At 72.9% G+C, this 100,144-nt stretch carries 87 protein-coding genes; 49 read left to right on the forward strand and 38 right to left on the reverse strand.

What is annotated here, in order from left to right; all coding sequences use genetic code 11:
• Positions 1 to 49 precede the first annotated feature (49 nt).
• From BG482_RS41320 to BG482_RS23150, 4 genes are all read left to right on the forward strand, one after another.
• A complete protein-coding gene (locus BG482_RS41320) occupies positions 50 to 742 on the forward strand; it encodes a GNAT family N-acetyltransferase (RefSeq protein ID WP_079142057.1) in 693 nt (230 codons plus the stop codon).
• Positions 739 to 1,821: an FkbH-like protein gene (locus BG482_RS23140; protein WP_069771019.1), complete on the forward strand. Its 1,083-nt coding sequence runs from the start codon at positions 739 to 741 to the stop codon at positions 1,819 to 1,821. Before BG482_RS41320 ends, BG482_RS23140 begins: the two co-directional genes overlap by 4 nt.
• A complete protein-coding gene (locus tag BG482_RS23145) occupies positions 1,818 to 2,096 on the forward strand; it encodes an acyl carrier protein (protein WP_069771020.1) in 279 nt (92 codons plus the stop codon). The genes BG482_RS23140 and BG482_RS23145 overlap by 4 nt, the downstream gene beginning before the upstream one ends.
• Positions 2,097 to 2,236: 140 nt before the next feature.
• Positions 2,237 to 2,533: a chaplin gene (locus tag BG482_RS23150; RefSeq protein WP_069771021.1), complete on the forward strand. Its 297-nt coding sequence runs from the start codon at positions 2,237 to 2,239 to the stop codon at positions 2,531 to 2,533.
• A gap of 67 nt (positions 2,534 to 2,600) precedes the next feature.
• Here BG482_RS23150 and BG482_RS23155 read toward each other — a convergent pair whose 3' ends face one another.
• The 8 genes from BG482_RS23155 to chpG form a co-directional block, all read right to left on the reverse strand.
• Positions 2,601 to 3,467, reverse strand: a complete 867-nt coding sequence (locus tag BG482_RS23155; RefSeq protein WP_069771022.1) for a tyrosinase family protein — start codon at positions 3,465 to 3,467, stop codon at positions 2,601 to 2,603.
• Entirely contained in the window at positions 3,451 to 3,939 is a 489-nt protein-coding gene (locus tag BG482_RS23160; protein ID WP_069771023.1) for a tyrosinase family oxidase copper chaperone, read from the reverse strand. Before BG482_RS23160 ends, BG482_RS23155 begins: the two co-directional genes overlap by 17 nt.
• A gap of 179 nt (positions 3,940 to 4,118) precedes the next feature.
• Complete coding sequence (locus tag BG482_RS23165; RefSeq protein WP_069771024.1) at positions 4,119 to 4,640, reverse strand: hypothetical protein; 522 nt, start codon at positions 4,638 to 4,640, stop codon at positions 4,119 to 4,121.
• A 170-nt stretch (positions 4,641 to 4,810) separates the two neighbouring features.
• A complete protein-coding gene (locus BG482_RS23170) occupies positions 4,811 to 5,407 on the reverse strand; it encodes a vitamin K epoxide reductase family protein (RefSeq protein WP_069771025.1) in 597 nt (198 codons plus the stop codon).
• Positions 5,407 to 5,907 (reverse strand): DUF5949 family protein, encoded by a 501-nt coding sequence (locus tag BG482_RS23175; protein ID WP_069771026.1) that lies wholly within the window; start codon positions 5,905 to 5,907, stop codon positions 5,407 to 5,409. The genes BG482_RS23170 and BG482_RS23175 overlap by 1 nt, the downstream gene beginning before the upstream one ends.
• A gap of 272 nt (positions 5,908 to 6,179) precedes the next feature.
• The gene (locus tag BG482_RS23180; protein WP_069771027.1) at positions 6,180 to 6,467 is read right to left on the reverse strand and encodes a hypothetical protein; all 288 of its coding nucleotides are present in this window, start codon (positions 6,465 to 6,467) and stop codon (positions 6,180 to 6,182) included.
• Positions 6,468 to 6,623: 156 nt separating this feature from the next.
• Positions 6,624 to 7,277, reverse strand: a complete 654-nt coding sequence (locus BG482_RS23185; protein WP_069771028.1) for a hypothetical protein — start codon at positions 7,275 to 7,277, stop codon at positions 6,624 to 6,626.
• A 267-nt stretch (positions 7,278 to 7,544) separates the two neighbouring features.
• On the reverse strand, positions 7,545 to 7,784 hold the full coding sequence (chpG, locus tag BG482_RS23190; protein WP_020132935.1) for a chaplin ChpG: 240 nt from the start codon (positions 7,782 to 7,784) through the stop codon (positions 7,545 to 7,547).
• A 240-nt stretch (positions 7,785 to 8,024) separates the two neighbouring features.
• Between chpG and BG482_RS23195 the strand changes: the two genes are divergently transcribed.
• From BG482_RS23195 to BG482_RS23235, 9 genes are read left to right on the forward strand one after another with little or no spacing between them, the layout of a single operon-like run.
• Positions 8,025 to 9,128: a DUF3344 domain-containing protein gene (locus BG482_RS23195; RefSeq protein ID WP_069771029.1), complete on the forward strand. Its 1,104-nt coding sequence runs from the start codon at positions 8,025 to 8,027 to the stop codon at positions 9,126 to 9,128.
• Positions 9,129 to 9,181: 53 nt separating this feature from the next.
• Complete coding sequence (locus tag BG482_RS23200) at positions 9,182 to 10,357, forward strand: glycosyltransferase family 4 protein (protein ID WP_069771030.1); 1,176 nt, start codon at positions 9,182 to 9,184, stop codon at positions 10,355 to 10,357.
• Positions 10,354 to 11,769 carry an exopolysaccharide biosynthesis polyprenyl glycosylphosphotransferase gene (locus tag BG482_RS23205; RefSeq protein WP_069771031.1) on the forward strand — a complete coding sequence of 472 codons (1,416 nt, stop codon included), beginning with the start codon at positions 10,354 to 10,356 and terminating at the stop codon, positions 11,767 to 11,769. Before BG482_RS23200 ends, BG482_RS23205 begins: the two co-directional genes overlap by 4 nt.
• 8 nt (positions 11,770 to 11,777) lie before the next feature.
• Positions 11,778 to 13,271, forward strand: a complete 1,494-nt coding sequence (locus BG482_RS23210; RefSeq protein ID WP_256096458.1) for an O-antigen ligase — start codon at positions 11,778 to 11,780, stop codon at positions 13,269 to 13,271.
• A complete protein-coding gene (murJ, locus tag BG482_RS23215; protein ID WP_256096459.1) occupies positions 13,268 to 15,067 on the forward strand; it encodes a murein biosynthesis integral membrane protein MurJ in 1,800 nt (599 codons plus the stop codon). Before BG482_RS23210 ends, murJ begins: the two co-directional genes overlap by 4 nt.
• On the forward strand, positions 15,054 to 15,794 hold the full coding sequence (locus BG482_RS23220) for a polysaccharide deacetylase family protein (RefSeq protein ID WP_256096460.1): 741 nt from the start codon (positions 15,054 to 15,056) through the stop codon (positions 15,792 to 15,794). Before murJ ends, BG482_RS23220 begins: the two co-directional genes overlap by 14 nt.
• On the forward strand, positions 15,791 to 16,954 hold the full coding sequence (locus BG482_RS23225) for a glycosyltransferase (RefSeq protein ID WP_069771032.1): 1,164 nt from the start codon (positions 15,791 to 15,793) through the stop codon (positions 16,952 to 16,954). The genes BG482_RS23220 and BG482_RS23225 overlap by 4 nt, the downstream gene beginning before the upstream one ends.
• Positions 16,951 to 17,598, forward strand: coding sequence for a lipopolysaccharide biosynthesis protein (locus BG482_RS23230; RefSeq protein WP_069771033.1), 648 nt, complete (start codon positions 16,951 to 16,953; stop codon positions 17,596 to 17,598). The genes BG482_RS23225 and BG482_RS23230 overlap by 4 nt, the downstream gene beginning before the upstream one ends.
• On the forward strand, positions 17,595 to 18,710 hold the full coding sequence (locus BG482_RS23235) for a GNAT family N-acetyltransferase (protein ID WP_069771034.1): 1,116 nt from the start codon (positions 17,595 to 17,597) through the stop codon (positions 18,708 to 18,710). The genes BG482_RS23230 and BG482_RS23235 overlap by 4 nt, the downstream gene beginning before the upstream one ends.
• A 28-nt stretch (positions 18,711 to 18,738) precedes the next feature.
• Here the strand turns inward: BG482_RS23235 and BG482_RS23240 are convergent, their stop codons facing one another.
• Complete coding sequence (locus BG482_RS23240) at positions 18,739 to 20,136, reverse strand: glycoside hydrolase family 26 protein (RefSeq protein ID WP_176741445.1); 1,398 nt, start codon at positions 20,134 to 20,136, stop codon at positions 18,739 to 18,741.
• 162 nt (positions 20,137 to 20,298) lie between these two features.
• Here BG482_RS23240 and BG482_RS23245 point away from each other — a divergent pair, with 162 nt between their 5' ends.
• Together BG482_RS23245 and BG482_RS23250 are read left to right on the forward strand one after the other, a co-directional pair.
• Positions 20,299 to 21,648 (forward strand): ATP-grasp domain-containing protein, encoded by a 1,350-nt coding sequence (locus tag BG482_RS23245; protein ID WP_069771035.1) that lies wholly within the window; start codon positions 20,299 to 20,301, stop codon positions 21,646 to 21,648.
• Positions 21,648 to 22,892 carry an FAD-dependent oxidoreductase gene (locus BG482_RS23250; RefSeq protein ID WP_069771096.1) on the forward strand — a complete coding sequence of 415 codons (1,245 nt, stop codon included), beginning with the start codon at positions 21,648 to 21,650 and terminating at the stop codon, positions 22,890 to 22,892. Before BG482_RS23245 ends, BG482_RS23250 begins: the two co-directional genes overlap by 1 nt.
• 60 nt (positions 22,893 to 22,952) lie before the next feature.
• Here BG482_RS23250 and BG482_RS41325 read toward each other — a convergent pair whose 3' ends face one another.
• The 3 genes from BG482_RS41325 to BG482_RS23260 form a co-directional block, all read right to left on the reverse strand.
• Entirely contained in the window at positions 22,953 to 24,020 is a 1,068-nt protein-coding gene (locus BG482_RS41325; protein ID WP_141746658.1) for a chaplin, read from the reverse strand.
• Positions 24,021 to 24,149: 129 nt separating this feature from the next.
• On the reverse strand, positions 24,150 to 24,377 hold the full coding sequence (locus BG482_RS23255) for a chaplin (RefSeq protein WP_069771036.1): 228 nt from the start codon (positions 24,375 to 24,377) through the stop codon (positions 24,150 to 24,152).
• A gap of 314 nt (positions 24,378 to 24,691) precedes the next feature.
• Positions 24,692 to 25,105 carry a rodlin gene (locus BG482_RS23260; RefSeq protein ID WP_069771037.1) on the reverse strand — a complete coding sequence of 138 codons (414 nt, stop codon included), beginning with the start codon at positions 25,103 to 25,105 and terminating at the stop codon, positions 24,692 to 24,694.
• A gap of 229 nt (positions 25,106 to 25,334) precedes the next feature.
• Between BG482_RS23260 and BG482_RS23265 the strand changes: the two genes are divergently transcribed.
• From BG482_RS23265 to BG482_RS23275, 3 genes are all read left to right on the forward strand, one after another.
• Complete coding sequence (locus tag BG482_RS23265) at positions 25,335 to 25,745, forward strand: rodlin (protein WP_069771038.1); 411 nt, start codon at positions 25,335 to 25,337, stop codon at positions 25,743 to 25,745.
• Positions 25,746 to 25,850: 105 nt separating this feature from the next.
• Positions 25,851 to 26,882, forward strand: a complete 1,032-nt coding sequence (locus tag BG482_RS23270) for an LCP family protein (RefSeq protein WP_069771039.1) — start codon at positions 25,851 to 25,853, stop codon at positions 26,880 to 26,882.
• A gap of 127 nt (positions 26,883 to 27,009) precedes the next feature.
• Entirely contained in the window at positions 27,010 to 27,417 is a 408-nt protein-coding gene (locus BG482_RS23275; RefSeq protein ID WP_069771040.1) for a rodlin, read from the forward strand.
• Positions 27,418 to 27,597: 180 nt separating this feature from the next.
• On the opposite strand, the gene BG482_RS23280 is transcribed toward BG482_RS23275, so the two are convergent.
• From BG482_RS23280 to iolC, 8 genes are all read right to left on the reverse strand, one after another.
• Positions 27,598 to 28,452: an ABC transporter permease gene (locus tag BG482_RS23280; protein WP_069771041.1), complete on the reverse strand. Its 855-nt coding sequence runs from the start codon at positions 28,450 to 28,452 to the stop codon at positions 27,598 to 27,600.
• Positions 28,449 to 31,103, reverse strand: coding sequence for an alpha/beta fold hydrolase (locus tag BG482_RS23285; RefSeq protein ID WP_069771042.1), 2,655 nt, complete (start codon positions 31,101 to 31,103; stop codon positions 28,449 to 28,451). The genes BG482_RS23280 and BG482_RS23285 overlap by 4 nt, the downstream gene beginning before the upstream one ends.
• A gap of 117 nt (positions 31,104 to 31,220) precedes the next feature.
• Entirely contained in the window at positions 31,221 to 32,618 is a 1,398-nt protein-coding gene (locus BG482_RS23290; RefSeq protein ID WP_069771043.1) for an APC family permease, read from the reverse strand.
• 255 nt (positions 32,619 to 32,873) lie between these two features.
• The gene (mmsA, locus tag BG482_RS23295; RefSeq protein ID WP_069771044.1) at positions 32,874 to 34,376 is read right to left on the reverse strand and encodes a CoA-acylating methylmalonate-semialdehyde dehydrogenase; all 1,503 of its coding nucleotides are present in this window, start codon (positions 34,374 to 34,376) and stop codon (positions 32,874 to 32,876) included.
• Positions 34,377 to 34,390: 14 nt separating this feature from the next.
• A complete protein-coding gene (iolD, locus tag BG482_RS23300) occupies positions 34,391 to 36,268 on the reverse strand; it encodes a 3D-(3,5/4)-trihydroxycyclohexane-1,2-dione acylhydrolase (decyclizing) (protein ID WP_069771045.1) in 1,878 nt (625 codons plus the stop codon).
• Positions 36,265 to 37,095 carry a 5-deoxy-glucuronate isomerase gene (iolB, locus tag BG482_RS23305; RefSeq protein WP_069771046.1) on the reverse strand — a complete coding sequence of 277 codons (831 nt, stop codon included), beginning with the start codon at positions 37,093 to 37,095 and terminating at the stop codon, positions 36,265 to 36,267. The genes iolD and iolB overlap by 4 nt, the downstream gene beginning before the upstream one ends.
• Positions 37,096 to 37,102: 7 nt before the next feature.
• On the reverse strand, positions 37,103 to 37,987 hold the full coding sequence (locus BG482_RS23310) for a deoxyribose-phosphate aldolase (RefSeq protein WP_069771047.1): 885 nt from the start codon (positions 37,985 to 37,987) through the stop codon (positions 37,103 to 37,105).
• The gene (gene iolC / locus BG482_RS23315; RefSeq protein WP_069771048.1) at positions 37,984 to 38,952 is read right to left on the reverse strand and encodes a 5-dehydro-2-deoxygluconokinase; all 969 of its coding nucleotides are present in this window, start codon (positions 38,950 to 38,952) and stop codon (positions 37,984 to 37,986) included. Before iolC ends, BG482_RS23310 begins: the two co-directional genes overlap by 4 nt.
• Before the next feature lie 177 nt (positions 38,953 to 39,129).
• Between iolC and BG482_RS23320 the strand changes: the two genes are divergently transcribed.
• Entirely contained in the window at positions 39,130 to 40,047 is a 918-nt protein-coding gene (locus BG482_RS23320; RefSeq protein WP_069771049.1) for a sugar phosphate isomerase/epimerase, read from the forward strand.
• A 368-nt stretch (positions 40,048 to 40,415) separates the two neighbouring features.
• Complete coding sequence (locus BG482_RS23325) at positions 40,416 to 40,616, forward strand: AlpA family transcriptional regulator (protein ID WP_069771050.1); 201 nt, start codon at positions 40,416 to 40,418, stop codon at positions 40,614 to 40,616.
• A gap of 106 nt (positions 40,617 to 40,722) precedes the next feature.
• Here BG482_RS23325 and BG482_RS23330 read toward each other — a convergent pair whose 3' ends face one another.
• The gene (locus BG482_RS23330) at positions 40,723 to 41,766 is read right to left on the reverse strand and encodes a zinc-dependent alcohol dehydrogenase family protein (protein ID WP_069771051.1); all 1,044 of its coding nucleotides are present in this window, start codon (positions 41,764 to 41,766) and stop codon (positions 40,723 to 40,725) included.
• A 195-nt stretch (positions 41,767 to 41,961) separates the two neighbouring features.
• Here BG482_RS23330 and BG482_RS23335 point away from each other — a divergent pair, with 195 nt between their 5' ends.
• On the forward strand, positions 41,962 to 42,201 hold the full coding sequence (locus BG482_RS23335) for a heavy-metal-associated domain-containing protein (protein WP_069771052.1): 240 nt from the start codon (positions 41,962 to 41,964) through the stop codon (positions 42,199 to 42,201).
• Positions 42,202 to 42,341: 140 nt separating this feature from the next.
• The gene (locus BG482_RS23340) at positions 42,342 to 44,618 is read left to right on the forward strand and encodes a cation-translocating P-type ATPase (RefSeq protein WP_069771053.1); all 2,277 of its coding nucleotides are present in this window, start codon (positions 42,342 to 42,344) and stop codon (positions 44,616 to 44,618) included.
• A gap of 899 nt (positions 44,619 to 45,517) precedes the next feature.
• On the opposite strand, the gene BG482_RS23345 is transcribed toward BG482_RS23340, so the two are convergent.
• From BG482_RS23345 to BG482_RS23355, 3 genes are all read right to left on the reverse strand, one after another.
• Positions 45,518 to 46,816 carry a citrate synthase gene (locus BG482_RS23345; protein WP_069771054.1) on the reverse strand — a complete coding sequence of 433 codons (1,299 nt, stop codon included), beginning with the start codon at positions 46,814 to 46,816 and terminating at the stop codon, positions 45,518 to 45,520.
• 240 nt (positions 46,817 to 47,056) lie between these two features.
• Positions 47,057 to 49,315 (reverse strand): ATP-dependent RecD-like DNA helicase, encoded by a 2,259-nt coding sequence (locus BG482_RS23350; protein ID WP_069771055.1) that lies wholly within the window; start codon positions 49,313 to 49,315, stop codon positions 47,057 to 47,059.
• A 50-nt stretch (positions 49,316 to 49,365) separates the two neighbouring features.
• A complete protein-coding gene (locus BG482_RS23355; RefSeq protein WP_069771056.1) occupies positions 49,366 to 49,689 on the reverse strand; it encodes a hypothetical protein in 324 nt (107 codons plus the stop codon).
• A gap of 222 nt (positions 49,690 to 49,911) precedes the next feature.
• Between BG482_RS23355 and BG482_RS23360 the strand changes: the two genes are divergently transcribed.
• From BG482_RS23360 to BG482_RS23445, 18 genes are all read left to right on the forward strand, one after another.
• Positions 49,912 to 50,928, forward strand: a complete 1,017-nt coding sequence (locus BG482_RS23360) for a LacI family DNA-binding transcriptional regulator (RefSeq protein ID WP_069771057.1) — start codon at positions 49,912 to 49,914, stop codon at positions 50,926 to 50,928.
• Positions 50,925 to 52,469, forward strand: a complete 1,545-nt coding sequence (locus tag BG482_RS23365; protein WP_069771058.1) for a sugar ABC transporter ATP-binding protein — start codon at positions 50,925 to 50,927, stop codon at positions 52,467 to 52,469. The genes BG482_RS23360 and BG482_RS23365 overlap by 4 nt, the downstream gene beginning before the upstream one ends.
• On the forward strand, positions 52,459 to 54,411 hold the full coding sequence (locus tag BG482_RS23370) for a substrate-binding domain-containing protein (protein WP_069771059.1): 1,953 nt from the start codon (positions 52,459 to 52,461) through the stop codon (positions 54,409 to 54,411). The genes BG482_RS23365 and BG482_RS23370 overlap by 11 nt, the downstream gene beginning before the upstream one ends.
• Before the next feature lie 71 nt (positions 54,412 to 54,482).
• A complete protein-coding gene (locus BG482_RS23375) occupies positions 54,483 to 55,391 on the forward strand; it encodes a ribokinase (protein WP_069771060.1) in 909 nt (302 codons plus the stop codon).
• Positions 55,388 to 55,777 carry a D-ribose pyranase gene (gene rbsD / locus BG482_RS23380; protein WP_069771061.1) on the forward strand — a complete coding sequence of 130 codons (390 nt, stop codon included), beginning with the start codon at positions 55,388 to 55,390 and terminating at the stop codon, positions 55,775 to 55,777. Before BG482_RS23375 ends, rbsD begins: the two co-directional genes overlap by 4 nt.
• A 290-nt stretch (positions 55,778 to 56,067) precedes the next feature.
• Positions 56,068 to 56,400: a hypothetical protein gene (locus BG482_RS23385; RefSeq protein WP_069771062.1), complete on the forward strand. Its 333-nt coding sequence runs from the start codon at positions 56,068 to 56,070 to the stop codon at positions 56,398 to 56,400.
• A gap of 46 nt (positions 56,401 to 56,446) precedes the next feature.
• The gene (locus BG482_RS23390) at positions 56,447 to 56,758 is read left to right on the forward strand and encodes a pore-forming ESAT-6 family protein (RefSeq protein WP_069771063.1); all 312 of its coding nucleotides are present in this window, start codon (positions 56,447 to 56,449) and stop codon (positions 56,756 to 56,758) included.
• A 66-nt stretch (positions 56,759 to 56,824) separates the two neighbouring features.
• Positions 56,825 to 57,214 carry a DUF6507 family protein gene (locus BG482_RS23395; RefSeq protein ID WP_069771064.1) on the forward strand — a complete coding sequence of 130 codons (390 nt, stop codon included), beginning with the start codon at positions 56,825 to 56,827 and terminating at the stop codon, positions 57,212 to 57,214.
• Positions 57,211 to 59,793, forward strand: coding sequence for a hypothetical protein (locus BG482_RS23400; RefSeq protein ID WP_069771065.1), 2,583 nt, complete (start codon positions 57,211 to 57,213; stop codon positions 59,791 to 59,793). Before BG482_RS23395 ends, BG482_RS23400 begins: the two co-directional genes overlap by 4 nt.
• Before the next feature lie 10 nt (positions 59,794 to 59,803).
• Positions 59,804 to 60,673 (forward strand): immunity 49 family protein, encoded by an 870-nt coding sequence (locus BG482_RS23405; RefSeq protein ID WP_069771066.1) that lies wholly within the window; start codon positions 59,804 to 59,806, stop codon positions 60,671 to 60,673.
• Between the two features lie 24 nt (positions 60,674 to 60,697).
• Positions 60,698 to 60,967 carry a hypothetical protein gene (locus BG482_RS45375; protein ID WP_069771067.1) on the forward strand — a complete coding sequence of 90 codons (270 nt, stop codon included), beginning with the start codon at positions 60,698 to 60,700 and terminating at the stop codon, positions 60,965 to 60,967.
• Between the two features lie 16 nt (positions 60,968 to 60,983).
• Entirely contained in the window at positions 60,984 to 62,369 is a 1,386-nt protein-coding gene (gene eccD / locus BG482_RS23415; RefSeq protein ID WP_069771068.1) for a type VII secretion integral membrane protein EccD, read from the forward strand.
• 661 nt (positions 62,370 to 63,030) lie between these two features.
• On the forward strand, positions 63,031 to 63,876 hold the full coding sequence (locus BG482_RS23420; RefSeq protein ID WP_256096461.1) for a type VII secretion protein: 846 nt from the start codon (positions 63,031 to 63,033) through the stop codon (positions 63,874 to 63,876).
• A gap of 76 nt (positions 63,877 to 63,952) precedes the next feature.
• Positions 63,953 to 67,978, forward strand: a complete 4,026-nt coding sequence (gene eccCa, locus BG482_RS23425; RefSeq protein ID WP_069771069.1) for a type VII secretion protein EccCa — start codon at positions 63,953 to 63,955, stop codon at positions 67,976 to 67,978.
• Positions 67,975 to 69,384, forward strand: a complete 1,410-nt coding sequence (locus tag BG482_RS23430) for a DUF6177 family protein (RefSeq protein WP_069771070.1) — start codon at positions 67,975 to 67,977, stop codon at positions 69,382 to 69,384. The genes eccCa and BG482_RS23430 overlap by 4 nt, the downstream gene beginning before the upstream one ends.
• Before the next feature lie 210 nt (positions 69,385 to 69,594).
• A complete protein-coding gene (locus BG482_RS23435; protein WP_069771071.1) occupies positions 69,595 to 70,806 on the forward strand; it encodes a triacylglycerol lipase in 1,212 nt (403 codons plus the stop codon).
• Between the two features lie 353 nt (positions 70,807 to 71,159).
• Positions 71,160 to 71,432: a type II toxin-antitoxin system Phd/YefM family antitoxin gene (locus BG482_RS23440; RefSeq protein ID WP_069771072.1), complete on the forward strand. Its 273-nt coding sequence runs from the start codon at positions 71,160 to 71,162 to the stop codon at positions 71,430 to 71,432.
• Positions 71,429 to 71,689 (forward strand): Txe/YoeB family addiction module toxin, encoded by a 261-nt coding sequence (locus tag BG482_RS23445; RefSeq protein WP_069771073.1) that lies wholly within the window; start codon positions 71,429 to 71,431, stop codon positions 71,687 to 71,689. The genes BG482_RS23440 and BG482_RS23445 overlap by 4 nt, the downstream gene beginning before the upstream one ends.
• A gap of 99 nt (positions 71,690 to 71,788) precedes the next feature.
• Here the strand turns inward: BG482_RS23445 and BG482_RS23450 are convergent, their stop codons facing one another.
• Genes BG482_RS23450 through BG482_RS23460 form a run of 3 tightly spaced genes read right to left on the reverse strand, consistent with a single transcriptional unit; the run spans position 71,789 to position 74,933 of the window.
• Positions 71,789 to 72,589: a sugar phosphate isomerase/epimerase family protein gene (locus BG482_RS23450; RefSeq protein ID WP_069771098.1), complete on the reverse strand. Its 801-nt coding sequence runs from the start codon at positions 72,587 to 72,589 to the stop codon at positions 71,789 to 71,791.
• A 35-nt stretch (positions 72,590 to 72,624) separates the two neighbouring features.
• Entirely contained in the window at positions 72,625 to 73,779 is a 1,155-nt protein-coding gene (locus BG482_RS23455) for a dihydrodipicolinate synthase family protein (RefSeq protein WP_069771074.1), read from the reverse strand.
• The gene (locus BG482_RS23460; protein WP_069771075.1) at positions 73,776 to 74,933 is read right to left on the reverse strand and encodes a Gfo/Idh/MocA family protein; all 1,158 of its coding nucleotides are present in this window, start codon (positions 74,931 to 74,933) and stop codon (positions 73,776 to 73,778) included. Before BG482_RS23460 ends, BG482_RS23455 begins: the two co-directional genes overlap by 4 nt.
• Before the next feature lie 299 nt (positions 74,934 to 75,232).
• Here BG482_RS23460 and BG482_RS23465 point away from each other — a divergent pair, with 299 nt between their 5' ends.
• From BG482_RS23465 to BG482_RS23475, 3 genes are all read left to right on the forward strand, one after another.
• Positions 75,233 to 76,279, forward strand: coding sequence for a LacI family DNA-binding transcriptional regulator (locus BG482_RS23465; protein WP_069771076.1), 1,047 nt, complete (start codon positions 75,233 to 75,235; stop codon positions 76,277 to 76,279).
• Positions 76,276 to 76,659 carry a hypothetical protein gene (locus BG482_RS23470; RefSeq protein ID WP_069771077.1) on the forward strand — a complete coding sequence of 128 codons (384 nt, stop codon included), beginning with the start codon at positions 76,276 to 76,278 and terminating at the stop codon, positions 76,657 to 76,659. Before BG482_RS23465 ends, BG482_RS23470 begins: the two co-directional genes overlap by 4 nt.
• Positions 76,660 to 76,879: 220 nt before the next feature.
• On the forward strand, positions 76,880 to 77,674 hold the full coding sequence (locus BG482_RS23475) for a sugar phosphate isomerase/epimerase (protein WP_069771078.1): 795 nt from the start codon (positions 76,880 to 76,882) through the stop codon (positions 77,672 to 77,674).
• A gap of 153 nt (positions 77,675 to 77,827) precedes the next feature.
• Here BG482_RS23475 and BG482_RS23480 read toward each other — a convergent pair whose 3' ends face one another.
• The 3 genes from BG482_RS23480 to BG482_RS23490 are packed head-to-tail and all read right to left on the reverse strand — an operon-like array spanning position 77,828 to position 80,696.
• Entirely contained in the window at positions 77,828 to 78,460 is a 633-nt protein-coding gene (locus BG482_RS23480) for a GNAT family N-acetyltransferase (RefSeq protein WP_069771079.1), read from the reverse strand.
• Between the two features lie 26 nt (positions 78,461 to 78,486).
• Positions 78,487 to 79,713 carry a 3-phosphoshikimate 1-carboxyvinyltransferase gene (gene aroA, locus BG482_RS23485; RefSeq protein ID WP_069771080.1) on the reverse strand — a complete coding sequence of 409 codons (1,227 nt, stop codon included), beginning with the start codon at positions 79,711 to 79,713 and terminating at the stop codon, positions 78,487 to 78,489.
• A 5-nt stretch (positions 79,714 to 79,718) separates the two neighbouring features.
• Entirely contained in the window at positions 79,719 to 80,696 is a 978-nt protein-coding gene (locus BG482_RS23490; protein WP_079142061.1) for an EamA family transporter, read from the reverse strand.
• A 100-nt stretch (positions 80,697 to 80,796) separates the two neighbouring features.
• Between BG482_RS23490 and BG482_RS23495 the strand changes: the two genes are divergently transcribed.
• Complete coding sequence (locus BG482_RS23495; RefSeq protein ID WP_069771081.1) at positions 80,797 to 81,711, forward strand: LysR family transcriptional regulator; 915 nt, start codon at positions 80,797 to 80,799, stop codon at positions 81,709 to 81,711.
• Positions 81,712 to 81,997: 286 nt separating this feature from the next.
• Positions 81,998 to 83,782: a glycoside hydrolase family 3 protein gene (locus BG482_RS23500; protein ID WP_069771082.1), complete on the forward strand. Its 1,785-nt coding sequence runs from the start codon at positions 81,998 to 82,000 to the stop codon at positions 83,780 to 83,782.
• Positions 83,783 to 83,873: 91 nt separating this feature from the next.
• Here the strand turns inward: BG482_RS23500 and BG482_RS23505 are convergent, their stop codons facing one another.
• The 5 genes from BG482_RS23505 to BG482_RS23525 form a co-directional block, all read right to left on the reverse strand.
• On the reverse strand, positions 83,874 to 85,286 hold the full coding sequence (locus tag BG482_RS23505; protein ID WP_069771083.1) for a S28 family serine protease: 1,413 nt from the start codon (positions 85,284 to 85,286) through the stop codon (positions 83,874 to 83,876).
• A 96-nt stretch (positions 85,287 to 85,382) separates the two neighbouring features.
• Complete coding sequence (locus tag BG482_RS23510) at positions 85,383 to 85,748, reverse strand: hypothetical protein (protein ID WP_069771099.1); 366 nt, start codon at positions 85,746 to 85,748, stop codon at positions 85,383 to 85,385.
• Positions 85,749 to 86,010: 262 nt separating this feature from the next.
• Complete coding sequence (locus BG482_RS23515) at positions 86,011 to 89,739, reverse strand: ABC transporter ATP-binding protein (protein ID WP_069771084.1); 3,729 nt, start codon at positions 89,737 to 89,739, stop codon at positions 86,011 to 86,013.
• A gap of 91 nt (positions 89,740 to 89,830) precedes the next feature.
• Positions 89,831 to 90,856 carry an esterase-like activity of phytase family protein gene (locus tag BG482_RS23520; protein ID WP_069771085.1) on the reverse strand — a complete coding sequence of 342 codons (1,026 nt, stop codon included), beginning with the start codon at positions 90,854 to 90,856 and terminating at the stop codon, positions 89,831 to 89,833.
• A 122-nt stretch (positions 90,857 to 90,978) separates the two neighbouring features.
• On the reverse strand, positions 90,979 to 91,836 hold the full coding sequence (locus tag BG482_RS23525; RefSeq protein WP_069771086.1) for a serine hydrolase: 858 nt from the start codon (positions 91,834 to 91,836) through the stop codon (positions 90,979 to 90,981).
• A gap of 168 nt (positions 91,837 to 92,004) precedes the next feature.
• On the opposite strand from BG482_RS23525, the gene BG482_RS23530 reads away from it, so the two are divergent.
• Together BG482_RS23530 and BG482_RS23535 are read left to right on the forward strand one after the other, a co-directional pair.
• Entirely contained in the window at positions 92,005 to 94,239 is a 2,235-nt protein-coding gene (locus BG482_RS23530) for a glycosyltransferase family 39 protein (protein ID WP_069771100.1), read from the forward strand.
• Positions 94,240 to 94,440: 201 nt separating this feature from the next.
• A complete protein-coding gene (locus BG482_RS23535; protein WP_069771087.1) occupies positions 94,441 to 95,247 on the forward strand; it encodes an endonuclease I family protein in 807 nt (268 codons plus the stop codon).
• Positions 95,248 to 95,396: 149 nt separating this feature from the next.
• On the opposite strand, the gene BG482_RS23540 is transcribed toward BG482_RS23535, so the two are convergent.
• Positions 95,397 to 96,116, reverse strand: coding sequence for a DinB family protein (locus tag BG482_RS23540; RefSeq protein ID WP_256096462.1), 720 nt, complete (start codon positions 96,114 to 96,116; stop codon positions 95,397 to 95,399).
• A gap of 111 nt (positions 96,117 to 96,227) precedes the next feature.
• Between BG482_RS23540 and BG482_RS23545 the strand changes: the two genes are divergently transcribed.
• On the forward strand, positions 96,228 to 96,464 hold the full coding sequence (locus BG482_RS23545) for a hypothetical protein (RefSeq protein ID WP_069771088.1): 237 nt from the start codon (positions 96,228 to 96,230) through the stop codon (positions 96,462 to 96,464).
• On the opposite strand, the gene BG482_RS23550 is transcribed toward BG482_RS23545, so the two are convergent.
• Together BG482_RS23550 and speB are read right to left on the reverse strand one after the other, a co-directional pair.
• Entirely contained in the window at positions 96,457 to 98,142 is a 1,686-nt protein-coding gene (locus BG482_RS23550) for a thiamine pyrophosphate-binding protein (protein WP_069771089.1), read from the reverse strand. The genes BG482_RS23545 and BG482_RS23550 overlap by 8 nt on opposite strands.
• Positions 98,139 to 99,119 (reverse strand): agmatinase, encoded by a 981-nt coding sequence (speB, locus tag BG482_RS23555; RefSeq protein WP_069771090.1) that lies wholly within the window; start codon positions 99,117 to 99,119, stop codon positions 98,139 to 98,141. Before speB ends, BG482_RS23550 begins: the two co-directional genes overlap by 4 nt.
• A 110-nt stretch (positions 99,120 to 99,229) precedes the next feature.
• Here speB and BG482_RS23560 point away from each other — a divergent pair.
• Positions 99,230 to 100,144: PucR family transcriptional regulator ligand-binding domain-containing protein (locus BG482_RS23560; RefSeq protein ID WP_176741446.1), on the forward strand; the 915-nt coding region annotated here is incomplete at its 3' end.

Here is a 100,144-nt window from a genome sequence, read left to right on the forward strand (position 1 = left end):
AAACCTGCCAGCCCTGCCACGGCCCCGGCGTACAAGGCGGAGGCCGCTGATGGCCTGTTTCCGCAGCCGCGACCAACCCAGCCGCGACTACCCCGCCGCCGGAACCTCCGTCACCGCCTCGGCCGCCACGGCCGCGGTCGGCGCCTCCGCGCCCCCCGCCCCCGCACCCCTCCCTGCCGCGGCTCCGGCGGCTCCCGCCCCGCGCACATTCGGCTGGCGTCCGCCGGCCGAGGCCGATCGCGCCGCGCTCGCCGAGCGGGCCCGGCCGTATGTCACCCGGCAGGCCGACGAGCGCGATCTGCCGGCCATCGGGCGGTTCGAGGCCGAGATCGCCCGGGTCTCCTTCGGCGAGGACGCCATCGACGACCCGGCCCGGTGGGAGTCCCGTCTCGGCCGTGCCATGGAGAAGTCGAAGGAGGGCATGATCGTCGCCCACCGTCCCGGCGAGGAACCGGTCGGCTGGTGCTGGGTGAGCATCAACCAGAACGCGATGACCGGCGACCGCTACGCCAACTTCCGCTCCCTGGCGGTCTCCCCGGTCGACAACCGCGGCGACGTCGCCGAACTCCTGCTCACCGCGGGCCTGGAGTTCTGTCTGGCCAACGGCATCACGGAGGTCGTCGGCCGGGTCCACGTGGGCAACGTCCCGATGCGCACGGTCTACCGCAAGTTCGGCTTCGACCCGACCAGTCTGTCGATGAAGCTGTTCCTGCCGAAGGAGAAGGAGGACCGCGCCCGATGAGCGGCACGGACAGCTTCGACCCGGACCGGATCAAGTGCGTCGTCTGGGACCTCGACGGCACCCTGTGGGACGAGGTCGCCGTCGAGTCCGCCACCGACGCGCTGCCCACGCCCCGCCCCGGGACGCTCGCCGCTATCGACGCGCTGGCGGCCCTCGGCGTGCTCAGCAGCATCGCGAGCCGCAGCGCCCCGTCGGTGCTCGACCGGCTGGAGGCCGTGCCGGCGCTGCGGAGCCGGTTCCTGGCGCCGCGGGTGTCCTGGCAGGACAAGAGCGAGTCGCTGCGCGGGATCGCGAAGGAGCTGGGCATCGCGGTGGACGCCCTGCTCCTGGTCGACGACTCCCCCTACGAGCGTGCCGAGGTCGAGGCCCTCCTGCCGGGGGTGCGCACCCTCGCCCCCGAGGACGTCCCCGAGCTGCTCGCGGCTTTCGAGGGCCGGGAGGTCACCCCCGAGTCACGCGAGCGGGTGCACCGCTACCGCACCGAGGAGGCCCGCCGGGCCGAGGGGGAGCGTTTCCAGGGCTCGCGCGAGGAGTTCCTGCGCTGGTGCGACATGCGGCTCACCGTCGGCGCGGCCACGCCCGGCGAGATCCCCCGCGCACTGGAGCTCGCCGCCCGCACGCACCGCCTGAACTCCTCCGGCCTCACCCCCGACCGGCTGCGCGAGCTGGCCGCCGCGGAGGGACACGAGGTGTACACGGCCCGCATGACGGACCGTTTCGGCGAGTACGGCGTCATCGGCGCCGCCCTCGTCGACCGCACCGCCCCCGCCCGGTGGTCCGTCCCGCTGCTCGCCCTGTCCTGCCGGGTCGCCGGCCGGGGAGCGGCGGCGGCCTTCCTGTTCCGGCTGATGCGGCGGGCCCGCGAGCAGGGGGCGGAGGAGTTCCGGGTGACGCTGCGCCCGACGGACGCCAACCTGGAGATGCGCATCCTGCTCCGCCAGGCGGGTCTGCGCCGCGTGGACGACGCGGGCGCCGGCGCGGCCGCCGACTCGGCGGTCCTGGGCAGGAGCCTGCACGACGAACTGCCCGAGCCGCCCGCCTGGCTGCGGGTGACCGAACGAGAGGACGCCGAGGCGTGACGGACACCCGGAACCGGGGCGCGGTGGAACGCGAACTGCGTTCGATGATCGCCGAGGCCACCGGTCTGGAGGAGGCCTACGTCGGGGAACTCCCCGCCGACACCGACCTGTTCGGGCCGCGGATCGGTCTCACCTCGCTGGCCGGGGTGACCTTGCTGGGCGCCGTCGACCGGCGCTTCGGGGTGGACGTGGCCGCGCTGGACCTCAGCCTGGACAGTCTGCAGTCCATCGCCACCCTGAACGACTTCGTCACGGCCCACCTCCAGCCCTCCTAGCCACCCGTCTGTACGTCCACCCTGTTCAAAAAGGGTGATCCCTACGGTCGTGCCGTGACCCGGTGGGGGCGGCGGCGTTGAACGGGGAGTGCGACGGCGCCCCCTGCCGTCGTGCGAACCGATTCACTAAGGAGAACGTGATGTCTCGCATCGCGAAGGTGGCCGCTGTTGCCCTCGGCACCAGCGCCGTGGTGGTCAGCGGGGCCGGCCTGGCCATGGCGGACGCGGGTGCCAACGGTGCTGCCATCGGCTCGCCGGGTGTCCTGTCGGGCAACGTCGTCCAGGTTCCGATCCACATCCCGGTCAACGTCTGCGGCAACACCGTCAGCGTCATCGGTCTGCTGAACCCCGCGTTCGGCAACACCTGCGCCAACGTCAGCGACCACGGCAAGGGCGGCGGCGACAAGCACGGCGGCCACAACGGCTACGGCGACTGAGCAGCCTTTCCCAGGAGAGCCCCGGCACCTCGAGCGCCGGGGCTCTCCCCTGTTCCCGGGGGTTCCGTCAGGCGTACCGGTAGATCCGGGACGCGTCCTCCAGCTGGTCCGGGGTCACGTTCCAGGGGGGCAGCTTCTCGTGGCGGGCCACGATCCGCCGGTACTGCCGGCTGCCCGGCCCGGGCGGCTCGGCCGGCAGGTAGCGGTGCTCGCGGTGCCTGCCCTGCCAGCGGGTCCACAGCAGGTCGACGAAGGCGTGGTGGAGCCAGAACACGGGGTCGTTGACGGAGGCGCCGCCGAGCATGACCCCGCCGACCCACCGGTGCACACGGTTGTGGTTGCGCCAGGCGGCGCTGCCCGAGCCGGACCCCCAGCCCTCCAGCCGGTTGCGGAACCCGCGGCCGGCCGTCGAGTCCCAGGGCGAGACGTCGTAGACGGGGTCCCGCAGCGCCGTCTCCACGTCGCTCGTGGCCGGCAGGTCGATCGGGTCGGCGGCACGGCCGAGGTCGCGGGTGAGGAACTCCCCGTCGGTGACGTTCTCCTTGATGGTCCAGTTGCCGGTGGCGTACGCGAACGGCCCGGTCGTCACCTGATGGTCGGACCGGCGTCCGTTGCCGCCCAGCAGGTCCTTCGTCCAGGGCGTGGCGGTCGTTGCGCGGTCGCGCGTCCAGTCCCAGTACGGCACCGTCACGGACGGGTCGACGCGGCGCAGGGCCGCCTCCAGGTCCAGCAGGAACCTGCGGTGCCAGGGCAGGAAGGAGGGCGCCATGTGGGCGCTGCGCAGACCGCCGTCGCCGTCGGAGACGTAGTGGTCGATGTGCATGCGCACGAACTCGTCGTACTCGCCCCTCTTCTTGATCGCCAGCAGCGCGTTCACGAAGCGCCGACGCTCGGCGCCGGTGAGCGTGCTGACGTCCTTACGGATGTAGGCCATGGTGTCCCCCCATGTGCGTGTCGTGGTGTGCCGGACCGTCCTCGCGCAGCCGCTCCCCCGGTCCGAGCCCGTCGACGGCGGCGCGGACCGCCTCCAGCGGGGTGGCGTACGAGCGGTAGTGGTCGACCATGCTCAGCCAGGTGCCGTCGGCGCGGCGCATCAGGTGCAGTGGGCGGCCGTCGATGGTGACCTTCCACTCGGCGGCGCCGGCCGCGGCGGCGGGTCCCGACGGGGTGAGGACCCCGTGGATGCGCCGGCCCCGGTAGGTCTCGTCGAAGGAGGAGCCGGCGGGGCCGCCGTCCGCCGGGCGCAGCGGCCGGGAGGCGGCGGCGACCGGGGCGATCGCGAGGGCGGCGGAGGCTCCGAGGAGCCCGCGCAGCAGGTCCCGGCGCCGTGTGCGACGCGCCGGCGCGGTTCTGGCCGTGGCTGCCGGAACTGCGCTCACGGGTACTCCGTCGACGCTGACGGCCATGGTGTGCTCCCTCGTCCGGGACGGTGGTCCGGTGCGGTTGTCTGTGGGGCTAACCGCCGAGGGGGCCGACTGGTCACCGCCTGCGTCCGAACGGTCCGCTCGGGCAGGCGGATCCGGGCACGGCGACGGGCCCGGACGACGGTGTCCGGGCCCGTGTTCGCGGCGGTCGGCCCGCGGGCCTACAGTCCCTGGCCCAGACCGAGGTTCGCGCCGGGCACGGCCTGCAGCACGGGGGTGATCACGCCCGCCTCGGGCAGCTTCAGGTCCGGCAGGCCGAAGTGGTCGGGGTTGGGCGCGGTGAGGGGCGCGTCCAGGGTCAGGCCGGGGCCGAGCGTGCGCAGGTCGGAGGCGGGGGCGTCGAGACCGACGTGGTCGAACTGGTCGCCCAGCACCTCCGGCAGGGGCGCCCGCACTCCCAGGCCCGGCAGCCCGGCGGCGACGGGCAGCTGCGGGACGACGCGCTCCGGGATGAGGCGGCCCTCGACGAAGCGCGGGCCCTCGGGCGCACCCGGCGTCGGCAGGGGGATCTCGCCGCCGATGGTGGGCAGTTCCACGTTGAGGGACTTCTCGACGCCGTCCAGCGGTACGGGGACGGGAACGGTGCCGATCGCGGCTGCCGGGCTCGCGCAGGCGGCGGCGCCGGCCGCGGCCGCCACGCACGTGATCACTGCGGCGAGGGTTCCTCGGGTGGTCGACTTCATCTCGGGTACGGGCCCTTTCGGTGGAGTTCGGGGGGCGTTGCGTCCGTACCGGGTAACGAGCCGGAAAACGGCATCAGTTCACAATTCCCCCGAGTGCCGTAATAGTGCTACCGCCTATCGGCGCGAGGGGTGTCCCGGAACGTGGGGCGCGCTGATGCGACGGCGGTGCGTCAACTCGTCCAGAATTCCCACCAGCGGGTCAGGATCAGCATGCCGACGATCCCGATGTGCAACAGCGGGGGCGCCCAGGCGAATTCGTCGAGGAAATTCCGCACGCCGGCCGGCGCGGGCAGGAAACCGTGGCGCACGTCGAACGCGACGACGTACCAGAACGCGAGGATCGTGGCGACCCACGCCAGGCAGCACCACAGGCACAGCGCGTTGATCCGGTACAGCGACTCGAACTGCAGCCAGGACACGAAGGCGACGCCGAAGAGGCAGCCGGCGGTGAACGTCAGCCAGTACCAGCGGGGGTAGGCGGCCCGGGCCAGCAGGCCCGCGCCGACGCACAGGACGATCCCGTAGGCGACCAGGCCCAGCATCGGGTTGGGGAACCCGAACACCGAGGCCTGGTCGCTGCGCATGACGCTGCCGCAGGAGACGACGGGGTTCAGGCTGCACCCGGGGGTGAATCCGGGGTCCTCCATCAGCTTGAACTCGTCGAGGGTGATGACCCAGGAGGCCAGCAGCCCGGCCGCTCCGGCGAGGACCAGCAGCAGGGCGTACGCGCGGCCGCCGCCCACGGCGACCGGCTGCGGCCGCCGCATCAGCCGCGCAGGCGGCGGGCGGGCAGGACGATGTGCGCCGCCGCCGTCAGGGTCTCTTCGGCGCCCGCGAACGCGGCCAGCGCCTCGGGCGTGACGGCCTGGCCGGGCGTGGCCTCCGGCCAGGCGCGGGCGGTGAGGACGAGGTAGGCGTAGCCGCGCTCGCCGACGGCCGTGAGCCACTCCGCCGGCGGCAGGCACTGGGCGTTGAGGCCCGGCATGTTCAGGACGGCCGCGCCGGACTCGACGAGCAGGCTGAACGGCAGGCTGGGCCGCTCGGTGCCGTCGACGACGTCGCCGCCGACGGGCATGCCGTTGTCGGCGAGCAGCCGCTCGACGGCGGCGGCCGTCCCCTCGGGCCCGTCCGCGGTGTCGCCGAGGGAGTAAGCCAGGAGGTAGGGCATGTCACGGCCGTCGGGGGCCTCGCCGCTCCACGGCATCACGACGAGGGTGCCCAGGTCGGCCACGCGGAAGGGGCGGGTTGCGCTTGGGGTTGAGGTCACCGCGTGACCATAGCGGCGCGTCGGCGGGTGGCCGGACGTGTTCTCACCCGACCGGGGGACGCCGGCGGGTTGCTCCACACGAACGAGGGATGCGCCGCTCGACTCGCCTCGAACAAGGCCCGTGCCCTGTCGGCGAGGTGGCGTCGTCCGCCCGGAGGGACGCGCGCCAGACGCCACGAGCCGGGGGCCGTGCGGACATCGTCGGGGATCTTGCGGACATGACCGAGGGCCGGTCCGTCGGCGACGGGGCCGGCCCTGGCGGCGGGGGTGTCTCAGCCCTGCAGCGGCAGTCCGCCGAGAAGCGGATTGTGGGTGTTGAGAGCGCCCGCCGCGCCCTTGACGGTGCTGAGGACGGAGTCCTTGTTCTCGGTGTCGAGGGCGTCCGACTGGTGCTGGAGCGGCATCGCGTCCTCCAGGTTGATCGGCCCCCTGGCGAGGGTGTCCACGGCGCCGTTGAGGCTGGTGGGCGTGAGGTCGGCGGGGGCGGCGAACGCGGGCGCGGCAAGGCCGGCGAGGACCACGGATCCGGCAACGACAGCGGCAGCCTTCAGGGACTTCATCGGATTCCTTTCTTCGGCGACTCGGCAACTCAAGTCACCGGGGCACATTCTGACGTCGTGTCTAACGAGGCCTGACGGGTGCGGAAACCGGGTACGCAGAAAATTTCTGCACCCCGGCGGTGGAAATGCCGGGGTGCAGGCAGGGGCGAGCGGCCGTCAGCCGGTGGGCGGGGGCGGCAGCGAGGGCGCCGCCGGAGCCTCCGCCGCCTCGGCCGGCAGGCTGGGCAGACTCGGCAGGCTCAGGCCCAGTCCGTTCAGCGTCGAGGAGAGCAGGTCGAGCAGACCGTCCAGGACGCCGGTGACCGCCGACACGACCTGGCCGACGTCGGACGTGGCAGCCGAGAGCAGTGCGTCGACGGCCTTCTGCACCGCGGCGAGCGCGTCGGACACGGGGTCGGCGGCCGCCTTCGTTCCGCTGTCGGCGGCGCCCTCGGCGAGCGAGGGCGGCACGACCGCCGGGGCGGCCGGGGCGGCGGGGGCGGCCGGGGCCGCGGCGGTGATCTTTGCGACGGCCGTCTTGACGGCGTCGCCGAGCCGGGTCGCCTGGCCGGGCGTGAGGCGGCCGTCGTCGGCCTTGAGGACGGTGTTGAGCGTTTCGGTGACCGGGGCGAGGACGGTGCTGAGGTCAGCGAGGCCCTTGCCCTGGGCGCGCAGCGCGGCCACTCCGGGGACGGGCGCATCGGAGGCCGCCGCGAGGCGCTCACGGGCTGCGGCTCCGTCGGCCGCCATGGCGGCGGGGGCGGCGAGGCCGAGGACGAGGGAGGCGCACAGTGCGGTGGAAGCGATACGCCGAACGGGCAGACCACGCATGGGAAATCCTTTCGATTGCGTCGGGTCTCGTACCCACCGTGCAAAGCACCGTCGCTCCCCGCAACACAGCCGTCGCACCGGGTGACTCCTCGCAGCTCACCGGGCCGGCATCGCCCCTGATGGGGGGGCGCGCGGGGGCCCGCCGAGCGGGGCGCGACACCTTCCCCCTTTCGGGGCAACGGCCGCCGACCACGCGAACGGCCGCCCTCCTGGCGGGAGGGCGGCCGTTCGGCGAATGACGAGTCGTGACCTCTGGGGGAGGTGACGTCAGTCGTTGATGCAGGTGTTGCCGAACGCCGGGTTCAGCAGGCCGATCACGTTGATCGTGTTGCCGCAGACGTTGACCGGGATGTGAACGGGAACCTGGACGACGTTGCCCGACAGCACGCCCGGGGAGTGCTCGGCGACGCCGTTCGCGCCACTGTCGGCGGCGGCGATGCCGGAGGCGCCGGCGACGGCCGCGGCGGCAACGGAGGTCAGGACCAGGCCCTTCGCGATACGCGACATGGAGAGGTGCTCCTTGGGGGTTTTGACACAAACAGCTGGGCGGGGATGCCCGGCGCTGAAGTCAACGCGTGGGGCCGACCGGGGTTGTGCCGCCGAATGAGTGATGTCTCCGAGGATCAAGGTTCACGATACCGACACAGTTGTCCGGTTTCAGGGGATTAATCCGGACAGCAGTTAGAGTTGCGCCCCATCCGACGCACGCCTATAGCAAGCAAATCGCACGAAAGGGCACCGCCGGTCATGCGCAATTCCCTGGGTCCGACGCTGCATCGCGCCGCGGTCGGCGTTCTCGCCCTGGCCGCGCTCTGGGCGCCGGGCGGCGCCCTCGCGGCCGGCGCGCCGCCGTCGGCGGAGGCCGAACGACTCGCCTTCGCACAGCGCTACCACTCCACGCAGCACGGCGGGATCGTCCGTGCGGCCAACGCGGCCATCAGCTGCCGCGCCGCGCCTGCGGCCGCGGCCGCCCCCGCCTGCCCGGCCGTGCGCGCGGGCCAGGCGGCGCAGAACAACGACTTCGACATGTTCTACGTCGACGTCGACGACGACCCCAACACGTACAACTCCTCCCGCGCCGAGGTCCGGTTGCCCAAGGGCGCCCGGGTCTCGTACGCGCGGCTGTACTGGGGCGGCAACCTGCGCGTCGGCGAGCAGAAGCCGCCCAAGGACAACGGGCGGGTGCTGATCGCCGAGCCGGGCGGCGCGTACAAGGCGGTGCTCGCCGACACCGTCGTCGGCCACCGGGCGGCACACGGCGCCGACGCCTTCCAGGCCTCCGCGGACGTCACCAAGCTGGTGCGCGACAGCGGTCAGGGCCTGTACACGGTCGCGCAGATCAACGTGGCCATGGGCAGGTCGGCGGCCGGGGCCTGGGGCGGCTGGACCCTGGTCGTGGCGTACGAGAACCCGGCCGAGCCGCTGCGGGACCTGTCCGTCTGGGACGGCTTCGACGCCCTCGACGCCCCCGCAGGCAAGGAGATCCGGCTGAACGGGCTCCGCATCCCGGCCGGAGCGGGCGGCCGGGTCGGGCTGGTCGCCTACGACGGCGACCGCGGCCGTTCGGGTGATTCGCTCATGTTCTCGACCGGTGGCCGGGCGGCCGCCGCGCTCACGAACCCGGTCAATCCATCTGACGATGTGTTGAATTCCACGATCAGCGAGCCGGGGGAGTCTCCGGCGGCGCGTGTACCGGCGTACGTCAACACCCTCGGCTACGACTCCGACGTGTTCGATCTGCGCAGGGGTTTGCGGTCCGGCGGTGACCAGCTGGCGGTTCGGCTCGTTGCCCACCGGGACGCGGCGTGGGCCGGGGCGCTCTTCGTCGCCGTCGACACACGGAAGAAGTAGTCAGGCGCGTTCCCGCACGTCCCGAGCGCCACCGTGAGCGAGGAAACCGCGCCATGCACCAGCCAGAACCCGACGAGAGAACCCGGGTCCTGCACCTCACCCAGCCGGTGGACGGCGGGGTCGCCCGGGTCGTGACGGACTTGGCGCGGGCCCAGCTCGCCGCCGGTCTGCACGTCACGGTGGCCTGTCCCGCCGGTCCGTTCGCGGGGGACCTGCGGTCCCTGGGTGCGGACGTCCGGCACTGGGCGGCGGCCCGGTCGCCCGGGCCCTCGCTCCCCGGCGAGGTGCGGCGGCTCGCACGCCTGCTCGACGAGGTACGCCCCGACCTGGTGCACGCGCACAGCGCGAAGGCCGGACTGGCCGGCCGGCTCGCGCTGCGCGGGCGGATCCCGACCGTGTTCCAGCCGCACGCCTGGTCCTTCGAGGCCGTCGGCGGCGCCACCGCGGCGCTCGCGCTGCACTGGGAGCGGTTCGGAGCACGCTGGGCGGACCGGCTGGTGTGCGTGAGCGAGGCCGAGCGCGCGACCGGTGAGCGCGCCCGGATCGCCGGGCGGTGGAGCATCGTCCCCAACGGCATCGATCCCGAGCGCTTCCACCCCGCCCCCGTCGACACGGTGCGCGCGTCCCTCCTGCCCGGGCTCGCCGCGGCCGCCCCACTGGTGGTGTGCGTGGGGCGGCTGTGCCGGCAGAAGGGGCAGGACGTCCTGCTGCGGGCGTGGGAGGCCGTCGCGCGTCGGACGCCCGGCGCCCGGCTGGTGCTGGTCGGCGACGGACCGGACGCGGAGCGACTGCGGCGCGGGGCGCCGGAGTCGGTGCTGTTCACCGGGGCCGTCGCCGACATCGTGCCCTGGTACCAGGCCGCCGACCTGGTCGTGCTGCCCTCGCGCTGGGAGGGCATGGCGCTGGCCCCGCTGGAGGCGCTGGCCTGCGGGCGGCCCGTGGTCGTCACCGACGTGGACGGCGCCCGGGAGAGCCTGCCGGACGCGCTCGCGCCCCGCTGTCTGGTGCCCGCCGACGACCCGACGGCGCTGGCCGACGCCGTCACCGCACTGCTCCTCGACCCGCTGCTGCGCGAGTCGCTCGGCCATCAGGGGCGCCGGCACGTCCTGGCCACGCACGACGTGCGACGCACGGCCGAGGCGGTCGCGGGCGTGTATCGCGAGCTGCTCACGACCACACAAGGGGCGCCCGTCGCGCCCACCGAGTGCAGGGAGTCCATCCACTCGTGACTGCGGAAAGCACCGTCCCCTCTCCTGGCGCGCAGCCCGGATACTCGTCCGTCTCGGTCATCCCGCGCCGGGAGAGCGCGACAGGATTCAGGTTCCCCGCCCGACGGCCCTCCGCGCCGCCCGCGTCACCGTTGCCGCTGCTGCTCACCGACGGCCTCGCCGCGCTGGCGGGCGCGCTGGCGCTGAGCGGCGTGCAGCGCAGGCCGCTCCTGGCGGCCCTGCTGGTGGCGGCGACGATGCTGCTGCGCCCCCGGCGTGCGCGTCCGGTGGCGGGGGTCCTCGACGAAGTGCCCGCCGTCTGCGGCCGGATCGCGGTCGGCTGGCTGGCGCTGGCCGCGGTCGTCGGTGCGTGGAACCCGGCGTACGCGCTCTCGGCCCGCACGCTGCTCGTCGGCTGCGCGGCACAGGCCGCGGCCTGCTGCGCCGGCCGCGCTGTCGTCCATCTGCGGCGGCGGCGGGCGTTGTTGCGCCGCCCGCGCGCCGCGCTCGTCATCGGACCCGCCACGACCGCCCAGCGGGTGGCCGCCGCTGTGCTGCGCCATCCCCGGTGCGGGGTCCGACCGGTGGGGATCGTGGCCGAGAACCCCGACGGCGTCGACGGACTGCCGGTGCTGACCACCGGTCAGGAGGTGCAGCGGGCGCTCATCCAGAACGGCGTCCGGGACGTCCTGTGCGTCCACCCGGCCGTGCGCAGCGTGCAGGGCCCGCTGCTGCGGGCGCTCGCCGAGTCGGGCTGCACGGTGTGGGAGATCGACGCCGACACCCCTTCGTACGCGAGCCGCGAACAGCTCGCCGGGTTCTCCTGCCGACGGCTGGACATGGGCGCCCGGCGCCGGGGCAGCCTCGGCAAACGCCTGCTGGACGTCGCGGTCTCCGGCACTCTGCTGCTGTTGGTGAGCCCGTTGCTGCTGCTGTGCGCGACCGTGCTGCGGCTGACCGACGGACCCGGGGTCGTCTTCCGGCAGGAGCGCATCGGCAAGGACGGCAGGCCCTTCACCCTGCTGAAGTTCCGCACCCACCGCCCGGTCGACGAGCACGAGTCCGCGACCCGCTGGAGCGTGGCCGGCGAGCGCGAGATGAGCCGCTTCTGCCGCTTCCTGCGCCAGACGTCGCTGGACGAGCTGCTGCAGCTGTGGAACGTCCTGTGCGGCGACATGAGCCTGGTCGGCCCGCGCCCCGAACGTCCCTTCTTCGTCGGCCAGTTCAGCCAGAGTCACCCCGGCTACGCGGCCCGCCACCGCATGCAGACCGGCATCACCGGCCTCGCCCAGGTGCACGGGCTGCGCGGCGACACCTCGATCGAGGACCGGGCCCGTTTCGACAACGCGTACATCGACAACTGGTCGCTGTGGCAGGACGTGTGCATCCTGCTGCGCACCGCGGCCGCCCTCGTGCGACCGACCGGGAGCTGAAACCGCAGATGACCCCAGGACCCGTCCGGAGTTTCCCGCCCGCGCTGCGACGCCTGGCCCGGCGTCTCGCCGTGCTGTCGGGGTCGCCCGCGTACGCCCACGCGGGCGCCCCTCCACCGTGCGACGCACCGCACGGGGCGCCGCGACGCCCGTCCTCCGTGCAGCCGTCGGCACGCTCCGGGCCGGCCCCCGCCCTGCCGCCGAGGTCCGTCCGGTCGCTGTCACCGGTCCTGCCCGTGGTCGCCGTGGTCGCCGTGCTCGGTCTGCCGCTCTCACCCGGCGGCGAGGGCGGCGCCGGACCGGCCGACGCGCTGTCCGCGCTGGTCGTGCTGTTCTGCGCGGTCCGGCTGCTGCGGCAGCGACGCCGTCCGCTGTCCCGGACGGCCGCCGCGCTCTTCGCACTGCCGGTCGCCGGACTCGCCCTCGCCGCGATGGGCGCCTCCTCGCCGGGCGCGGGACTCACCGGCCTCGGCCGCTACCTGCAGATCTTCGTGCTCGTCCCGGCGGCCGTCGTGCTGCTGGTCCGCGACCGGGCCGACTTCCGGGTGCTGGCCTGGTCGTTCGTCGGCCTGGCGGGGTGGCAGGGGGCCGTCGGCGTCCACCAGTTCGTCACCGGGACCGGCGCCTCGTACCAGGGGGAGACGATCCGGGCGGTCGGCACGTTCGGACCGCAGGACGTGATGGGCATGGCGACCGTGGTGTCCTTCGGGCTGATCTGCGCGATCGGGCTGGCGCTCGGCCGGTCCCGGGCGCGGCACCGGGCGATCGCCGCCGGCTGCGCGCTGGCGCTGCTGGCGCCGCTGGCGCTCTCCTTCAGCCGGGGCGCGTGGATCGCGACCGCACTGACGTGCACGGTCCAGCTGGTCCTCGCCGGACTGCGGCGGGCGCTGAAGATCGGCGCGGTGGCAGTGGCGGCCGGGGTGATCCTGGTCGGCGGCTTCGGAGTGGGCTCGGCGATGCTCCAGGAGCGCGTCAGCAGCATCACCCAGGTCGCCGACGCGCCCGACCAGTCGGTCACCGACCGGTACACGCTGTGGGCGTCCGCGATCGGCATGTGGCGCGAACAACCGCTCACCGGCGTGGGGTTGAAGGGCTTCCCCGAGCACCGGGACGCGCACGCCTCGCTCGCCCTGTCCTCGGGCAGCGACACCGACGGCGCGGGGTCGGGCTTCGTCCGTCAGCCGCTGCTGTCCCCGCACAACATGTATCTGCTGGTTCTGGCCGAGCAGGGCCTGATCGGGCTGCTCGCCCTCGCGGGCGGCTGGCTGGCGATGCTGGCCTGCGGGCTGCGCGGCTGGTCCCGCGTGCGGCGCTCGGGTCCCGGCCTCGACTGCGCGCTCGTCGCCTGCGGTCTTCTGATCTGGCAGCTGATCGACTTCATGTACGCCGACATCGGCGGGCCATCGACCGTCCTGACGGCCGTCGTCTTCGGGCTGGTGGCCTGGTGGGCGCTGGTCGGCGCCGACGGCCGCGAAGGCCGCGAGGAGGCGCTCGCGCGATGACGGTGACGCCTCCCCGGACGCCTCGCACGGGCGACCCCCCGTCCGTGCCTCCGGCGCGGGACGCCGCACACTCCGGGGAGACCGCCGAGAAGACGGCCGATGCGACCGTGCCGCACGAGACGGCCGATACGACCGGGACGACCGTGACGCACGAGACGGCCGATACGACCGGGGCGGTCGGGGCCGTCGCGGAGGTCGCCGGGGAGGAGGACCGGAGCTCCGGCGACCTTCCCACGGTGTCCCGCGGCTTCCTCGCCCGGGCCGCTCTCGTCACCGCCGCCCTGTCGGTGGCCGGCGCCCTGCTCGGGCTGCTCCGGGACCAGGCTCTGGCCCGGCTGTTCGGAGCGGGCAGCGACACCGACGCGTTCCTCGTCGCGTGGACCGTGCCCGAGTTCGCGGCCACGCTGCTCATCGAGGACGGGCTGGCGTTCGCCCTGATCCCGGCGTTCAGCATGGCGCTGGCCCGCCGCTCCCAGGGCGCGCCGGGCGACCCGGTCCGCGCGCTGGTCGCCGGCACGCTCCCCCGGCTGTCGCTGGCCTTCGTCGCGGTGGGCGCCCTGCTGATCGGCACGGCCCGGCAGCTCGTCGAGATCCTCGCGCCCGGCCTGCCCGATCCCGCACTGGCCGTCGACTGCACCCGGCTCACCGCCACCTGCGCGGTGAGCTTCGGGCTCGCCGGGTACTGCAGCGCGGCCCTGCGCGCGCACCGGCGGTACGTGGCGCCGGCGGCGATCTACGTGGCCTACAACGTCGGCATCATCGCCGGGATGTACGCGCTCGGCGGCCGCTGGGGGGTGCGGTCGGCGGCGGCCGGGGTCGCGGTCGGCGGGCTCCTCATGGTTCTCGTCCAACTCCCTTCCCTGTTGCGCCAGTTGAGGAGGCCCACGGTGGGCGGGGCGCAGGCCGTCGCACACGGGGCGCCCCGGCCCCTCGACACCGCGCTCCTGACGACCGTCCTGCTGTTCGCCGTGTGCCGGCAGTCCCAGGTCCTCATCGAGCGCTTCCTCGCCTCGCAGCTGCCGGCCGGCGCGATCTCGCACCTCAACTACGCGCAGAAGGTGGCGCAGATGCCGATGATCCTGTCGGTGATGGTGTGCACGGTCACCTTCCCCGTCGTCGCAAGGGCGCTGGCCGAAGGGGACGTCGAACGGGCCCGCAGCCGGGTGGAGCGGGATCTGGCCCTGGCCGCGTGCATCGTGCTGCTCGGCACGGCGGCGGTGATCGCCTGCGCGCCCCAGATGATCGAAGTCCTGTTCCAGCGGGGCGCGTTCACCGCCCGGGACACGGCGGCGACGGCCGGGCTGATGCGGGTGTACGCGCTGGGGCTGCTCGGCCAGACCCTGGTGGGCGTGCTGGTCCGCTCCTACTTCTCGGCGGGCCGCGGCACCTGGTACCCGGTCGGCGCGATGGCCTGCGGGATCGCCGTCACGTCCTGGATCGGGGCACTGAGCGTCGACGCCTGGGGGGTGTACGGGATCGCAGCCGCCAACGCGACCGGCATCACCGTCACCGCCCTGGTGCTGCTGGCCGGGATGGGACCGCGCAGCGTCCCCGTCAGCGTCCGGGGCGTGCTGCACGAGCTGAGCCGGCCCGTGCGGGCCGCCCTGGTGGCGACCCTGGCCGGAGCCCTCGCCGCCGACCGGTGCCACGACGCGCTCCTCGGACTCCTCGTCGGCGGGCTCACCGTGACCGTCGTCTTCCTGTCGCTCGGCCGGGCCTTGCGCGCCCAGGGCATCGTCCACGCACTCCGTTCCGTACGTTCCGCGACCCGAAAGCTCTCCCATGGCCGCTCCTGACCGCAGCACGCCCACCGCCGTCCCCTGGGTGGCGATGTACCACTCCGTGGGCGACTGCTCCGAGGACCCCTACCGCGTCACGGTGACCCCCGAGCGGCTGGAGAAGCAGCTGAGGTGGCTGCGCCGGCGCGGGCTGCGCGGCGTCTCCATGGCCGAACTGCTCGCCGCCCGCGCCCGCGGCGAGGGCCGCGACCTGGTGGGTCTCACCTTCGACGACGGATACGCCGACTTCCTCACCGCGGCCCTGCCCGTGCTGCGCCGCAACGGCTGCACGGCCACCCTGTTCGTGCTGCCCGGCCGGCTCGGCGGCGACAACGTCTGGGATCCGCTGGGCCCGCGCAAGCTCCTGCTGACCGCCGACGGCATCCGCCGCGCGGCCGACGCGGGCGTCGAGATCGGCTCGCACGGTCTCACCCACGTCGATCTGACCGCGGCCGACGACGTCGCGCTCAAGGCGGAGACGGCCGAGAGCCGGGCCGTCCTCGCCGAGCTGCTCGGCGCCGAACCCGACGGCTTCTGCTATCCGTACGGGACGGTCGACCGACGGGCCGTGGACGCCGTGCGCGAGGCCGGCTACGCCTACGCCTGCGCGATCGACCCGGGCGCGCTGAACGGCCTGCACGCCCTCCCCCGACTGCACGTCGGGCAGAACGACGACGCCCTGCGCCTGTATCTGAAGTACCGGTTGCACCGGCTGCGCCGGCGTCCCGTGGAGGGGCTCCGGTGAAGGCGCTGCACATCATCACCGGACTCGGCGTCGGCGGCGCCGAGCAGCAACTGCGCCTGCTGCTGCGGCACCTGCCGGCGCGGTGCGACGTGGTGACGCTGACGAACCCGGGTTCGGTGGCCGACGGGCTGGCCGAGGACGGGGTCCGGGTCGTCCACCTCGGCATGGCCGGCAACCGTGATCTGGGCGCGCTGCCCCGGCTGGTGCGGATCATCCGCTCCGGCCGCTACGACCTCGTGCACACCCACCTCTACCGGGCCTGCGTCTACGGCCGGCTGGCCGCCCGCCTGGCCGGGGTCCGCGCGGTCGTCGCCACCGAGCACTCGCTGGGCGAGTCGCAGCTGGAGGGGCGCGAGCTGACCTCGGGGGTGCGCGCCCTCTACCTCGCCAGCGAACGCCTGGGCCGCACCACGGTCGCCGTCTCCCCCACCGTCGCCGACCGGCTGATGAGCTGGGGTGTGCCGGCCCCCCGGATCGAGGTCGTCCCCAATGGCGTCGACCTGGCCCGCTTCCGTTTCGACCCGGACGCCCGTCTGCGCACCCGGCGGCGCCTCGGGCTGCCGGACGACGCGCGCGTCGTCGGCGCGGTCGGCCGTCTCACGGCCGGCAAACGCTTCGACGTGCTCGTCCACGCCCTCGCCCGCCTCCCGTCCGACCACTGGCTGCTGCTGGTGGGCGGCGGGCCCGAGGAGAGCGTGCTGCGGCGCCTCGCACACGAGGCGGGGGTGACCGACCGCGTTCTGTTCGCGGGCGAACGCCCCTGCGTCCCCGACGGCACCCCCGGCCCCGACCTGCCGTCCCTGGTCTGCGCCATGGACGTGTTCGTCTCCCCGTCCCCCGAGGAGACCTTCGGCCTCGCGGCCGTGGAGGCGCTCGCCTCGGGGCTTCCCGTGCTCTACGCCTCCTGTCCCGCGATCGAGCACCTGCCCGCGCGGGCGTCCGGCGCCCGCCGGGTGAGCGGCGGCGCTCAGGCGTTCGTCCGCGCGCTGACCGAGACGCGTGCCCAGGCCCCCGGCCCGCGCGCCGCCCCGGACGCCGTCCGCCACTACGACATCACCCGCAGCGCCGCCCAGCTCATGGACGTGTACGCGGCCACCGTCACCGGACCACCCCGGTCGTCCTCCGCTTCCCCGACACCCCAGGGAGTCAGTTCCCCATGACCGAGAACCCCCGTCGTCCCGCCGCCCTGCGCCGCGCCAAGGCGCTGCCGCCCTGGTCCCTGCTCGCGGCCGGAGTCGTCGCCGGCGGTCTGCTCGGCGGCGCCTACGGAGTCGTCAAGCCGCCCGTGTACACGGCCACCGCCTATGTCGTCGCCGTCCCGACCGCGAAGTCGGACCCGGCGTCCGCGCTGGGCTTCGCGCAGGCCTACGGCCGCGTCGCCACCCAGCTCGCCGTGCTCGGCGACGCCCAGGTGTGGGCGGGCGTGCCCGTGCGGACGCTGCAGCAGAGCGTGCAGACGGCGACCTCGCCGGACGCCCCGATGGTCGCGATCACGGCGACCTCCCCGCGGGCCGACCTCGCCGCCGACATGGCCAACGCGGTCACCCGCGCGCTGACCCAGCACGCCAAGAGCTCCCAGGCCACCACCAACGTCGAGCTGCAGCAGTTCGCGCGCGCGGTCCGGCCGACCGCTCCCTCCTCGGCGTCCCCGGCGGTGACCGGGCTGGTGGGGGCGAGCGCGGGCGGGCTGCTCGGCGGTCTGGTCCTGCTGGTACGGCCGAGGCGGGGCTCGCAGGAGGAGGCCGGTCGCCCGGCCGCCGTCCCCGGCCCGGCGCTCGCCGCCGACGCCCACGGAGCGCTGTGAAACCGACGCTCACGACCGAACTCGTCACCGACGAGCGGGCCTTCGCCGAACTCGCGCCCGCCTGGGGCCGGCTGTACCGGCGGTGCGCGACGGCCACCCCGTTCCAGAGCCACGCCTGGCTGCACTCGTGGTGGCTGTCGTACGGGCGGCGCGGCCGGCTGCGGCTGCTGCTGGTCCGCGACGGCGGCGAGCTCGTCGCCGCGGCCCCGCTGACGGCCGTCCGCCGGCCGCTGCCCGCGCTCGTGCCGCTCGGCGGGGCGATCTCCGACTACGGGGACGTCCTCGTCGACGACGAACACGGCGAGCAGGCCGTCGCCGCGCTCACCGACGGGCTCGCCGCGGCCGCCCGTACCGCGCTGATCGACTTCCGCGAGGTGCGGCCGGGCGGCGCGGTGGAGCAGGTCTACGAACGCTGGCACGGGCCGCGCCGGCGGGTGAGCGACTCGGTGTGCCTGGAGCTGCCGGCCGTCCCCATGGAGGACCTGGTGGCCCGGCTGCCCTCGGCCAAAGCCCAGCGGGTGCGTGCCAAGCTGCGCAAGCTGACCGCGCTCGGCGTGGAGCGCAAGGCGGTGTGCCCGGAGGAGGTCGACTCGGCGCTGCGGCGGCTGCTGGAACTGCATCAGCTGCAGTGGCAGGGCCGCAGGGTGACGGGAGAGCACCTGCGCTCCCGTTTCTGCGAGCACCTGGTGCGCTCGGTCGGACCGATGGTGCGCGCCGGGGACGCGGTGGTCACCGAGTTCCGGCTGGACGACGACGTCGTGGCCGTCGACCTGACCCTGCTGTCGCGTCGGCTGGCCGGGGGCTATCTGTACGGCGCGCATCCGCGGCTGCGGGAGAGCAAGGCGGACGTCGCGGTGATGCTGCTGGACGCGTGCGCCGAGCACACCCGGGACGGCGGGCGGGCCGCGCTGAGCCTGCTGCGCGGCGACGAGCCGTACAAGCACCACTGGCGGCCCGAACCCGTCGTCAACCAGCGGCTGCTGCTGGCCCGTCGGCGCACCGCCCCGCTGCTGTCGGCGGCCGTCTGCGACGTGGCCGCGCGGCGGCGCGGCAAGGAGCTGCTGCTCCGTCTCGAGCAGCGGAGGGAGCGGGCCGGTGGCGGCAGGTCCTGACGCGGGCCTGCCGCCACCGCACCGCGGTTCACCCGCTCTTCGACCACCAGTCCAGGCGGAAGCACAGCTTGCCGCCGAGCCAGTACTCGACCCAGTCGCCGAGGTCCATCGGCGTGCAGTTCACCGGGGGTTCGCCGGTCGGGGCGGTCGTGGGCGGCTCCGTCGAGGGCTGCGAAGGCGTCGGCTCGACGGACGGTTCCTGGGAGGGCGCCGGAGTCGTCGGCGGCGTGCTCGGCTCGTCGACACGGCCGGACAGCAGCGAACGGTAGACCTCCGACGAGCGGGGGTTCTGCCGGCACTGCCACACGCCGTGCGGGCAGTAGTCGGTCAGCGTGTTGTACAGCGGTCCGTGCTCGTCCATCCAGGCGATCATGCGCCGCATGTACTCGGCGTTGTCACCGTTGCGGAAGAGTCCCCATTCGGGATAGGAAATGGGCTTGCCGTGGGCTTTGGCGAAATCCACGTGCGCCTGGAGTCCGTACGGTTCCTTCACCTGCTCGTCGAACGACAGACCGGTCGGCTGATCGTAGGAGTCCATTCCCAGGATGTCGACGGTGTCGTCCCCGGGATAGCACCGGGTCCAGGGAACGGCGTCCTTGCCGCGGGTCGGCGTGAAGTCGAACTTGAATTTCTGGCCCGGCACCGAACGCATCGTCGAGACGATCCTGTTCCAGTACTTCTTCCAGGCCTCCGGGTCCGGCCCGCAGCGATGGGTGTACGTGATGCCGTTCATCTCCCAGCCGAGCACGATCACCGTGTCCGGCACCTTCAGCGCGACCAGGCGCCGGGCGAGTGCCCTGAAGTGGTGATCGAACTCCCCCGCCGCGCCCTGCCGCAGCAGGCGGCGCACCTCGGCGTCGGAGACGCCCTCCTCGTTGCGCTCCATCATGGGCACGTTGAGGACGAGCATCCGGTCGTCCTCCTCCAGCCGCCAGTCCGCCCACACGTCGAGGAAGCCGGGCGGGCCCTCGATGTTGTGCCAGCGGTCGCCCGGCAGGTAGGTGTGGCCGACGCGCAGGTTCGAGCCGCCCAGCCACTCGCTGAGCTCGGCGATCCGGGCCACGCCCTGGGCGCCGTAGTCGAGGTAGGCGCCGAAGGCGGGGGTGCTCTTCGGGGCCGCGCCGGACGGGGCCGGCGTGGCGGACTCGGCGGACGGGTCGGGACTCTGAGCAGGTGTCACGGACGCGGAGGGCGCGGCCGGTGTCGTGCTCGGCGCGGGAACGGCCGGGTCGGCCGCGGCGGGCGTCGGGGTGGTGGGGGCGGCCGGGGTGGGGGCGGTCGGGGTGGGAGCGGGAGGATCGGCGACCCGCACCACCCCCGCGCCCGCGGCGAATCCAGGTCCGGACGCCAGGACGGCCGAGGCCGCGACCGCCGCCGCGACGACGGCCAGCCGCCGGGACCGTGCGCGTCGCTGCTGTGGAGCCATGCCTGCTCCTTTCTCCACTCTCGCGTAACGCGCACTGCCCGCGCATTACTGACACTCAGTCATATGAAAGTCACACGAAAAGGAATCACGCCACCGCCGTTAGGGCTTTCGAGTGCCACGATCGCCCATATCGGTGAACCGAGCCGAAGGACAACGCAGCAAATGCCCGAGTCGCCTCTCGACACCCGCGTCCCCGCCGTCCTCCTGCGCATCGACCGGAACCCCTTTCACCACGGAACGCTGGGCGCAGTTCGCTCGCTCGGCCGGGCCGGAATCGATGTGCATGTGATTGCCGACTCGACGGGAAGCCCCGTGCGCTCCTCCCGTTTCGTGAGCCGGCTGCACCCCCCGCCGCCGCCCGGCGCCGCCCCGGCCGACATCGCCGCCGTGCTGCTGCGGGTCGCCGCCCGCGTCGAACGGCCCGCCGTACTGATCCCGATGGACGACGCGGGCGCGATCGCCGTGAGCCGACTGCGCGAGGAACTGGCACCCGTCTACCTGCTGCCGCAACAGCCCCGTCATGTGCCCGAACTGGTCGCCGACAAGGCCGAACTGGCCGGACTGTGCGCGGCGGCGGACGTGCCGCACCCGGTCACCCTCATCCCCGACAACGCGGCCCAGGCCGCCTCCGCCGCCTGGCGGCTCGGCCTGCCGGTGATCGCCAAGTGGAGCCGGCCCTGGCTGCTGCCGGCGGGCTCGGGGCTGCGCAGCACGGTCGTGGTGCGCTCCGCCCAGGAAGCCCGCGACCTCTATCTGCGCACCGACGAGGCGGGCAGCCGGCTGCTGTTGCAGACCTTCCTGCCGCCGGGAGCGGACCGCGACTGGTTCTTCCACGGCTACGCCGACCGCTCCGGCGCGCTCGCCGCCGGCGGCCCCGGCCGCAAGCTGTGCGCCTGGCCCCGCGGGGCGGGCCTCACAGCGGTGGGCGAGTGGACGGACAACCCGCAGGTGGAGGCACAGGCCGAGCGGCTCACCGACACTCTCGGCTACCGGGGCGTCTTCGACCTCGACTTCCGCCGCTGCGGCATGACGGGCGACTACCACCTGCTCGACTTCAACCCCCGCCCCGGCGCCCAGTTCCGGCTCTTCGCCGACGCCGCCGGACTGGACGTCGTCCGGGCCCAGCACCTGGACCTGACACACCGTCCGCTGCCGGTACGGGCGCCACAGCCGGGGCGGGCGTTCGTGGTGGAGAACTACGCGCCGCTGGCCGCGCTGCGAACGACGAGCCGCAACCGCGAGCTGGCCTGGCACGCCCACGACGACACCGCACCCGGCCGCGCCATGTGGGGCCTGTGGGGCTCCCATGTGGCCCGCCGGCTGTTCGACCGGCTGCCCCGGCCGGGCACGGCGGGCGTGACCGGCGAACGGCCCCGAGTGGTCCGCCAGTCCCCACCGCCCGCACCGTCCCTGACCGGCCTGACGGGGACGACCGGCCTGCCGGGCCCGACCGGTTCCGCCGAGCAGACCCCGACCGAACCGACCGACGACGAGAGAGCGAGCAGATGCTGATGTACGACCTGCTGGTGGTGGGCGCGGGCCCTTACGGCCTGTCCATCGCGTCCCACGCCGCGGACGCGGGGCTGAGCCTGCGCGTCTTCGGTCGGCCGATGGCCTCCTGGCGCGACAACATGCCCGGCGGCATGTTCCTGAAGTCCGAGCCGTGGGCCTCCAACCTCTCCGACCCGGCGGCCCGTTGGCGGCTCGACGCGTACTGCGCGACCCAGGGCACGACCGCCCGGCACGGGGAGCCGATCCCGGTGGAGATGTTCGCCGAGTACGGCCTGTGGTTCGCCCGCAACGCCGTCCCGGAGGTGGACGAGCGCACGGTGACCCGCATCGCGTCCCGCCCCGGCGGCTTCGAGGCGGTCACCGAGGACGGCGAGACGGTGTCGGCCCGGACGGTCGCGCTCGCCGTCGGCGTGATGCCGTTCGTCGAGATCCCCGCCGCCCTGCGCGCCCTGCCCCGCGACCTCGTCACGCACAGCAGCCACCACGGAGACCTGGACCGTTTCCGCGGCCGGGACGTCACGGTGATCGGCGGCGGCCAGGCCGCCCTGGAGACGGCGGCGCTGCTCGCCGAACAAGACACCCGCGTCCGGGTCCTGGCCCGCGCCGACCGGCTGACCTGGAACGACGTGCCGCCGCCCTGGGAACGGCCGTGGTGGCAGTCGGCCCGCTCGCCGCACAGCGGCCTCGGCTGCGGCTGGCGCAACTGGTTCTACGCCGAACGCCCCGGCCTGTACCGTCGGCTGCGGGAGCCCACCCGGGCACGGATCGCGGCGACGGCGCTCGGACCGGCCGGCGCATGGTGGGTGCGCAACCGGGTGGAGAGCGCGGTCGAGGTGCGCCTCGCCCACGAGGTGACGGCGGCGCGCGCGGTGCCGGGCGGCGTACGACTGGAGCTGACGGGCGCAGGCCACGTCGAGACCGAGCACGTCATCGCGGCCACCGGCTTCCGGGCCACGCGCGACCGGCTCGGCCTGCTCTCCCCCGAGCTGCGCGACTCGCTGGCCGCGGTGGCCGACGGCTCCCCCGAGGTCGGCCGGGACTTCGAGTCGTCCCACCCCGGCCTGTTCATGGCCGGTCTGGTGACCGCGGCCGGCTTCGGCCCGGCGATGCGCTTCGTCCACGGCGCGACGTTCACGGCGGGGACCCTCGTGCGAGGGGTACGGCGTCGGCTGCACACCGACGCGCCGGTCGGGGTGATCCCGGCGCCGGGCCGGCGCGGGGCCGCGCAGGCCGTACACGGCTGAGGCGGACGGGGCTCCGGTGCCGGGCGCGAGAGCGTCCGGCACCCGTGGCGCCCCGAGCATTCAGCGACGCGACGCGCCCCTGCCGCGCCGGTACAGGACGGCGCCGCCCGCGATGAGCGCCGCGCTGATACCGGAGGCGGCGAGCAGCGCCGCACTGTCACTGCCGGTGTGCGACAGCTGGGGCGGGGTGTGCCCGCCACCGCCACCGCCGCCATACGGAGGTGTGGTGTGCCCGCCGCCGGGCGGGGTGGTGTGCCCGCCTCCGGACGGAGGCGTGCTGTGACCCCCGTGCGGAGGCGGTGTCGAGTGCCCACCACCGGGGGGAGGCGAGGAATGCCCACCACCGGGAGGGGGCGAGGAATGCCCACCACCGGGGGGAGGCGAGGAATGCCCACCGCTGGGGGGAGGCGAAGAGTGCCCACCACCGGGGGGAGGCGAGGAATGCCCACCGCCGGGGGGACTGCTGTGCCCACCACCCGGAGGAGGCGAAGAGTGCCCACCACCGGGCGGGCTGCTGTGCCCACCACCCGGAGGCATCGAATGCCCACCACCAGGCGGACTGCTGTGACCACCACCGGGCGGAGACGAATGCCCACCACCGGGCGGCATCGAATGCCCACCACCGGGCGGCATCGAATGCCCACCACCGGGCGGCATCGAATGCCCACCACCAGGCGGACTGCTGTGCCCACCACCCGGAGGCATCGAATGCCCACCGCCCGGCGGACTGCTGTGACCACCGCCCGGCGGGGTGCTGTGGTCGCCGCCGCCGCACGTGTCGCCGTAGCCTCCGCAGTCGTCGCTCGGGCCGTTGTTCCCGTTGCCGTGGTCCCCGTATCCGGAGCCCCCGTACCCGGAGTCGTCGTCACCGTACGGTGCTGCGTGTGCGCGGCGGCGGTGCGTGGCGGACGCGTCGGCACAGGAATTGCCGAACGCGGGGTCGAGCGCCGCGACGACGTCGACCGAGTTGCCGCAGGCGTTCACCGGGACGTGCACCGGTGCCTGGACGTGGTTGCCCGACAGGACTCCGGGCGCTTCCTTGGCAGTCCCCCCGGCCTGCGAGTCGGCGAGGGCGTGCCCGCCCCCGCACAGGGACAGAATGCTCGTCGCGGCGGCGGCCGCGACCATTCCCCTGCTCAGAGTCTGTCGCAATCTCGTTGTCTTCCTGCTCGGAGAAGTGGGAAGAGCCGGCCCTGGACCACAGGAGTGTCGTCCAAGGCCGGCTCGATCCAGCCGTACAGCTGGAGTGTCGCCTCGTCAGTCGTTGACGCAGACGTTGCCGCCGGCCGGGTTCAGCGCGGCGAGGATGTTGATCGAGTTGCCGCACACGTTGACCGGGATGTGGATCGGAACCTGGATGACGTTGCCCGACAGGACGCCCGGCGAGCCGATGGCCGCACCGTTGGCACCGGCGTCGGCGAAGGCGGGGGCGGCCCCGCCCAGGGCCAGGATCAGACCCGCGACAACAGCAGCACTCTTCTTCATGGGTTTCCCTTCTCTGCGGTCATGCCCAGATGACGGTCGAAACCGAGCGAGCGCAACCGGAAGGGCTCGCTCCATGACCCGCAGGATGCAAACGAGAGATAGACGGCCGAAGAAACTGAGGAGCACGCGGCGCACGGGAATTCACTCGAACGCCTTCATATAATCAACAGCGCGGGCGCATAAACGAAGAAACGTTCACCTGGATGGCTGGGCGAAAGCCGGAGAAACAGCCGGGAAGAGACGGCGGAAAACCCGACCGCCGCACGGTCCGCCGGAAGAGCGGCGGACCGTGCGGCGGGCGGCGCCGGTGAACGTCAGTCGTTGGCCACACCGTTGCCCGAGAGGGCGGAGATGTCGTCGACGATGTGCGACAGCGGCTCGTCGCCCTTCGCCTGCGTGCTGTTCTCGGCGCACTGCTGGTTCTGCGGAGCGGACAGGACGGGAATGTCCTGGACGCCGACGTTGGCGAGGACGGCGACGAGGGACTGAACGTCCGCCTTGACCGGCAGGCCCACGCAGAGCTTGTTGGCGGTGCCCTGGACCAGGGTCGCCTGGGGGCTCATGTCGCCCTTGGTCACCGAGTTGCCGAACGCCTCGTGCGCCCCGTTGCCGCTGGCGGAGGTGGTGCCCGCGTCGTTCCCGATGGCAAGCGCCTGGGGGGCGGCAGCCGCCGACACTCCGATGACGGAAGCGGCGACCGCAGCCGCGGCCATTGCCTTCTTCAGCATTTCGCTATTCCTTTCCCTGTCCTGGCTCCGGGCCAGGACCATGTGCCTGCCACCGAACCAACCGGATGTTCCGGGTTTGGTTGCGGTACTTCACCCGATCGGTTTTCCCGACACGCCGGGCCGCGTTCTCAGCGATGGGCCATCGGAGTGAAGTCGAAGAACCAAAGCGCGAGTCGGCGGTTAACCAGAGCGCTCCGGTGGACGGGGTTTTCACGAAAGGGACTTACAAGTGATCAAGAAGGTACTGGCCACCGCTGCGGTCGCCGCCTCCGTCGTCGGCGCTTCCGCCGTCGTAGCGGCCCCGGCCCTCGCCATCGGCAACGACAGCGGCACGACGTCCGCCAGCGGCAACGGCGCGAGCCAGTCGTTCGGCAACTCGGCCACCTTCGGCAACATGAGCCCCCAGATGGCGCTCATCCAGGGCTCCCTCAACAAGCCCTGCATCGGTCTGCCGGCGAAGGCCAACGTGCAGTCCGTCCTCGCGCTCATCAACGTCGGCGTGCAGGACATCCCGATCCTGTCGGCGCCGCAGAACCAGCAGTGCGTCGAGAACAGCACCCAGGCGAAGGGCGACGAGCCGCTGTCGCACATCCTGGACGACATCTCCGCCCTCTCGGGCAACGGTGCGGCCAACCACTGATCCCGACGTGGTGAACGGGTTCTTTTCCTGAGCCCCGGGGTGGATTCTCCGCCCGGACAGCGGGCCGCCGGATCATCGGCGGCCCGCTGTTCTAGCGTGCGGCGCGTGACGGTGAAGAGAAACCCTTGGCCCCGCCGCCTGGCGATTCCCGGAATCGTCCTGGCCACCGCGGGCGCGCTGCTCGGCACTTCCGCCCCGCCCGGCCGGGAGCACGTCCCGCGCGCGATGAACATCCTGCTGATGGGCACCGACGAACGGGACGTCATCAGCGACGCGGAGAAGCAGCAGTTCCACGCCGGCGGCCAGCCCTGCGGCTGCACGGACGTCCTGATGCTGATCCATCTGTCGGCCCACCGGGACCGCGTCAGCGTGATCGGCATGCCCCGCGATTCCGCCGCGCAGATCCCGCCGTACCGCCAGGGGGCGGACGGCAAGGAACGCCCGCCGCATCCGGCGAAGCTCAACGCGGCCTTCCAGGAGGGCGGGCAGGAGCTCGCCATCCGGACCGTGGAGTCGATGACCGGGGTGAACATCGACCGGTTCGTGCAGGTGGACTTCCGGCGCTTCATGGACACGGTGAACGAGGTCGGCGGCGTGGAGGTGTGCACGCCACGACGGCTCAAGGACTCCGCGACCGACCTGGACCTCGAACCCGGCAAGCACCGGCTCGACGGCGGGCGGTCCCTGCAGTACGTCCGGTCACGGCACGTCGACTCCAGCGCCGACCTCGGCCGCATCCAGCGTCAGCAGCGGTTCCTGGTGCAGACGTGGCGCGGGCTGCAGGCGCGCAGGCTGCTCGGCGACCCGGAGCGCGCGCTGCACCTGGTGCGCACGCTGCTCGGCTCCGGCCCGCAGGGCTTCTCGGTGAACGAGCTCGTCCAGGAGGCGGTCGCGCTGCGCGGGCTGCCCGCCTCGGCCACGGAGTTCACGACGGTACCGATCAGCGGCTTCGCCCCGGTGTCGCTGGGGATCGGCTCGGCGCTGCTCTGGGACGAGCAGAAGGCGGACGCGCTCTTCGCGAAGGTCCGCGACGACCAGCCCCTCGTCGCCGAGGGCGAGAACCCCCGGCCCGCCGACCCGCCGACCGTCCTCGGCAGCACGGTGCCGGTGCGCGGGAGCGCGTACGCGTGCACCTGAGGGGCGTGCGCCTGTCGTGCCCGGTGCGCTGGGCCGATCGGGGCACAGCACGCAACCCCTGGTGGGTGCGGGACGTTGTTGATCACGCAGCTCCTCCTCCGGAGCCCGCCTTTCGAAGGGAACGAACATGAAGAAGCTGTGGGCATCCGCGGCCCTCGCCGCCTCGGTCGCCGGTCTCGCGGCCGTGACCGCCCCGCAGGCGCTGGCCATCGGCGACGACAGCGGCACCACGTCCGCCAGCGGCAACGGCGCCTCGTCGGAGTTCGGCAACTCGGCCACCTTCGGCGACATGAGCCCGCAGCTCTCGCTGGTCCAGGGTTCGCTGAACAAGCCGTGCATCGGCCTGCCGGCGAAGCTCAACGCCCAGTCGCTCATCGCGGCCCTGAACATCGGCGTGCAGGACATCCCGATCCTGTCCGCGCCGCAGAACCAGCAGTGCGTCGAGAACAGCACCCAGGCGAAGGGCGACGAGCCGCTGTCGCACCTCCTGGACGACATCTCGGTCCTGGCGGGCAACGGCGCCGGCAACGGCTGAGCCACGGCCTGACGCTCCGCGACGGCGGGTCACCGGTTCTCCGGTGACCCGCCGTTTCGCGTGCCGTCCGGCCCCGTCACCTTCGGCACAGGTTCTCGCTGTCCAGGGCGTACCTTTCCGTCACCGCGTGCCGCTTCACCTCCCGGGACGGGGCGAGCAGGCAGCGGCGCGGCCGTCGGCCTAGGACACCACGTCCTTGCGGGCGAAGCCGCGGAAGGCCAGGGCGAACAGGACCAGGGCGTAGGTCACCGAGACGGCGGCGCCCTGGATCATGCCGGACCACTCGGGGGTGGGCTGGACGGCGTCGGCCCACGCGAACTGCCAGTGCGCGGGCAGGAAGTCGCGCCAGTCGCCGAGGGCGGTGACGGCGTCCAGCACATTGCCGACGATGGTCAGGCCGACCGCGCCGCCGACCGCGCCGAGCGGGGCGTCCGTCCTGGTCGAGAGCCAGAACGCCAGCCCCGCGGTGACCAGTTGGGAGACGAAGACGTATCCGACGACGATCACCAGCCGCTGGGCGGCGGTGCCCGGGGCGAGCGCGCCGCCGGTGGGCAGTTCCAGCGGGCCCCAGCCGTAGGCGGCGGAGCCGACGACGAGGGCGACGACCGGCAGCAGGACCATCGCGGCCAGGCTGAGGCCGAGACCGACGACGAGCTTGGACCACAGCAGGCGGGCGCGGGGCACGGGCGCGGCGAGGAGATAGCGCAGGGAGGACCAGCCCGCCTCCGAGGCGACCGTGTCCCCGCAGAACAGGGCGACCGGGATGACGAGCAGGAAGCCGGCGGAGACGAACAGGTTGACGGCGGCGAAGTTGGCGCCGGACGCCGTCGCCGTGTCCATCAGGGTCACCTGGTCGTTGCGGCCGCCCGGCTCGCCGCCGATGGCGAAGGCGATGAGCAGCACGAACGGCAGGACGGCGAGGATGCCGCCCATGATCAGCGTGCGGCGGCGCTTGAGCTGGCGGACCAGCTCGACGCGCAGCGGCAGGGTGCGGGACGCCTGGTAGCCGGAGGCGACCTCGGTGAGGGTGCTCATGCGGAACCTCCGATCAGGGTGAGGAAGGCGTCCTCCAGGCGGCGGTGCGGGCCGACCGAGGTCACCGGCACGTCGAGCCGGACGAGTTCGGCGACCAGCCGCTGGGCGGTGCCGTCGGCGTCCAGACGGACCAGCAGGCCGTCCTCGGCGCGGAGTGCGGAGGCCACCCCGGGCAGGGCGGCGATCTTCTCGACGACCGGCTCCTCCACGACGGCGGCGGTGCCGACGAGGAGGGTGTCCCCGGAGCCGACGATCTCGGCGACGGGGCCCGCCTGGACGAGCTTTCCCCGGTCCATCACCACGAGGTGCGTGCAGGACTGCTCGACCTCGGACAGCAGGTGGCTGGAGACGATGACCGTGCGGCCGGCCGCCGCGTAGCGGATCATCACCTCGCGCATCTCGCGGATCTGCGGCGGGTCGAGGCCGTTGGTCGGCTCGTCGAGGATGAGCAGGTCCGGCAGGCCGAGCATGGCCTGGGCGATGGCGAGGCGCTGGCGCATGCCCTGGGAGTAGGTGCGCACCGCGCGGGCCAGGGCGTCGCCGAGGCCGGCGATCTCGAGGGCCTCGGCGAGACGGGCGTCCTCTGCGGGCCGGCCGGTGGCCCGCCAGTACAGCTCCAGGTTCTCCCGGCCGGTCAGGTGCGGCAGGAAGCCGGCGCCCTCGACGAAGGAGCCGACGCGGGAGAGGACGGGCGCGCCGGGGCGGATCGCGTGGCCGAAGACGCGGACCTCGCCGCCGTCGGGCGTGATCAGGCCCATCAGCATGCGCAGGGTCGTCGTCTTGCCCGCGCCGTTCGGGCCGAGGAGTCCGAGGACCTGGCCCTTCTCGACGCGGAAGGACAGGTCGCGGACGCTGTAGCGGTCGCCGTTCGCGTACTTCTTGCTCAGGTCGGTGATCTGGAGGGGGACCTCGGCGAGCGCGGGGTCGGGGGCGGGACCGGCGGTGCGGCGGCGGGCGGACAGCAGCAGGGCGAGCGCGACGGCCGCACCGGCGAGGGGGAGCCACCACACCCAGGACGGCAGCGGGGCGGCGGCGGTCGTCACGGCCGCGGCGGTGGGGACCGACAGGTCGCCCTTCACGGAGACGGTGTACGTCGCGGGGGCCGTCGGGGAGGCGTAGCCGAGGTCGGTGGAGGCGAGGACCAGGCGCAGCCGGTGGCCCTCCTCGACCTTGTGGTCGATCGCCGGGAGCGTGATCGTGACGTCCTTGCCGGCCTTGGCGCCCTCGACGCGGACCGGGGTGACGAGCTGGGAGGGCAGCACCTGGTTGCCCTGCCTGCCGCCGCCGCTGACGTCGTAGACCTTGGCGAAGAGGACGGCGGTGTCGGACGTCGACTTCACGTGGACGGTGACCGTGGGGGAGCCGGTGATCCGCAGGTCGCCGGTGACGGGGGCGGAGTCGAAGGCGGCGAACTGGCCGGGGAAGTCGAGGGAGATGCCCACGCCGAGGGAGGAGAGCCGGGCGAGACCGCCGCCGCCGAGGCCGGGCAGGGCGGAGACGGCGGGCGGGGTGGCGCCGGGCGGATTGACGAAGGACTGCTCCTCGCGGCGGCCGGTGAGCGGGAAGGAGCGGTCGTCGTTGTTCAGGCCGGGGTAGCTGTCCGCACTCGCGCCCCTCAACCGGGCGGCGCCGTCGGTGGAGTCGACGCCTCCGGTGCGGGTGACGCGGAAGGCGGGGCCGGTGTCGGCGGACCGGTCGCCCTTGAGGTACCGGTCGAACCAGGCGTTCACGCGGGCCTGGACGCGGGCGGCCTCCAGGTCGCCGCCGTCGTGGCCGCCCGCGATCCAGTCGACGTCCACGGGCGCGCCGTTCGCGCGGATCGCCTTCTCGGCCGCGTCGGACTGGGCGAGGGTGAAGAGGGAGTCGGTCTGGCCCTGGAGGAGGAGGGTGGGGACCTTGATGCGGTCGGCGACGGCGGACGGCGAGCGCGCTTCGAGGAGTTCGCGCGCGGCGGCGTCCGGGGCGCCGGACTCGGCGACGCGTTCGTACATCGCGGCCAGCGCGGGTGCGAAGCGGGCGGCGCCGCCGCCGGTGTTGAAGAAGACGCCGGCCCACAGCTTCTTGAACACGCCGTCGGGGAACAGTGCGTCCGCGAGGTTCCAGTAGGTGATGGCGGGGGCGATGGCGTCGACGCGCTGGTCGTACCCGGCGGACAGCAGGGAGACCGCGCCGCCGTAGGAGGCTCCGGCCACGCCCACGCGCGGGTCGCCCGGCTTGTCGAGCTGCACCTCGGGCTGCTTCGCGAGCCAGTCGATCAGCCGGGAGACGTCGGCGACCTCGCCCTTCGGGTCGTTCAGCCCGATCTTGCCGGTGGACCTGCCGAAGCCGCGCGCCGACCAGGTCAGCACGGCGTACCCGTCGCGGGCGAGCTTCTCGGCCTCGGGCCTGACGTCGTCCTTGCTGCCGCCGAAGCCGTGCGCGAGGAGGACGGCGGGGCGGCGGCCCGAGCCGCCGGCGGTGAAGTAGGAGGTGTCCAGGCGTACGCCGTCCACCGCCATGACCCGGTCGGCGCTGTGCACGGCGGGCGTGTCGTCGTCGGCGGCGACGGCCGTCCAGGTACCGGCGCCTGCGAGCACGACGACGGCGGCCACGGCGGAGACGATCCGTCGTGGCCGCCGTGGTCCTCGCAGACCGGGCAGTCGAAGATCCATGCTTCAACCGTACGGTGTCGACCTGTCATGGAGCGGTCGACCGTGGGCCGAATCCGCCGCCCTCCCGGCGGCGTACACGGCGGCCCCGGCGTACCGCGGACGCGGTATGCCGGGAGGTCAGTCGCGTGCGTCCTCGGGGAGGGAGACCAGCCACCGGGTGTCGCGGCGCGGGCGGAGGTAGAGGGCCCAGTAGAGGGTGGCGACGGCGGTGATCCCGCCGGTCCACAGCAGATAGCCCGTCTCCTGCTGGGTGAGGATGTATCCGAGGACGACGATCAGCAGGACCGGCAGGACCGGCCACAGGGGCATGCGCCAGGCGGAGGTGTGCCGGTGCGGGCCGCGGCGGCAGAGCAGCGCGGCGACGGCGACCAGCAGGTACATCCCGGTCACCGAGACCCCGGTGACGCCGTAGAGGGTGTCCAGGTTCACGAAGCAGAGCAGCGCTCCGGGGACGCCGACCGCCAGGGTGGCCACCCAGGGTGAGCCGAAGCGGCCGAGCTTGGAGAAGACGTCGTTGACCGGCTGGGGCCACGCCTTGTCGCGGGCGGAGGCGAACAGGACCCGGGAGTTCTGGATGACCATGACGATGCCGGCGTTGATGATGGCGAGCGCCACGCAGAGGCTGACGAAGGCGCCGACCGCCGAGTCGGACCAGGCGGTCACCATGGAGCCGATGTCGCCGCCGGTGAGCTGGGAGAGGTCGGAGGCGCCGAAGGTGATGGCGACGACCGGGACCAGGATGATCACCGTGGAGATGGCGAGGGTGGCCAGCACCGTGCGGGCGACGTTGCGGCGCGGGTGCTCCAGCTCCTCGGAGAGGTAGACGGCGGTCGAGAAGCCCTGGGTGACGAAGAGGGCGATGGCCAGGCCGGAGACGACCAGCATGGCGGTGACGGTGTCGGTGCGGCCGTGCGCGCCGGCGACCTGCATCGAGACGAGGCTGCCCGCGCCGCGGTGGCTGTGGGCGAAGCCCAGGACGGCCACGACGGCCGCCGCGATGACCTCCAGGACCAGGAAGACGCCGGTGATCCAGGCGTTGGCGCGCAGGTCGAGCAGACCGGCGAGGGTGGCGAGCAGCATGACGCCGGCGCCCGCGAGGGCGGGGTCGAGATGGACGATCGGGGCGAGGTAGTCGGCCGTGCCCATGGCGATCACCGGCGGGACGATCATGACGACGAGGAGGGAGAGGACGAAGACCAGCCAGCCGGCGAGCCGTCCGGCCAGCGTCGACACCATGGCGTACTCGCCGCCCGCGCTGGGGATGAGGGTGCCCAGCTCCGAGTAGCAGAACGCCACGGCGATGCAGAGCAGCGAGCCGATCGCGATGGTGAGGGCGGTCGCCGTGCCGAGCGAGCCGAACAGGTCCGGGACGACGACGAACAGGGTGGAGGCGGGGGTGACGCAGGAAAGGGTCAGAAGGGTGCCGCCGACGACTCCGATGGAGCGCTTGAGCTTCTGGGGACTGTCGGGCGCCTGGGGGAGGGCGGTCTCGACAGGGCGGAGCGTGTCGGTCATGCGGCGATTCCGATCGACTCGTGCGGATGCCTCCGGCGGCTGTGATGGTGCTGCATGGAACCCCGACGAAAACCGGTGCGTCAATAGGTGTTCACCTACGGAATCCGTAGGCGCGAGGCTGTTTTCGCTGCGCTTACGGTCGTCCGGCGCTAGTGGGCACTGCGGCTCGGGGCGTGCTGGAACCGCAGGGCGGACGCCGAAAAAAACGGGAAGCCGTCCGGAGTCCGGACGGCTTCCCCAGGAGGAGTGGGTGGGTCAGTGGTTGCGCGGGAAGCCCAGGTCGACGCCGCCGGGGCCGTCCGCCGGGTCGGGCCAGCGGGTGGTGACGACCTTGCCGCGGGTGTAGAAGTGCGTGCCGTCGTTGCCGTAGATGTGGTGGTCGCCGAAGAGCGAGTCCTTCCAGCCGCCGAAGCTGTGGTAGCCCACGGGGACCGGGATCGGGACGTTCACGCCGACCATGCCGGCCTCGATCTCCAGCTGGAAGCGGCGGGCCGCGCCGCCGTCCCGGGTGAAGATCGCGGTGCCGTTGCCGAACGGCGAGCTGTTGATGAGGGCCACGCCCTCGTCGTAGGTGTCCACGCGCAGCACGCACAGCACCGGGCCGAAGATCTCGTCCTGGTAGGCCTTGGCCGTCGTCGGCACCTTGTCGAGGAGCGAGATGCCGATCCAGTGGCCGTCCTCGTAGCCGTCGACCGTGTGGCCGGTGCCGTCGAGGACGACCTCCGCGCCCTCGGCCGCCGCGCCCGTCACGTACGAGGCCACCTTGTCGCGGTGGACCCTGGTGATCAGCGGGCCCATCTCCGACGTCGGGTCGTTGCCGGGGCCGATCTTGATCTTCTCGGCGCGCTCGCGGATCTTCTGCACCAGCTCGTCGCCGACCGCGCCGACCGCCACGACCGCGGAGATCGCCATGCAGCGCTCGCCCGCCGAGCCGTAGGCGGCGGAGACGGCGGCGTCGGCGGCCGCGTCCAGGTCCGCGTCGGGCAGCACCAGCATGTGGTTCTTCGCCCCGCCCAGGGCCTGCACGCGCTTGCCGTTGGCCGACGCCGTGGTGTGGATGTAGCGGGCGATCGGCGTCGAGCCGACGAAGGAGACGGCCTTGACGTCCGGGTGCTCCAGCAGGCGGTCGACGGCCACCTTGTCGCCGTGGACGACGTTGAACACGCCGTCGGGCAGACCGGCCTCGGCGAGCAGTTCGGCCAGCTTGACCGCCGCCGACGGGTCCTTCTCGCTCGGCTTCAGCACGAAGGTGTTGCCGGTGGCGATGGCCATCGGGAACATCCACATCGGGACCATCGCCGGGAAGTTGAACGGCGTGATGCCCGCGACGACGCCCAGCGGCTGGCGGATCGACGACACGTCCACGCGGCTGGCCACCTCGGTGGACAGCTCGCCCTTCAGCTGCACGGTGATCCCGCACGCCAGGTCGACGATCTCCAGGCCGCGCGCGACCTCGCCGAGCGCGTCGCTGTGCACCTTGCCGTGCTCGGCGGTGATCAGCTCGGCGATCTCGTCCCGGTGCGCGTCCAGCAGCGCTCGGAACTTGAAGAGGATGGTGGTGCGCTTGGCCAGCGAGGACTGGCCCCAGGTCGCGTAGGCGTCCTTGGCGGCGGCGACCGCCGCGTCGACCTCGTCGACGGTCGCGAACGCGACCTTGGTGGTGACCGCGCCGGTCGCCGGGTCGGTGACCGGCCCGTACGTACCCGAGGCGCCTTCGACGGACTTGCCGCCGATCCAGTGGTTGACGATCTTCGTCATGACCGAGTGCTCCTTCACAGATGGCGGCGTCGGGTGGAGACGTGCCGTTCGTACAGCTCACGTGCCTTCACCGCGGACGGTCGGGTCGCGGTCTCGGCCACAGGTACATCCCACCAGGCCTGCGCCGGCGGCGGGCCCGACACAGTGTCGGCCGTTTCGGTCTCGACGTAGACACATGTGGGAGTGTCGGCGCGCCGCGCCTCGGCGAGGGCCTCGCGCAGTTCTCGGACGGTCTTCGCACGCAGCACGCGCATGCCGAGGCTGGCCACGTTCGCGGCCAGGTCGACGGGCAGCGGGGCACCGGTGAACGTGCCGTCGTCCGCGGTGTAGCGGTAGGCCGTGCCGAACCGCTCGCCGCCCACCGACTCCGAGAGGCCGCCGATCGAGGCGTAGCCGTGGTTCTGCACGAGCAGGATCTTGATCGCGATCCCCTCCTGCACGGCCGTCACGATCTCGGTCGGCATCATCAGATACGTGCCGTCGCCCACCAGCGCCCAGACGTTGCGCTCGGGAGCGGCCAGTTTCACGCCGATCGCGGCCGGGATCTCGTATCCCATGCAGGAGTAGCCGTACTCCAGGTGGTACTGGTCCCGCGAGCGTGTCCGCCACAGTTTGTGCAGGTCGCCGGGGAGCGAACCGGCCGCGTTGATGATCACGTCCGACTCGTCGACGAGGGCGTCGAGCGCGCCGAGCACCTGCGGCTGCGTCGGACGCACGTCGGGTTCGTCGGCCTCGTAGCAGGCGTCGACGCGCTGCTCCCAGCGCTCCTTGTCCTCGCCGTACTCGGTGACGTAGGCGTCGGCGACCCGGTGGCCGTGCGGGCGCAGCGCCCCGGTCAGCTGGTCCAGCGCGCTGCGGGCGTCCGCGACCAGCGGGAGGCCGGCGAGCTTGTGGCCGTCGAAGGAGGCGATGTTGAGGTTGAGGAAGCGGACGCCGTCGCCCTGGAACAGGGTGTTCGAGGCGGTGGTGAAGTCGGTGTAGCGGGTGCCGACGCCGATGACCAGGTCGGCGGTGCGGGCCAGCTCGTCGGCGGTCGCGGTGCCGGTGTGGCCGACGCCGCCCACGTCCTGGGGGTGGTCGTGACGCAGTGAGCCCTTGCCCGCCTGGGTGGAGGCGACGGGGATCCCGGTGGCCTCGGCGAAGGCGGCGAGGGCCTCCTCGGCGCGGCTGTGGTGGACGCCGCCGCCCGCGACGACGAGGGGACGCCGGGCCGCGCGGATCGCCCGGACGGCCTCGGCCAGCTCGGCCGGGTCGGCGCCCGGACGGCGGACGGTCCAGGTGCGCTCGGCGAAGAACTCGTCGGGCCAGTCGTAGGCCTCGGCCTGGACGTCCTGGGGCATCGCCAGCGTGACGGCCCCGGTCTCCACCGGGTCGGTGAGGACCCGCATCGCCTGCAGCGCCGCCGGGATCAGGGCCTCGGGACGGGTGACGCGGTCGAAGTACTTCGACACCGGCCGCAGACAGTCGTTGACGGACACGTCGCCCGCGTAGGGGACCTCGAGCTGCTGGAGCACCGGGTCGGCGACGCGGGTCGCGAAGACGTCGCCGGGCAGCAGCAGGACCGGGAGGTGGTTGACGGTGGCGAGGGCGGCGCCGGTGACCAGGTTGGTCGCGCCGGGGCCGATCGACGTCGTCACCGCGTGGGTGGACAGGCGGTTCGACTGACGGGCGTAGCCGACGGCCGCGTGCACCATGGACTGCTCGTTGCGGCCCTGGTGGAAGGGCATGGCGTCGCCGTACTCGACGAGCGCCTGCCCGAGGCCGGCGACGTTGCCGTGGCCGAAGATGCCCCAGGTCGCGCCGATCAGCCGCTGCCGTACGCCGTCGCGCTCGGTGTACTGGGCGGCGAGGAAGCGCACCAGCGCCTGGGCCACGGTGAGCCTGGTGGTCATCGGTAACCCCCTTCTGCGTGGGCCGGGTGGAAGCAGATCCGCCACTCGCGGGTCTCGCCCGGACCGGCCATGACGTTGAGGTAGTACATGGCGTGGCCGGGCTGGGCGATCGACGGGCCGTGCCAGCCGTCGGGGACGAGGACGGCGTCGCCGGAGCGGACCTCGGCGAGGACGTCGGAGCCTCCCTCACGGGAGGGGGACACGCGCTGATAGCCGAACCCGTGCGGGCCGTCGATCTCGAAGTAGTAGATCTCCTCGAGCTCGGCCTCCTCGCCCGGCCGGTGCTCGTCGTGCTTGTGCGGCGGGTACGAGGACCAGTTGCCGCCGGGCGTGATCACCTCGACGGCGATCAGCTTGTCGCAGTCGAAGGCGTCGGCGGAGGCGAAGTTGCGCACGTGGCGCAACTGGCCCCCGCTGCCGCGCTCTTCGACGGGGACCTCCGGCGCGGGGCCGTAGCGGGCGGGGAGTCGTCGCTCGCACTTCGCTCCTGCCAGGGCGAAGCGGCCTCCCGCGCCGGAGGCGATCTGGACCCGGGCGTCGCGGGGAACGTACGCGAAGTCGGAGACCGACGCGAACACCGTTTCCCTGCCCAGGAGTTGGAACTCGTCTTCGTCTGTGCGCACCGTACATCCGCCTGCGAGGGGAAGAACGATCCACTCGCTCTCACCGGTGGTGAAGGTGTGGGCGGCGCCCGGCTCCAGCTCGACGATCCGCAGGCTGCAATAGCCCCAGCCGGCCCGTTCGGGGTCGATGTCGAGCGTGTAGTGGTCGCCGGCGGTCGTGCCGTGCGGGATGTACAGGTCGTGGTGCGGCTCTGTGTGCGTCATGCGGCCCTCACAGCAGTCCTACGGCGGTGTCCACGGCGGCGGCGACGTCTCCGTCCGCCGGGTACAGCAGCGAACGGCCGACCACCAGGCCCCGGACGGTGGGCAGTTGCAGCGCCCCGCGCCACTTCTCGTACGCGCCGTCCTGATCGTCGCCGACCTCGCCGCCCAGCAGGACGGCGGGGAGGGTGGAGGTCTGCATGACCTCGGCCATGTCGTCGGGGTTCTCGGTGACGGGGAGCTTCAGCCAGGTGTAGGCGGAGGTGCCGCCCAGGCCGGAGGCGATGGCGATCGACCGGGTGACGGCCTCGGCGGACAGGTCGTTGCCCAGCCTGCCGTCGGGGCCGCGCCGGCTGATGAACGGCTCGACGAAGAGGGGGAGTCTGCGGGCGGCCATGTCGTCGACGGCGCGGGCGGTGGTCTCCAGGGTGGTGAGGGAGCCCGGGTCGTCGTAGTCGATGCGCAGCAGCAGCTTGCCCGCGTCGAAGTTCAGCCGCTCGATGTCCTCGGCGCGGTGGCCGGTGAAGCGGTCGTCGAGCTCGAAGACGGCGCCCTGGAGGCCGCCGCGGTTCATGGAGCCCATCACGACCTTGCCGTCGAGGGCGCCGAGCAGCAGCAGGTCGTCGAGGATGTCGGCGGTCGCGAGGACGCCGTCGACACCGGGCCGGGACAGGGCGAGGCAGAGGCGTTCGAGCAGGTCGGCGCGGTTGGCCATGGCCAGCCTGGCCCCGCCGACGCCGAGCGCGCCGCGGGCCGGGTGGTCGGCGGCGACGATCATCAGCCGGCCGGAGTCGCCCAGCAGCGCCCTGCGCGGGCGGCGGGCGGCCGCCTCGGCGATCGCCTCGGGGTACTGCGTGCGCAGCCGGACGAGTTCGGAGACGTCGACGTTCGTCACAGGACGGCCCCCGCGTCGATCGCCGCTTCCACTTCGGCCGGCGTCGGCATCGCGGAGGAGCACTCCAGCCGGGAGGCGACGATGGCGCCGGCCGCGTTGGCGTGACGCATGGTCTTCTCCAGGTCCCAGCCTTCGAGCAGGCCGTGGCAGAGGGAGCCGCCGAACGCGTCACCGGCCCCGAGGCCGTTGAGGACGTCCACCGGCAGCGGCGGGACCTCGGCGGACTCGCCCTTGCGGTTGACGGCGAGCACGCCCTTGGGGCCCTGCTTGACCACGGCGAGCTCGACGCCCGCGTCCAGCAGCGCCTGCGCCGCCGCCCGCGGTTCGCGCACCCCGGTGGCGACCTCGACCTCGTCGAGGTTGCCGACCGCGACCGTGGCGTGTTTCAGGGCCTCGGCGTAGAACGGGCGGGCGGCCTCGGCCGGGGCGCCCCCGGACGGGTCCTTCCAGAACATCGGCCGCCAGTCGAGGTCGAAGACCGTGATGCCGGCCTTCGCCCGGTGGGCGAGGGCGGCGAGGGTCGCGGTGCGGCTGGGCTCCTCGCTCAGGCCGGTGCCCGTGACCCAGAAGACGCGGGTCTCGCGGACGGCGTCGAGGTCGAGCTCATGGGCGTCGATCTCCAGGTCCGGCGCCTTGGGCTGCCGGTAGAAGTACAGCGGGAAGTCGTCCGGCGGGAAGATCTCGCAGAAGGTGACCGGCGTCGGCAGCCCGGCCACGGAGGTGACCCAGCGGTCGTCCACACCGAAGCCGCGCAGGGCCTCGTGCACATACGTGCCGAAGGGGTCGTCGCCGGTGCGGGAGATCACCGCCGTCCGCCGGCCGAGCCGGGCCGCGGCGACGGCGACGTTGGTCGCCGATCCCCCCAGGAACTTCCCGAAGGACGTGACCTGCGGGAGCGGGACGCCCGTCTGCAGCGGATAGAGGTCCACCCCTGTCCGCCCCATGGTGATCAGGTCGTACGCCATCGAGTTCCCTTCGCAATCGGCTCGGCCCCGGAAGACCGCTCACGGCACGTCCGCGGCGCACGTCCCGTATCGGCTCTCACGGCTTTCTAGCCCCGCACGGCGGGCCCTGTCAATGTTTTGTCCAGACATTCGGACCAGCCCTTGACACCCCTGGGGCGAGACTCCACGCTGGCGGCCATGACGTCGTTGTCACCTGAGTCCTCACTTTCCCGCATCCGGATCGGATCGGCCCCCGACAGCTGGGGCGTCTGGTTCCCGGACGATCCCGCCCAGGTCCCCTGGCGGCGCTTCCTGGACGAGGTAGCGCAGTCCGGCTACGAGTGGATCGAGCTCGGCCCCTACGGGTACCTGCCGACCGACCCCGCAGTCCTCTCCGAGGAGACGACGAAGCGCGGACTGAAGGTGTCGGCGGGCACGGTCTTCACCGGCCTGCACCACGGCGAGGCCGTGTGGGAGAAGACCTGGGCCCATGTCGCGGACAACGCGGTGCTCGCCCAGGCGATGGGGGCACGCCACCTGGTCGTCATCCCGTCGTTCTGGCGGGACGACAAGACCGGCGAGGTACTGGAACCGGACACGCTCACCCCGGAGCAGTGGCGCAACCTGACCTCGCTGACCGAGCGGCTGGGCAAGGAGGTGCGCGAGCGCTACGGGCTCCGGATCGTCGTCCACCCGCACGCCGACACCCACATCGACAGTGAGGAGAACGTCGTCCGGTTCCTGGACGGCACCGACTCCGACCTGGTCTCGCTGTGTCTGGACACCGGGCACTACGCGTACTGCGGCGGCGACAGCGTCAAGCTGATCGAGACCTACGGGGAGCGCATCGGCTATCTGCACCTCAAGCAGGTCGACCCGCAGATCCTGGCGGACGTGCGGGCCAAGGGGACGCCGTTCGGGCCGGCCGTGGCCCAGGGCGTGATGTGCGAACCCCCCACCGGGGTGCCCGCGCTGGGACCCGTCCTGGAGGCGGCGCAGAAGCTGGACGTGGACCTGTTCGCGATCGTCGAGCAGGACATGTACCCGTGCGCGCCGGACACTCCGCTGCCCATCGCGCAGCGGACGCGGGCGTTTCTGCGGTCCTGCGGGGCATAGGACCGGTCCGGCGCCCCACGCGCCCCGCGCGCCGAGGACGCCCAGGATGCCCAGGATGCCCAGGATGCAGAGGGCGCCGGCGGCCCACGTCCCCACCCCTGCCGCCCGCGCCCCGTGTCATCCGCACCTCTGCGCCGTCCACACCTCCGTGTCATCTGTGCCCCTGTGTCACGTCTGTCACAAACGCCTCCCTTCTGTCACACATGTCGCGCGTACGCGGGATATCCGTCACCGCATGTCAACAGCCGCTTCCGCACGGTCACCGAGCGTCGTTCACGGGGCACTGGCTTGGTGATCGCCAGCGCAGCGCCGGGCTCCCCCCGGCGGCCTCCCGGCCGCCGCCCCGCGCGCGCAGGGAGGTGCAGCTCATGACCGACCGAAGGCTCTGGTCCTACAAGGAGATCGCGGCGCACATCAGGGTGCAGCCGGACACCGTACGGTCCTACCGCAAGCACGGACTGCTGCCCCCGCCCGACGAGGTCGAGGGGGGCAAGCCCTACTGGTACGCCGACACCGTCCGCGCCTGGGTCGCCTCCCGCCCGGGCAACCGGGGACGCGCCCTGGACTGACCCGGGCCGGAGCGGAACCGGCTGTGCCCCGTCGGCCCGTGGGGCACAGCGCCGGGACGGCGCCGGGCGCTCCCGGTCCGCGAGCGGAGCGGGCCTCGCCGGAGGGTCACGCCCACGGCTCGATGACCGTCACTCCCGCGCCCTGCGCCGTGCCCAGGGCCGCCAGCGCGGCCGGCGCGGCGTCCAGCGTGATCGCCGACGTCACCAGGAGGTCGGGGCGCAGCGCCCCCGAGCGGATCAGCGCCAGCATCTCGGGGTAGGCGTGCGCGGCCATGCCGTGGCTGCCCAGGAGCTCCAGCTCCAGGGCGACGGCACGGGCCAGCGGGACGGGGGTGAGGCCGTCCTGCGAGGGCAGCAGCCCGACCTGGACGTGCCGGCCGCGGCGGCGCAGCCCGTTCACCGAGGCGGCGCAGGTGGCGGGCGAGCCGAGGGCGTCGAGCGAGAGATGCGCGCCGCCGCCGGTCAGCTCGCGGACCGCCTCCGCCGTGTCCGGCGCCCGGATGGCGTCCACGCACTCCGTCGCGCCGAACCGGCGGGCCAGTTCCAGGGCCCTCGGCGAGACGTCCACCGCGACGACCCGCGCCCCGCTCGCCGCCGCGATCATCACCGCGGACAGGCCGACGCCCCCGCAGCCGTGCACCGCCACCCACTCCCCCGCCGTGAGCCGGCCCTGGTGCACGACCGCCCGGAACGCGGTGGCGAACCGGCAGCCGAGGGAGGCGGCGGTGGCGTACGACAGGTCGTCCGGGATCGCGACGAGGTTGACGTCGGCGTGGTCCAGGGCCACGTACTGGGCGAAGGAGCCCCGGTGCGTGAACCCGGGCTGGGTCTGGCGTTCGCACACCTGGTGGTCGCCGGCCGCGCAGGACGGGCAGCTGCCGCAGCCGCACACGAAGGGGACGGTGACCCGGTCGCCGGGCTTCCAGCCGGTGACCCGGGGGCCCGTCTCCGCCACCACTCCGGCGAGTTCATGGCCTGGGACGTGCGGCAGCGCGATGTCCGGGTCGTGGCCCATCCAGCCGTGCCAGTCGCTGCGGCACAGGCCGGTGGCCTCGACGCGGACCACCACGCCGTGCTCCGCGGGCCGCGGGTCGGGCGTCTCCCGCACCTCGGCCGGCTCCCCGAACCGCTCGAACACCACTGCCCGCATGCGCCCTCGCCTCGCCTTCGCTTTCGTCTTCGTCCTCTTCGCCGAAGATCACCGCGAACGCTAGCCGCGCCCGCCGGCCCTGTCGCCGCCACACCGGGACCCTGCTTGGAAAAATACCCCCTAGGGGTATAGCCTGAAGTAACGGGAGACCCCTCGCGGCCCCGCCCGTCCCACCTGCCCCCCGAGGAGAACGACATGACCGCTCAGACCGACACCCCGGGCTCCGTCACCACCGTCTACAAGGTGAGCGGCATGAGCTGCGGCCACTGCGAGGGCGCCGTCTCCGGCGAACTCTCGGAACTCGCCGGTGTCACCTCGGTGAAGGCCGTCGCCTCGACGGGCGAGGTCACGGTCGTCTCCGCCGCCGCGCTCGACGAGGCCGCGGTGCGCGCCGCCGTCGACGAGGCCGGCTTCGAGCTGGCCGGCCGGGCCTGAGTCCCCCGGCGCCCCTCGGCGCCACCCCCACCGTGCCGCATCCGCGCACGGCCCGGGGAAACCCCTCCTCCTCCCGCCGGGCCGTACCGACCAGCTGATACTGGCTCCGTACGGCCCGGCCCGCTTCCTGGAGCACGGACATGACCAGCACCGTCACCACCCCACCGCCGACAGCACGACCACAGGGCCCGACCGCCGAGGTGGAACTGATCGTCGGCGGGATGACCTGCGCCTCCTGCGCCGCCCGCGTGGAGAAGAAGCTCAACCGCATGGACGGCGTCACCGCGACGGTCAACTACGCCACGGAGAAGGCGAAGGTCAGCTATCCGGCGGGCATCGAGGTGGCAGATCTCATCGCGACCGTGGTGAAGACCGGGTACACCGCGGAGGAACCCGCGCCCGAGCCGGTCCGGCAGGGCAGGGCCGACGAGGAGGACGGCAAGGACGGGGCGGACGCGCCCGTGGACCCCGAGCTCGCGGGCCTGCGCCACCGGGTGCTCGTCTCCGCCCTGCTCGCCGCGCCCGTCGTCCTGCTCGCGATGGTCCCGTCCCTGCAGTTCGACAACTGGCAGTGGCTGTCGCTGACGCTCGCCGCACCCGTGGTCGTGTGGGGCGGCGGGCCGCTGCACCGGGCCGCCTGGACGAACCTGCGGCACGGCGCGGCCACCATGGACACCCTCGTCTCCGTCGGCACACTGGCCGCGCTCGGGTGGTCGCTGTGGGCGCTGTTCCTCGGCGACGCGGGCATGCCCGGCATGCGCCACCCGTTCGAACTCACCGTCTCTCGCACGGACGGCGCCTCGACGATCTATCTGGAGGTCGCCGCCGGCGTCACCGTCTTCATCCTGCTCGGCCGCTACCTGGAGGCCCGCTCCAAGCGGCGCGCGGGAGCGGCGCTGCGGGCGCTGATGGAGCTGGGCGCGAAGGACGTGGCCGTGCTGCGCGGGGGCAAGGAGGCCCGGATCCCCGTCGACCGGCTGGCGGTCGGCGACCTGTTCGTCGTACGGCCCGGAGAGAAGATCGCCACCGACGGGACGGTCGTCGAGGGCGTGTCCGCCGTGGACGCCTCGACGCTGACCGGCGAGTCCGTGCCGGTGGACGTCGGGCCCGGCGACGCCGTCACGGGCGCGACCGTGAACGCCGGCGGCCGGCTGGTCGTCGAGGCCGCCCGCATCGGCGCGGACACCCGGCTCGCCCGCATGGCGCGGCTGGTCGAGGAGGCGCAGACCGGCAAGGCCGAGGTCCAGCGGCTGGCCGACCGGATCTCCGGGATCTTCGTGCCGGTGGTGCTGCTGATCGCGGTCGCCGTCTTCGGCGGCTGGCTCCTCGCGACGGGCGACGCGGTGGCCGCGTTCACGGCGGCCGTCGCGGTCCTGATCATCGCCTGCCCGTGCGCGCTCGGCCTCGCCACGCCCACCGCGCTGATGGTGGGCACCGGGCGCGGCGCCCAGCTCGGCATCCTCATCAAGGGCCCGGAGGTCCTGGAGTCCACGCGCCGCGTCGACACGGTCGTCCTGGACAAGACCGGGACCGTCACCACCGGCCGGATGACCCTGCAGGACGTGTGGACCGCCGGCGGCGTGGACGAGCGCGAGCTGCTGCGGCTGGCGGGCGCTCTGGAGCACGCCTCCGAGCATCCGGTCGCCCGGGCGGTGGCGGCGGGCGCCGAGGAGCGGGTCGGCGAGCTGCCGGCGGCCGAGCGGTTCGAGAACGTGCCCGGGCGGGGGGTGCGCGGGCACGTGGAGGGCCGCGAGGTGGCCGTCGGACGCCTCTTCGAGACCGTCCCGCAGGAGCTGGCGCGCGCCGTGGACGCGGCCGAGCAGGCGGGCCGCACGGCCGTCGTCGTCGGCTGGGACGGAGTGCCGCGCGGCGTGCTCGCCGTCGCGGACGCGGTCAAGGAGACCAGCGCCGAGGCGGTGCGCGAGCTGCGCGCGCTGGGCCTGACGCCGGTGCTGCTGACCGGGGACAACCAGGTGGTCGCCGAGGCGGTGGCGCAGGCCGTGGGGATCGACCGGGTGATCGCCGGGGTGCTGCCGGAGGACAAGGTCGACGTCGTGCGGCGGTTGCAGGACGAGGGGCGGGTCGTCGCCATGGTCGGGGACGGGGTGAACGACGCGGCCGCGCTCGCCGCGGCCGACCTGGGACTGGCCATGGGCACGGGCACCGACGCGGCGATCGAGGCGAGCGACCTGACGCTGGTGCGCGGGGATCTGCGGGTGGCCGCGGACGCCATCCGCCTGTCGCGGCGGACCCTCGCCACGATCAAGGGCAACCTGGTGTGGGCCTTCGGCTACAACGTGGCCGCGCTGCCGCTGGCCGCGGCGGGACTGCTGAACCCGATGATCGCGGGGGCGGCGATGGCGTTCTCGTCGGTGTTCGTCGTGACGAACAGTCTGCGGCTCCGCACGTTCACGTGAGTCGCGCGGAGATACCGCCGAGTAGGGCCAGACCGTTGACCTAGACCCCTGGAGTCCTGCGCGAGCCTCACATAAGCTCTTCACAAGGCTCGCGCATCATCCTTACGCTTGGGCCTCGATCGCCGTATCCGGTCCCTTGCGCATCTAACGGACATATGCAAGAGACACAGATCACAGTGACGTGAACGTAACCATCGAAGGGGCTCGAAGGTCTAAGTTGACGATGTCGGGAAGCGTCTTGGGGGGCGTGACCTGACATCTGGGGATGTCTTGGGGGACGTCCTCGGAGATGCGTTGCCGGGGCAGTACACCGGGAAGCTTTGAGCGGCCCTCCCAGCGTGCGCTGTCCCGGCAGATCGCACACAGCGGTGGTGCGGCGAGTTCTGCTCGTTCTGCTCAACCGCGGGCACGACAACCGAAGATGGTCACACAACAGCGAATTCAGGCGCTGTCCTCCGAACGCCCGGCCGGATCCCGTGGGGGGAATCCGCACCGGGACATGGGAAGGCGCCCTGGTCGTCGGCCCGTGGGGGGACCGGCGCCGGGGCGCCTTCCGTATGCCCGCACACGGGGAGCCCGCGAGAGGGCCCACCGCGCCCGGCCCTCGCCGCACCCGAAAGCCTCTCTCACGCGCGCCCGAAAGCCTTCCTCGCGCGCCGCCGGGCAGCCTTGGCGACACGGCCGACCGTCCCGACCGCAGGGGCGCGGGGAACTGCGCGGCCGGCCCCCACCCACCCGCACCCGACGACGCACCTCGACGCACCGCACCCCCCGGCTCCCGGGGCCTTGCCCCGGACACACGACTGCCCGGGGCAAGGCCCCGGGCAGTCGGACATCAGGACATGCGGCACATCACGAGGGGCGCCTGGAAGCGACCCGGCCCCCCGCCGCCGGAGGCGTCAGCGCTGCTCGACCGGAACGAAGTCGCGCTCGACGACACCGGTGTAGATCTGGCGCGGGCGGCCGATGCGGGAGCCCGGCTCCTTGATCATCTCGTGCCACTGGGCGATCCAGCCCGGGAGGCGGCCCAGGGCGAACAGGACCGTGAACATCTCGGTCGGGAAGCCCATGGCCCGGTAGATCAGGCCGGTGTAGAAGTCGACGTTCGGGTAGAGGTTGCGCGAGACGAAGTAGTCGTCGGAGAGCGCGTGCTCCTCCAGCTTCAGCGCGATGTCCAGCAGCTCGTCGGACTTGCCGAGGGCCGAGAGGACGTCGTGCGCCGCAGCCTTGATGATCTTGGCGCGCGGGTCGAAGGACTTGTACACCCGGTGGCCGAAGCCCATCAGGCGGACGCCGTCCTCCTTGTTCTTCACCTTGCGGATGAAGGCGTCGACGTCGCCGCCGTTGGCCTGGATGCCCTCCAGCATCTCCAGGACGGACTGGTTGGCGCCGCCGTGCAGCGGGCCCCACAGGGCGTTGATGCCGGCCGAGATCGACGCGAACATGTTCGCCTGGGACGAGCCGACCAGACGGACCGTCGACGTCGAGCAGTTCTGCTCGTGGTCGGCGTGCAGGATGAGCAGCTTGTCGAGCGCGGAGACGACGACCGGGTCGAGGTCGTACTCCTGCGCCGGCACCGAGAACGTCATGCGCAGGAAGTTCTCGACGTAGCCGAGGTCGTTGCGCGGGTAGACGAACGGGTGGCCGATCGACTTCTTGTAGGCGTACGCCGCGATCGTCGGGAGCTTGGCGAGCAGCCGGATCGTGGAGAGGTTGCGCTGCTTCTCGTCGAACGGGTTGTGGCTGTCCTGGTAGAACGTGGACAGCGCGGAGACCACCGACGACAGCATGGCCATCGGGTGGGCGTCGCGCGGGAAGCCCTTGTAGAAGTTCTTGACGTCCTCGTGCAGCAGGGTGTGCTGCGTGATGTCGTTCTGGAAGACGGTGAGCTCGTCGACGGTCGGCAGCTCGCCGTTGATCAGGAGGTAGGCGACCTCGAGGAAGGTCGACCGCTCGGCCAGCTGCTCGATCGGGTAGCCGCGGTACCGGAGGATGCCCTGCTCGCCGTCGAGGTACGTGATGGCGGATTTATAGGCGGCGGTGTTGCCGTAGCCGCTGTCCAGGGTCACCAGACCGGTCTGGGCGCGGAGCTTCCCGATGTCGAAGCCCTTGTCGCCGACGGTGCTGTCGATCACCGGGTAGGTGTACTCGCCGTCGCCGTACCGCAGTACTACAGCATTGTTGGTGTGCTCGCTCACGTCATCCCTCACCGACGTTGTGCCTCTTCTTCGAGGTTGCCCTGACTGTCTCTACCATCCCCCATTTGGCGCAGGAGAGTGCACTCGGGGTCGACCATTGGGCTTATCGGCGGCACTCAGTGCCGCCAACCAGCTCATCCTGCCGCCTTGTTCACGGTTGGGGAAGTGCTCTGTGACCTTCGTGACTCATTTGATCGATCATTTTTTACACGTTCTCCGGAAGTCCCGTGACCGCCGGGCTCACCGGCCCGCGAGCCGGAAGTCCAGGGCCGTGCAGCGGCGGCCCGCCGACACCGTCCGCACCGCCTGGCCGATCGCCTTGCGGGAGCCGACGAGGACGACGAGCTTTTTCGCGCGGGTGACGGCCGTATACAGAAGATTCCGCTGCAGCATCATCCATGCTCCCGTGGTGACGGGGATCACCACGGCGGGATATTCACTCCCCTGTGAACGGTGGATCGTCACCGCGTACGCGTGGGCCAACTCGTCCAGTTCGTCGAACTCGTAGGGCACCTCCTCGTCCTCGTCGGTCAGCACCGTCAGGCGCTGGTCGACCGGGTCGAGCGAGGTGACGACGCCGACGGTGCCGTTGAAGACGCCGTTCTCCCCTTTGTCGTAATTGTTGCGGATCTGGGTGACCTTGTCGCCGACGCGGAACACCCGGCCGCCGAAGCGCTTCTCGGGGAGGTCGGGACGGCCGGGCGTGACGGCCTGCTGGAGCAGCCCGTTGAGGGCGCCTGCGCCGGCCGGGCCGCGGTGCATGGGCGCCAGGACCTGCACGTCCCGGCGCGGGTCGAGACCGAACCTGGCCGGAATGCGGCGCGCGGCCACGTCCACCGTGAGCCGGCCGGCCTCCTCCGTGTCGTCCTCGACGAAGAGGAAGAAGTCCTTCATGCCGTCGGTGAGCGGATGCTGACCGGCGTTGATCCGGTGCGCGTTGGTCACCACGCCGGACTGCTGGGCCTGGCGGAACACGCGCGTGAGGCGCACGGCCGGCACCGGGCCGCCGTCGGCGAGCAGGTCGCGCAGCACCTCGCCGGCGCCGACGCTGGGGAGCTGGTCGACGTCCCCGACGAAGAGCAGGTGTGCGCCCGGCGGGACGGCTTTGACGAGCTTGTTGGCGAGGAGCAGGTCCAGCATCGACGCCTCGTCGACCACGACCAGGTCGGCGTCCAGCGGGCGGTCGCGGTCGTACGCCGCGTCGCCACCGGGCTTGAGCTCCAGCAGGCGGTGCACGGTGGAGGCTTCCGCGCCGGTCAGCTCGGCCAGCCGCTTGGCGGCGCGGCCGGTGGGCGCGGCGAGCACGACCTTCGCCTTGCGCGCGCGGGCCAGCTCCACGATCGAGCGGACCGTGAAGGACTTGCCGCAGCCGGGGCCGCCGGTGAGGACGGCGACCTTCTCGGTCAGCGCGAGCCGGACGGCCGCCTCCTGCTCGGGCGCGAGGTCGGCCTTCGTACGGGTCCTCAGCCAGGCCAGCGCCTTGTCCCAGGCCACGTCACGGAAGGCCGGCATCCGGTCCTCGTCGGTGCGCAGCAGGCGCAACAGCTGGGCGGACAGGGAGAGTTCGGCGCGGTGGAAGGGGACCAGGTAGACGGCGGAGACCGGATCCCCGCCGTCGGCCGCCGGCACTCTCTCCCGGACGACCCCGGGGTCCTCGCCCTCCTCCGGCGGTTCGGCGAGCTCCGCGAGGCACTCGATGACCAGGCCGGTGTCGACCTGCAGGAGCTTGACCGCGTCGGCGATCAGCCGCTCCTCCGGGAGGTAGCAGTGGCCCTGGTCGGTGGCCTGGGACAGGGCGTACTGCAGGCCCGCCTTGACCCGCTCCGGGCTGTCGTGCGGGATGCCGACGGACTGGGCGATCCGGTCCGCGGTGAGGAAGCCGATGCCCCAGACGTCGGAGGCGAGCCGGTAGGGCTGGTTCTTCACGACGGAGATCGAGGCGTCGCCGTACTTCTTGTAGATGCGGACCGCGATGGACGTGGACACCTCGACGGTCTGCAGGAAGAGCATGACCTCCTTGATCGCCTTCTGTTCCTCCCAGGCGTCGGCGATCTTCTTCGTGCGCTTCGGACCGAGGCCGGGCACCTCGATGAGCCGTTTCGGCTCCTCCTCGATGATCTTCAGGGTGTCCATGCCGAAGTGCTGGGTGATGCGGTCGGCGAAGACCGGGCCGATGCCCTTGACCAGGCCGGACCCCAGGTAGCGGCGCATGCCCTGGACGGTGGCGGGCAGCACGGTCGTGTAGTTCTCGACGGTGAACTGCTTGCCGTACTGCGGGTGGGAGCCCCAACGGCCCTCCATGCGCAGGGACTCGCCGACCTGGGCGCCGAGCAGTGCGCCGACGACCGTGAGGAGGTCGCCGCCGCCTCTGCCCGTGTCGACCCGGGCGACCGTGTAGCCGTTGTCCTCGTTGGCGTACGTGATGCGTTCCAGCACGCCTTCCAGCGTGGCGAGCCGCCGCTCTTCCGCCCCCTGGGCGGCCCCCGTCTGTTGGGACATGATCCGACGGTACCGCCCGCCACCGACAGGGCCGCCCGGGTCGCCTCGGGTCAGTCCTGCTCGATCGTCACACAGGTGCCGACCACGTAGCCGGTGACACCGCTCCTGGTGACCTTCACCCAGCGCTTGCTGACGATGCCGCACTTCTCGTAAGCGGTGGCGCCGTAGTACATCGTGCAGGAGGCCGAGGCGCTCTGACCCTTGTTGAGCTGGGCGAGAGCGGTGCCGCCGGTGCTGGTCGTGGAACGGATGACCACGGTCTCGAGGGCCTTGGCCGTGCAGCTCGCCGCGGCGGCCGGGGTGGCGGCGACGAACGAGGCGCCGACCAGGGCGACCGCCCCCGCGGACGCGCCGAGTATCCGGCTTGCGCGCATGTCTGTTCTCCCCTGTTTGCTTGGCACGGGCATGCCACCCGTGACGGTCCAGGGCAGCCTAGGGCCCTGCGCGGCCGCCTTCATCACGATCCGGTTTCAGCCAGGCCGGGGGCTTGATTAACGCCCGTGTAATCGATTCCAATCCTTCCTACGCGTCGATGTAATCGATTCCACGACGTACACGACGTGCACGAACCGAGTCCACGAGGAGGTGGAGCGGCGATGGCGAGCATCAAGGACGTCGCTGCCGAGGCGGGCGTCTCCGTCGCCACGGTGTCACGCGTCCTGAACGACCATCCGTCGGTCAGCGACGACGCACGCACGCGCGTGCTGGCCGCCGTCGAGGCGCTGGGCTACCGCCCGAACGCCGTCGCCCGGTCGCTGCGCACCGACCAGACCCGCACCCTCGGCCTGGTCATCAGCGACGTGATGAACCCCTACTTCACCGAGCTGGCCCGATCCGTCGAGGAGGAGGCCCGCGCCCTCGGCTACAGCGTGATCATCGGCAACGCCGACGAACGGCCCGACCTGCAGGACCACCACGTCACGACCCTGCTCGACCGCCGGATCGACGGGCTGCTGGTCTCCCCCACCGACGGCGGCTCCCCGCGGATGCTGGACGCCGCGCGCGCGGGCACGCCGATGGTGTTCGTCGACCGGTGGATCCCCGGCCTGGACGTGCCCGTGGTCAGGTCGGACGGACGGGCAGCCGTGCGCGACCTCGTGGCCCATCTGCACGGTCTCGGCCACCGCCGGCTCGCCATCATCGCGGGGCCCGCCGCCACCACCACCGGCAGCGAGCGCGTGGAGGCCTTCCGCGCCGCCCTCGCCGAGTACGGACTCCCCCTCCCGGACGCCTACACGGGACAGGGCGACTTCCAGGCCGAGAGCGGACGGCGGGTCACCGAGGGCTTCCTCGACCTGCCCGAGCCGCCCGAGGTCGTGTTCGCCGCCGACAACCTGATGGCGCTGGGCGCGCTGGACGCCGTCCGCGCGCGTGGGCTGCGTGTTCCGGACGACCTGGCGCTCGCCGCGTTCGACGACATCCCGTGGTTCGTGCACACCGATCCGCCGATCACGGCGATCGCCCAGCCGACGGGCGAGCTGGGGCGGGCCGCCGTGCGCGCGCTCGTCGACCGCATCGAGGGACGGCCCCCGCAGTCGGTCACCTTCACCGCCCGCCTCGTCGTACGCCGCTCGTGCGGCGAGTCCCCCGTAACGAACAGGAGCCAGACGTGAGCAACGCGGACGAGTTGCTGCGCATCGAAGGCATACGCAAGACCTTCCCCGGCGTGGTCGCGCTCGACAGCGTCGACTTCGACCTGCGGCGGGGCGAGGTGCATGTGCTCCTCGGTGAGAACGGCGCGGGCAAGAGCACCCTCATCAAGATGCTCTCCGGCGCCTACCGGCCCGACGCCGGGCGGATCCTGGCCGGCGGCGAAGAGGTGCGCATCCATGGCGCGCAGGACTCCGAGCGTCTCGGGATCGCCACCATCTACCAGGAGTTCAACCTCGTCCCCGATCTGACGGTCGCCGAGAACATCTTCCTGGGACGGCAGCCCCGTCGTCTCGGGGTGATCGACCGCAAGCGGATGGATGCCGAGGCCGCCGTCCTGCTGGAGCGGGTCGGCGTGAACGTCCCGCCCCGTGCGCGGGTGCGTGAACTCGGCATCGCCCGGCTGCAGATGGTCGAGATCGCCAAGGCGCTCAGCCTGAACGCGCGCGTGCTCATCATGGACGAGCCGACCGCCGTGCTGACCTCCGAGGAGGTCGACAAGCTCTTCGCGATCGTGCGCAGGCTGCGCGAGGACGGCGTCGGCATCGTGTTCATCACGCATCACCTGGAGGAGATCGCCGCCCTCGGCGACCGCGTCACGGTCATCCGCGACGGCAGGAGCGTCGGACAGGTGCCGGCCTCCACCCCGCAGGACGAGCTCGTACGGCTCATGGTGGGCCGCTCCATCGAGCAGCAGTACCCCAGGGAGCGCGCCGAGACGGGCGCCGCCCTGCTGTCCGTCGAAGGGCTCACCCGCGACGGCGTCTTCCACGACGTCTCCTTCGAGGTGCGCGCCGGTGAGGTCGTCGGCGTCGCCGGGCTCGTCGGCGCCGGTCGTACCGAGGTCGTACGGGCCGTCTTCGGGGCCGACCCCTACGACCGGGGCACCGTGCGGGTCGCGGGGGCGCCGCTCCCCCGGCACGACGTCAACGCGGCGATGACGGCCGGGATCGGCCTGGTGCCCGAGGACCGCAAGGGCCAGGGACTCGTGCTGGACCAGTCGGTCGAGGAGAACCTCGGGCTCGTGACCATGCGGGCCGCGACCCGTGGCGGGCTGGTCGACCTGAAGGGCCAGCGCGAGGCGGCGGCGCGGATCGCCGCGCAGCTGGGCGTGCGGATGGCCGGCCTCGGCCAGCAGGTGCGCACCCTGTCCGGCGGCAACCAGCAGAAGGTCGTCATCGGCAAGTGGCTGCTGGCCGACACCAAGGTGCTGATCCTCGACGAGCCCACCCGCGGGATCGACGTCGGCGCCAAGGTCGAGATCTACCAGCTCGTCAACGAGCTGACGGCGGCCGGCGCCGCGGTCCTGATGATCTCCAGCGATCTGCCCGAGGTGCTCGGCATGAGCGACCGGGTGCTGGTGATGGCCCAGGGCCGGATCGCCGGCGAACTGCCTGCCGAGCAGGCCACCCAGGACGCGGTGATGGCGCTCGCCGTCAGCGCGCCCGCCACCCCCCGTACCACCCCTACGACCACGGAAGTGGAGGCCGGCCGTGGCCGCTGACACGCATCCCAGCACGACGGGCGCCGGTGGCGGCGCCGCGGCGGTCCGCCGCCTGCTCCTCGACAACGGCGCGCTCACCGCGCTGATCGTCCTCCTCATCGCCATGTCGGCGCTGTCGGGCGACTTCCTGACCACGGACAACCTGCTCAACGTGGGCGTCCAGGCGGCCGTGACCGCCATCCTCGCCTTCGGCGTCACGTTCGTGATCGTCTCGGCGGGCATCGACCTGTCGGTCGGCTCGGTGGCCGCGCTGTCGGCGACCGTGCTGGCCTGGAGCGCCACGCAGCACGGCGTCCCGGTGGTCATAGCGCTGCTCCTGGCCGTCGCCACCGGCATCGTCGCCGGTCTGGTGAACGGTTTCCTCATCGCCTACGGCAAACTGCCGCCGTTCATCGCGACGCTCGCGATGCTCTCGGTCGCCCGCGGTCTGTCCCTGGTGATCTCCGAGGGCTCGCCGATCGCCTTCCCCGACTCCGTCTCGCACCTCGGCGACACGCTCGGCGGCTGGCTGCCGGTTCCGGTGCTCGTCATGGTCGTGATGGGGCTGATCGCCGCGTTCGTGCTCGGCCGCACCTACATCGGACGTTCGATGTACGCCATCGGCGGCAACGAGGAGGCCGCCCGGCTCTCGGGGCTGCGGGTGAAGCGGCAGAAGCTCGCCATCTACGCCCTGTCCGGCGTCTTCGCGGCCGCCGCGGGCGTCGTGCTCGCCTCCCGGCTGTCGTCCGCGCAGCCGCAGGCCGCCGACGGCTACGAGCTGGACGCCATCGCCGCGGTCGTCATCGGCGGCGCCTCCCTCGCCGGCGGCACCGGCAAGGCCTCGGGCACCCTGATCGGCGCGCTGATCCTGGCGGTGCTGCGCAACGGGCTGAACCTGCTGTCCGTCTCCGCGTTCTGGCAGCAGGTCGTCATCGGCGTCGTCATCGCGCTGGCGGTGCTGCTGGACACCTTGCGCCGCAAGGCGGGCGCGACCCCCGCGGCGGCCGGGGCGGGCAGCGGCGGCAAGGGCCGGCAGGCGGCGACGTACGGTCTCGCGGCCGTCGTCACCGTGGCGGTCGTCGGCGCGACCTCCTTCCTGCACGGCGGGAACTCCCCGAGCGCGAACCCGAGGATCGGCCTGGCGCTGTCCACCCTGAACAACCCGTTCTTCGTGCAGATCCAGTCCGGCGCGAAGGCCGAGGCGAAGAAGCTGGGCGTTGACCTGACGGTCACCGACGCGCAGAACGACGCCTCGCAGCAGGCCAACCAGCTGCAGAACTTCACCAGTTCCGGCTACGACTCGATCATCGTCAACCCGGTGGACTCGGACGCGGCGAGCAACGCGGTGAAGGCCGCCGACAAGGCGAAGATCCCGGTCGTCGCCGTCGACCGGGGCGTCAACAAGGCCCCGGTGGACGCGCTGGTCGCCTCCGACAACGTGGCGGGCGGTGAACTGGCCGCGAAGACGGTCGCCGAGAAGCTGGGCGGCACCGGAAAGATCGTGATCCTCCAGGGCCAGGCCGGTACCTCCGCCGCCCGGGAGCGCGCGGCGGGCTTCGCCGAGGGCCTCAAGGCCTACCCCGGCATCCAGGTGCTCGCCCAGCAGCCGGCCGACTTCGACCGCACCAAGGGACTCGACGTGATGTCGAACCTGCTCCAGGCGCACCCGGACGTCCAGGGCGTCATCGCCGCCAACGACGAGATGGCGCTCGGCGCGATCAAGGCGCTGGGCTCCAAGGCCGGCAAGTCCGTCCAGGTCGTCGGCTTCGACGGCACGCCGGACGGCCTCAAGGCCGTCGAACAGGGCACGCTGTACGCGTCGGTGGCACAGCAGCCGTCCCAGCTGGGCAGGATCGCCGTGGACAACGCGCTGAAGGCCCTGCGGGGCAAGAAGGTGGAGGAGACGGTGAAGGTGCCGGTGAAGGTGGTCACCGAGGCGAACGTGGCCGGGTTCAGCGGCTGACATCGAACGGGAAGGCGGGCGGTCCTCGTACGGACCGCCCGCCTCACGTCACGTACCAGGGGAGTTCTTCCATGTACGACTACGACCTGCTGGTCGTGGGGTCGGCCAACGCCGACCTGGTGATCGACGTCGAGCGCAGGCCGGCGGCCGGGGAGACGGTGCTCGGTTCCGACCTGGCCGTGCACCCCGGCGGCAAGGGGGCGAACCAGGCCGTCGCGGCCGCGCGCCTCGGGGCCCGTACCGCCCTGCTGGCCCGGGTCGGCGACGACGCCCACGGACGGCTGCTGCTCGACGCGCAGCGGGCGGCCGGGGTCGACACGGCGGGCGTGCTGACGGGCGGGGCGCCGACGGGCGTCGCGCTGATCACCGTCGACCCCTCGGGTGACAACAGCATCGTGGTGTCGCCGGGCGCGAACGGCCGGCTGACCCCGGCGGACGTCCGTGCCGCGAGCGATCTCCTGCACGCCTCGCGGGTGGTGTCGGCGCAGCTGGAGATCCCGCTGGAGACGGTCGTGGCGGTCGCGGCGAGCCTCGGACCGGACAGCCGGTTCGTGCTCAACCCCTCCCCGCCGCGCCCGCTGCCCGTCGTGCTGCTCGCGGCCTGCGACCCGCTGATCGTCAACGAGCACGAGGCGAAGGTGATCCTCGGCGAGGCCGGCGGGACGGCCTCCGCTCCCGAGGACTGGGCGCGGCTCCTGCTCGCGAAGGGGCCGCGGTCGGTCGTCGTCACGCTGGGCGCGCAGGGTGCGCTGGTGGCGTCGGCGGACGGCGGCGTGCGGCGCGTCGCCCCCGTGAAGGTGGACGCCGTGGACACGACGGGCGCGGGCGACGCGTTCACCGCGGCGCTGGCCTGGCGGCTGGGCCGGGGCGCCTCGCTCGAGGAGGCGGCGGCGTACGCGGCCCGGGTGGGAGCGGTGTCCGTGACCCGGAAGGGCGCGCAGGAGTCGTTCCCGACCGCCGAGGAGGTCGACGCCCTGTGAAGAAGGCGGGGATACTCAACCGTCATCTCGCCGGCGCGCTCGCCGAGTTGGGACACGGCGACGGGGTGCTGGTGTGCGACGCGGGCATGCCGATACCGGACGGGCCGCGCGTGGTCGACCTCGCCTTCCGGGCGGGCGTGCCGTCGTTCGAGGAGGTCGTCGACGGACTGCTCGCCGAGCTGGTGGTGGAGGGGGCCACGGCGGCGGACGAGGTCCGGGAGGCCAACCCTTCGGCCGCCGGACTCCTCGCGGGCCGCTTCCCCTCCCTGACCTACGTCTCGCACGAGCGGCTGAAGGAACTGTCGGCGGGAGCACGGCTGGTGGTCCGCACGGGCGAGGCACGGCCTTACGCGAACGTGCTGTTGAGGTGCGGGGTGTTCTTCTGAGGCGTGCGCCGGGGCGGCGGCTCGCGCCGGGGGGCCCGCACTCGACGACGCCGGAACGGTGCCGGAGCGGGTGGGACGCGGCCCCGGAGCAGCGCCGGAGCAGCCCGCCGGAGCGGTGCCGGTGTCGTCCGCCGGAGCGATGCGGAAGCGGTGCGGAAGCGGTGCAGGTGTCGTCCCGGATATGTCCGGATCAGGTCACATCGGGATCTACGACGTTGCGTCCGCAACGTGTTGTGCGACAGCATGCTCGAACAGGTATGTGATGTGTGCGTGACGCACGGGGGTGACACGTGAAGTTCGACATGGGATCCACGACCCTCTCGGATCTGGGCAAGAGCACGGTCGGTTCGAGCACCGACCTGGGCACGCTGATCCGTGGTCTCATCCAGGCGGCCGAGCCGCTGGAGGGCAAGTTCAACGGCTCCGGAAAGGTCGCCTTCGACTCGTTCAAGAGTCGTGCTGACGAAATCACCGCCGCGCTCAACGAATCGCTCGGCGGGATCCTCGAGGGCCAGAGCGGCATGGACACCGCGTTCGCCGGCGGCGACACCGAGCAGCACGACAACGCCAACAAGAACATGGGCGCGGCCAACTTCGACGCGGCCCGCTTCGGCGCGCGCTAGGCCTCGGTCCAGGGCGCAGGCAGACAACCACAGGGGGTTTGTGACGATGGGTCAGAATCTGGACCGCCGCTCGTACGACACCGGCGCCTCGGGCGAGGTGCAGGGTGGGCTGCAGGGAATCGTCGGCCAGCTGGAGCGGGTGCTGGCCGACCGCGACAAGGCCGTGAAGGCCGCCATGGCCGACTTCCAGGCCGACGGGGTGTCCGAGGAGTACCACGGCAAGGAACTCCGCTGGAACCGGGCGGCCAACGAGGTGCGCAGCATCATCCAGCTGGTGCGCACCACGCTGGAGGACAACGACGGGACGGCCCAGTCGACGATGGCGAAGGCACGGGCGGCGGTCGACAACATCGGCTGACGCGCGGCGTCGACGGGGCGACGGCACACGGGAGTCACGGGTGTCACGGGAGTACGGGGAATCCACATGACGGGGTGGGACATCTCGCCGTCGGGCGTGCGACACGTCCTCACGGAGACGGCGAAGGCGGCCGAGGGCCTCTCGAACACCGGGAAGGCGCTGCAGGAGACCATGCCCAGCGCAGCCGGGTCCGCCGGCACGATCCAGCAGGGCGGCGTCGAGAAGAGCGGGGTCCAGGGACCGGTCGGCGGGGCGCTGGCCGAGTTCTTCACGGCCTACCAGGAGAAGCTGGCGTATGTCGCGGTGCGCACGTCGAACTCGCTCAACGGGGCGGCCACCGCGACCAACGCCTACGTCAAGGGCGACCTGGACATGGCGGCGCAGGCCCAGGCGAACGCGCTGAAGGAGCCGAAGATCGACCTGCCGGGCACGGGCGGGCAGCAGGGGGGCAAGTGAGCGCGGACCTCATCGACCCGCAGAACATTCCGCAGTTCACCGGTGACCTGGAACAACTGGGCACGGACTCGATGCTCCTGACCGCGGAGGCCCTCACCTTCCGCCAGTCGGGGTCGGACGTGCACACCCGCTTCCAGGGGCTGTCGGCCTGCTACTCGGCCCCGGAGGCCGACCAGTTGTTCGCCACGACCGCGCCGGTGGCCGCCAAGGCGGACGAGTTCGCCGACGACCTGGAGAAGGTGGCGGCCGCCCTCAGCTCGTACGAGACCGAGGTCCAGCCGCTCGTGGCCAGGCTGAAGAGCCTCAAGCAGCGTGCGGAGACCTTCCGGCACGACATCGCGGGCGACGACCACTGGCGTGAGGACGACGACAACGTCCAGCTCAACAACGACCTGGTGCACGACGTCACGGCCGCCACGACCGCGTTCTGGCAGGCGGAGATCACCTGCCACAACAAGATCACCGCGCTGGTGGGCGGGACGACGCTGATCCTCGAGGACGGCGCGCAGAAGCGGTTGCTGAAACGCGGCACCAGCACGTACGGCTTCACCGCCGACCTGCTGAACCAGTCCGAGGAACTGCCCTGGGGCAAGACCGTGGAGAAGGAACGGCACGGTCTGGACTGGCTGGGCCACCAGGTGCTCGACTTCGGCAAGGGCTTCTTCGTCGACGGCGTATGGGGCACGATCCAGGGCCTCGGCACCTTCGTCGGCGTCGACGGATGGGACGCTGCGGGCGAGGCCTGGACGGGACTCGGCAAGCTCGCGACGGGCCTGGCCATCACCATGACCCCGATCGCCGGCAGCCTGTACTGGACGATGCCCGAGGACAAGCTGCCCGGGTATCTGCGCGAGACCCGCGACACGGTCAAGGAGGCGGGCAAGGCGCTGGTGGCGTGGGACGAGTGGGGCAAGAACCCCGCCCGGGCCGGCGGCGCGGTCACCTTCAACGTCCTGACCACGATCTTCACCGGCGGCGCCGGTACGGCGGCGAAGGGCGGGGCGGTGGCCCGCACGCTCGCCGTGCTCGGCAAGACCGGGCGGCTGGTCGACCCGATGACGTACCTCGGCAAGGCCGCGAAGTTCGGCACGGTCAAGGTCGCCGACGTGTTCGCCGGCCTGCGGGGCGTCCACGCGGGCGCCTACGACGACCTGCTCTCCGGAGCGGGACGTGTCCAGCCGGACGGCAGCGTGCTGCGGATCGCCGACGAGCTCCCGGTGATCCACGACAACGTCGTGCAGTGGCCGGACGGAACCCGCCTGAACCTGGACGACGGCTCGGTCGTCCGCCCGGACGGGACGGCGGCCCCGGCAAAGGTCGAACTGTCCTCGGCAGACCGGGACTTGCTGCGGCAGACGCTGCCGCACGACGAGGGGGCGCTGGTCGGGGCGGGCGACAGGGCGGGCGCACATGTCGCCGGAGACACGGCGGGTCATGTCGGCGGCGACGCGACGCCTCGGGGCGGCGGGCACACGACACCGACGGCGCACGCCACCGACCACGCGGGTGGCGGCCGGGGCACCGACACGGCGCCTGCGCGCGACACCGGCGGACACGCGACGGGAGGCGACCACGGTCACACGGGCGGCGGCGCGGACGGCGGACACGTTCCCGCCCAGCACGGCGGGACCGGCGGCGGCCACGGAGGCGGTCACGGCGGGAACGGATCGCCGTCCGGCGGTCACAACCCGCTGGAGCACGAGCGCGAGATCATGCGCCGGCAGGTCGAGCGGGCCAACAACGACCCCCAGTGGTTCAAGGACCACTACCGCGAGAACGGCTACCGCCTGTCGACCAAGGCCAAGGGGGGTTACGGCCAAGTCGTACCCCAGCTCGTACGCAATCCGTTCGCGCCGCCCGAGTGGATCGCGGCCAGCGACATGCCACCGGCGATCAAAGAGCACTACGTGCACAAGGATCCCGTGGTGGGCAACCGCTCGGACCTCTCCCCCGAGGCCCTGCACCACCTCGACGACCAGGCGGCGAAGCGGCACGCGGCCGTCACGGCCGACAACGCCGCCGAAGGCCGGCTCAAGGCTGCCGAGGAGGCGTACACCGCGCATCGCACGGACGTGACGGCCGCCGCCAGGGACCACGCCAACGCGGCCCACAAGCCGCTCCACGCCGACGCGAACCGGCAGGGCGAACTGCTCGGCGAGGACGCCGCCGAGCACCACGCCATACCCGAGCACTACGAGGGCGCGGTGCGCCTGGACGACGGGGCGTTCGGCAACAACCGGTTCGACCAGGTGTACCGGGCCCAGGACGGCCGGTACGTCGTCGTCGAGGCCAAGGGTTCCACGAAGGCCGACCTCGGCGTGCGCAAGGGGCACAGCGGGCGATTGGTGACCCAGGGGACGCGGGAGTACTTCGAGACCATCCTTGACGAGATGAAGAACAGAGCCAACAGAAACGAAAAGAAGGGTCTGTTCGCAGAGGCCGCTGCCGAGCGCGCTCTGAGGAACGACCTCAAGGAAGCTCTTAAGACCGGCAAAGTGGACTATGTCCTGGTCAAGGCAGATTTCAACGGGCCCACATACGCTGGGTACCAGATGAAGCAGTTCGACCTCACGAAATGAGAAGCGGTCCGTGCCCACGAAGATCTCTCGACCTCCGACGGAAATCGGCCACCCCGAACCTGCCAGGTTCCGGGCAGAGCTCAACGAGCGCCTGAGCAAGGAACTCGAGGAGTTGTCGGAGTGGCCGCAGGGCTTCGGCATGGCCTTCAGGAGCGCCTTGAGCACGGCCAAGCTCCAGTGTTCCCTGGACCCCACCGCCGAGATGCTCGAGACCTGGGAGGCATGGGTCATGGCCATGCAGGTCGGGTCGGCTCTGTTCGCCTCGGCGACCGCTCCCGAGGGTTCCACCGTCGAGTGCATGATCGCTCATGAGGTCCGGACGATCCCCGCCGTGGGGCCCACCCACTTCACGGACGCCGGGACCTGGCTGGACGCCTTCTGGCTGGCCGTGGTGTGCCGGGACCAGGCGCGGATGACGGCGTTGTGCCAGGTGCCGATCGAGACGCTGCGGGCCTCCGGGGCCGTGTTCGAGGAGTACATCTACCACTGGGTGGACGCCCTCCAGACGTACTGGCTGGAACGGCCGGGCCTCGGGGACAAGCTGGTCGCCGCGTTCGACGGAACCGACCCGGACCGGCTGCGGATCGTGGACCGGGAGCTGATGCTCAAGGTCCTGTTCCCGCCGCTCAACCTCTTCCACCGGTTCGTCGCCCAGGACCCGGTCAAGTTCAACGAGGCACTCGTCCGCGCGCTCGAACTGCACAAGGAGTACTGGACCGCCGACCCGGAACGCGAGGAGTCCGGCGACGGTGACGTGCCTCTCGCCATCCTCGCGATCACCTGCCTCGCGTACGACGCCGGCCGCCCGATCGACGTCGAGTCCGAGTACCTTCCCGAGCACTTGCTCAAGCGCAGTTGGCTCGGCGAGTTCCCGACGTGAGGGACGTGAGGCAGGTGAACCGGTTTGACCGCTCAGGAATATGACAGTCAGCTTCTCGAGTCCGTTGCCGTGCGGCGGCGGCGGTTGCGGGACGCCTTGTTGTTCGGGGCTCAGCGGCAGCGGCGGGCCGTGGACGAGCGGGTGGGGAAGGTGGTCGCCGGGATGGTGGTCGCGGCCGTGTTGTGCGCGGGGTGCGTGGGGTGGTCGTTCGTGTCGCACCGGGTGATCGGGCAGGGCACGAGCCCTTACTCCCCCGGCGTCTCCACACCCTCCGGCAGTCCTGCCGGCCGGTGATAGGTTCGCGAACGTGATGTCTACGGGGGCCTTGAATCGTAGGGCGGCCGGCGGGCCGGCAGTGCTGAGTCGCGTCACCCTCGTCGGTGAGCGGCGCCGCGTCGACCTCGTGCTGCCGGCGCAGGAGCCGGTCGGGGTGCTGCTGCCCGAGATCATGCGGTTGCTGGACGACCGGGCGGAAGGCCGGCCCGCCGCGCGTCACCTCGTCACGGTGGACGGCTCCGCACTCGATCACGACAGCACACTGGAGACGGCGGGCATCCGCGACGGCGCCGTCCTGCGTCTCGTCCGCGCGGAGGACGCTCCGCCCGCCCCCGTCGTGCACGACGTCAGCGACGAGGTGGCGGAAGGTCTCGGCCACCGGTCGGGGCAGTGGGGGCCTGTCGCGCTGCGGATCACCGCGGGGGTCGCGTGCGTGGGCTGGGCGGTCGTCGCCGCCCTGTTCGCACGTGCGCAGTACGACCGTTCCGTCGTCGCCGGTGCGCTGCTCGCCTCCGCCGGTGCGGCCGCGGTCGCCGGTGCGGTCCTGGGGCGTCTGCGCAGGCAGGCGCCGGCGGTCACCCTGCTGTGCTCCGGTGGCGCGCTCGGTGGGCTGGGCGCGTGGAGCCTCGTCGACGTACTCGGCGGGGATTCCCCGGGCGCGCTGCGGCTGGCCGGGGTGGCCGCCGTGGGCGCGCTGGTCCTCGTCCTGCTCGGGCTGTTCACGCCGCTGGGGCGGGGCGGTGTCGTGGGCGCCGCCGCCGTGGCCCTGACCGCCGTCGGCTGGGAGACCGCCGTCGTCGTGCAGTCCGGCGCCGGGACGGCGGAGCAGCAGGCCCGTGTCGGGGCCGTCGTCGGCGTCGTCTGCGTGGTGGTGCTCGGAGTGCTGCCGCGGCTGGCTCTGATGGCGTCCGGCCTCTCGGGGCTGGACGACCGGCGGGCGGGCGGGGTGTCCGTCAGCCGCTACCAGGTGTCCGCCGCTCTGGCCGCCGCCCACCGCGGGCTGGTGCTCGCCACGATCACCGTGGCCGCGTCGGCCACGGCGGCCGCCGTGCTGGCGGTGCGGTCTCCCTCCGGGTGGACGGTGTCGCTCGCCGCGGTCGTCGCGCTGGTGCTGGCTCTGCGGGCCCGGGCGTTTCCGCTGGTCGCCGAGGTGGTCGTGCTGCTGGCCGCGGCAGCCGGCGTCGCCGTACGGTTGCTGACGGTATGGGCGGAGCGGTCCTCGCCCGCTGCCCCGCTGGTCGTGCTCGTCGTGCTGGCGGTCCTGCCGCTGGCCGTGCTCGCCGTGCAGCCGGCCGAGCATGTGCGGGTGCGGTTGCGGCGGTTCGGCGACCTGCTCGAGTCGGTGGGGGTCATCACCCTTCTTCCGCTGCTCGTCGGCGTGTTCGGTGTGTACGGGCGACTGCTCGACACCTTCGCTTAGGAGGCGCGGCGGCATGACGCAGGGGGAACAGCGGCGGGAGCAGCCGCCGTCGCACGGCGGTGGCCGGGACGACGGTGGCCCGCACGGTGGCGGCCGTGGCGGTGACGGCGGCGACTGGCAGCGCGACGTGCTGCGGGAGCTGGGCGGCGGGCGGGAGGCGGCCTCCGGGCGGCCCGGAGAACCGGCCCTCCGACTCGTGCACCCCGCGCCCCCGCAGCCCGGACCCCCGCAGCCCGCAACCACCGGGACGGCAGCGGCCCCCCGGTCCGCAGCGGACGCGGTCGGCGACGCCGATGGTGGCAGTGGCGGTCGCGGTGGCGGTGGCCTGTCCGACCCTCAGGTATCCGGCGGCCCTCACATATCCGGCCCTCACATATCCGGCGCTCACATATCCGCGCCGCGCGAATCCGTGCCGCACATATCCGGGCCGGTGCCCCCGGCCCGCGTGTCCGATGTCGCGGCCCCCGGTTCCCCGGCCGCCGGCGCGCCGGACCCCGAGCGGCCCGCCTCGCCCGCCCCTTCCGCCCCGCCTGCCCCGCCTGCCTCGCCCGTCGCGCCTGGCCCGGATCCCCGGCTTCCGGCGTCCCCCGCTCCCGAGTCGTCCCCCACCCTCGATCCGCGGCTCCTCATCGCCCTGGGACGGCCCCTGCACGGTGACCCCATGACCCGGCGCACGGGGCGGGCGTTGCGCAAACTCACCTCGTCCGTCGCGCGCGACGTCGCCGAACAGACCCGGATCGCCCGCGAGTTGCAGCAGCCCGTCACGACGGGCCGGGTGGTGGCCGTCACCTCCATCCGCGGCGGCGTCGGCAAGTCCACCGTCTCCGCGTTGCTCGGACGCACCCTCAACCACTACCGGCACGACCTGGTGCTGACGATGGAGGCGGACGCCGCGCTGGGCACCCTGCCGGTGCGCATGGGCGCGGAGGCGGTGCGCTGGACGTGCGCCGACCTCGCGCCGATCCTCACCCCGTCGATGCGGCTGACGGACGTGACCGGCTATCTGGTGCCGGTGTCGGACGGCGGCTGGCTGCTGCCCGCGAGCCGGGGCCAGGTCGGCGCACCGCTCGACATGACGACGTACCGCAAGGTGACGCTGGCGTTGCGCCGCTACTTCGCCGTGACGGTCGTCGACTGCGAGTCGCTCCCCGGCGAGGTGGCCCGTACGGCCATGGACACCGCGCACGCCCGGGTCGTGGTCGCGCCGATGACGGCGGAGGGCGTCGGCGCGACCCGTCAGGTGCTGGACTGGCTGGCGCGGCTGCCGCACTCGGCGCTGGCCGGCACGGTCGTCGCGCTGGTCTGCGGCGCCCCCGACACCGTCCTCGACGACAAGGCGGCCGCCGGTCATCTCCGGGAGACGGGCGTCACCGTCGTCACCGTGCCGTACGACCGTCATCTGGCGGGCGGCGGGCCCATCCGCACCGACCTGCTGGCGCAGACCACGCAGCACGCCGTTCTTCGGCTGGCCGCCGAGGTGATGGGGCGCGCGGTGAGGGTGCGATGAGCACCCGGCCGTCACGAAGTCGCCCGCGTCCGCCCCGCCCCTCGTCCGTCACGACCCGCTCCGGAGAACTCCGCCCGTGACCCTGCGCATCGTCCACCGGCCCGCCCGGAGCACCCGTCCGCTCGAATCCGTCCGGCCCCGCACGGTCGAGGCGCCGCCCAACCTTCCCGAGGGGAAAATCGGCAACGCGGCGACCGCGCTGCTGCCGATGGCCGGCGTCATGGGTTCCGTGGTCATGATGACCGTGATCCGCAACAGCCGGTTCGCGGCGCTGGGCGCGGTCGTCCTGGTCTTCGCGCTGCTCGGGGCGGTGGCCCTGTTCCTGTCCCAGCGCGGCAAGGCGCAGCGCACCCGGCGCAGCCAGCGCGAGCGCTACCTGGAGTACCTGGAGGAGTTGCGGGAGGAGATGGGGGCCGCCGAGCGCCGGCTGCGGGATGCGGAGCGTGAGCTGAACCCGTCGCCGGACGCCCTGTACGACCTGGTGCGGGATCCGGCCCGGCTGTGGGAGCGGCGCCGCAAGGACGCCGACTTCCTGCGGGTGCGGGTCGGCCTCGGTGACGTGCCGGTCCAGGAGCCGGTCGTGCAGCAGAGCGGCGCCGGCGGGGTGATGACGCCGCCGGACCCGTTCATGCTCAACGAGGCGCGCGCCCTGCAACGCAGGTTCGCGACGGCCGCCGACGTGCCGTTGCCGGTGCCGCTGGACCGTGCCGGGAACGTCAGCGTCGTCGGCGACCGGGAGGGCGTTCTGCGGGTGGCCCGGGCGCTGCTCGTGCAGACGGCCGTGACGCACGCGCCGGACGACGTGGCGCTCGCGCTGGCCGTCCCCCGCGAGCGCTCGGCCGAGTGGGAGTGGGCCAAGTGGCTGCCCCATGTGCTGGATCCGCGGGCGCACGACGGTCCGGTGGCCGCACGCCGTATCGCGCCCGATCCCAGGCAGCTGGCCGAACGGCTCCGCCACGATCTGGGCCGGCGGTCCGCGTACGCGGCGGAGGTGCGGCGCGGTCTGGCCGATCGGGACGCGCTGCGGCTGGCCGACCGGCTGCTGGTGGTCGTGGACGGCTACGGCGAGCCCGCCGGCGAGCTTCCGCGCCCGGACTCGGCGGTCGGGCTGTCCGACATGGGCGTCACGGTGGTGCACCTCCTCCAGGAGCAGATCCACGAACCGGACGAGGTCAGCATCCGTGTCTCGGTCCACGGCGACCGGGTGGTCGTCGACGATCTGCGCGGCTTCGCCGCCGAGGGCGTCATCGACCCGGTCACCGTCGCGGGCGCCGAGGGCATCGCCCGGCTGCTGGCCCCGCTGCGGCTGTCACCGGAGTCCGCCGCCGAGGGCGCTCCCGTCACCGGACCGGTCGACTTCCCCGCGCTCCTGGGCATCGCCGACCCGGCCGAACCGGATGTCCCCACGCTGTGGAAGCCGCGCGGCGAACGCGATTTCCTGCGCGTCCCGATCGGGCTGACGGAGCGTCACGAGCCCGTTCTGCTCGACCTGAAGGAGGCCTCCCAGCTCGGCATGGGACCTCACGGACTGTGCGTGGGCGCGACCGGTTCCGGCAAGAGCGAGCTGCTGCGCACCCTCGTCCTCGCCCTGGCCGCCACGCACTCCCCGGAGGACCTCGCCCTCGTCCTGGTCGACTACAAGGGCGGCGCCACCTTCGCCCCCTTCGCCGAACTGCCCCACGTCGCAGGGATGATCACCAACCTGGAGAACCAGGCCGGGCTCGTCGAACGGGTCCACACCAGCCTCGCCGGCGAGGTCAGGCGCCGCCAGCAGGTTCTCAAGGACGCCGGGAACGTCGCCGACATCGGCCACTACGCCGTGCTGCGCGCAACCCGCAGGCCGGACCTCGAACCGCTCCCGCACCTGTTCGTCGTCATCGACGAGTTCGGTGAACTCCTCACCGCCAAACCGGACTTCATCGACCTGTTCCTGTCCATCGGCCGCATCGGCCGCTCCATCGGCGTGCATCTGCTGCTGTCCAGTCAGCGCATCGAGGGCGGCAAGCTCAAGGGCCTGGACACCTATCTGTCGTACCGGCTGGGCCTGCGGACCTTCTCCGCCGACGAGTCCCGCACGGTCCTCGACACCACCGACGCCTTCCATCTGCCGCCCCTGCCGGGATTCGGCTATCTGAAGGTCGACACGTCCACCTACGAACGGTTCAAGGCCGGATACGTCTCCGGGGCGCACCGCGGGCCCGTGGTGCGCGACCGGCACGACGACGAACCGCTGGTTCTGCCCTACCCGACGTACGACAGCGCGCAGCGGGCCGAGGAGCGGCAGGAGGACTCGGCCGCCACCCGCCGGGAGACCGGCCCGACCGTGTTGTCCCTGATGGTCGGCCGGCTCGCCGGGGCCGCGCCCGCCGTGCGCCGCATCTGGCTGCCGCCGCTGCCGGACGCCGTCACCCTGGACGCGGCCGCCGGCCCGGTCCGGGTCTCCGAACGCGGACTGCACCTGGCGCGCGCCACGGGCGGCATGCGGGCGCCGCTCGGCGTGCTCGACGACCCGGCCAGGCAGTGGCAGGGCCAGTGGGTGCTGGACCTGACCACGGCCGGCGGGCACGTGGCCATCATCGGCGGCCCCCAGTCCGGCAAGACCACGCTCCTGCGGACCCTCGTGCTGTCCCTGGCGGCCACCCACACCCCTCGCGACGTCGCCGTGTACGGCCTGGACCTGGTCGGCGGCGGCCTCGCGGCGCTGGCCGCCCTGCCGCACGTCGGCGGCATCGCCGGACGGGCCGACCGCGAGCGCGCGGCCCGCACGGTCGCCGAGGTGCGGACCATGCTCGCCGAGCGCGAGACGGTGTTCCGCGAGCACGGCATCGACTCCGTCGACCAGCTCCGCCGGCTCCGCGCCGAGGGCCGGCTGCCGCAGCTCGGCTCCACCGACGTGGTCCTCGTCGTCGACGGCTTCGGTGCGCTGCGCGACGAATTCGCCGACCTCGACGAGCCCGTCGCCGACCTGTTGAAGCGCGGCGGCGGCTACGGGATCCACGTGGTGGCGGGCATGCTGCGCTGGAACGACGTCCGCATCGCCACCCAGTCGATGTTCGGCACGCGCGTCGAGCTGCGGCTGAACGACCCGGCCGACTCCTCCGTCGATCGCAAGCTCTCCGAGACCCTCTCGCCGGACGTGCCCGGCCGGGTGCTCACCGACGGCAGACTGTTCGCGCAGGTCGCCCTGCCACGCCTCGACGGCTCGCCCACGACCGGCGATCTGGGCCCGGCCCTGGACGAGGCGGCGCGGACCGTCCACGCCACCTGGCACGGCGCACCCGCCGCCCCGGTGCGGGTGCTGCCCGCCCGGCTGCCGGCGACCCGGCTTCCCTCGCCGGCCGCCGAACCGCGGCGGACACCCCTCGGTCTCGACCAGGACGCCCTGGCCCCCGTGCTGCTCGACCTCTTCGGCGGCGACCAGCATCTGCTGGTCCTCGGCGACAACGAATGCGGCAAGACGAATCTTCTGAAGCTGATCGTCGCCGGCCTCGTCGAGCGGTACTCCGACGAGGAGCTGGTCTTCGGCGTCTTCGATCCCCGCCGCGGGCTGCGCGGCATCGTCCCCGAGCCGTACCGGGGCGGCTACGCCCACAACGCCGCGCTCGCCGGCGCCCTCTCCACCGGCATCGCCGCCGAACTCGAGAAGCGGCTCCCGGAGACCGCCGACCCCGACGCGCCCGAGACCGGCGAACCCTCCTTCCGTGGCCCGCGGATCGTCATCCTCGTCGACGACTACGACATCCTCACCACCGCCGGACAGCAGCCCCTCGCGCCCTTCGTGCCGTATGTCTCCAGCGCCCAGGACATCGGCCTGCACTTCGTCCTCGCGCGCCGCGCCGCCGGAGCCTCCCGTGCCCTGTACGAACCGCTCCTGACCACCCTGCGCGAGACGGGCGCCACCGCCCTGGTCATGACCGGCGACCGCACGGAGGGGCAGCTCTTCCCCGGCCTGTACGCCTCCCAGCAGCCGCCCGGCCGCGGCACCCTGGTCCGCCGCGGCCGACGCCACCAGCTCGTCCAGACCGCGCTGGCCGGAGCCGGGGAGGCAGGGGACCCCGGGGAGCCAGGGGCAGCCGGGGCAGCCGGAAAGGGGGAGTCGTGACCAAGGACGTCATCGCCCTGACCCCCGGAATGCCGGACACCTGGGCCCTGCTCGCCGGCCTGTACGCGGGCGGGGCCGGGACGCACGTGACCGCCGGGTCCGAGGGCGCCGTGCTGCGGCTGTGCGCCCCGGACGGCAGACCGCTCGTGTCGGTGGAGGCCCCGCTGCTCGTCCAGGTCCCCGGGGAGGCCGAACGGCTGCTCGGGCGGAACGTGCCCGTGCCGTTCTGGTGGACCGAGGCGCGGGCCTCCGGCGCCGTGCCAGAGGCCGAGCGGCTCGCGGGATCGGTGTGCGGGCGGCTCGCCCTGCTGCTGGGCGGCAGCACCTGGCCCGAGACGGCCGCGAGCACCGACGTCGTGGACGTGGACGCGGCGGTCGCACCGGACGACGGGCAGCCGGTCGTGGACGTCCTCACCGGGAGCACGGCCGTGGTCCTGGCCGACCGGCCCGTCCTCGCCCTGACCACCTGGCTCTCCGAGGTGCTGCGCGACACCGCGGAGTCGGGCCGCGCCCTGCAGATCGTCACCCCGCCGCACGTGCGGCTCAGCGCCCCGGCCCGCGCCACCCTCCTGCAGCCGCCCAACCGGTGGGTCGTCCAGGACCCGGACCAGGGGTACTACGACGGGCTGTCCGGGGCGGTGCTGCGCTGGCAGGGCGGGACGTTCGCACCGGCGCTCGGAGCCGACGGCACGGCCTCGGTCGCCGAGGCGTTCGGCCGGACGTCGCCGAGCGCGGAACGGCAGCTGCTCGTGGCGTTCCGCACGATGCTCCCCGCGCAGGAGGACGTCGTCCTGGGCGACGGCGTGGAGACCGCCTGGCGCGCCCTCACCGGCTCGCCGCCGGCCGGCTGGGGCACGGCGGAACCCGTCAACCTGCCGTGGTCCGCGCACAGGTTGACCGGCCTGGCACGCGACCGGGCCCCTGATCCCACTCACCTGATCGTGGCCGGGCACCCGGATCGGCCCGCGCTGGGGTGGATCCGGGTCACCCGGACGACCGCGGGCGTCGAGCAGGACGTCACGCTGACCCTCGGGTACGGGGACGGCGAGGCGCCACCGCTGGACGCGATCACGCCCCTCGCCGAGACCCTCGTCGAGGGACACGGCCTGACGACCATGCTGGTCTCGGTCCGCCGGGGCCCCCGCGACCTCACCACGGCGCCCGTGCTGCAGGGGCCGCCCCTGCCGGTGGCCTTCACCCTGGGCGCGCGGGACGTCCGGGACATCGGCCTCACCCATGCCCGCCGCCCGCCCGTCGCGGCGCGCCCCGTCGCCCTGGGCCCCGCCGCCGCCCCGGCCCTGCACTACCCGCTGGGAGACGGGACGGACCCCGGCGCCCTCACCGAACTCCAGCACCTGGCCGCGCATCTGCGGGCCGGAATGCCGGGTGCGGAGCGAGAGGCCTGAGGGCCGCTCCCGCTCCCGCCCCCGCTCCCGCCGGATCGCCGACGAACAGCGGAGCGAACGAAACAGGCCATCGGCACATGCCAGGCGCATCAAACACCTCCCCGGCGCATTGCATCACTTGTAATGAACCCCGCAGGTCAAACGGGTGACAGGGGCAAATCGCCCCCCATGATGTGGTCGTTCCCCACCCCTCCCACAAGGAGCACGACCATGTCGGAGACAGCCGAGCCCAACGTCGGCACGTTCACCCTCGGCGCCGCGATCACCGTCGAACCCCCCACCCCGGTCGAGGTCCCGGACCACGAGGACTGGACCCTGCCGAACGGCTTCGCCTGGGTCTTCCGGGGCGAGGGCAACACCACCCCCGGCAGCCTCGTCCGCCCCGTGATCATGGCCGACGGTTTCAACCTCGGCCGCAGCGAGCTCGACAAGCTGTACCAGGGCCTGGAGAGCGGCTTCCCGTTCATCAGCGAGCTGCGCGGGCGCGGCAGGGACGTGATCCTGCTCGGGTTCGAGGAGCGCAGCGCGTCGATCCTGGACAACGCGGAAGCCGCCGTGGCCGCCGTCATGCGGGCCAACGCCGAGAAACAGGGCGATGCCCCGTTGGTCGTCGGCGGGTTCAGCATGGGCGGCATCGTCACCCGGTACGCGCTGGCCAAGCTGGAGACGCAGCGGATGCACCACCAGACCGCGCTGTACTTCTCGTACGACAGCCCGCACCGCGGCGCCTCCATCCCCGTCGGCGTGCAGGCGTTCTCGTACTTCATCCCGTTCGCGAACGACTTCGCCAAGCAGATGGACAGCCCGGCGGCCCGTCAGATGCTCTGGCGGCACTACGACAAGGACACCGGGAAGATCGGGGTGGCCAAGGAGCGCACCGAGTTCCTGGCCGCGCTCGACCGGATGGGCGGCTGGCCGCGGATCCCGCGTCTGCTCGGCATCGCCAACGGCCGCGGCGACGGGATCGGCCTGCCGGATGTCACGCCCGGCGAGATGGCGCTGCGGATCGACGGGATCTACCCGGGCACCACCTTCTACACCCAGGCCCAGGGCGACGACGTGACGGTCGCCTACCTGAACCGTCGGTTCCCCGCGGCCGAGAAGACCATCACCACCGACGGCTTCCCGGAGCTGGACGGTGCGCCCGGCGGCACCCTGCACACCTACAAGATCCTCGCCGACGCGATGCGGAAGCTCGGCGGCACGGTGGATCTGCGGCACGAGGAGGTGTGCTTCGTGCCGTCGGTGAGCGCGGTCGCCGTCCGCGACATCGAGGCACAGGCCGACCTGTACGCGAAGGTCGACGAACTGGACCCGGAGGACAGCGAGTTGGACGACTACGTCCTTTCGTCGACGACCACGCCGCACACCGGGATCACCGAGGAACTGTGCACCTGGCTGCTGGACCGCCTGCCGCACTGACCCGCCGCGTCACGCCCTGGCATCACCGGGGCCGCCCACCGCTCGCACCTGGCGGAGGGCGGCCCCTTCGCCGCTCTCGGGGGCCGGCCGTACCAGGCAGACGGCGCGGGTGCCTCAGGGGCGGGCGGCAGGGGGTCGGAGACGAACCACCCGCGCTGCGGAACGGCGTACACCGTCATGGCGGCGGACAGGGGGCGCCGAGACGGGAGGACCTGTGGGCGCCCGGCACGCCCGGCGGCCGTCGCACGGTTCCCGCGGCCGGGCGCCGTCCCCGGACGGCCGCTTCTGGTACCGAAAAATCGCACCACTACTGGTACCGTTTTCTCGTACCGCCAGGAGAAGAGGAGTCTGCCATGTCGATAAGTGCCAGCGAGGCGAGGAAGACCCTGTTCCCCCTGATCGAGCAGGTCAACAACGACCACACCGTCGTGGAGATCACCTCCAGGTCGGGCGACGCGGTGCTGATGTCCGCCGATGACTACCGGTCATGGCAGGAGACCGTGTACCTCCTGCGGTCCCCCGCCAACGCGGCGCGGCTGATGAGGGCCGTCGCAGCCTACAAAGCCGGGGAAACCGTCGAGAAGACCGTCGACGAGCTGTACGGCGCCACGGAGGGTGAGGGGTGAGGGACATCCGCTTCACTCCCGACGGATGGGACGACTTCGCGTATTGGGCGACGACCGATCCGAAGATGTGCCGCCGTCTGGCGAAGGTGATCGACGACTGCCGACGCGATCCCTTCGCGGGGATCGGGAAGCCGGAGCCCCTGAGGGGCGAGCTGTCCGGGTTCTGGTCCCGCCGGATCGACGACGAGCACCGTCTGGTGTACGCGGTGGAGGACAAGGCCGTCGTCGTCATCAAGGCCCGGTACCACTACGGCTGACCGCTCGCCGCAGCGACACGAGCGGTCTTCGGGTCCTGGTCGCCGTCCCGGACCCGGTGGCCGTATGGTCCGGGACGGCGACCCGTCCGGTGACGGAGGCTACCGGTTCACGTGCGCCAGGAACCGCTGCGCCGTCTCCGCCAGGACCTCGCGGCCGTCCCGGGCCCACAGGCCGTCGTTGAACAGTTCGACCTCGATCGCGCCCGTGTACCCGGCCGTCTCCACGTGGCCCTGCCACTCGCGCATGTCGATCGCGCCGTCGCCGATCTGGCCGCGGCCGGTCAGCACGCCCTCGGGCAACGGCGTGGTCCAGTCGGCGAGTTGGAAGCTGTGGATGCGGCCGCCCGCGCCCGCCCGGGCGATCTGGGCGGGGGCCCGGTCGTCCCACCAGACGTGGTACGTGTCGACCGTGACGCCGACCTGATGGGCCGGGAAGCGCTCGGCCAGGTCGAGGGCCTGGGCGAGCGTCGAGACCACGCAACGGTCGGCCGCGTACATCGGGTGCAGGGGCTCGATGGCCAGTTTCACGCCCTGCCGCTCGGCGTACGGGCCCAGTTCGGCGAGGGCGTCCGCGATGCGTTCGCGGGCGCCGTGCAGGTCCTTGGAGCCGGCGGGCAGGCCGCCGGAGACCAGGACCAGCACCTCGGTGCCGAGTGCGGCCGCCTCGTCGACCGCGCGGCGGTTGTCGGCCAGGGCCGCCGCCCGCTCGTCCGGGTCGATCGCGGTGAGGAAGCCGCCCCGGCACAGGGTCGTCACCGTCAGGCCCGCGTCGCCGACCAGCTTCGCCGTCGCCTCCACGCCGTACGTCTGCACCGGCTCGCGCCACAGGCCGACGTTGACCACGCCCAGGTCCCGGCAGGCGTCGGCCAGTTCGGGCAGGGACAGTTGCTTCACCGTCATCTGGTTGATGGAGAAGCGGCTCAGATCCGGTTTGCTCACTGGGTCACTCCGTACAGGGCGAGCAGGGTCTTCATCCGCTCCTCGGCGAGCTTGGGGTCGGGGAACAGGCCAAGGCCGTCGGCGAGTTCGTAGGCGCGGGCGAAGTGCGGGAGGGAGCGGGCCGACTGCAGGCCGCCGACCATCGTGAAGTGCGACTGGTGGCCGGCCAGCCAGGCCAGGAAGACCACGCCCGTCTTGTAGAAGCGGGTGGGGGTCTGGAAGAGGTGGCGGGAGAGCTCGACCGTGGGGTCGAGCAGCTCCCGGAAGCCGGCCACGTTGCCCGTGTCGAGGACGCGGACCGCCTCCGCCGCCAGCGGGCCCAGCGGGTCGAAGATGCCGAGCAGGGCGTGGCTGAAACCGTGCTCGTCGCCCGCGATCAGCTCGGGGTAGTTGAAGTCGTCGCCGGTGTAGCAGCGCACGCCCTGCGGCAGCCTGCGCCGGATGTCGATCTCGCGGCGGGCGTCCAGCAGCGAGACCTTGATGCCCTCCACCTTGTCGGGGTGGGCGGCGATGACGTCGAGGAAGGTGCCGGTGGCCGTGTCCAGGTCGCCCGAGCCCCAGTAGCCCTCCAGCGCCGGGTCGAACATCGGGCCCAGCCAGTGCAGGATCACCGGCTCGGCGGCCTGGCGCAGCAGGTGGCCGTAGACCTCGAGGTAGTCCTCGGGGCCCGAGGCCGCGGCCGCGAGGGCGCGGGAGGCCATCAGGATGGCCTGGGCGCCCGATTCCTCGACGAGGGCGAGCTGCTCCTCGTAGGCCGCGCGGACCTCGGCGAGCGTGCCGCCGGCGGTGAGCTGGTCGGTGCCGACGCCGCAGGCGATGCGGCCGCCGACCGCCTTGGCCTCGGCGGCGGAGCGGCGGATCAGCTCGGCCGCGCCCGCCCAGTCCAGGCCCATGCCGCGCTGGGCGGTGTCCATCGCCTCGGCGACGCCGAGTCCGTGGGACCACAGGTGACGGCGGAAGGCGAGGGTGGCGTCCCAGTCGACGGCGGCGGGCGAGTCGGGCGATCCGTCCGCGAAGGGGTCGGCGACGACGTGGGCGGCCGAGTAGACCGTCCGGGAGGCGAGGGGCGCGCCGGTGGCCGGGGCGAAGGGTTCGCTGCGGGGCTCGTAGGTCCGCAGGCCGCCGCCGGCGGCGGGCAGTCGCAGGGTCACAGCGTGACCTCCGGGACGTCGAGACGGCGGCCCTCGGCGGAGGACTTCAGGCCCAGTTCGGCGAGCTGGACGCCACGGGCGCCGGCCAGCAGGTCCCAGTGGTAGGGGGCGTCGGCGTAGACGTGCTTGAGGAAGAGCTCCCACTGGGCCTTGAAGCCGTTGTCGAATTCGCCGTTGTCGGGGACCTCCTGCCACTGGTCGCGGAAGACCTCGGTGGCGGGGATGTCCGGGTTCCAGACCGGCTTGGGGGTGGCGGAGCGGTGCTGGACGCGGCAGTTGCGCAGCCCGGCGACGGCCGAGCCCTCGGTGCCGTCGACCTGGAACTCGACGAGTTCGTCGCGGTTGACGCGCACGGCCCAGGAGGAGTTGATCTGGGCGATGGCGCCGCCGTCGAGTTCGAAGACGCCGTAGGCGGCGTCGTCGGCGGTGGCGTCGTAGGGCTTGTCCTGCTCGTCCCAGCGCTGGGGGATGTGGGTGGCGGTGAGGGCCTGGACGGACTTCACCCGGCCGAACAGCTCGTGCAGGACGTACTCCCAGTGCGGGAACATGTCGACGACGATGCCGCCGCCGTCCTCGGCACGGTAGTTCCAGGACGGGCGCTGGGCGGCCTGCCAGTCGCCCTCGAAGACCCAGTAGCCGAACTCGCCGCGGATGGAGAGGATCCGGCCGAAGAAGCCGCCGTCGATGAGGCGCTTGAGCTTCAGCAGGCCCGGCAGGAAGAGCTTGTCCTGGACGACGCCGTGCTTGACGCCGGCGGCGGTGGCCAGGCGGGCCAGTTCCAGGGCGCCTTCGAGGCCGGTGGCGGTGGGCTTCTCGGTGTAGATGTGCTTTCCGGCGGCGACCGCCTTCCTGATCGCCTCCTCGCGGGCGGAGGTGACCTGGGCGTCGAAGTAGATCTCGACGGTCGGGTCGGCGAGGACCGCGTCGAGGTCGGTGGAGACGTTCTGCGGGTCCAGGCCGTGCTGCTCGGCGAGCGCCTTCAGGGCGTGCTCGCGGCGGCCGACGAGGACCGGTTCCGGCCACAGCACGGTGCCGTCGCCGAGGTCGAGTCCGCCCTGTTCGCGCAGGGCCAGGATGGAGCGGACGAGGTGCTGGCGGTAACCCATGCGCCCGGTCACCCCGTTCATGGCGATCCGCACCGTCTTGCGTGTCACGTCGATCCCTTCGTAGGCGTCGTGCGCAGCGTGGCTGCGCCTTTCGTACGCGTTGTGCGCGCCGCGTACGCCTCTTCCTGATCAGCGTGACAGCAAGCGCTTTCTATACAGGAAGAAGCTAGCCTCTGACCCGTGGTCCGGACAAGACCGTGTCCATCCCGAGTTGTTCGAGGGGGCGAACAACGGGGCTTCTGGGCCGTAAGGTCGGCTCGACACGCCCGGAACCGCGCCTGCCCAGGCTGCTGTCCACCAGGGCGTACGACGACGTACGACGAGATGTGTGACCGGAGGACGACGAGATGACGGTGACCCTGGCGGACGTGGCGGCCCGCGCGCAGGTCTCGCCCGCAACGGTGTCGCGCGTGCTGAACGGGAACTACCCCGTAGCCGCTACCACCAGGGAGCGGGTGCTGCGGGCGGTCGACGAGCTGGACTACGTGCTGAACGGGCCGGCGAGCGCGCTGGCCGCGGCCACGTCCGACCTGGTCGGCATTCTGGTGAACGACATCGCCGACCCCTTCTTCGGGATCATGGCGAGCGCGATCCAGTCGGAGATCGGGGGACCGGGCGGCCGGGCCGGCGGCGAGCGGCTCGCGGTGGTCTGCAACACCGGCGGCTCGCCGGAGCGCGAGCTGACCTATCTGACGCTGCTGCAACGGCAGCGGGCGGCGGCCGTGGTGCTCACCGGCGGGGCCGTGGAGGACGAACCGCACGCCTCGGCGGTGGCGTCGAAGCTGCGCCGGCTCGGCGAGGCCGGCACACGCGTGGTGCTGTGCGGCCGGCCGCCCGCACCGGAGACCTCGGCCATAGCCCTGACCTTCGACAACCGCGGAGGCGGACGCGAGCTCACCGAACACCTCATCGGGCTGGGCCACCGGCGCCTCGGCTACATCGCGGGGCCCGAGGAGCGCACGACCACCCGGCACCGGCTGGAGGGCCACCGGGCGGCGCTGGCCGCAGCCGGCATCGAGGAGGACCCGCGCTGGACCGTGCACGGCCGCTACGACCGGCGGGCCGGCTACGAGGCGACCCTGGAGCTGCTGCGCCGCGACCCCTCCCTGACGGCGGTCGTCGCCGCCAACGACTCCGTCGCGCTCGGGGCCTGCGCGGCGCTGCGCGAGTCGGGGCTGCGGATCCCGGAGGACGTGTCGGTGGCGGGTTTCGACGACCTTCCGTTCAGCATCGACGTGGTGCCCTCGCTCACCACGGTGCGGCTGCCGCTGGCGGAGGCCGGGGCGCGGGCGGGACGCATCGCCATGGGCCGCGAGGAGCCGCCGCCCGGCGGGATCGCCACGATCCGCGGCGAGTTGATGGTGCGCGGGTCGTCGGGAGTGCCGCGCGGATGAGGCTGCCGGCCGCCCACCGGGACGCCCGGCTGCTGGAGGTCGTCCGCATCGCCGATCCCGGCGACCCGTTCGCCGCGGGCGGCGTGCGGGGCGAGGTCGTCGAGGTCCGGGCCGAGGACGAGGTCCGGCAGACCCTGGCCCTGGTCGGCGGCCTGCCGGACGGCGAGCGGAGCCGCTGCTTCCTGCCGGGCTGGGCCGTCCGCCTCTACGACGAGGCCGACCCCGAGCCGCTCTTCGAGATCGCGTTCTGCTTCCGGTGCGACGGCGCCCGCCTCCTGGGCCGGGAGGTGCCGGCAGAGCTGGGATTCCAGGACTTCGACGGGCAGAGCCCGGCCGGTCAGGAGCTGCTGCGGTGGTTCCGCGCCTGCGAGCGTGACTGAGACCGCAGGCCGCCGAGGCCCCCGGTCGGACGGCCCCCGGTCGGACGGCCGGCGGCCGGCGGCCGCCCACGAACGGGTACGTCGCACCGAAGCGTGGGCGGCCATCGTCCCCGCCCGGGAGTCCCGGCGGCCGTTCGATCGGTGCACACCGGTACACACAGGTGCAAAACGCGCCGCCTGCACTGGACCCGTGTGCCGCGCCCGGGTGAGAGTGGGGAGCATGAAGTTCGCCTTTTCCACTCTCGGTGTCCCCGGTCTGCCCGTTTCCGATGTGCTGCGGCTCGCGGTCGCGCACGGCTATCACGGCGTGGAGTTGCGCGCCCATCCCGAGGAGCCGGTCCACCCGGGACTGAGCCCGGACGAACGGACCGCCGTCGCCGCCGAGTTCAAGGCGGCGGGCGTCGAGATCCTCGGGGTCGCGGGGTACGCGCGGGTCGCCGCGCCCGGCGACGACGAGCCCGTGCTCGACGAGATCCGCGGCCTCGTCGGCCTCGCCCGCGATCTCGGCGCACCCTTCGTCCGTGTCTTCCCGGGCGGATCCGAGGACCAGCCCGACGCGGACGCCGTGGCCGCCCGACGGCTCGGGGTCGCCGCCGAGCACGCCGCCGACTTCGGCGTGCGCATCCTGCTGGAGACCCACGACTCGCACCGCACCGGCGCGGACGTCATCCGGATCATCGGCCCCGTCGGGCACCGTCAGGTCGGCGCGCTCTGGGACGTCATGCACACCTGGCTGGGCGGCGAGCAGCCGCAGGACACGTACGCCGCGCTCTCCCCGTCCCTGGGCTATGTGCAGGTCAAGGACATCGTCTCGGCCGAGGACACCACCCCGCTGGCGCTGGGCGACGGAGTGCTGCCGCTCGCGGAGTGCGTCGAGGTCCTGACCCGCAACGGCTGGGACGGCTGGCTGTGCTGGGAGTACGAGAAGCGCTGGTACGAGGCCGCCGAGCCGCTGGAGGGCCTCCTCGACGGCGGCCGCGCCCACCTGGGCCGCCTGCTCAACGACTCGGCCTGAGCAGTCCGGGACGACCGCGCCGCCGGGGCGTGTGCCGGGCGGCCCGGTCCCGGCGCGCGCCGCGGCCTCCCGCACGGGACAGCGGCCCGCGGCGGGCGGTCGTCGTCCGGCCGTAGTTGCGCCGGGCGCCGTCCTGCGCCGCGGGGGCGGACGTCAGGCCGTGCGGGGGAGGCGGCGGGCCACCCGGTCCGTCAGCCGCCGCTCGCACCCGGGCCATTCCTGCGCCGTGACGGAGAAGATCGCGGAGTCGCGCAGCCGGTCGTCCTCGCCCGGCGCCCAGGAGCGGGACCAGTTGCGCAGCACGCCCTCGAAGCGGGCGCCGACGCTTTCGATCGCCGCACGGGAACGGCTGTTGCGGGCGTCCGTCTTCAGGTCCACCCGGGAGACGCCCCACTGCGCGAAGGCATGCCGGAAGAGGAGGAGCTTGGCCTCGGCGTTGACGCCCGTGCCCTGGGCGGAGCCGGCGAGCCAGGTGAAGCCGACCTCGACGGCGTCGAGCCGGTCGTCGGACCGCCAGGACCGGGGCTCCCAGTAGGAGGTCGCGCCGACCGCCCGGCCGGTGGCGAGGGAGATCTGCGCGTAGGGCGCGAGCCGGCCCGTCGCCGCACGGGCGAGCTGGGCGTCGAGGTAGTCGTCGATCTCGTGGGCCCTGGGCACCCAGGTGAAGGCGTACGTCCCCCGGTCCTCCTCGGCCGCCACCGCCAGCTCGGCCGCGTGCCGGCGCTCCAGCGGCTCCAGGCGCACCAGCGCCCCCTCCAGAACCGGCCCCCGCAGTGTGAAGCTCACTCCGACGTCGTCCTCTCGCACCCTGCTCAGACGTGCAGCTCCGCGAACGCCTCGTGGAAGCCGGGGAAAGTCTTGCGGACGCAGCCGGGGTCGTCGAACGAGATTCCGGGGACGCGCAGGCCCGTCACCGCGAAGGACATGACGATGCGGTGGTCGCCGAAGGTCTTGACGTCGGCGCCGACGGGGGCGGCGCCGGGCACGATCTCGATCCAGTCCGGGCCGGTGGCCACCCGCACCCCCATCCGCCGGAGGTTCTCCGCGCAGGCCTCCAGCCGGTCGCACTCCTTCACCCGGGTGTTCGCCACGTCCTCGATGCGCACGGGTCCGGAGGCGAAGGGGGCGATCGCGGCGAGCGTCGGCATGGTGTCCGAGATGTCTCGCATGTTGACCGTGAGGCCGTGGAGTTCGCCGGTGCCGGCCACCGTCGTGCGGTCGGCCCCCACGTCCACCCGGGCGCCCATCCGGCGCAGGACGTCCACGAAGCCCAGGTCCCCCTGGAGCGCGCCCGCGCCGAGGCCCGGCACGGTCACCTCGCCGCCCGTGACCGCGGCCGCCGCGAAGAAGTAGCTCGCGGTCGACGCGTCGGGCTCGATCGCGTACGTGGTCGCCCGGTAGCCGCCCGGCGCGACGACGTAGGTGTCCCCCTCGCGGCCCACCTCCGCCCCGAAGGCCCGCATCATGGCGATCGTGATGTCCACGTACGGCGCGGACACCAGATCCGTGACGGTGACGCGCAGACCGGTGCGGGTGAGCGGGCCGAGCAGCAGCAGCGCGGTCAGGTACTGGGAGGACTGGCCGGCGTCCAGCACGACCTCTCCGCCCTCGACGCCCGCCGCCCGCACGGTGAGCGGGTGGTGGCCCTCCGCCTCCTCGTGCCGCAGGTCCACGCCCAGGTCGCGCAGGGCGCGGGTGAGCGGGAGGAGGGGGCGGCGGCGCATCTGGGGCGAGGCGTCGAAGCGGTAGACCCCGTGGCCGGCGGCGGCGAGGGCCGGCAGGAAGCGCGCCGTGGTCGCGCCGTCCCGGCAGTACACGTCGGCCTCGGCGAGCGCCGGTCCCTGCGGGCGGCCGTCGATCTGCCAGGCGTCCGGTGTCCGTCCGACGCGGTAGCCGAGCCGGGTCAGGCCCTCGGCGAACCCCTCGGTGTCGTCCGAGCGGAGGGGGCGCTGGAGGGTGGTGACTCCGTCGGCGGCCGCGGCCAGGAACAGGGCGCGGGCGGTGAGGGACTTGGATCCAGGGATGTCGACGAGGGCCATGCCCCTCATGATCCCGCGCCGGTCCGCCCCGCCGCCGGTACGTCCACGGGATGGACGAGTGCCGGGACCGTTCCGTCCGGATGAACGGCCGCCTCCGCGGTGGGCCGCGCGGGTCGGCGGCCGGTCTTCCTCGCGGGCGCCAGGGAGGTCAGCGCCACCCCGCCCACCAGCAGGGCGGCGGCGCACCAGCGCGGCCCGCTCACCGACTCGCCGAGGAAGACGGCGGCCGACGTCATGCCGAAGACGGGGACCAGGAGGGAGAAGGGGGCGACGGTGGACGCCGGGTGACGGTGCAGGAGCCAGCCCCACGCGCCGAACCCGAAGACGGTCGTCACCCAGGCGACGTAGACGAGCGTGCCCGCGCCCTGCCAGTCCAGGTCACGCAGGGCCGCCAGGTCCCGGGACGGGCCCTCGGTCAGCAGGGAGAGGCCGAACAGCGGCAGGACCGGGACCGTGCTCACCCACACCATGAAGTTCAGCGCGTCCGGCGGGGACGCCTTGCGGGTGAGCACGTTCGACGCGCCCCAGCAGGCTGCCGCCGCGATGACCAGGGCGAACGCGCCGAGCGGGCCCGAGGCGCCCTCGTCCGCGGCCGCCACGCCGATGCCGGCGAGGGCCACGGCCATGCCCAGCAGACGGATCCGGGTCGGGCGTTCGCCGAGGACCGCGAAGGCGATGGCGGCGGTGAACACCGACTGTATCTGCAGGACCAGCGAGGACAGGCCGGCCGGCATGCCCGCGTCCATGCCGACGAACAGCAGCCCGAACTTCGCGACGCCCAGCACGAGTCCCACCGCCAGGATCCACTTCCAGGCCACCTTGGGGCGGCCCACCAGGAACACCGCGGGCAGCGCCGCCACCAGGAAGCGCAGGGCGGAGAAGAGCAGCGGCGGGAAGTGGCCGAGGCCGATCTCGATGACGGTGAAGTTGACGCCCCAGACGGCGGCGACGAGGACGGCGAGGGCGAGGTGAGCGGGTCGCATGCGTCGAGGATCGCCCGCCCCGACCATGAAGCACCAGCGATGATTGCTGCATGGTTGGATGAAGCAACGCTGATCTGTCACCGAGTTCCAGGAGCCCGCCGTGCTCGATCTCCAGCGCCTGCGCGCCCTGCACGCCGTCTCGGTGCACGGGACGGTCGGCGCCGCGGCCGCCGCCCTCGGCTACACCCCGTCGGCGGTCTCCCAGCAGCTCGCCAAGCTGGAGCGGGAGACCAGGACCGTGCTGCTCGAGCGGGAGGGGCGCGGTGTCCGGCTCACCGACGAGGCACTGCAACTCGTCGCCGCGGCCAAGGAGTTGCTGGCGATCGTGGAGCGCACCGAGACCGAGCTGGAGGAGCGGCGCGGGGTGCCGGCCGGGCGGCTGACCATCGCCGCGTTCGCGTCGGCGGCGCGCGGGCTGCTGCCCGGCGTCCTCGCCGACCTGGCCCGCAGGCATCCCGCCCTGGACGCCCGGCTCACCGAGGTCGACCCGCATCTGTCGGTGGACCTGGTCGCGAAGGGGGCCGTGGACCTCGCCGTCGCGCACGACTGGGACATCGCGCCGCTGCCCGCGCCGGCCGGTGTCGAGCAGGCGGTGATCGGGGACGACGCGTGCGACCTGCTGGTCCCCGAGGGGCATCCCTTCGCCGGGCGGACGGGGGTGCGGCGCGAGGAACTGGGCGGCGAGCGATGGATCTGCCAGCCGCCGGGCCGGGTCTGTCACGACTGGCTGGTGCGTACGCTGCGGGCGGCGGGGCACGAGCCCGACCTCGTCCACACGGCCGAGGAGAACCCGACCCTGGTCGCTCTGGTCGCGGCCGGGCTGGGGGTGGCCCTCATCCCGCGACTGGGGCGGGGCCCGCTGCCGCCGGGCGCGGTGGAGGTGCCGCTCGACCCGACGCCGGTGCGGCGGCTGTACGCGCTGTGGCGGACGGGGGCGGCACGGCGACCGGCGATCGCGGAGACGGTGCGGGTGCTGCGCGAACGGTGGCCGCAGGTGTCGGCCCACCGGCCGTGAACGCCGGGGGGCGTCACAGGGGTTCCGTTCCGTCACGTCCGCATCGGCTTGCGGGAGTCCCGGGTGAGCGGGAACCCTGCTCGAGCCCCGTGCGTCCCGTCCGCGCGCCGCCGGAGGACCGTCCACGGTGCGGTGTCGGCGCTCGCCGGCGGCGACCGCCGACCCGCCCTCTCCGCCGCACCGCGGCCGGCAGCCGAGCCGTCGTCGGCGCGCCCCCTCCAATGCGCCGATGTCGGCGCCCCCGCAGGTAGCGTGCGCCACCGGCCCCCCACCGCAAGGAGCGCACATGCCCTCCAGACGCACCGTTCTCGCCGCCACCGCCGGCGTCACCGCCGCCCTCGCCGCGGGCGGCACGGCCCGCGCGGACGACCGCTCGCCCGAAGCCCTCCTGTCCCGTATGACCCTGCGGGACAAGGTCGGCCAGGTCTTCGTCTCCCGGGTCCACGGCCACTCGGCGACCGCGCCCGACCCGGCCGACGCCGACGCCAACCTCACCGACTTCGGCGTGCGCACGGCCGCCGAGCTGCTCGCGCGCTACCGGCTCGGCGGGATCATCTACTTCACGTGGGCGAACAACACCCGTGCCCCGGGCCAGATCGCGGAGCTGTCCGACGGACTCCAGCGGGCGTCCCTCGCGCAGCCGCGCGGTCTGCCGGTGCTGATCTCCACCGACCAGGAGCACGGCGTCGTCTGCCGGGTGGGCCGACCGGCCGCCCTCTTCCCGGGCGCGATGGCGATCGGCGCGGGCGGCGACCGGGCCGACGCCCGCACCCTCGGGCTGCTCTCGGGCCGCGAGCTGCGGGCCATGGGCATCCGGCAGGACTACTCCCCCGTCGCCGACGTCAACGTCGACCCGGCCAACCCGGTGATCGGCGTCCGCTCCTTCGGCGCCGACCCGGAGGCGGTGGCCGGCCTGGTCGCGGCCGAGATCGAGGGATACCGGGCGGCCGGGGTGGCGGCGACCGGCAAACACTTCCCCGGGCACGGCGACACCGCCGTCGACAGCCACACCGGCTTCCCCGTCATCACCCACACCCGCGAGGAGTGGGAGGCGCTGGACGCGCCGCCCTTCCGTGCGGCGATCGCGGCCGGCGTCGACGCCCTGATGACCGCGCACATCGTCGTCCCCTCCCTCGACGCCTCCGGCGACCCCGCCACCCTGTCCCGGCCGGTCGTCACCGGACTCCTGCGCGAGCGGCTCGGCTTCGACGGGGTCGTCATCACCGACGCCCTCGACATGGCGGGCGTGCGCACCCGGTACGGCGACGACCGGGTGCCGGTGCTCGCGCTGCGGGCGGGCGTCGACCAGCTCCTCAACCCGCCGAAGCTGGACGTGGCCTGGAACGCCGTCCTGAAGGCCGTGCAGGACGGCGAGCTCACCGAGGCGCGGCTCGATCAGTCGGTGCTGCGGATCCTGCGGCTGAAGGCGCGGCTGGGCCTGTTCGACGATCCCTACGTGCGCGTGGGCGACGTCGGGCGGACGGTGGGCGTCCCGGCGCATCTGGCGGCGGCAGACCGGCTCGCCGAGCGCACCACGACGCTGCTCGTCAACGAGGGGCCGGTGCTCCCGCTTTCCGTCCGGACCCACCCCCGGGTCCTGGTGCTGGGCGCCGATCCGGCCTCCCCGTCCGGCACGACGGGCCCGCCCACCGAGGTCCTCGCCGCCGAGCTCACCGCACTCGGCTTCACGGCGACGGCCCTGTCGACCGGCACGGACCCCTCGCCCGAGGCGATCACCCGGGCGGTGGCCGCCGCGGCCGGGGCGGACGCCGTGGTGGTCACGACCTATGACGTCACGGCGGACAGCTCGCAGCGCACCCTGGTGCGGGAGCTGGCCGCGACCGGACGGCCGGTGGTGGCGGCGGCCGTCCGCAACCCCTACGACGTGGCCCGGCTCCCGTTCGTGAAGGCCTGCCTGGCGACCTACTGCTGGACGGACGTCGAACTGCGGGCGGCCGCCCGGGTGATCGCCGGGGCGGTCTCCCCGCGCGGCAGACTGCCGGTGCCCGTGCAGCGGCCGGACGACCCCGCGCAGGTGCTGTATCCGATCGGACACGGGCTGACGTACTGAGTCGCGCGTCCAGTGCGACGGGAAGGGCCGTGAACGCCCGGGCTCGGCGCCCGGCGTCCACGGCCCTGTCCGTCGGGTGCGTCGCGCCGCGCTACGGGCGCAGCGCGGGCTCCCGCTCCACGTCACGCACGTCCAGCTTCGCGTCGAACTTCGCGAGCGGCCTGGCCTGGGACACCGTCGGCGCCGGGACGCCCGCCCAGTCCAGGATGCGGGCGGTGGCCAGCGCCTTCTGGTCCGCGACCAGACCGGCCACGTTCGCGCCGTGGTTCAGGCCGGGAGCGGTGAAGACGTAGCTGTCCTGCGCGCCCTTGCCCGGCCGGAACCGCTCGGCGCCCCACGGGTCGTTCTGGCCGTAGACGAAGAGCATGTGCCGGGCGTTGTGCCGCACCCACGAGTCGACGTCGCGCATCGCCCACGGCTGGAACTTCATCGGGATGTCGCGGGGGACGAAGTTGCGCGGCGGCTGGTAGCCGTAGCGGACGTACTTCTTCTCGATGTGCGGGAAGTGGATGGTGGGCGCGCCGAGTTGGGTGCCCGCCTGGTAGTAGTACGGGGTGTACGTCGCCAGGCCCTGGTCGGCGTAGGCGGAGAAGCCGGAGATGGTGTCGACCGAGTTCCAGATCTCGTCGTCCGTGGCCGTGGCCGCGTCCGCCGGGACCGACCCGCAGTCGGACAGCAGGCTGTACTGCCAGAAGCCCCAGACGTAGTCCAGGACGACCGCCTCGTAGGCGCGGTCCAGGCTGCCGATGGTGGTGAAGGTGTAGCCGTTCTCCGCCGCGTACGCCGCGTACTTCTTCTCCAGCGGCGCCCGGCGCACCAGCGCCTCGCGCTGGACGGCGTTCAGCCGGTCGCGGCACTCCTTGGTGCCGACGGAGGCGAAGAAGCGGTCGTAGGCCGAGTCCTCGTCGTTGACGACGTCGTTCGGGGCCACGTAGGCCACCACGCCGTCCATGTCCCTGGGGTAGAAGCGCTCGTAGTAGGTGGCCGTCATGCCGCCCTTGGAGCCGCCGGTGGAGATCCACTTCTTGCCGTAGATCTTCTTCAGCGCCGTGAAGATGCGGTGCTGGTCGCTCGCGGCCTGCCAGATGTCCAGCTTGGACCAGTCCGCCGGGGACGGGCGGGACGGGGTGAAGAAGCGGTACTCCATGGAGACCTGGTTGCCGTCCACGATCTGGGTGGGCTCACGGCGGCCCGGCGTGGTGGAGACGTTGTAGCCGCCGGTGTAGAAGACCGTGGGGCGGCTGACGTCCTTGTGCAGCACCGTGATCCGCTGCTGGAACGTGCCCTTCCCGGGGTGTCTGTGGTCCACCGGCTGGGTGTACTCGAGGACGAAGTAGCGGTAGCCGGGGTACGGCTTCTCCTCGACCAGGCTCATGCCCGGTACGGCGAGGAGCCGGTCCTTGATGTCGACGGCCTCCGGTTCCGCGGCGGTGGCCGCTCCCGCCGTGCTCAGCGTGCCTATGAGCACCATGAGCGCGAGCAGCCATCTGAGCGCCTTGCGCATGCGCGTGCACCCTCCCTGTGAGACAGATGTGCGTCGCCGGAAGGTATCGGAGCAACACCCGTCACACCAGGGGGGCTTGGCACTTCACGCGGAGGGTCAGCACTGGAACCAGACGGAACGGTACGAGCCGCCGGTCACCGCTCCCGTCACCCGCACGTAGCGGTGGCCCGCGTACACCCGCGCCGGCGGGGAACTGCGGGTGTCCCGCCGGGACTTCGACACGGCGCGAAGGCCGCGCGCCTGCAGGCTCACCGAGATCAGCCGCCTGGCGCCCGGGTGGTTCTGGACGGTGACGGCGCAGACGTAGCCGCCGTCGCGGAAGACCTGCACGGAGCCGGTGGAGAAGGGCAGGGTGCGCACCTTGCGGCCCGCGCAGCCGGTGGCGGAGGCGGCCTGGGCGCTGCCCGGCGCGACGACGGCGAGCAGGCCGGAGACGATGAGCAGAGCCAGCCCCACCGCCAGCCGCCTGCCTGCCGGGCCCCTCGCGTCCTTCGGCCTCGAAGCGCCTGTGCCCACGGTCCCCGCCCTTCCCACGTTCCCCGTACGCGATGGCGTTTCGCGTCAACCGTACGGATGTACGGACGCCAGACACATGTCCGATGGTTGCGCGAGCCACGACAGCGACCCCGGAAACGGGCATCGGGGCGACCGGCCGGGCGGCGACCGGCGACCGCCACCGCGGAACAGCTCCCGGCCGCCTGCCCCGCCCCTCCCCCTGCCGCGCTCAGACCGCCGCGGGCGCGTCCTCGCCCACGAAGGTGCGCCACAGGCGGGCGTAGCGCCCCTCGAGGGCCAGCAGCTCCTCGTGCGTGCCGTCCTCCACCACCTGGCCGTGATCCATCACCACGACGCGGTCCGCTCGGGCGGCGGTGGTCAGGCGGTGGGCGACCACGAGGGTGGTGCGGCGGCCTGCCAGACGGTCCGTGGCCTGGTTGACCAGGGCCTCCGTCGCGAGGTCGAGGGCGGCCGTCGCCTCGTCGAGGAGCAGCACGTCCGGGTCGACGAGCTCGGCGCGGGCCAGTGCGATCAGCTGGCGCTGGCCCGCGGAGAGGTTGCGGCCGCGTTCGGCGACGGCGTGGAGATAGCCGCCGTCGAGGGTGGCGATCATCTCGTGCGCGCCGACCGCCCGGGCCGCCGCCTCCACCTCGGCGTCGGTGGCCTCGGGCCGGCCGTAGGCGATGGCGTCGCGGACCGTGCCGGGGAAGAGGTACGCCTCCTGCGGGACGACGCCCAGCCGGTGACGGTACGAGGTGAGGTCGAGGGCGCGCAGGTCCGTGCCGTCGACCGTGACCCGGCCGGCGGTGGGGTCGTAGAAGCGGGCCACCAGCTTGACGACGGTCGACTTGCCCGCGCCGGTCTCGCCGACGAAGGCGACGGTCTGACCGGCCGGAATGCTCAACTCGATGCCGCTCAGGGCCTCTTCGGGTCCGTCGGCGGCACCGTACGCGAAGTGCACGCCCTCGAAGGCGATGTCGCCGCGCAGGGAGTGGACCTCCAGCGGCGCGTCGGCGGACGCGGTGGACGTCGGCTCCCGCAGCAGCTCCTGGATGCGGCCCAGGGAGACGGTCGCCTGCTGGTAGCCGTCGAAGACCTGGGAGAGCTGCTGGACGGGGGCGAAGAACAGGTCGATGTAGAGGAGGTAGGCGACCAGGGCGCCGGTGGTCAGCGTCGCCGCGTCGACCCGGCCCGCGCCCGCGATGAGGACCGCCGCGGCCGCGACCGAGGACAGCAGCTGCACGAACGGGAAGTAGATCGAGATCAGCCACTGGCCCCGGATACGCGCCTGGCGGTAGCTGTCGGAGCGCTCCGCGAACCGCGCCCCGCCGTCCCGCTCGCGCCGGAACGCCTGCACGATCCTGAGCCCGGACACCGACTCCTGGAGGTCGGCGTTGACCGTCGACACGCGCTCGCGGGCGAGTTCGTAGGCCTTGACGCTCGCCTTGCGGAAGAAGTAGGTGGCGACCGCCAGCGGCGGGAGCGTGGCGAACACGACCAGCGCCAGCTGCACGTCGATCACCAGCAGCGCGATCATGATGCCGAAGAAGGTGACGACCGAGACGAAGGCGGTGACCAGGCCGGTCTGCAGGAACGTGGACAGGGCGTCGACGTCCGTCGTCATCCGCGTCATGATCCGGCCGGTCAGCTCCCGCTCGTAGTAGTCGAGCCCGAGACGCTGGAGCTGGGCGAAGATCTTCAGGCGGAGGGTGTAGAGGACCCGTTCGCCGGTGCGGCCGGTCATCCGGATCTCGCCGGTCTGCGCGATCCACTGCACGAGCACCGCGAGCAGGGCGAGCAGGGAGGCGGTCCAGACGGCGCCCAGCGCCATCCGGGTCACGCCCTGGTCGATGCCGTGCCGGATCATCACGGGCAGCAGCAGGCTCGTCCCGGCGTCGACGGCGACCAGCGCGAGGCTGACGAGGAGGGGCGCGCGGAAGCCGCGCAGCAGCCGGCGCAGGCCGTACGACTCCTCCGGCTGGACCGCCCGTCCCTCGTCGACGTCCGGCGTGTCGACGGCCGGGGGCAGCGCCTCGACCTGGGCGAGGAGGTCGGGGGTGGCCGGCGTCCCGGACAGGGCCGTGTCCTTCGGCTCGCGGTCGCCCGTCCACAGCCGGGGGGTCACACCGCGCTCGGCGTCGAACTCGGCGTCCAGCTCGTCGCGGACGGTCGTGTCCTCGCCCCGCGCGACCTGCTGGGCGTGGCCGGGCGAGACGCCGCCCAGCTCGTCGGGGTCGGTGAGCAGGCGGCGGTAGAGCGCGGAGCGTTCCTGCAGCTCTTCATGGGTGCCGAGGTCGGCGAGCCGGCCGCGGTCGAGGACGGCGATGCGGTCGGCGAGGTTGAGGGTGGACCGGCGGTGGGCGATCAGCAGGGTCGTACGGCCCTGCATGACCTGCTTGAGGGCCTCGTGGATCTCGTGCTCGACGGCGGCGTCCACGGCGGAGGTCGCGTCGTCCAGGACGAGCAGGCGCGGGTCGGTGAGGATCGCGCGGGCGAGCGCGACGCGCTGGCGCTGGCCGCCGGAGAGGGTGAGGCCGTGCTCGCCGACCGTGGTGTCGTAGCCGTCGGGCAGCTCGGCGATGAACCGGTCGGCCTGGGCGGCGCGGGCCGCGGCCTCGATCTGCTCCTGGGTCGCGTCGGGACGGCCGTAGGCGATGTTGGCGCGGACCGTGTCGGAGAACAGGAAGGAGTCCTCGGGGACCAGGCCGATCGCGGCCCGCAGCGAGTCGAGGGTGAGCTCGCGCACGTCGTGCCCGCCGATGAGGACGGCGCCCCTGGTGACGTCGTAGAAGCGGGGCAGCAGGAGCGAGACCGTGGACTTCCCGGAGCCGGACGAGCCGACGACCGCCAGGGTCTCGCCGGGGCGGATCCCGAAGGTGAGGCCGTCGAGGACGGGCTGGTCGGGGTCGTAGCCGAACGCGACGTCGTCGAACTCGACGGTGGCGGGGGCGTCGGCGGGGAGTTCCTTGGAGCCGTCCTTCATCGACGGCTCGGTGTCGATCAGTTCCAGGACGCGCTCGGTTCCCGCGCGGGCCTGCTGGCCGACCGTGAGGACCATGGCGAGCATCCGGACCGGGCCGACGAGCTGGGCGAGGTAGGTGGAGAAGGCGACGAAGGTGCCGAGGGTGATGTGGCCGCGCACGGCCAGCCAGCCGCCGAGGGCCAGCATGGCGACCTGGCCGAGGGCGGGGACGGCCTGGAGGGCCGGGGTGTAGGCGCTGTTCAGCCGGATGGTGCGCAGCCGCCCCGCGAAGAGCCGCCGGCCCACCTCGCGCAGCTTGCCGGTCTCCTGGTCCTCCTGCCCGAAGCCCTTCACCACGCGGACGCCGCTGACGGCGCCGTCGACCACGCCCGCGACCGCCGCCGCCTGGGCCTGCGCGTACCAGGTGGCGGGGTGGAGCTTGGTGCGGCTGCGCCTCGCGATGTACGCGAGGGCGGGTGCCACGGCCAGGGCGACCAGGGTCAGCGGCAGCGACAGCCACGCCATGATCACCAGGGAGATCACGAAGAGGAGCAGGTTCCCGATCGTCATCGGGAGCATGAAGAGCAGGCCCTGGATGAGCTGCAGGTCGCTGGTGGCGCGGCCGACCACCTGGCCGGTGGACAGCTCGTCCTGCCGGCGGCCGTCGAGCCGGGTGATCGTGTCGAACATCTCGGTCCGCAGATCGTGCTGCACGTCGAGGGCGAGCCGTCCGCCGTAGTAGCGGCGCACGTAGGTGAGGGCGTAGACCAGCACTGCGGCGGCTATCAGGGCTCCGGCCCAGGGGGCCATGTCACGGGTGTGGTCGCCGATGACGTCGTCGATGATCACCTTGGTGACCAGCGGGACCAGCGCCATGACGGCCATGCCGCCGAGGGAGGACCCGAGGGCGAGGACCACGTCCGTGGGATGGCGCCAGGCGTATCGGGCCAGTCTGCGCGCCCAGCTCCGTCGCCGCTCCCCCTGCTGCGCTGCCACGCCGGTGCCTTCCTGTCGTCCTGCTCTGCCGGAAGGCACCAACGCCGAAGCAAGCGGATTTCATCCCTCCGCAACAAATCGCGTCTTGTGCTCAGACCCGGACGCGCAGGAACAGGAACCGGGTCGTCTGCGCCGCGTTCTGGTTGTCGTCGCTGACCAGGAGCACCCGCAGACCGCCCCGGTCGCGGCCGGTGACCACCATGCCCTCGATGTTGTCCAGCAGCGGATTGGGCTGGGGCTGCCTGGCGGTCGCTCCCAGTGACGGGCAGGTCACCAGGTCGGCCAGCAGCCGCTTCGCGACCGTACGGACGCCGGGCCGCCCGGTCAGGTTCTCGATCCCGGCGGTGTCCGTGGCGCGGCGCGCGTCGGCCAGGTAGAGGCGGACCGTGTTGCCGACGCCCGTGGTGAAGCCGCGCTCCAGGACGAGGAGCCGCCCGTCGGCCAGGGCCTGGACCTCGGGCACGCCGAGGCCGGCGTCCGTGCGGTAGGCGTACTGGGCCGCGAGGCGGAAGCGGTCGCCCCGGGTCCGGGTCCAGGTCTGGAAGCGGACGAGGCCCGCGCTGTCCCCGGCGATCGCGTACTCCATCGAGGCGAGGAGGGTGCGGCCGCCGGGCAGGAGCGTCAGGCCCTCGAAGGTCTGGTTGGCGGTCGCCCGGCCGGCCGGGGCGACGAGGAGCGAGGACGGGACCGGGAGACGGTCGAGGATCTCGCCGTCCCGGCTGTAGCGGCGCACGGACGGCTCGCTCTCGGACGTGACCAGCCGGGTGCCGTCCCGGTCCACGACGAGCCCCTCGCTGTCGAGGGCCGCGCCGCTCTCGTCGGCGAGCGGGACGACCGACTCCGGGGCGAGGGTCCTCGCGTCCAGGCGGAAGAGGGCGGAACGGTCGGAGAGGGCCGCGAGGGAGCCCTCCCCGTCCAGGGCGAGGGCGGAGAGGTTGCCGACGAAGGAGCCGTCGAACGTCGTCTTGTCGAGCGCGTCGGAGAAGCGGTCGACGGAGACGGACGGCGAGCAGGCGTTCCCGGCGGCCGGGTGGGCGGCGGCGGGCCCGGCGGCGGTCAGCGTGGCGGCCGCCGCCAGGCCGGCGGTGAGGGTGGCGAGTACGGTTCGCAGGCGCATGGGCGTCACCGTAGGGCGGGCCGGTGACGCGCGGTGGGATACGGCATGAAGGAACCGGTCTCGGAGGAACCGGCGTTGACGGACCGGCGTTCCACGGAGGAACCGGTGCGAGGAACCGGCGTTCAGGACGCGGCGAGGTCCCGGTGGATGACCTTGGCGACGCCCTGGATGGTCGCTATGCCGTAGTCCATCGTGCTGTTGCCGTGCGTCAGGACGGTGATGACGTAGTCATGGCCGCCGCCCTTGAACGAGCCGATGCTGTGCACCCGCCAGCCGTTCGTGGCGCGCGACAGCCAGCCGTTCTTCACGTGCCAGCTGACCCCGGCGGGCCGCCCGTAGGGGGTGCCCCAGCGCTGCGCGGCTATGACCTGGCCCATCAGCGTGTTCACGTAGGCGCGCGAGGCGTCGGTGAGGACCGCGTTCTTGGCGGTGAGCAGCTTGAGCAGCTTCTGCTCGTCGGTGACGGTGATCTGGGTCAGACCCCAGTAGTTGTTCGCGCCGGGCTTGGTCTGCGTCATGTTCGCCGCGGTCAGGAAGCCCTTGATCTTCGTCAGGCCGAGCTGCTTCCACAGGGTGGAGGTGGACGCGTTGTCCGACTTGGTGATCATGGCCGTGGCGAGGGTCTTCTCCCGGCTGGTCAGCGCCCGCCGGGTCTTCTGCGCGTCCCACAGCAACGCGGACAGGACGGTCGCCTTGACGACGCTGGCCGAGTCGTAGGCGGTGGAGGCGCGCAGGCTGCACGTGGTGTTGGCGGTCCGGTCGTAGAGGCCGACGGCGACGGTGCCTCTGCGGTTGGCGAGTGCGGCGGTGATGTCCTTCTTCAGCTTGGCCGCAAGACCGGCCTTGGCCGACGTGCAGCTGACGGTCGGGGTGGCGGCCGAGGCGGGCGCGGCGGCCGCCACGGTGACGAGGAGACCGGCGCCGAGCCCCGCGGCGAGCAGGCGTGCGCGTCGTGTCGTGCTGGATGTCCGCTGGTTCATGACCAGTTGACACACGAGTTCGTAGGAAAGGTTGTACGAATCCGTCGGACGAATATTCGACCGCCGGGGAGAGCCCGGTCAACGCGTCACCGCGGCAGGAGCGTTCTCACAGGCCACGGCCAGCTTCGGCACAGCGGCCACCCACAACGCCCGTACAGCATGCGCAGGGTGACATCTGCCACCGATCCCCTCCCCCACCCGACCGCGTCCCCCGACTGGACGCCGCCCGCGCCGGCGGCCGGGGCGCCGCCACCGGACCGGACGCCGCGCTGGTCCCTGCCCACGCTGCTCGCGACCCTGGTCCTCGCGGCGGTGCTCTACGGCTGGAACCTGTCGGGCAGCAGCCTCAACAGCTTCTACAGCGCCGCCGTCTACAGCGGTACGAAGAGCTGGGAGGCCTGGTTCTTCGGCTCGCTCGACGCCGGCAACTTCATCACCGTGGACAAGCCGCCGTTCGCGCTCATGATCATGGGCCTGTCCTGCCGGATCCTGGGCTTCGGCACCTGGCAGATGATGCTGCCGGAGGTCGCGGCGGCGCTGGGCACGATCTGGATCCTGCACGCGAGCGTGAAGCGGGCGTTCGGCCATGCGGCCGCCGCCCTCGCGGCCCTCGTGCTCGCACTGACGCCGATCACCGTCGCCATCAACCGCGACAACAACCCCGACACGATCCTCGTCCTGCTGATGGTCGGCGGCGCGGCCCTCGCGCTGCGCGCCACGCGCGACGACCGGCTGCTGCCGCTCCTGGGCTCCGCCGTGTGCTTCGGGCTCGCGTTCAACACCAAGATGCTCCAGGGCTACATCGCCCTGCCCGCCGTCTTCGCCGTGTACCTGTACGCGTCGAGGCTCACCTGGCGGAAGAAGGCCGTGAACCTGGTGTCGGCCGCCGTGGCGCTGGCCGTCTCCAGCTTCTGGTGGGCCACGGCCGTGTCCCTGGTGCCCGCCGACGACCGCCCGTACATCGGCGGTTCGACCGACGGCAGCGCCTGGGACTTGATCACGGGCTACAACGGCCTGGGCCGGGTCCTCGGCGGCGAGGGCAACGGCGGGGGCGGCGGCGGAGGCGGCGGCACCTTCGCCGGGACCGCGGGCATCGGCCGGATGTTCAACGACGTCCTCGGCGGCCAGATCTCCTGGCTGATCCCGTTCGCGGGCATCGCGCTCGTCGCCGGGCTGGTGCTGCGCGGCCGCGCCCCGCGCACCGACCCGCCGCGTGCCGCGCTGGTTCTGTGGGGTGGCTGGCTCGTGCTGCACTATCTGACCTTCGCCATGGCCGAGGGCACGATGCACCCGTACTACACGACCGCGCTCGCCCCGGGCGTCGCGGCGCTGTGCGGGGGCGGCGGCGTCATGCTGTGGCGTGCCCTCCGCAGCGGCGACGCCCGCTGGTCGTGGGTGCTGCCCGCGGGGTTCGCGGTCACCGGCGTCTGGGCGATCGTGCTGCTGCGCCGGGCCACCGGCTGGAACACCTGGCTGTGGCCGGCCGTCGGCGTGGTCATGGTCCTGGCGATCGTGGGCCTGTCCGTCCTGCGGTCCGCGGGCTCCGGCGTCCGGGTCCGGCTGCTCGGCGCGTGCCTCGCCGCGGCGGTCGTGGCGGCCCTCGCAGGTCCGGCGGCGTACGCCGCATCACCGGCCTTCGGTTCGACCGGCGGCATGATGGGCGGCACCAACCCCACCGCGGGTCCGTCCACCGGGGGCGGCATGGGCGGTCCCGGCGGCGGCGGTCCCGGCGGTCGCACGCAGGACGGCCGGGAGGGCGGCCGGCAGGGCGGCGTGAACGGCGAGTTCCCCGGGGGCGGCGCGCAAGGAGGCCAGACGCCCCCGGGCGGCGACGACGGCGCGCTCCCCCAGGGCAGCGGCACGAGCGGAGCTCCGAGCGGCCAGGGCGGCCGACAGGGCGTCGGCAACGGCGAGTTGCCGGGCGGCGACGCCCAGGGCGGCGTGCCCGGCGGCATGGGCGCGGGGATGGGCGCAGGCGGCATGGGCGGCGCCGACAGCGCGCTCGTGACGTACCTGGAGAAGCACCAGGACGGCGCCACCTGGCTGATCGCGGTGTCCAACTCGCAGAGCGCCGGCCAGCTGATCCTCAGCACCGGCAAGCCCGTCATCTCGATGTTCGGCTTCACCGGCTCCGACAACGCGATGACCCTGGCCCGGCTCGAGGAACTGGTGAAGAAGGGCGAGCTGCACTACATCCAGCTCGGCGGGGGCGGCGGTCCGGGCGGCGGGAACAACAGCCTGCTGACCGAGATCACCGCCTGGGTGCAGAAGAACGGGACAGCGGTGAAGGAGAGCGCGTACGGCGCGAGTTCGTCGTCCTCCGCCGCGGACGCGGACGGGTCGTCCGCCGCGCAGAGCGGCGGTTCGACGGTCTACCGGCTGGACCCCTCCGACGTGAGCTGACCGGCGGAGGACCCCCACCGCGCCGACGGCCCCCGACCTCGCGTCGGGGGCCGTTTCGCGCACGCCGACTCGCGTGGAGTGGGGGCGGTTTGCCCGCCCCCGACATCTGATCGACATGTCAGGTTCATTGCCATGACCGCATGTGCATGTCACTCTCCCGATTGCCGCCTTCAATCAACCCGCGTAGATCGGACACCCCACATGCTGGCGACACGCATAGGCCGATGGAAGTCGGTGGCGCTTGCCACCACCGCAGTCCTGGTCGGCATCACCGCACCCGCGCTCACCGCGACCCCCGCCGCGGCGACCACGACGGCGTACGACTCGACGTACTACAAGAACGCGGTCGGCAAGACGGGTTCGAGTCTGAAGTCGTCCCTGCACACGATCATCAGCGCCAACGTCTCGAAGATCTCGTACTCGGCCGTCTGGAACGCGCTGAAGGTCACCGACCAGGACCCGAGCAACAGCAACAACGTGATCCTGATGTACAGCGGCGTCTCGCGCAGCAAGTCCCTCAACGGCGGCGCCGTCGGCGACTGGAACCGTGAGCACGTGTGGGCCAAGTCGCACGGCGACTTCGGCGAGGTGACCGGTCCCGGCACGGATCTGCACCACCTGCGCCCCGCCGACGTGACGGTCAACAGCGTCCGCGGCAACCTGGACTTCGACAACGGCGGCAGCACGGTCGCCAACGGCGGCGGCAGCCGCGTCGACTCGGACTCCTTCGAGCCCCGCGACGCCGACAAGGGCGACGTGGCCCGCATGATCCTCTACATGGCGGTCCGGTACGACGGCGGCGACGGCTTCGCCGACCTGGAGCCGAACGAGAAGGTCAACAACGGCAGCAACCCGTACATCGGGAAGCTCTCCGTCCTCAAGGCGTGGAACGACGAGGACCCGCCGAGCGCCTTCGAGGAGAAGCGCAACCAGGTCATCTACGACACCTACCAGCACAACCGCAACCCGTTCATCGACCACCCCGAGTGGGTCGACGCGATCTGGTAGGACCCGGTGCGCGGACTCCGGCCGGGGCAACCCGGCCGGGGCAGCCCGGCGGCAGGAGTCCGGTGGTACGGGACGTCTGCAACGGCGACCGGGGCGCGCCGCCAGGGCGACTTCGGCGGACGGATCGACGGGGTGGGCCCGGGCGCCTGCTAGCGCTCTCCCTCGCTCCGGGGAGCTCCGTGCCAGCGCCACGCGGTGCGGCGCGCGTACCCCGGCAGATCGCCCCGGCCGGTCGCCCACAGCAGCGTGGGCCACCGGTCGGTGTCGTCGGGGGCGTCCGGGAAGAGGCGGGCCAGCGCCCGGCCGCACAGTGCGGCGTCCGGCTCCCAGGCGAGGCCGAGCCCCTCGGCGACGTCGTGCAGATGCACCAGCGTCTCGACGACACCCATCGCGGCGAACCCCTCCGGGTCGGAGGACCCGAACACATGGTGCGAGCGGACCGTCGGCGGCGTCGTGCGCACCATGGCCGCGAGCAGCGCCCCGCAGGCCTCCAGGACCTGCACCAGTCCGGCCGCCCCGGCAGCCCGGTCGGCGAAGACGACGTTCGCCGGTCCGCCGGGATTCCTCCGGCTCCAGACGAACGGCACCTCCGTGTCCGACGGCGGCTTTTCGGGACCCAGTTGAGCGGCATAGGCGAACAGGTCGTCGGCGAGGTGCTCGACGGTCTCCCAGCAACTCCACTCCAGGGAGCCGGCCTTGGCCTCCCAGTCGCCGCCCTCCGCGCCCCGCAGCGCGGCGACGGCCAGCCGGACCGCGTGACGCACGTCGTCGGCGGTGACAGGGCCGGGATCGGCGTCGGGGCCGGGGCCGACGGCGGGTGCGGGGTCGACGTCGCGTTCGTGACCGGACGAGCGGTGGGCATCGGACATGCCGGGACCGTACCAACGATCGCCGGACGGCGGCCGCGCCCGGCCCGCCCCGGCCCCCGCATAGGTACACCTACTCATGCGCAGGTCACCGCCTCCGCCTACGTTGACGGAATGTCGGAGAACCCCGTGTCCCCGGCCGCACCGGCCGCCCCGTCCGGCCTGCGCGGGTGGTCCTGCTGCCTGTTGCCGGCCGTGCTGACCCTCGGCTGGTTCCTCGGAGCGCGCTTCCTGCCGGAGCGGGTGGCCTGGTACCCGATCTGGCTCGCCGCCGCGCTCTGGAACGGCTCGGACGGCCACGGCGGCGTCAGCCACCTCCTCGGCCGAGGTTTCCCCGGGCCGCTCAGCTGAGGTGCGTGGCCGCGAACATGCGCAGCACCGCCGGGAGCACGACCACCGACGGGCCCGGAGAGCGCAGCGCCTTCGCGAGGTCCGCCTCCAGGGTCTGCGGAGAGGTGCGCACGCCGGGCACCCCGAAGGACTCCGCCAGCGCCACGAAGTCGGGGCGGGCCAGCTCGGTGGCCGTCGTCTCGCCGAAGGCGTCCGTCATGTACTCGCGCAGGATGCCGTACCCGCCGTCGTCCACGATGAGCCAGGTGACGTTCAGGTCGTGCTGGCGCGCGGTGGCCAGTTCCGCGATCGAGTACAGGGCGCCGCCGTCGCCGGACACCGCGAGCACCGGGCGGGTCGGGTCCGCGACCGCAGCGCCCAGGGCCGCCGGGTAGCCGTAGCCGAGGCCGCCCGCGCCCTGCGCGGAGTGCATCAGGTTGGGTCCCCCGGCGTCGAAGGCGGACCAGGCCCAGTACGCGAGGACGGTCATGTCCCAGAAGGACGGCGAGCCGGCGGGCAGCGCTCCGCGCACCGAAGCCAACACGTCCTGTTCCAGGGTGAGTTCCTGGGCGGCGATGCGGTCGGCGACCTTCGCCAGAAGCGTGCGGACGCGCTCGGGGGCCGTCGGGTCCTCCCGCTCGGACACCGTCTCCAGCAGCGCCTGCAGCGCCAGGCGCGCGTCCGCGTGGATGCCCAGCGCGGGGTGGTTGGACTCCAGCTTGCCGAGGTCCGCCTCGATCTGGACGATCCTGCCCCGCGGCCTGAACGTGTGGTAGTTGGAGGAGAGTTCGCCCAGCCCCGAGCCGACGACCAGGAGCACGTCGGCGTCCTCCAGGAAGTCCGTCGTGTGCCGGTCCTCCAGCCAGGACCGCAGCGACAGGGGGTGGTTCCAGGGGAACGCGCCCTTGCCGCCGGGGGTCGTGACGACCGGGGCCCCGAGGGTCTCCGCCAGCTGCCGCAGCTTGCCCGAGGCGTCCGCCCGGACGACTCCCCCGCCCGCGATGATCGCCGGGCGGGCGGCGGTGGACAGCAGGTGCGCGGCCAGGGCCGTCAGCTCGGGGCGCGGCGGCAGCTCCTCGGGGAACGCGTCGCCGCCGGTCACCACCGGGATCGCCGTCCCGGCCAGCAGCACGTCCTGCGGGATCTCCACCCACACGGGGCCGTGCGGCGCCGACAGCGCCGACTTCCAGGCCGCCTCGATCGCCGACGGGATCTGCGACGGGGCGCGGACGGTGTGGACGGACTTGACCACCCCTCTGAACGAGGCCGCCTGGTCGGGGAGTTCGTGCAGATAGCCGCGCCGGCCGCCGCCCAGGCCGGCGGTGGGGACCTGGCTGCAGATCGCCAGCACCGGCGCGGAGGCGGCCGCGGCCTCCTGCAGGGCCGCCAGGGAGGTCAGCGCACCCGGTCCCGTCGACAGCAGCAGCGGGGCCGCCTCGCCGGTGATCCTGCCGTACGCGTCCGCCGCGAAGCCCGCGTTGTTCTCCACGCGCAGGCCGACGTAGCGCAGGTCCGAGCGGCGCAGGGCGTCGAACAGACCGAGCGCGTGCTGGCCGGGCAGGCCGAACACCGTCGTCGCGCCGAGGGCCGCCAGGGTCTCCACGACCAGGTCCCCGCCCGTGCGGCCGGCGGGAGGGTTCAGCGCGGCCTCCGTCTGCGCGGCGGTCGGGCGGAGCACCAGGTCGTGGTCGTGGGTCACTTGCCCTCGTTCTCCTCGCGGGCCCCGGCGATCCGACGGGCCATGATCGTGGTCAGTTCGTACGCCGTGTGGGACGCGGCCACCGACGTGATCTCCGCGTGATCGTACGCGGGGGCCACCTCGACGACGTCCGCCGAGACCAGGTTGCACGAGGCCAGGCCGCGCAGGATCTCCAGCAGCTCGCGGGAGGTCATGCCGCCGGCCTCGGGGGTGCCGGTGCCGGGCGCGTGGGCCGGGTCGAGGCAGTCGATGTCGATGGAGATGTAGAGGGGGCGGTCGCCGATGCGCTGCCGCAGCTGGTCGGCCACCTCGTCGGCGCCCCGGCGGTAGACGTCCGCCGACGTGACGATGCCGAAGCCCATCTTCTCGTCGTCGGTCAGGTCCTGCTTGCCGTAGAGCGGGCCGCGGATGCCGACGTGGGAGAGGGCCTCGGTGTCGAGGATGCCCTCCTCGACGGCCCGGCGGAACGGCGTGCCGTGCGTGTACTCGGCGCCGAAGTAGGTGTCCCAGGTGTCGAGGTGCGCGTCGAAGTGCAGCAGGGCCACCGGGCCGTGCCGCTTCGCGACCGAGCGCAGCAGGGGCAGCGCGATGGTGTGGTCGCCGCCGAGGGTCATCAGGCGGGCGCCGGTGCCGAGCAGGTCGTCCGCGGCCGCCTCGATCGTGTCGACGGCCTCGTTGATGTTGAAGGGGTTCGCGGCGATGTCGCCGGCGTCCGCGACCTGGGCGAGCGCGAAGGGGGAGGCGTCCTGCGCGGGGTTGTAGGGGCGCAGCAGCCGGGACGCCTCGCGGATCGCGTTGCCGCCGAAGCGGGCGCCGGGCCGGTACGAGACGCCGGAGTCGAACGGCACGCCCACCACGGCGACGTCGGCGCGGCCGACCTCGTCGAGTCGGGGCAGCCGGGCGAAGGTCGCGGGGCCGGCGTACCGCGGGACGCGGGAGGAGTCGACGGGGCCGCGGGGCGTCTCATTGCTGGTCATGGTCCATTGCCTTCTTTCCGGGGGTGCCTCGAACGATAGGTGGCCGGACCACGCCCGCGAAGTGTACGTTTCCTCCATTCTGCGCCCAGGGAAGGGAGGAAACGCACACCATGTCCGGGCAGCCCTCCGTTCCCCCCACGCCCGCGGTCCCGCTCTCCGCCCTGCTGGCCCGCGAGGACCTGGCGCTGCGGCAGATCGCCGGGCCCGCCGACGCCGGCACGGTGCTGCACGGCGCGCACGCCTCGGAGATGGCCGACCCGTACCCGTACCTGCTGGGCGGCGAGCTGCTGCTGACGGCAGGGGTGCACTTCGCGGGGGAGGACGGTCCGGCGGGCCGCTTCGACGACTACGTCGGGCGGATCGTGGCGGCGGGCGGGGCGGCCCTCGGCTTCGGCGTGGCGCCCGTGCACGACACCGTGCCGCGCGCGCTCGTCGAGGCCTGCGACGCGCACGGGCTGCCGCTGATCGAGGTGGCGCCGCGCACGACGTTCGCGGCGGTGGCCCGGGCCGTCTGGCAGCTGATGGAGCGGGCCCGCACGGCGGAGCTGCGGCGGGTCACGGAGGCGCAGCAGAGCCTGGCGGCCGCCGCCTCGCGCCCGGACCCGGTGCCGTCGGTGCTGCGGCAGCTGGCCCGGCGGGTCGGGGGCCGCGCGGTGCTGTACGGGCCCGAGGGGGCGCAGATCGCGGCGGCGGGCTCCCCCACCGGCGCGGAGGACGCGCTCGCCGGCCTCGCCCGCCGCCTCGCCTCGCGCGGTCCGTCCACCGCCGGCGACACCGCCGCCTCCGGTGTCCGGCTGGCCGCCTATGCCCTCGGCGCCGGACGGGGTTTCGTGCTGGGCGTCGCGTTCGCGCGGCGCGAGGCGGGCGACCACGCCATCGCCTCCGCCGCCGCGATCTGCGCCCCCTCGGGCCCGTACAGCACCGCGCGGCCCCCGACCCGCCGGGCCAGCTGCCGCAGCACCGACGGCACCGGGTCCGGGCGCGAGGCGGCGGCCGCCAGGCTCTGCTGCGCCTCCGTGACCCGC

Origin of the sequence: Streptomyces sp. LUP30 (assembly GCF_001746365.1) — a bacterium.
Lineage (GTDB): Bacteria > Actinomycetota > Actinomycetes > Streptomycetales > Streptomycetaceae > Streptomyces.

Bases quoted from the DNA above. Each gene is read 5' to 3' on its own strand.
- BG482_RS23350 (WP_069771055.1), bottom strand. From the start codon at position 49,315: ATGTCCCAACAGACGGGGGCCGCCCAGGGGGCGGAAGAGCGGCGGCTC.
- BG482_RS23290 (WP_069771043.1), bottom strand. From the start codon at position 32,618: ATGACCGACACGCTCCGCCCTGTCGAGACCGCCCTCCCCCAGGCGCCC.
- BG482_RS23160 (WP_069771023.1), bottom strand. From the start codon at position 3,939: ATGGCCGTCAGCGTCGACGGAGTACCCGTGAGCGCAGTTCCGGCAGCC.
- BG482_RS23470 (WP_069771077.1), top strand. From the start codon at position 76,276: ATGAGGCTGCCGGCCGCCCACCGGGACGCCCGGCTGCTGGAGGTCGTC.
- BG482_RS23195 (WP_069771029.1), top strand. From the start codon at position 8,025: ATGCGCAATTCCCTGGGTCCGACGCTGCATCGCGCCGCGGTCGGCGTT.
- BG482_RS23505 (WP_069771083.1), bottom strand. From the start codon at position 85,286: ATGCGCAAGGCGCTCAGATGGCTGCTCGCGCTCATGGTGCTCATAGGC.
- aroA (WP_069771080.1), bottom strand. From the start codon at position 79,713: ATGGCCCTCGTCGACATCCCTGGATCCAAGTCCCTCACCGCCCGCGCC.
- BG482_RS23465 (WP_069771076.1), top strand. From the start codon at position 75,233: ATGACGGTGACCCTGGCGGACGTGGCGGCCCGCGCGCAGGTCTCGCCC.
- BG482_RS23325 (WP_069771050.1), top strand. From the start codon at position 40,416: ATGACCGACCGAAGGCTCTGGTCCTACAAGGAGATCGCGGCGCACATC.
- BG482_RS23165 (WP_069771024.1), bottom strand. From the start codon at position 4,640: ATGAAGTCGACCACCCGAGGAACCCTCGCCGCAGTGATCACGTGCGTG.
- BG482_RS23170 (WP_069771025.1), bottom strand. From the start codon at position 5,407: ATGCGGCGGCCGCAGCCGGTCGCCGTGGGCGGCGGCCGCGCGTACGCC.
- murJ (WP_256096459.1), top strand. From the start codon at position 13,268: ATGACGGTGACGCCTCCCCGGACGCCTCGCACGGGCGACCCCCCGTCC.
- BG482_RS23230 (WP_069771033.1), top strand. From the start codon at position 16,951: ATGACCGAGAACCCCCGTCGTCCCGCCGCCCTGCGCCGCGCCAAGGCG.
- BG482_RS41325 (WP_141746658.1), bottom strand. From the start codon at position 24,020: ATGGTCGCGGCCGCCGCCGCGACGAGCATTCTGTCCCTGTGCGGGGGC.
- BG482_RS23375 (WP_069771060.1), top strand. From the start codon at position 54,483: ATGTACGACTACGACCTGCTGGTCGTGGGGTCGGCCAACGCCGACCTG.
- BG482_RS23260 (WP_069771037.1), bottom strand. From the start codon at position 25,105: ATGCTGAAGAAGGCAATGGCCGCGGCTGCGGTCGCCGCTTCCGTCATC.
- BG482_RS23250 (WP_069771096.1), top strand. From the start codon at position 21,648: ATGTACGACCTGCTGGTGGTGGGCGCGGGCCCTTACGGCCTGTCCATC.
- BG482_RS23340 (WP_069771053.1), top strand. From the start codon at position 42,342: ATGACCAGCACCGTCACCACCCCACCGCCGACAGCACGACCACAGGGC.
- BG482_RS23535 (WP_069771087.1), top strand. From the start codon at position 94,441: ATGCTGGCGACACGCATAGGCCGATGGAAGTCGGTGGCGCTTGCCACC.
- BG482_RS23240 (WP_176741445.1), bottom strand. From the start codon at position 20,136: ATGGCTCCACAGCAGCGACGCGCACGGTCCCGGCGGCTGGCCGTCGTC.
- BG482_RS23490 (WP_079142061.1), bottom strand. From the start codon at position 80,696: ATGCGACCCGCTCACCTCGCCCTCGCCGTCCTCGTCGCCGCCGTCTGG.
- BG482_RS23150 (WP_069771021.1), top strand. From the start codon at position 2,237: ATGTCTCGCATCGCGAAGGTGGCCGCTGTTGCCCTCGGCACCAGCGCC.
- BG482_RS23320 (WP_069771049.1), top strand. From the start codon at position 39,130: ATGACGTCGTTGTCACCTGAGTCCTCACTTTCCCGCATCCGGATCGGA.
- eccD (WP_069771068.1), top strand. From the start codon at position 60,984: ATGTCTACGGGGGCCTTGAATCGTAGGGCGGCCGGCGGGCCGGCAGTG.
- BG482_RS23275 (WP_069771040.1), top strand. From the start codon at position 27,010: ATGAAGAAGCTGTGGGCATCCGCGGCCCTCGCCGCCTCGGTCGCCGGT.
- BG482_RS23180 (WP_069771027.1), bottom strand. From the start codon at position 6,467: ATGAAGTCCCTGAAGGCTGCCGCTGTCGTTGCCGGATCCGTGGTCCTC.
- chpG (WP_020132935.1), bottom strand. From the start codon at position 7,784: ATGTCGCGTATCGCGAAGGGCCTGGTCCTGACCTCCGTTGCCGCCGCG.
- BG482_RS23155 (WP_069771022.1), bottom strand. From the start codon at position 3,467: ATGGCCTACATCCGTAAGGACGTCAGCACGCTCACCGGCGCCGAGCGT.
- iolB (WP_069771046.1), bottom strand. From the start codon at position 37,095: ATGACGCACACAGAGCCGCACCACGACCTGTACATCCCGCACGGCACG.
- BG482_RS23440 (WP_069771072.1), top strand. From the start codon at position 71,160: ATGTCGATAAGTGCCAGCGAGGCGAGGAAGACCCTGTTCCCCCTGATC.
- BG482_RS23355 (WP_069771056.1), bottom strand. From the start codon at position 49,689: ATGCGCGCAAGCCGGATACTCGGCGCGTCCGCGGGGGCGGTCGCCCTG.
- BG482_RS23420 (WP_256096461.1), top strand. From the start codon at position 63,031: ATGACCCGGCGCACGGGGCGGGCGTTGCGCAAACTCACCTCGTCCGTC.
- BG482_RS23395 (WP_069771064.1), top strand. From the start codon at position 56,825: ATGACGGGGTGGGACATCTCGCCGTCGGGCGTGCGACACGTCCTCACG.
- BG482_RS23220 (WP_256096460.1), top strand. From the start codon at position 15,054: ATGGCCGCTCCTGACCGCAGCACGCCCACCGCCGTCCCCTGGGTGGCG.
- BG482_RS23185 (WP_069771028.1), bottom strand. From the start codon at position 7,277: ATGCGTGGTCTGCCCGTTCGGCGTATCGCTTCCACCGCACTGTGCGCC.
- BG482_RS23525 (WP_069771086.1), bottom strand. From the start codon at position 91,836: ATGAACCAGCGGACATCCAGCACGACACGACGCGCACGCCTGCTCGCC.
- BG482_RS23285 (WP_069771042.1), bottom strand. From the start codon at position 31,103: ATGGATCTTCGACTGCCCGGTCTGCGAGGACCACGGCGGCCACGACGG.
- BG482_RS23200 (WP_069771030.1), top strand. From the start codon at position 9,182: ATGCACCAGCCAGAACCCGACGAGAGAACCCGGGTCCTGCACCTCACC.
- BG482_RS41320 (WP_079142057.1), top strand. From the start codon at position 50: ATGGCCTGTTTCCGCAGCCGCGACCAACCCAGCCGCGACTACCCCGCC.
- mmsA (WP_069771044.1), bottom strand. From the start codon at position 34,376: ATGACGAAGATCGTCAACCACTGGATCGGCGGCAAGTCCGTCGAAGGC.
- BG482_RS23140 (WP_069771019.1), top strand. From the start codon at position 739: ATGAGCGGCACGGACAGCTTCGACCCGGACCGGATCAAGTGCGTCGTC.
- BG482_RS23450 (WP_069771098.1), bottom strand. From the start codon at position 72,589: ATGACGGTGAAGCAACTGTCCCTGCCCGAACTGGCCGACGCCTGCCGG.
- BG482_RS23475 (WP_069771078.1), top strand. From the start codon at position 76,880: ATGAAGTTCGCCTTTTCCACTCTCGGTGTCCCCGGTCTGCCCGTTTCC.
- BG482_RS23435 (WP_069771071.1), top strand. From the start codon at position 69,595: ATGTCGGAGACAGCCGAGCCCAACGTCGGCACGTTCACCCTCGGCGCC.
- BG482_RS23210 (WP_256096458.1), top strand. From the start codon at position 11,778: ATGACCCCAGGACCCGTCCGGAGTTTCCCGCCCGCGCTGCGACGCCTG.
- speB (WP_069771090.1), bottom strand. From the start codon at position 99,119: ATGACCAGCAATGAGACGCCCCGCGGCCCCGTCGACTCCTCCCGCGTC.
- BG482_RS23390 (WP_069771063.1), top strand. From the start codon at position 56,447: ATGGGTCAGAATCTGGACCGCCGCTCGTACGACACCGGCGCCTCGGGC.
- iolD (WP_069771045.1), bottom strand. From the start codon at position 36,268: ATGACCACCAGGCTCACCGTGGCCCAGGCGCTGGTGCGCTTCCTCGCC.
- BG482_RS23540 (WP_256096462.1), bottom strand. From the start codon at position 96,116: ATGTCCGATGCCCACCGCTCGTCCGGTCACGAACGCGACGTCGACCCC.
- BG482_RS23280 (WP_069771041.1), bottom strand. From the start codon at position 28,452: ATGAGCACCCTCACCGAGGTCGCCTCCGGCTACCAGGCGTCCCGCACC.
- BG482_RS23520 (WP_069771085.1), bottom strand. From the start codon at position 90,856: ATGCGCCTGCGAACCGTACTCGCCACCCTCACCGCCGGCCTGGCGGCG.
- BG482_RS23500 (WP_069771082.1), top strand. From the start codon at position 81,998: ATGCCCTCCAGACGCACCGTTCTCGCCGCCACCGCCGGCGTCACCGCC.
- iolC (WP_069771048.1), bottom strand. From the start codon at position 38,952: ATGGCGTACGACCTGATCACCATGGGGCGGACAGGGGTGGACCTCTAT.
- BG482_RS23255 (WP_069771036.1), bottom strand. From the start codon at position 24,377: ATGAAGAAGAGTGCTGCTGTTGTCGCGGGTCTGATCCTGGCCCTGGGC.
- BG482_RS23545 (WP_069771088.1), top strand. From the start codon at position 96,228: ATGTCGGAGAACCCCGTGTCCCCGGCCGCACCGGCCGCCCCGTCCGGC.
- BG482_RS23245 (WP_069771035.1), top strand. From the start codon at position 20,299: ATGCCCGAGTCGCCTCTCGACACCCGCGTCCCCGCCGTCCTCCTGCGC.
- BG482_RS23360 (WP_069771057.1), top strand. From the start codon at position 49,912: ATGGCGAGCATCAAGGACGTCGCTGCCGAGGCGGGCGTCTCCGTCGCC.
- BG482_RS23330 (WP_069771051.1), bottom strand. From the start codon at position 41,766: ATGCGGGCAGTGGTGTTCGAGCGGTTCGGGGAGCCGGCCGAGGTGCGG.
- BG482_RS23335 (WP_069771052.1), top strand. From the start codon at position 41,962: ATGACCGCTCAGACCGACACCCCGGGCTCCGTCACCACCGTCTACAAG.